General features: G+C 70.1%; 97 protein-coding genes and 1 pseudogene (2 of these 98 running past the window's edge). 47 read left to right on the plus strand and 51 right to left on the minus strand.

All coding sequences use genetic code 11. From position 1 onward, the window contains the following. Window positions 1-243 carry the 5' portion of a glycosyl hydrolase family 8 gene (locus tag AMYBE_RS0139120; RefSeq protein WP_020664858.1) on the minus strand. Its footprint begins 963 nt before the window's first position, so 243 of the gene's 1,206 nt are visible here — the first part of the coding sequence; it begins with the start codon at window positions 241-243; its stop codon lies off the left edge, out of view. A 379-nt stretch (window positions 244-622) separates the two neighbouring features. On the opposite strand from AMYBE_RS0139120, the gene AMYBE_RS0139125 reads away from it, so the two are divergent. Both AMYBE_RS0139125 and AMYBE_RS45555 read left to right on the plus strand, forming a co-directional pair. Next, window positions 623-1,546, plus strand: coding sequence for an ion transporter (locus AMYBE_RS0139125; protein WP_020664859.1), 924 nt, complete (start codon window positions 623-625; stop codon window positions 1,544-1,546). Between the two features lie 269 nt (window positions 1,547-1,815). Next, complete coding sequence (locus AMYBE_RS45555; protein ID WP_084470312.1) at window positions 1,816-2,040, plus strand: hypothetical protein; 225 nt, start codon at window positions 1,816-1,818, stop codon at window positions 2,038-2,040. A gap of 179 nt (window positions 2,041-2,219) precedes the next feature. Here AMYBE_RS45555 and AMYBE_RS0139130 read toward each other — a convergent pair whose 3' ends face one another. From AMYBE_RS0139130 to AMYBE_RS0139150, 5 genes are all read right to left on the minus strand, one after another. Beyond that, on the minus strand, window positions 2,220-2,450 hold the full coding sequence (locus AMYBE_RS0139130; RefSeq protein WP_020664860.1) for a hypothetical protein: 231 nt from the start codon (window positions 2,448-2,450) through the stop codon (window positions 2,220-2,222). Window positions 2,451-2,606: 156 nt separating this feature from the next. Next, the gene (locus AMYBE_RS0139135) at window positions 2,607-3,998 is read right to left on the minus strand and encodes a GH1 family beta-glucosidase (RefSeq protein ID WP_027928489.1); all 1,392 of its coding nucleotides are present in this window, start codon (window positions 3,996-3,998) and stop codon (window positions 2,607-2,609) included. Continuing rightward, window positions 3,995-4,843, minus strand: a complete 849-nt coding sequence (locus AMYBE_RS0139140; RefSeq protein WP_020664862.1) for a carbohydrate ABC transporter permease — start codon at window positions 4,841-4,843, stop codon at window positions 3,995-3,997. Before AMYBE_RS0139140 ends, AMYBE_RS0139135 begins: the two co-directional genes overlap by 4 nt. Next, window positions 4,840-5,820, minus strand: a complete 981-nt coding sequence (locus tag AMYBE_RS0139145; protein WP_020664863.1) for a carbohydrate ABC transporter permease — start codon at window positions 5,818-5,820, stop codon at window positions 4,840-4,842. Before AMYBE_RS0139145 ends, AMYBE_RS0139140 begins: the two co-directional genes overlap by 4 nt. A 2-nt stretch (window positions 5,821-5,822) precedes the next feature. Then, window positions 5,823-7,139, minus strand: a complete 1,317-nt coding sequence (locus tag AMYBE_RS0139150; RefSeq protein WP_020664864.1) for an ABC transporter substrate-binding protein — start codon at window positions 7,137-7,139, stop codon at window positions 5,823-5,825. 143 nt (window positions 7,140-7,282) lie between these two features. Here AMYBE_RS0139150 and AMYBE_RS0139155 point away from each other — a divergent pair, with 143 nt between their 5' ends. Further along, window positions 7,283-8,311, plus strand: a complete 1,029-nt coding sequence (locus AMYBE_RS0139155; RefSeq protein WP_020664865.1) for a LacI family DNA-binding transcriptional regulator — start codon at window positions 7,283-7,285, stop codon at window positions 8,309-8,311. Between the two features lie 383 nt (window positions 8,312-8,694). On the opposite strand, the gene AMYBE_RS0139160 is transcribed toward AMYBE_RS0139155, so the two are convergent. Beyond that, entirely contained in the window at window positions 8,695-10,059 is a 1,365-nt protein-coding gene (locus tag AMYBE_RS0139160; protein ID WP_020664866.1) for a purine-cytosine permease family protein, read from the minus strand. 278 nt (window positions 10,060-10,337) lie between these two features. Next, window positions 10,338-11,285, minus strand: coding sequence for a CE1 family esterase (locus tag AMYBE_RS0139165; RefSeq protein WP_425386974.1), 948 nt, complete (start codon window positions 11,283-11,285; stop codon window positions 10,338-10,340). A gap of 101 nt (window positions 11,286-11,386) precedes the next feature. Between AMYBE_RS0139165 and AMYBE_RS0139170 the strand changes: the two genes are divergently transcribed. Beyond that, window positions 11,387-12,229 carry a MerR family transcriptional regulator gene (locus AMYBE_RS0139170; protein ID WP_020664868.1) on the plus strand — a complete coding sequence of 281 codons (843 nt, stop codon included), beginning with the start codon at window positions 11,387-11,389 and terminating at the stop codon, window positions 12,227-12,229. Between the two features lie 141 nt (window positions 12,230-12,370). On the opposite strand, the gene AMYBE_RS0139175 is transcribed toward AMYBE_RS0139170, so the two are convergent. Then, complete coding sequence (locus AMYBE_RS0139175; RefSeq protein WP_020664869.1) at window positions 12,371-13,342, minus strand: glycoside hydrolase family 3 N-terminal domain-containing protein; 972 nt, start codon at window positions 13,340-13,342, stop codon at window positions 12,371-12,373. 402 nt (window positions 13,343-13,744) lie between these two features. On the opposite strand from AMYBE_RS0139175, the gene AMYBE_RS0139180 reads away from it, so the two are divergent. From AMYBE_RS0139180 to AMYBE_RS0139195, 4 genes are read left to right on the plus strand one after another with little or no spacing between them, the layout of a single operon-like run. Beyond that, the gene (locus AMYBE_RS0139180) at window positions 13,745-14,338 is read left to right on the plus strand and encodes a helix-turn-helix transcriptional regulator (protein WP_020664870.1); all 594 of its coding nucleotides are present in this window, start codon (window positions 13,745-13,747) and stop codon (window positions 14,336-14,338) included. A gap of 15 nt (window positions 14,339-14,353) precedes the next feature. Continuing rightward, on the plus strand, window positions 14,354-15,619 hold the full coding sequence (locus AMYBE_RS0139185) for an ABC transporter substrate-binding protein (protein ID WP_020664871.1): 1,266 nt from the start codon (window positions 14,354-14,356) through the stop codon (window positions 15,617-15,619). A gap of 5 nt (window positions 15,620-15,624) precedes the next feature. Continuing rightward, window positions 15,625-16,506, plus strand: a complete 882-nt coding sequence (locus AMYBE_RS0139190) for a carbohydrate ABC transporter permease (RefSeq protein ID WP_020664872.1) — start codon at window positions 15,625-15,627, stop codon at window positions 16,504-16,506. Continuing rightward, entirely contained in the window at window positions 16,503-17,327 is an 825-nt protein-coding gene (locus AMYBE_RS0139195) for a carbohydrate ABC transporter permease (RefSeq protein ID WP_020664873.1), read from the plus strand. Before AMYBE_RS0139190 ends, AMYBE_RS0139195 begins: the two co-directional genes overlap by 4 nt. 198 nt (window positions 17,328-17,525) lie before the next feature. Here the strand turns inward: AMYBE_RS0139195 and AMYBE_RS0139200 are convergent, their stop codons facing one another. Together AMYBE_RS0139200 and AMYBE_RS0139205 are read right to left on the minus strand one after the other, a co-directional pair. After that, complete coding sequence (locus tag AMYBE_RS0139200) at window positions 17,526-21,134, minus strand: ATP-binding protein (protein WP_027928493.1); 3,609 nt, start codon at window positions 21,132-21,134, stop codon at window positions 17,526-17,528. A 63-nt stretch (window positions 21,135-21,197) separates the two neighbouring features. Further along, complete coding sequence (locus tag AMYBE_RS0139205) at window positions 21,198-24,470, minus strand: ATP-binding protein (protein ID WP_020664875.1); 3,273 nt, start codon at window positions 24,468-24,470, stop codon at window positions 21,198-21,200. Window positions 24,471-24,865: 395 nt separating this feature from the next. On the opposite strand from AMYBE_RS0139205, the gene AMYBE_RS0139210 reads away from it, so the two are divergent. From AMYBE_RS0139210 to AMYBE_RS0139225, 4 genes are all read left to right on the plus strand, one after another. Beyond that, entirely contained in the window at window positions 24,866-25,135 is a 270-nt protein-coding gene (locus AMYBE_RS0139210) for a WXG100 family type VII secretion target (RefSeq protein ID WP_020664876.1), read from the plus strand. Then, on the plus strand, window positions 25,132-25,398 hold the full coding sequence (locus tag AMYBE_RS0139215; RefSeq protein WP_027928494.1) for a WXG100 family type VII secretion target: 267 nt from the start codon (window positions 25,132-25,134) through the stop codon (window positions 25,396-25,398). Before AMYBE_RS0139210 ends, AMYBE_RS0139215 begins: the two co-directional genes overlap by 4 nt. Window positions 25,399-25,507: 109 nt before the next feature. Continuing rightward, the gene (locus AMYBE_RS0139220; RefSeq protein WP_020664878.1) at window positions 25,508-26,134 is read left to right on the plus strand and encodes a response regulator transcription factor; all 627 of its coding nucleotides are present in this window, start codon (window positions 25,508-25,510) and stop codon (window positions 26,132-26,134) included. A gap of 26 nt (window positions 26,135-26,160) precedes the next feature. Next, the gene (locus AMYBE_RS0139225) at window positions 26,161-27,483 is read left to right on the plus strand and encodes an amidase (protein ID WP_020664879.1); all 1,323 of its coding nucleotides are present in this window, start codon (window positions 26,161-26,163) and stop codon (window positions 27,481-27,483) included. A gap of 114 nt (window positions 27,484-27,597) precedes the next feature. On the opposite strand, the gene AMYBE_RS43105 is transcribed toward AMYBE_RS0139225, so the two are convergent. From AMYBE_RS43105 to AMYBE_RS0139240, 3 genes are all read right to left on the minus strand, one after another. Beyond that, a complete protein-coding gene (locus AMYBE_RS43105; RefSeq protein WP_020664880.1) occupies window positions 27,598-28,953 on the minus strand; it encodes a coiled-coil domain-containing protein in 1,356 nt (451 codons plus the stop codon). A gap of 120 nt (window positions 28,954-29,073) precedes the next feature. Beyond that, window positions 29,074-31,065 (minus strand): SDR family oxidoreductase, encoded by a 1,992-nt coding sequence (locus AMYBE_RS0139235; RefSeq protein WP_027928496.1) that lies wholly within the window; start codon window positions 31,063-31,065, stop codon window positions 29,074-29,076. A gap of 224 nt (window positions 31,066-31,289) precedes the next feature. Then, entirely contained in the window at window positions 31,290-32,309 is a 1,020-nt protein-coding gene (locus AMYBE_RS0139240; RefSeq protein WP_020664882.1) for an RNA polymerase subunit sigma-70, read from the minus strand. 176 nt (window positions 32,310-32,485) lie between these two features. On the opposite strand from AMYBE_RS0139240, the gene AMYBE_RS0139245 reads away from it, so the two are divergent. After that, a complete protein-coding gene (locus AMYBE_RS0139245; protein ID WP_020664883.1) occupies window positions 32,486-33,049 on the plus strand; it encodes a dihydrofolate reductase family protein in 564 nt (187 codons plus the stop codon). Window positions 33,050-33,131: 82 nt separating this feature from the next. On the opposite strand, the gene AMYBE_RS0139250 is transcribed toward AMYBE_RS0139245, so the two are convergent. Both AMYBE_RS0139250 and AMYBE_RS0139255 read right to left on the minus strand, forming a co-directional pair. After that, window positions 33,132-33,839: a class F sortase gene (locus tag AMYBE_RS0139250; RefSeq protein ID WP_020664884.1), complete on the minus strand. Its 708-nt coding sequence runs from the start codon at window positions 33,837-33,839 to the stop codon at window positions 33,132-33,134. Between the two features lie 18 nt (window positions 33,840-33,857). Next, window positions 33,858-35,354, minus strand: a complete 1,497-nt coding sequence (locus AMYBE_RS0139255) for an MSCRAMM family protein (RefSeq protein ID WP_020664885.1) — start codon at window positions 35,352-35,354, stop codon at window positions 33,858-33,860. A 321-nt stretch (window positions 35,355-35,675) separates the two neighbouring features. Between AMYBE_RS0139255 and AMYBE_RS0139260 the strand changes: the two genes are divergently transcribed. From AMYBE_RS0139260 to AMYBE_RS0139275, 4 genes are all read left to right on the plus strand, one after another. Beyond that, complete coding sequence (locus AMYBE_RS0139260; RefSeq protein ID WP_020664886.1) at window positions 35,676-36,551, plus strand: Bax inhibitor-1/YccA family protein; 876 nt, start codon at window positions 35,676-35,678, stop codon at window positions 36,549-36,551. Between the two features lie 156 nt (window positions 36,552-36,707). Then, entirely contained in the window at window positions 36,708-37,448 is a 741-nt protein-coding gene (locus AMYBE_RS0139265; RefSeq protein ID WP_027928497.1) for an LppU/SCO3897 family protein, read from the plus strand. 193 nt (window positions 37,449-37,641) lie between these two features. Beyond that, the gene (locus AMYBE_RS0139270) at window positions 37,642-38,472 is read left to right on the plus strand and encodes an LppU/SCO3897 family protein (protein WP_154676423.1); all 831 of its coding nucleotides are present in this window, start codon (window positions 37,642-37,644) and stop codon (window positions 38,470-38,472) included. A 282-nt stretch (window positions 38,473-38,754) separates the two neighbouring features. Continuing rightward, a complete protein-coding gene (locus AMYBE_RS0139275; RefSeq protein ID WP_027928498.1) occupies window positions 38,755-40,284 on the plus strand; it encodes a DHA2 family efflux MFS transporter permease subunit in 1,530 nt (509 codons plus the stop codon). A 108-nt stretch (window positions 40,285-40,392) separates the two neighbouring features. On the opposite strand, the gene AMYBE_RS0139280 is transcribed toward AMYBE_RS0139275, so the two are convergent. After that, window positions 40,393-41,613, minus strand: coding sequence for an acetyl-CoA C-acetyltransferase (locus AMYBE_RS0139280; protein WP_020664890.1), 1,221 nt, complete (start codon window positions 41,611-41,613; stop codon window positions 40,393-40,395). Between the two features lie 594 nt (window positions 41,614-42,207). Between AMYBE_RS0139280 and AMYBE_RS46540 the strand changes: the two genes are divergently transcribed. The 7 genes from AMYBE_RS46540 to AMYBE_RS0139310 all read left to right on the plus strand — a co-directional run bounded on the left by AMYBE_RS46540 (window position 42,208) and on the right by AMYBE_RS0139310 (window position 48,463). Next, window positions 42,208-42,399: a hypothetical protein gene (locus AMYBE_RS46540; RefSeq protein ID WP_020664891.1), complete on the plus strand. Its 192-nt coding sequence runs from the start codon at window positions 42,208-42,210 to the stop codon at window positions 42,397-42,399. A 42-nt stretch (window positions 42,400-42,441) separates the two neighbouring features. Then, window positions 42,442-42,771 carry a pentapeptide repeat-containing protein gene (locus AMYBE_RS46545; protein WP_020664892.1) on the plus strand — a complete coding sequence of 110 codons (330 nt, stop codon included), beginning with the start codon at window positions 42,442-42,444 and terminating at the stop codon, window positions 42,769-42,771. A 33-nt stretch (window positions 42,772-42,804) separates the two neighbouring features. Continuing rightward, a complete protein-coding gene (locus AMYBE_RS0139290; RefSeq protein ID WP_020664893.1) occupies window positions 42,805-44,175 on the plus strand; it encodes a cystathionine beta-synthase in 1,371 nt (456 codons plus the stop codon). Between the two features lie 114 nt (window positions 44,176-44,289). Next, window positions 44,290-45,687 carry a hypothetical protein gene (locus AMYBE_RS45955; protein WP_051124851.1) on the plus strand — a complete coding sequence of 466 codons (1,398 nt, stop codon included), beginning with the start codon at window positions 44,290-44,292 and terminating at the stop codon, window positions 45,685-45,687. 215 nt (window positions 45,688-45,902) lie between these two features. Next, the gene (locus AMYBE_RS0139300; RefSeq protein WP_020664895.1) at window positions 45,903-46,448 is read left to right on the plus strand and encodes a hypothetical protein; all 546 of its coding nucleotides are present in this window, start codon (window positions 45,903-45,905) and stop codon (window positions 46,446-46,448) included. Between the two features lie 82 nt (window positions 46,449-46,530). Further along, window positions 46,531-47,202 carry a hypothetical protein gene (locus AMYBE_RS43610; RefSeq protein WP_051124852.1) on the plus strand — a complete coding sequence of 224 codons (672 nt, stop codon included), beginning with the start codon at window positions 46,531-46,533 and terminating at the stop codon, window positions 47,200-47,202. 103 nt (window positions 47,203-47,305) lie between these two features. Beyond that, window positions 47,306-48,463, plus strand: coding sequence for a cystathionine gamma-synthase (locus tag AMYBE_RS0139310; RefSeq protein WP_027928500.1), 1,158 nt, complete (start codon window positions 47,306-47,308; stop codon window positions 48,461-48,463). 214 nt (window positions 48,464-48,677) lie between these two features. Here the strand turns inward: AMYBE_RS0139310 and AMYBE_RS0139315 are convergent, their stop codons facing one another. Next, window positions 48,678-48,944, minus strand: coding sequence for a hypothetical protein (locus tag AMYBE_RS0139315; RefSeq protein ID WP_020664897.1), 267 nt, complete (start codon window positions 48,942-48,944; stop codon window positions 48,678-48,680). A 94-nt stretch (window positions 48,945-49,038) separates the two neighbouring features. Here AMYBE_RS0139315 and ilvA point away from each other — a divergent pair, with 94 nt between their 5' ends. Next, window positions 49,039-50,244 carry a threonine ammonia-lyase gene (gene ilvA, locus AMYBE_RS0139320; protein WP_020664898.1) on the plus strand — a complete coding sequence of 402 codons (1,206 nt, stop codon included), beginning with the start codon at window positions 49,039-49,041 and terminating at the stop codon, window positions 50,242-50,244. Between the two features lie 175 nt (window positions 50,245-50,419). Here ilvA and AMYBE_RS46820 read toward each other — a convergent pair whose 3' ends face one another. The 6 genes from AMYBE_RS46820 to hppD form a co-directional block, all read right to left on the minus strand. Continuing rightward, complete coding sequence (locus AMYBE_RS46820; protein ID WP_020664899.1) at window positions 50,420-52,183, minus strand: hypothetical protein; 1,764 nt, start codon at window positions 52,181-52,183, stop codon at window positions 50,420-50,422. A gap of 44 nt (window positions 52,184-52,227) precedes the next feature. Beyond that, a complete protein-coding gene (locus tag AMYBE_RS0139330; RefSeq protein ID WP_020664900.1) occupies window positions 52,228-53,079 on the minus strand; it encodes an immunity 49 family protein in 852 nt (283 codons plus the stop codon). 5 nt (window positions 53,080-53,084) lie between these two features. Further along, entirely contained in the window at window positions 53,085-57,314 is a 4,230-nt protein-coding gene (locus AMYBE_RS43125) for a hypothetical protein (RefSeq protein ID WP_051124853.1), read from the minus strand. Continuing rightward, window positions 57,314-57,619 carry a type VII secretion target gene (locus tag AMYBE_RS0139340; protein WP_020664901.1) on the minus strand — a complete coding sequence of 102 codons (306 nt, stop codon included), beginning with the start codon at window positions 57,617-57,619 and terminating at the stop codon, window positions 57,314-57,316. The genes AMYBE_RS43125 and AMYBE_RS0139340 overlap by 1 nt, the downstream gene beginning before the upstream one ends. 29 nt (window positions 57,620-57,648) lie before the next feature. Continuing rightward, window positions 57,649-58,185, minus strand: coding sequence for a YbaB/EbfC family nucleoid-associated protein (locus AMYBE_RS0139345; RefSeq protein ID WP_020664902.1), 537 nt, complete (start codon window positions 58,183-58,185; stop codon window positions 57,649-57,651). A 200-nt stretch (window positions 58,186-58,385) separates the two neighbouring features. Next, window positions 58,386-59,585, minus strand: coding sequence for a 4-hydroxyphenylpyruvate dioxygenase (gene hppD, locus AMYBE_RS0139350; RefSeq protein WP_027928501.1), 1,200 nt, complete (start codon window positions 59,583-59,585; stop codon window positions 58,386-58,388). Window positions 59,586-59,707: 122 nt separating this feature from the next. On the opposite strand from hppD, the gene AMYBE_RS0139355 reads away from it, so the two are divergent. Beyond that, a complete protein-coding gene (locus AMYBE_RS0139355) occupies window positions 59,708-60,178 on the plus strand; it encodes an Lrp/AsnC family transcriptional regulator (protein ID WP_020664904.1) in 471 nt (156 codons plus the stop codon). Here AMYBE_RS0139355 and AMYBE_RS0139360 read toward each other — a convergent pair. The 3 genes from AMYBE_RS0139360 to AMYBE_RS0139370 form a co-directional block, all read right to left on the minus strand. After that, complete coding sequence (locus AMYBE_RS0139360; protein WP_020664905.1) at window positions 60,162-60,965, minus strand: MBL fold metallo-hydrolase; 804 nt, start codon at window positions 60,963-60,965, stop codon at window positions 60,162-60,164. The genes AMYBE_RS0139355 and AMYBE_RS0139360 overlap by 17 nt on opposite strands. Window positions 60,966-61,064: 99 nt before the next feature. Then, window positions 61,065-61,565 carry a transcription elongation factor GreA gene (gene greA, locus AMYBE_RS0139365; RefSeq protein ID WP_020664906.1) on the minus strand — a complete coding sequence of 167 codons (501 nt, stop codon included), beginning with the start codon at window positions 61,563-61,565 and terminating at the stop codon, window positions 61,065-61,067. Window positions 61,566-61,752: 187 nt separating this feature from the next. Then, window positions 61,753-62,211: a DUF4307 domain-containing protein gene (locus AMYBE_RS0139370; protein WP_020664907.1), complete on the minus strand. Its 459-nt coding sequence runs from the start codon at window positions 62,209-62,211 to the stop codon at window positions 61,753-61,755. A 178-nt stretch (window positions 62,212-62,389) separates the two neighbouring features. On the opposite strand from AMYBE_RS0139370, the gene mca reads away from it, so the two are divergent. After that, window positions 62,390-63,304, plus strand: a complete 915-nt coding sequence (mca, locus tag AMYBE_RS0139375; RefSeq protein ID WP_020664908.1) for a mycothiol conjugate amidase Mca — start codon at window positions 62,390-62,392, stop codon at window positions 63,302-63,304. After that, on the plus strand, window positions 63,301-63,648 hold the full coding sequence (locus AMYBE_RS0139380) for a hypothetical protein (RefSeq protein WP_020664909.1): 348 nt from the start codon (window positions 63,301-63,303) through the stop codon (window positions 63,646-63,648). Before mca ends, AMYBE_RS0139380 begins: the two co-directional genes overlap by 4 nt. A gap of 59 nt (window positions 63,649-63,707) precedes the next feature. Here AMYBE_RS0139380 and AMYBE_RS0139385 read toward each other — a convergent pair whose 3' ends face one another. Then, window positions 63,708-65,273, minus strand: a complete 1,566-nt coding sequence (locus AMYBE_RS0139385; RefSeq protein ID WP_020664910.1) for a pectate lyase family protein — start codon at window positions 65,271-65,273, stop codon at window positions 63,708-63,710. A 414-nt stretch (window positions 65,274-65,687) separates the two neighbouring features. Here AMYBE_RS0139385 and AMYBE_RS0139390 point away from each other — a divergent pair, with 414 nt between their 5' ends. The 3 genes from AMYBE_RS0139390 to AMYBE_RS0139400 all read left to right on the plus strand — a co-directional run bounded on the left by AMYBE_RS0139390 (window position 65,688) and on the right by AMYBE_RS0139400 (window position 70,276). Continuing rightward, the gene (locus AMYBE_RS0139390) at window positions 65,688-67,676 is read left to right on the plus strand and encodes a thioredoxin domain-containing protein (protein ID WP_020664911.1); all 1,989 of its coding nucleotides are present in this window, start codon (window positions 65,688-65,690) and stop codon (window positions 67,674-67,676) included. An 85-nt stretch (window positions 67,677-67,761) separates the two neighbouring features. Next, on the plus strand, window positions 67,762-68,319 hold the full coding sequence (locus AMYBE_RS0139395) for a hypothetical protein (protein WP_020664912.1): 558 nt from the start codon (window positions 67,762-67,764) through the stop codon (window positions 68,317-68,319). Between the two features lie 61 nt (window positions 68,320-68,380). Then, window positions 68,381-70,276: an acyl-CoA dehydrogenase family protein gene (locus tag AMYBE_RS0139400; RefSeq protein WP_020664913.1), complete on the plus strand. Its 1,896-nt coding sequence runs from the start codon at window positions 68,381-68,383 to the stop codon at window positions 70,274-70,276. Between the two features lie 64 nt (window positions 70,277-70,340). On the opposite strand, the gene trhA is transcribed toward AMYBE_RS0139400, so the two are convergent. Next, window positions 70,341-71,009, minus strand: a complete 669-nt coding sequence (gene trhA / locus AMYBE_RS0139405) for a PAQR family membrane homeostasis protein TrhA (RefSeq protein WP_027928503.1) — start codon at window positions 71,007-71,009, stop codon at window positions 70,341-70,343. A gap of 111 nt (window positions 71,010-71,120) precedes the next feature. On the opposite strand from trhA, the gene AMYBE_RS0139410 reads away from it, so the two are divergent. Next, window positions 71,121-71,879 (plus strand): isoprenyl transferase, encoded by a 759-nt coding sequence (locus AMYBE_RS0139410; RefSeq protein ID WP_020664915.1) that lies wholly within the window; start codon window positions 71,121-71,123, stop codon window positions 71,877-71,879. 61 nt (window positions 71,880-71,940) lie between these two features. Here AMYBE_RS0139410 and AMYBE_RS0139415 read toward each other — a convergent pair whose 3' ends face one another. Next, on the minus strand, window positions 71,941-72,189 hold the full coding sequence (locus tag AMYBE_RS0139415; RefSeq protein WP_020664916.1) for a hypothetical protein: 249 nt from the start codon (window positions 72,187-72,189) through the stop codon (window positions 71,941-71,943). Between the two features lie 653 nt (window positions 72,190-72,842). Here AMYBE_RS0139415 and phoH2 point away from each other — a divergent pair. Beyond that, on the plus strand, window positions 72,843-74,234 hold the full coding sequence (gene phoH2 / locus AMYBE_RS0139420; RefSeq protein WP_020664917.1) for an RNA 5'-3' helicase PhoH2: 1,392 nt from the start codon (window positions 72,843-72,845) through the stop codon (window positions 74,232-74,234). A 73-nt stretch (window positions 74,235-74,307) separates the two neighbouring features. Here phoH2 and guaB1 read toward each other — a convergent pair whose 3' ends face one another. Next, a complete protein-coding gene (gene guaB1, locus AMYBE_RS0139425; protein ID WP_027928504.1) occupies window positions 74,308-75,747 on the minus strand; it encodes a GMP reductase in 1,440 nt (479 codons plus the stop codon). Between the two features lie 67 nt (window positions 75,748-75,814). Here guaB1 and AMYBE_RS0139430 point away from each other — a divergent pair, with 67 nt between their 5' ends. Further along, window positions 75,815-76,282 (plus strand): DUF309 domain-containing protein, encoded by a 468-nt coding sequence (locus tag AMYBE_RS0139430; RefSeq protein WP_027928505.1) that lies wholly within the window; start codon window positions 75,815-75,817, stop codon window positions 76,280-76,282. A 123-nt stretch (window positions 76,283-76,405) separates the two neighbouring features. Here the strand turns inward: AMYBE_RS0139430 and AMYBE_RS0139435 are convergent, their stop codons facing one another. Next, a complete protein-coding gene (locus tag AMYBE_RS0139435) occupies window positions 76,406-77,029 on the minus strand; it encodes an MBL fold metallo-hydrolase (RefSeq protein ID WP_020664920.1) in 624 nt (207 codons plus the stop codon). Window positions 77,030-77,123: 94 nt separating this feature from the next. Here AMYBE_RS0139435 and AMYBE_RS0139440 point away from each other — a divergent pair, with 94 nt between their 5' ends. Beyond that, on the plus strand, window positions 77,124-78,344 hold the full coding sequence (locus tag AMYBE_RS0139440; protein WP_020664921.1) for an NADH:flavin oxidoreductase/NADH oxidase family protein: 1,221 nt from the start codon (window positions 77,124-77,126) through the stop codon (window positions 78,342-78,344). Here AMYBE_RS0139440 and AMYBE_RS0139445 read toward each other — a convergent pair. From AMYBE_RS0139445 to pdxR, 4 genes are all read right to left on the minus strand, one after another. Then, on the minus strand, window positions 78,304-78,945 hold the full coding sequence (locus tag AMYBE_RS0139445; RefSeq protein ID WP_020664922.1) for a Pr6Pr family membrane protein: 642 nt from the start codon (window positions 78,943-78,945) through the stop codon (window positions 78,304-78,306). The genes AMYBE_RS0139440 and AMYBE_RS0139445 overlap by 41 nt on opposite strands. 217 nt (window positions 78,946-79,162) lie before the next feature. After that, window positions 79,163-80,464, minus strand: a complete 1,302-nt coding sequence (locus tag AMYBE_RS0139450; RefSeq protein WP_154676424.1) for a S53 family peptidase — start codon at window positions 80,462-80,464, stop codon at window positions 79,163-79,165. 197 nt (window positions 80,465-80,661) lie between these two features. Next, window positions 80,662-82,386, minus strand: coding sequence for an ATP-dependent DNA ligase (locus AMYBE_RS0139455; protein WP_020664924.1), 1,725 nt, complete (start codon window positions 82,384-82,386; stop codon window positions 80,662-80,664). A gap of 119 nt (window positions 82,387-82,505) precedes the next feature. Continuing rightward, window positions 82,506-83,882: a MocR-like pyridoxine biosynthesis transcription factor PdxR gene (gene pdxR, locus AMYBE_RS0139460; RefSeq protein ID WP_020664925.1), complete on the minus strand. Its 1,377-nt coding sequence runs from the start codon at window positions 83,880-83,882 to the stop codon at window positions 82,506-82,508. A gap of 87 nt (window positions 83,883-83,969) precedes the next feature. On the opposite strand from pdxR, the gene AMYBE_RS0139465 reads away from it, so the two are divergent. After that, window positions 83,970-84,869 (plus strand): DMT family transporter, encoded by a 900-nt coding sequence (locus AMYBE_RS0139465; RefSeq protein WP_027928507.1) that lies wholly within the window; start codon window positions 83,970-83,972, stop codon window positions 84,867-84,869. A gap of 4 nt (window positions 84,870-84,873) precedes the next feature. Here the strand turns inward: AMYBE_RS0139465 and AMYBE_RS0139470 are convergent, their stop codons facing one another. Further along, complete coding sequence (locus tag AMYBE_RS0139470) at window positions 84,874-86,271, minus strand: class II fumarate hydratase (protein WP_020664927.1); 1,398 nt, start codon at window positions 86,269-86,271, stop codon at window positions 84,874-84,876. A gap of 162 nt (window positions 86,272-86,433) precedes the next feature. Here AMYBE_RS0139470 and AMYBE_RS0139475 point away from each other — a divergent pair, with 162 nt between their 5' ends. After that, entirely contained in the window at window positions 86,434-87,405 is a 972-nt protein-coding gene (locus AMYBE_RS0139475) for an NAD(P)/FAD-dependent oxidoreductase (protein ID WP_020664928.1), read from the plus strand. A 7-nt stretch (window positions 87,406-87,412) separates the two neighbouring features. Here AMYBE_RS0139475 and AMYBE_RS0139480 read toward each other — a convergent pair whose 3' ends face one another. The 6 genes from AMYBE_RS0139480 to AMYBE_RS0139505 all read right to left on the minus strand — a co-directional run bounded on the left by AMYBE_RS0139480 (window position 87,413) and on the right by AMYBE_RS0139505 (window position 91,903). Next, a complete protein-coding gene (locus tag AMYBE_RS0139480) occupies window positions 87,413-88,165 on the minus strand; it encodes a S1 family peptidase (RefSeq protein WP_020664929.1) in 753 nt (250 codons plus the stop codon). Window positions 88,166-88,185: 20 nt separating this feature from the next. Further along, complete coding sequence (gene glpX, locus AMYBE_RS0139485; protein WP_027928508.1) at window positions 88,186-89,241, minus strand: class II fructose-bisphosphatase; 1,056 nt, start codon at window positions 89,239-89,241, stop codon at window positions 88,186-88,188. Window positions 89,242-89,330: 89 nt separating this feature from the next. After that, window positions 89,331-89,555 (minus strand): exodeoxyribonuclease VII small subunit, encoded by a 225-nt coding sequence (locus AMYBE_RS0139490; RefSeq protein WP_020664931.1) that lies wholly within the window; start codon window positions 89,553-89,555, stop codon window positions 89,331-89,333. 85 nt (window positions 89,556-89,640) lie between these two features. Further along, window positions 89,641-90,021 carry a hypothetical protein gene (locus tag AMYBE_RS0139495; protein WP_020664932.1) on the minus strand — a complete coding sequence of 127 codons (381 nt, stop codon included), beginning with the start codon at window positions 90,019-90,021 and terminating at the stop codon, window positions 89,641-89,643. Further along, window positions 90,018-91,277, minus strand: coding sequence for an exodeoxyribonuclease VII large subunit (xseA, locus tag AMYBE_RS0139500; RefSeq protein ID WP_020664933.1), 1,260 nt, complete (start codon window positions 91,275-91,277; stop codon window positions 90,018-90,020). Before xseA ends, AMYBE_RS0139495 begins: the two co-directional genes overlap by 4 nt. Next, window positions 91,274-91,903, minus strand: a complete 630-nt coding sequence (locus AMYBE_RS0139505) for a lipid droplet-associated protein (protein ID WP_020664934.1) — start codon at window positions 91,901-91,903, stop codon at window positions 91,274-91,276. Before AMYBE_RS0139505 ends, xseA begins: the two co-directional genes overlap by 4 nt. 150 nt (window positions 91,904-92,053) lie before the next feature. Between AMYBE_RS0139505 and AMYBE_RS0139510 the strand changes: the two genes are divergently transcribed. After that, entirely contained in the window at window positions 92,054-93,064 is a 1,011-nt protein-coding gene (locus AMYBE_RS0139510; RefSeq protein WP_020664935.1) for a 4-hydroxy-3-methylbut-2-enyl diphosphate reductase, read from the plus strand. 238 nt (window positions 93,065-93,302) lie between these two features. Here the strand turns inward: AMYBE_RS0139510 and AMYBE_RS0139515 are convergent, their stop codons facing one another. Then, entirely contained in the window at window positions 93,303-94,199 is an 897-nt protein-coding gene (locus tag AMYBE_RS0139515; RefSeq protein WP_027928509.1) for a DUF6542 domain-containing protein, read from the minus strand. Window positions 94,200-95,036: 837 nt separating this feature from the next. Then, window positions 95,037-95,951: a DNA recombination protein RmuC gene (gene rmuC / locus AMYBE_RS0139520; protein WP_020664937.1), complete on the minus strand. Its 915-nt coding sequence runs from the start codon at window positions 95,949-95,951 to the stop codon at window positions 95,037-95,039. Between the two features lie 239 nt (window positions 95,952-96,190). Here rmuC and AMYBE_RS0139525 point away from each other — a divergent pair, with 239 nt between their 5' ends. Further along, window positions 96,191-97,345, plus strand: coding sequence for an exonuclease SbcCD subunit D (locus AMYBE_RS0139525; RefSeq protein ID WP_020664938.1), 1,155 nt, complete (start codon window positions 96,191-96,193; stop codon window positions 97,343-97,345). Beyond that, complete coding sequence (locus AMYBE_RS0139530) at window positions 97,342-100,305, plus strand: AAA family ATPase (protein WP_020664939.1); 2,964 nt, start codon at window positions 97,342-97,344, stop codon at window positions 100,303-100,305. Before AMYBE_RS0139525 ends, AMYBE_RS0139530 begins: the two co-directional genes overlap by 4 nt. Window positions 100,306-100,546: 241 nt before the next feature. On the opposite strand, the gene AMYBE_RS0139535 is transcribed toward AMYBE_RS0139530, so the two are convergent. Both AMYBE_RS0139535 and AMYBE_RS0139540 read right to left on the minus strand, forming a co-directional pair. After that, complete coding sequence (locus AMYBE_RS0139535) at window positions 100,547-101,050, minus strand: methylated-DNA--[protein]-cysteine S-methyltransferase (RefSeq protein WP_020664940.1); 504 nt, start codon at window positions 101,048-101,050, stop codon at window positions 100,547-100,549. 81 nt (window positions 101,051-101,131) lie between these two features. Further along, entirely contained in the window at window positions 101,132-102,541 is a 1,410-nt protein-coding gene (locus tag AMYBE_RS0139540; RefSeq protein ID WP_020664941.1) for a DNA-3-methyladenine glycosylase 2 family protein, read from the minus strand. 114 nt (window positions 102,542-102,655) lie between these two features. Between AMYBE_RS0139540 and ychF the strand changes: the two genes are divergently transcribed. Beyond that, entirely contained in the window at window positions 102,656-103,738 is a 1,083-nt protein-coding gene (gene ychF, locus AMYBE_RS0139545) for a redox-regulated ATPase YchF (protein WP_020664942.1), read from the plus strand. A 158-nt stretch (window positions 103,739-103,896) separates the two neighbouring features. After that, window positions 103,897-104,099, plus strand: a pseudogene (locus AMYBE_RS43130) (CopG family transcriptional regulator). Window positions 104,100-104,622: 523 nt separating this feature from the next. On the opposite strand, the gene AMYBE_RS0139565 reads toward AMYBE_RS43130, so the two are convergent. Then, window positions 104,623-104,913, minus strand: a complete 291-nt coding sequence (locus AMYBE_RS0139565) for a 4a-hydroxytetrahydrobiopterin dehydratase (RefSeq protein WP_027928510.1) — start codon at window positions 104,911-104,913, stop codon at window positions 104,623-104,625. Between the two features lie 165 nt (window positions 104,914-105,078). Between AMYBE_RS0139565 and AMYBE_RS0139570 the strand changes: the two genes are divergently transcribed. Genes AMYBE_RS0139570 through AMYBE_RS0139580 form a run of 3 tightly spaced genes read left to right on the plus strand, consistent with a single transcriptional unit; the run spans window position 105,079 to window position 108,763 of the window. Then, window positions 105,079-106,143, plus strand: a complete 1,065-nt coding sequence (locus AMYBE_RS0139570; RefSeq protein WP_027928511.1) for a thiamine ABC transporter substrate-binding protein — start codon at window positions 105,079-105,081, stop codon at window positions 106,141-106,143. Beyond that, window positions 106,119-107,756 (plus strand): ABC transporter permease, encoded by a 1,638-nt coding sequence (locus AMYBE_RS0139575; RefSeq protein ID WP_020664948.1) that lies wholly within the window; start codon window positions 106,119-106,121, stop codon window positions 107,754-107,756. The genes AMYBE_RS0139570 and AMYBE_RS0139575 overlap by 25 nt, the downstream gene beginning before the upstream one ends. Beyond that, window positions 107,756-108,763: an ABC transporter ATP-binding protein gene (locus tag AMYBE_RS0139580; protein WP_020664949.1), complete on the plus strand. Its 1,008-nt coding sequence runs from the start codon at window positions 107,756-107,758 to the stop codon at window positions 108,761-108,763. The genes AMYBE_RS0139575 and AMYBE_RS0139580 overlap by 1 nt, the downstream gene beginning before the upstream one ends. Before the next feature lie 9 nt (window positions 108,764-108,772). Here AMYBE_RS0139580 and AMYBE_RS0139585 read toward each other — a convergent pair whose 3' ends face one another. The 3 genes from AMYBE_RS0139585 to AMYBE_RS0139595 are packed head-to-tail and all read right to left on the minus strand — an operon-like array spanning window position 108,773 to window position 111,731. After that, window positions 108,773-109,651, minus strand: coding sequence for an ABC transporter permease (locus tag AMYBE_RS0139585; protein WP_020664950.1), 879 nt, complete (start codon window positions 109,649-109,651; stop codon window positions 108,773-108,775). Then, the gene (locus AMYBE_RS0139590; protein WP_020664951.1) at window positions 109,648-110,652 is read right to left on the minus strand and encodes an ABC transporter ATP-binding protein; all 1,005 of its coding nucleotides are present in this window, start codon (window positions 110,650-110,652) and stop codon (window positions 109,648-109,650) included. Before AMYBE_RS0139590 ends, AMYBE_RS0139585 begins: the two co-directional genes overlap by 4 nt. Beyond that, complete coding sequence (locus AMYBE_RS0139595; RefSeq protein WP_020664952.1) at window positions 110,649-111,731, minus strand: LolA family protein; 1,083 nt, start codon at window positions 111,729-111,731, stop codon at window positions 110,649-110,651. The genes AMYBE_RS0139590 and AMYBE_RS0139595 overlap by 4 nt, the downstream gene beginning before the upstream one ends. A 145-nt stretch (window positions 111,732-111,876) precedes the next feature. On the opposite strand from AMYBE_RS0139595, the gene AMYBE_RS0139600 reads away from it, so the two are divergent. Then, on the plus strand, window positions 111,877-112,587 hold the full coding sequence (locus AMYBE_RS0139600) for a response regulator transcription factor (RefSeq protein ID WP_020664953.1): 711 nt from the start codon (window positions 111,877-111,879) through the stop codon (window positions 112,585-112,587). Continuing rightward, window positions 112,584-113,814, plus strand: the 5' portion of a protein-coding gene (locus tag AMYBE_RS0139605; protein ID WP_020664954.1) for a sensor histidine kinase. It continues 95 nt past the right edge of the window; 1,231 of the gene's 1,326 nt are visible here — the first part of the coding sequence; it begins with the start codon at window positions 112,584-112,586; its stop codon lies beyond the right edge, outside the window. The genes AMYBE_RS0139600 and AMYBE_RS0139605 overlap by 4 nt, the downstream gene beginning before the upstream one ends.

Consider the following 113,814-nt stretch of genomic DNA (forward strand, 5'->3'; position numbering starts at 1 on the left):
CACGACGAACGTGCCGCCGCACGCCTTGCGGAGGAACTTCGTCTTCCACGAGTCGTACTGTTTCTTGACCGCGGCGTCCCGCTCGGAGGCGCTGGCGGACGGCAGCACACCGGTCTGGTAGGTGACGTGCGCGGGGAACGGGTGAGCCGGCGCGGCCGCCGAGGCGGTCCCGGCGCCGGCGAGAGCCGCGGTAAGAGCGACGGAAGCGGCGGCGAACAACGCCACCTTCCGGGGAGGGCGCATCCAAGGTCTCCTTGTTAGTAAAAGTTCCTAACTAGGCGGCGTGGAGTGGAGCCTGGTCGAGCGCAGGGTCTGATGTCAAGACATCGGGGGAGGAATCGGGCGAGTGAACCGGTTCCGACACAGTGCGTGGCCCTCTGCCGGTGCCTTCGCCGACGTCCGTGAGGGGCGCATTGACGGAATCTAAGTCCGTGAGGGGCCCCTTCACGGAATGCGGGTCCGTGAGGGGCCCTTTCACGGAATCTAAGTCCCTCAAGGGGCCCTTCACGGACGTGCGCGACGGGCGGCTGGCGCACCCGGTGCCCGGCGCTGCCGCCCCTGCTCGTCCATTCGTGCGATCATGACCGGCACCAGCTAGGTAGTCGGGGATCAGGGAGTCGGCATGACCAGCGGCCGTTCGGCGGATGCTGAGCGCAACGAGCGCCTGGCGCTCGATCAGCGGAGCCCAGGCCCGGACCGGTACCGGCCGGAGCTCAACAGCGGCATCCTGCCCGGCAATGTCAACGCCGACGACTGGATTCTCCTCCTGCTGGCCCTCGTCTCCGCCGGGATGCTCGGCTGGCTCCTCGTCAGCCCGCCCGCTGAGGAGGTCGGCCGCTGGTTCTTCGTCGCGGACTGCGTCAGCTGCGGGATCTTCTTCCTCGAGCTGCTGTGGCGCTGGCGCAAGCGCGGCTGGCGGCCGATGTTCCTCGCCCGCACCTGGTACGAGGTGTTCGCGATGATCCCGGTCGCGCACCCCTACTTCGTCGCGCATCACCACATCCTCGGCGTGATCCTGCTGATCGTGCGGCTCGGCCGGGCCGCCGACCGGGCGCTCGGCGAGCAGTTCTTCTACCGCCTTGTCGACAAACTGACCGAGGCACTCGTGCGTGCCATCAAGAAGCCGGTCACCATCGCGGTGCTGGACGAGGTCGTCAAGGTGCTCGAAACCGGCAACTACCCGGAGAACCTGGCGAAATCCCTCAACGAGAACAAAGCCGAGCTGCGCGCCATCATCACCGAGAAGATCTCGACCGATCCGCAGCTGGGTAAGCTGCGCCGGCTGCCGTTCCACGGCGAGATCGTCCAGGCGACCGTCGACACGTCGTTCCGGGTGCTGCTGGAGGTGCTGCTGGACCCGCGGATCGACGACTTCTTCTCCGCCGTCGTGCGCGACAACCGCGAGCAGATCCGGCGGGCGGTCGCGCTCGGCCTCAACGAGCGGGAGCACGCGCCGGAGGACGAGGATCTGCTGCGCACGCGTCCGCAGCGGACTTCGGCTCGCGAGTACGACGCGAATCATCCGGATCGGAGCCAATCGCGTTAATCCTCCACTGTGGACACCTCTACGGTGCGCCGTTGGCCGCTGACTCTCTGTCGCCGCAACGGGTATCAGCGCAGATCGGTGCCGGTGCGGGCGTCAACCGCTGAACGAGTGGACTGCGTCGGCGCGCGGGCGCGTCGATGGCTGGAGTAGGCTGAGAGCTCCCGTTCCGTTGCTGCACAAGGGTTGTGTTGACACAAGTACGGGGCGTTCCCGGCGGAACCGGCGCAGACTGGAAACCGGCGGGGAGGTCGGCGCGCGGGTTTGGAGTCGTGAACGTGGTGGATAGCGGGCAGCAGGCAGGCAAGTGTCGTCGGCGGGACTGTGCGGAACCGGCACTGTGGCGCGGATTGTGCTCGGAGCACTGGAACCGCTGGCAAAGCGGCGCGGACGCGCTCGAACTCCCTGACGACGACGTGCCCCCGCCGCCGGCGCAGGTCTGGTGGCCACCGGAGCGTCAGCACGCCCCGTTGAGCAGCCGGATGCCGGGCGCCTGAGCGAGTGGTGCGCTACCAGGCGGGCACCGGAGCGGTCCAGGTTCCAGCCGCCAGCTGAACGCCGGTGCAGGGTGCGTCTCGCTTGAGTGGCTGAGCCGAAGCGCCTGCCCGGCCGGACGGCCCCAGCAGGCAACCCGTCGCGCCGGGCGACCGCGATCGGCGCTGGAAGACTCCAGCCGTCAGCCGTCGCGACGCGGTCTGCCGCGGGGTTCCGGCTGAGCCGTCAGCATGCGCTGCAACCGGGTGCGAGCTAACCGGTACAACAGTTCGCCGTCCTCGTCCGGGATGATCCGTCCGTCCAGATCTCGCTGGGCGGACGAGACGGCGGCGGCTACCGTCTCCGCGGTCAGCCTGCCGGAGAACTCCCCGGTCAGCCACTCGCCGACCGCTTCGTTGACCTGGCTCTGCACAGCCAATGGATGCTCCAGTCCTCGCTGGCTGGGCTTCGCGAGTGCCCCGCCGAGGGCGGGACGCTCGCGAAGCCCGGGCGTGACGCGAGGTTTCTGAAACAGGCCAACGAAAACCCTTCCCGGAACGACCGGGAATCCAGTCAGGCGGTACCGGGCTCAGGGCAGCGCGTTGCGCGCGATCACTTCCGAATACCACTGGGCACTGCGCTTGGGCGTCCGGTGCTGGCTGAGGTAGTCGACGTGCACCAGGCCGAATCGCTTCGCGTACCCCTCCGCCCACTCGAAATTGTCCAGCAGCGACCAATAGAAGTACCCGCGCAGGTCGACCCCGCGCGACACCGCGTCGTGGGCCGCCTTGAGGTGCGCTTCGAGGAACGTGATCCGGTCCTCGTCCACGACTTCGCCGTTGGTCAGCGAGTCTGGATAGGAAGCGCCGTTTTCGGTGATGTACAACGGGACCGGCCGGTAGTCGCGATGCACCTGCAGCAGCGATTCGGCGAGCCCGCCGGGTTGCACCTCCCACCCGGAGTGGGTGCGCGGCGCGGCCGGGTCCGGGACGAAGTGCACGTGTTCCGCGCCCGGCCACTCGCGCCCGGCCGGCTCGCTCCCGGTCCGCGGCGAGTCCGCGACCCGGTACCCGCGGTAGTAGTTCACGCCGAGCCAGTCGATCGGCGCGGCGATCAGCTCCGCGTCGCCGTCGCGTACCAGCTGGTCGAAACCGAACGGAGCGAGATCGTCGGCGATATCTTCGGGATAGCCGCCGCGCAGCACCGGATCCAGGAACAGCCGGTTCTGCAGGCCGTCGATCCGGCGGGCGGCGTCCGCGTCGGCCGGGGAATCCGCGGCGACCGGATAAAGGTTCAGCGTGATCCCGGAAGGGGTGTTCGGCGCGGCAGCGCGGAGCACGTCCATCGCGAGACCGTGTCCCAGCAGCAGATGGTGCGCGGCCGCGACGGCCGCTTCCGGCGAACTGCGGCCGGGCGCGTGCACGCCGGAACCGTAGCCGAGCATCGCGGCGCACCACGGTTCGTTCAGCGTCGACCAGCTCGCCACCCGATCGCCGAGCCGGCCAACGATCGTCTCGGCGTATTCGGCGAACCGGTACGCGGTGTCCCGCGCCGTCCACCCGCCCTGGTCTTCCAGCGATTGCGGCAGATCCCAGTGATACAGCGTCGCCCACGGCTGGATCCCGGCCGCCAGCAGTTCGTCTACCAGCCGGTCGTAGAACTCCAGCCCGCGCGGCTCCGGCCGGCCGAAGGGCCGGATCCGAGGCCAGGAAAGGGAAAAGCGGTACGCGCCGAGGCCGAGTGTGCGCATCAACGCGACGTCGTCGCGGTAGCGCCGGTAGTGGTCGGCGGCCGGGTCGCCGGTGTCGCCGCCGACCACCGCGCCCGGCGTCGCGGCGAAGGTGTCCCAGACGGACGGTTCGCGGCCGTCCGCGCCGGTCGAGCCCTCCACCTGGAACGCCGCCGTCGCGGCACCCCAGACGAACCCGGGCGGGAACGCGAGCGCGACGCGTTCGGGCATCGGCTGTGCGGACATGGTCATCCTTTCACGGCGCCTTGCATGATCCCGGCCACGATCTGACGGCCGAGCAGGACGAAAACGATGAGGATCGGGATGGTCGCGAGCGTGGTGCCGGCGAGAACGAGCGAATAGTCGACGTAGTAACCGCTTTGCAGCTTCTCCAGCGCGATCTGCACGGTCGGGTTGCCCGCGTCCAGAACCACCAGCGGCCACAGGAAATCGTTCCAGGAGGTCATGAACGTGAACATGGCCAGGATGGCCGCCGCCGGGCGCACCGCGGGCAGGCAGACGTTCCAGAAGATCCGGATCATGCTGCAGCCGTCCACCCGGGCGGCTTCGATCAGCTCGTACGGCAGGGCGTCCACTGTGTACTGCCGCATCCAGAACACGCCGAACGCGGTGACCAGGTTCGGCACGATGACCGACTGCAGCCCGCCCGCCCAGCCCAGTTCGGACATCGCGATGAACAACGGGATGATGCCGAGCTGGGTCGGCACCGCGAGAGTCACCACGATGAACACGAACAGCCCGTTGCGGCCCCGGAACCGCAGTTTGGCGAACGCGAATCCGGCGAGCGAGGAGAACAGCACGGTGGTGAGGGTGACCGTGCCGGACACCAGGAGGCTGTTGAACAGCGCCTTCCAGAACGGCACGGTGTCGAACACTCGCGCCGCGTTGGCGAAGAAGTTCCCGCCCGGCAACAGCGGCGGAATGCGCTCGGTGAGCATTCCGTTGTCCCGGCTGGCCACCAGGAACGACCAGTAGAACGGGAACAGCGAGCCGAGCACGAAGATCGCCAGCACGACGTAGGTCGCTTTGCGCGGTTTGCCGAGCCGGGAGACCCGGAATCCGGTGTGCGCGGTCATGTCCGCCTCCCCGCGAGCCGCCTGGTGAGCCAGTAGTTGACCAGTGCGATCGCCACGATGATCAGGAACAGCACCCACGCGATCGCGGACGCGTAGCCGAGGTCGAAGTTTTCGAACGCGGTTTGGTAGAGATACAGCGTCACGGTCTGGAACTGGTGAGTGGAACCGCCGTTGTTGGAACCGGGCATCGCGTCGAACAGCTTGGGCTCGGTGAAGATCTGCAGGCCGCCGATCGTCGACGTGATCGTCACGAAGATCAGCGTCGGGCGCAGCAGCGGCAGCGTGACGTGGGTGAACCGGCGTACCGTTCCCGCGCCGTCGATCAGCGCGGCCTCGTGCAGTTCCCGGGGAATCGCCTGCATCGCGGCCAGTACGATCAGCGCGTTGTACCCGGTCCAGCGCCAGTTCACCATGATCGCGATCGCGACATGGCTGGCGAACCGGTTCGCCTGCCAGTCCACTGGGGACAGTCCGATCGTCTGCAGCAGGCCGTTCACCAGGCCGTAGCGCGGACCGAAGAGGTTCGCGAAGATGATCCCGAGCGCCACCAGGCTCGCCGCGTAGGGCAGCAGGATGCCGACTCGCCAGCCGCCCGCCCCGCGCAGCCGGGCGCTGAGCAGCGCGGCCAGCAGTACCGCGATGATCAGCTGGGGCACGCTGGAGAGCAGGAAAATGCTGACCGTGTTCTCCAGCGCGTGCCAGAACTGCGCGTCGGCGAATAATTCTTTGAAGTTGTCCAGGCCGGCGAATTCGGGATTATCGTCGCCGGCTTTCCAGTGAAACAGCGCGACGTAGGCGGTGTAGAGCAGCGGGAACATGCCGACGATCGCGAACACGACGAAGAACGGCGCGATGTAGAGGTAGGGCGAGGCTTTGACGTCGAGCCGGGCCAGGCGGTCGCGCAGGCCCGGCCGAGGCGCGGAGCGGTGCCGCACCTCGGCCGGGTGTTCCGGCGCGGCTTTGTCGGTGACCGTCATGGTCAGCGCACGAGTTTCTTCGCGCCGTCGACCAATTGCTGCCAACCCGCCGCCGCGTCAGTGCCTTGCTCGACTGCTTGCAGCGCCGGGCTCGCGACGTTCTCCTGGATCTGACCGTCGTTCGGCCCCTTGTACTGCGGCTTCGCGACCTTCCTCGCCTGCTCGGCGAACAGCTTGCCGATCGGCGCGTTGCCGAAGTACGCGTCCGTGGCGCTCAGCAGCTTCGGGTCCTCCAACGCCTTCGCCTGGCTCGGGAAGTTGCCCTTCGCCTCGAACGCCTTGATCTGCTGCTCTGGTGCGGTGAGCCAAGCGGCGAGCTCGGCGGCCTCGCGCGGGTGCTTGCTCTGTGTCGGCACGGTCAGGTACGAACCGCCCCAGTTCCCGCCGCCGCCGGGGAACGCCGCGGTGACCGCCCACTTGCCCGCGTTCTCCGGGCCGGCCTGTTCCTTGATCACGCCGAGCATCCACGCCGGACACGCCTTGGTGGCGAACGCGCTCTGCTTGAACCCGGAGTTCCATTCGTTGCTGAACGCGGTGAGCTTGGCCGATTCGCCCTTGGCGACCGCACCGGTCACCTTGGTCCAGGCGTCCTTGATGCCCTGGTTGGTCTCGACGGTCAGCTTGTCATTGGTGTCCAGGTAGCCGACCGGCAACTGGTTGACCATCGCGTTGAAGTTCTGCGCCGCCGAGTCGAACCACGCCTTGCCGGTCTTGGCGACGTACTGCGCGCCGGCCGCGAAGTAGCTGTCCCAGGAGGAGAACAGCGATTTGACCGCTTCCGGATCGGAGGGCAGGCCGGCCGCGGCGAGCAAGTCCTTGCGGTAGCACATGGCCAGCGGCCCGATGTCCGTGCCGTAGCCGATGAGCTTGCCGTTCTTGTCCTTGCCCGCCTCGTATTTCCAAGGCAGCCAACGATCCGGGGAAGCACTCGCCGGACCGATCTTGCTCAGGTCGTTGAACTTCGAGGACCGGCTGAGCACGTCGGACAGGTGGCCCTCCTCGACCGCCTGCACGTCGGCGAGCCCGGAGCCGGCCGCGAGCTTGGTCATCATGTCCTGGGCGTACGGGCCGCCCTGGCCGGTCTTGCGGTGGGTGATCTTGATGTTCGGGTGCAGCTTCTCGTACTCCGGCAGCAGGGCTTCGTAGCCGAACTCCGTGAACGTGGCGATGGTCAGCTCCACGTGTTCGTTCGGCCCTGCCGCCGCGGGCGCGTCGTCGGACCCGCCGCACGCGGCCGCGCCGAGCGTCATCGTGATGCCCAGTGCCAGCACCAGGCCCTTCCGGAACGTTGTCACCGTCGTCAACCCCTTGAAGGTCATTCTGGGAGCGCTCCCAGATGCGGACCGAGTGTGTTGGAGGAAACATGCGATGTCAAGGTCGGTTATCGCGTTGTGTCGTTCCAGGAGCGCTCCCAGTGGGGCGCGGTTAAGCTGGTCCAAATTCGGAACGGAGGGGGTGGCCGGTGGCAGCGCGGTCCGAAAACGAACGGCCGACCCTGGAGGACGTGGCGGCCTTCGCCGGCGTTTCGCGGTCCACGGCTTCGCGGGCGTTGAACGACGACGAGTACGTGAGCGCCCGCTCGCGCGAGAAGGTCCTCGCGGCGGCGCGCGATCTCGGCTACGCGCCGAACCAGGCAGCGCGTTCGCTGGTCACGCGACGCACCGGTGCGGTCGCGGTGGTGATCTCGGAGCCTGAGGCGCGACTGCTCGACGATCCGTACCGCACGGCGGTGATGCGCGCGGGTTACCGGGAACTGGCCGACGCGGGCTGTCAGATGGTCTTGATATTCAGCGACACCAAGGAAGACCTCGCGCGCACTGTGCGGTTCTTGGAAGGCGGCCACGTCGACGGGGTGCTCGTGTTCGCGCCGCACCGCGCGGATCCGCTCCCGCGAGCGCTGCGTCTGCTGCGCTTGCCGGTGGTCTTCGGCGGTCCGGCCGCCGACCTGCGCCGCGGCGTACACGTGGTGGACTTCGACAACGAGGGCGGCGCGCGGATGGCGGTGGCGCACCTGGTGAAATCGGGTCGGCGCCGGATCGCGACAATCGCCGGTCCGCAGGATCAGGGCGCACCGATCGACCGGCTCGAAGGCTGGCGCAAAGCACTGGTGGAGGCGGGCCTCGACCCGGCCGGCCTGCACGAGGAAGCGGACTTCACGCTGGCCGGCGGCGCGCAGGCGATGGCGGCGCTGCTCGACCGGGTGCCGGACCTCGACGCCGTGTTCGTCGCGAGCGACATGATGGCTGTCGGCGCGCTGCGCACCCTCGCGGCGGCGGGACGGACGGTCCCGGACGACGTGGCCGTGGTCAGTTTCGACGACAACGCGACGTTGGCGCCGATGATGTCGCCGCCGTTGACGTCGGTGCATCAGGATCCGCACGAGCAGGTGCGGGCGATGGTGACGACGTTGCTCCAGCTGCTTGATGGGGTGGAGCTGAAGCCGGAGGTGCAGGTGCTGCCGGTCTCGCTGGCGGTGCGCGAGTCCGGCTGAGCCGCCGCGCCTGCCGCCGACCGCGACCGTGGCGGGTTGCGGCTGTCGATATTTACCGGTGCAGTCCGTTCCGCGTCACCGGGCGCACCGCGAGAGCTGCCCGGCGGGGAGATGCGCGAGCGATGACAGGCGGATTGAGCTGGCGAAGGCTCGTGCTGCTCCCGGGGTGACGGTTTGGCGGGGTCTCACTTGGTGCAGGTGGCAGGGCGTGCGGCTCGTCCGTGAAGGGCCCCTTGAGGGAATCCAAGTCCCTCAAGGGGCCCTTCACGGACATCCGAAGGCTGATCCCCGACACCCGTCAGCTGAGACGCGCTCTTAGACGGGAAAGGGCGCGGCGGACCAAACCGCGGTGCCGCAAGCAGATCCGTCGGTCGGCCGCACCGTCACACGGGAACTGCGACCGAACGCCGGGCAACCGCCACGTACAGCGCGCCCGGCACGATGAGCCCGAGCAGCCACGAGATGTCCGCGCCGCCCAGCAGTGGGGCGAACGGTCCGACGAAGATCCCCTCCACGTTGGCGAACGGGATCTGCACCGCGATGCCGAGCACGTACGCGATCAGTGCCGGCCACGCCCAGCGGCCGTACCGGCCATCCGGGTCGTAGAGCGCTTCGAGGTCGTAGCTTTCCTTGCGCAGCAAGTAGAAGTCGACCAGGTTGATCGAGCTCCACGGGGTGAGGAAGTACAACAGGAAGTCGAGGAACAGCACGAAGTTCGAGAGGAACTGGCCCCGGCCGAGGATCGCGATCACCGCGCCGGCCACGCCGACGCCGAGGATGTACCCGATCCGGGTGGCCTGCGACAGCGCCGCGCGCCGGCCGAACGCGGTGAGCGCGGTCGCGACCGTCATGTAGCCGCCGTAGATGTTCAGCACGTTCACGGTGAACTTGCCGAGCGCGATGGCCAGCAGCAACGGAATCAGCAGCGCCTCGCCGCCGAGGCCGACGACGTAGGCGACTTCGTGGCCCTTGAACGCTTTCCCGGCGATCGCGTAGGCCATCGCACCGAACGACATCGCCCAGGTCGCGCCCAGCACAGTGCCGCCGTAGGTCCACCAGAAGGTCGAGCGGACCGAGGTCGCCGACGGCAGGTAGCGCGAGGTGTCCGCGACGTACGGGCCGAAGGTGAGCTGCCACGAGGCGGTCAGCGAGACCGCCAGCAGGAACTTCGGGAAGTCCAGGTGCGGCGAGGCGAGCACCGCGCCGAGGTCGTGGCCGCTGACCAGCCGGATCGTCAGGTAGAGGAACACGACCACGGACAACGCGGACGCGATCCAGCCGAACCGGTGGATCAGCCGGTACCCGACGATGGCGATGAGCGCGGACGCCAGCGCGTACACGGCGATCGCCGGATCCGTCGGCAGGTGGGTGATCTGCGCGACCGCCTGGCCGCCGAGCAGCGAGCCGCTGGCGAAGTAGCCGAGGTACATCACCACGACCAGCACCAGCGGCAGCACCGCGCCGTACACGCCGAACTGCGCGCGCGACTGGATCATCTGCGGCACGCCGAGCTTCGGCCCCTGTGCCGCGTGCAGGGCCATCGGGACGCCGCCGAGCACATTGCCGAGCACGACCGCGACGAGCGCCCACAGCGGGTGCACGCCGACCAGCACGGTCAGCGCACCGGTGACCGCCGAGGTGATCTGCGTGTTCGCCGCGAACCAGAGGCTGAACAGGCTGCGCGGATGCCCGTGCCGCTCGGACTCCGGCACCGGGTCGATCGAGCGTCGCTCAAGTGCGGCAGCCATGTGCCCTCCAGCAGTCGTCCGGTGAAATGCGCTGGACGCACTCAACGTCAGGGCCGCCCTGGTCGCCAAGTAGCTGCCAGGGGATTCCGTCTGGGATGCCAGACGTGCGGCTGCCGCGAGCTCCGCCGAATTCGACTGCGGGGCCACGGAACTCGGCGCGCTGATCGCGGCCGGCGACACCTCTCCGGCACTACGCCCTTCCTAGCCGTGCCGCCGGCTGGCGACGACACCGGGGCGCAGCTCGCCGAGGCGTTCGGCGAGCTGCGCGAGAAGCGGTGTCAGCCCAGCCGGTGCGCCCGGAAGAACTGCAGGATCACCGGCGTGGCGTCGAGCGCGGACGGGGTTTCGGAGTCGGCGTTCGGGTGCGTGCTCGGCCAGACGTGCCCGGCACCGATCATCCGGTAGTGCACCAGCGAACACCCTGGCCACCGCTGGATCACCACGTTGTGGACCGGCGACGTCGAGACCGGCCCGGCGACACACTGGTCCCGTTCCGCCCAGCCGGACAGCCAGTCCGGAATGGACGGCAGCCCCTTCGCGGGATTTCCGGCGTAGGGGATGGTCGTGTCCGCGGTGCCGTGGAAGTCGAGCAGCGCGACCTTCCGGCTCGGTTCGCACGCGCCGCCCTGCGGGTAGAACGCGCCGGAAACCGGTGCGAACGCGGCGATCCGGCCTGCCATCCGGCAGGCGAGGACGCCGACGAACCCGCCGCCGTTGGATTTGCCCGCCGCGTAGATCCGCTGCGGGTCGACGCAGAGCCGTTGCTGCAACGAGGTCAGCAGATCGGCCGTGAACCGGACGTCGTCCACCGGGGCCGAGTACGGCGCCCCGGTCCACGCCGACTTGCCGTCCGTTCCGGTGACGCCCTGCGGGTACACCGCGATCACGTCGGAACCGGAGAACTCGGAGAGCTGTTCCTGGTACTGCGCGGTGCGCCCGTGGCCGTGAAAGGAGAGGACGAGCGGGTACTGCCGGTGCGGGTTGTACCCGGCCGGAACGTAGATCCGGTACTCGCGCTCGACGCCGCCGGAACTCAGATGTTCGACGGTCGTGGCACCGGCCCCGGAGACGGCGTGGCCGCACCCGGTGGTCGGAACCGCTCGATCGAGCGGCGACTCGCTGGCTGACGCCGGCAACGCGCCCAGCGCCATCATCGCTGCGGCTGCTGCCACCACTGCACGGAAACGTCCGGACATCCGATCCTCCTTGATCGACGGCGCGATCATGATGGCGCCGAAGCGGGAGAGGCCGAACCTTTCGTTCATTGAGTTAACGAGATCCGGGAAGACTTGTTTCTCCCCTGGGGGGAGATGTCAGGCTGGCTGCCATGGACAAGCCCTTGTCGATCGGCGAGCTCGCCCGCCGCACCGGCCTGACCGTGAAGACTGTCCGGTCTTATTCCGAGCGCGGCATCGTCACCCCGGCCCGCACCGCCTCCGGGCATCGCCGGTACGGCGCCGAAGCGGTTGCCCGCCTGGACCTCGTCCGCACCCTTCGCGAGCTGGGCCTGAACCTGGTGACGATCGAACGCATCGTCACCCGCGAAGCCGTCCTTCCGGACGTCGCCGCTGCCCACGTCCAGGCGATCGAGGTGCAGATCCGCCTGCTGCGCCTGCGGCAAGCAGTCCTGACCGCCGCCGCGACGCGCGGTTCAAGTCCGGAGGAGATGGCTGTCATGCACCAGTTCGCGACCTTGACCGGCGGAGAACGCCGCGCGCTCATCGCCGACTTCCTGACCGCCGTCTTCGGCGGTCTGGACCAGTCCGGGTTCGCCCGGTCGATGACCCCGGAGCTGCCGGACGATCCGGCCGCCGATCAGCTCGCCGCCTGGCTGGAGCTGGCCGAACTCTCGCAGGACCCGGACTTCCGCGCGACGCTGCGCTCCGTCGCCGAGCAGTACGCGAGCGATCTTGCCGCCGGACCCCGTCGCGGCCCGGTGGAAGACAGCCGCGACGCACTCGACGCCGGGGTCGACCCGGACTCGCCGGAGGCGGCCGAGATCATCGCACGGCACGGCGCGGAGCGGACCGTCGCGTGTCTGGCAGCGGTGAGCGACCGACGGCGGGAACGGTATTTCGAGCTGCTGGCCGTGATCAACGGGTGGGAAGCGCCGGAGAACCTGGCTCCGGTTTCGCGGTGGCTCTCCGAAGCGGTGCGGGCAACGGCTTGATCACTCGCGGAATGCCGCCTCCACCGCGGCCAACTTCGATTGTCCGGGAAGGGCCCCTTGAGGGAATCCAAGTCCGGTAAGGGGCCCTTCACGGACGCGCCCGAGGAAGGAATCGGCTCGCCGGGCCGCGTTACCGCCAGCTCACGGGGTGCAGAACCCCTTCGCGGCCAACACCCGCTCGTCCGACGCTTTCACCTGATCCGCGGGCAATTCTCCGGCGCCGACTGCCGCCTGCAGCCGGTCCAGCACCGCACCGACGTCGTTGTGGCCGGACGAGAACAACGCCTGATCGGCCCCCGCCTGCAGGGCCTTCAACACCGCGTCGGGCAGCTGGTACCGGTCGGTGATCGCCTTCATCCCGCCCAGATCGTCGGTGATCACCGGCCCGGTGAAGCGGTAGTCCGTGCGCAGCAACCGATACGCGGCAGGCGAGATCGACGCCGGCTCGTCACCGGTCAGCCCGGGGACCTCCAAGTGGCCGACCATCACCGCGACCGGGCCGTATGCGGCGATGTCGCGGTAGGGCACCAGATCGACCTGGCGGAGCTGGTCCAGCGGCGGCGTGACGACGGTGCCGCGGTGCGAGTCGCCGGAGCCGTGGCCGTGGCCCGGGAAGTGCTTGAGCACCGGTAGCACGCCGCCCGCGCGCAAACCGTCGGCGAACGCCATCGCGTACTGTCGCACCTTCTCCGGATCCGAGCTGTACGACCGGTCGCCGATCACCGCGTCGTCGGGTTCGTCGCTCACATCCGCGTCCGGTGCGTAGTCGACCGTCACCCCGCGTGCGCGCAGTTGCTTGCCGCGCTGCACGCCCAGCGCGCGCACCTCTTCCGGCGACTTCGAGGACGCCAGCTGCCGGGCGCTCGGGATCGACCCGTCGAGATCGTCGATGCGCTGCACGCGGCCGCCCTCCTCGTCGACGGCGACCGAAACCGGGATCGCCGCCGCGTTTTGGACGGTGTTCAGCGCGCCATTCTGCAACAGCGTGGTCTTATTGCCGCCGACGAAAATCCCGCCGACCTGGTACGTCCGCACCAAATCCTCGACCGCCCGCGGGTCGCCCGCGTCGACGCCCGGCACCACCAGCTGCGCCAGCCGTGCCCGAGGGTTCATCGCGGTCACCGCCGCGGCGCACGAAACGGTCTGGCCCGGCGATGGGGAAGCCGGGGTCAGTGCTGGTGGGGCGGCTTGCGGCGAGCTGCCCGCGGTCGGCGCGGCCGGCGTGGACGGGGCCGCCGTTCCCGAGGAGGACCCGGAGCCGGAGCAAGCAGAAAGTGCACATATGAGCGCCAACGTGCTGACGGCTCCGACGGTCGAGCGGGGTGGCCGGGTGCGCGCCTTCATGGTCTCCTCTGGCAGTCCGGACAGGTCAGGGGCGGTCGCCCGGCCCCCGCGAGAGGCCCGGCTTCACCCGGTGAAGAATAGTCGCGTATCGGCTAGAGATTTCGTGAAGCCGCCGTCGCCACACTGGCCTGGCACACGACACGCGGAGGTTTCGCGACCGGGGAGGCAGTGATGAATCAGGTCAAGGTGGCGGCATGGGCTTCGGACCCGATCACGCTGGCGGGTCTGATCGACCACCTGCGCACCCGCCGCGAGGTCCGGGTGATGCCCGGCCAGCAGCGCGGCGAGGCCGCCGTGCTGGTGTTCGCCGCGAACCGGGTCACCCGCGAGGTGAAGGCGGCGCTGCGGGCCGCGGCGACCGAGACGCCGGCCGCGATCGTGTTCGTCGCCGGCTACGTGGACCCCGACGACCTGGCCGAGCTGGCCGCCTGGCACGTGGCCGCGGTGCTGCCGCGCGACGCGATCGGCGGCGACCAGCTGGTGCGCAGCATCGTGGCGGCCGCGTCCGGCCGGGAGACGTCCATGCGGGATCTGCTGCACCAGGCCGAGAACCTGCGCGGCAACGGCGACCGCAGCACCCTCTCGCCGCGCGAGGTCGACGTGCTGCGGCTGATGGCCGAGGGCTGGGACACCGCGGAGATCGCGAACAAGCTCTGCTACTCCGAGCGGACCGTCAAGAACGTGATCTACGGTATGACGAACCGGCTCAAGCTGCGCAACCGGCCGCACGCCGTCGCCTACGCACTCCGCGCCGGAGTGATCTGAAAGGTTGCCCACCACGTGCGAAAGCTGACCTGGCGCCCGGCCGTTGCCGTGCTTGCCGCCGCCGTCCTGCTCGGGGTTTCCGGGTGCGGCTCCGCCTCGTCCGAGGGGAAGGTCACGCTCAGCGTGGCGACCTTCGGCGAGTTCGGCTACGCGCCGCTGTTCGAGCAGTACGAAAAGGACCACCCAGGCATCCAGATCCGCAGCCGGGTCACCGATTTCGACACCCACTTCAAAACGCTGGCCACCCAGCTGGCGGCCGGGCGCGGCGCGGCCGACGTGGTCGCGGTCGAAGAGCAGTACCTGCCGAAGTACATCCGGGCCAAGGACAAGTTCGTCAACCTCGCCGACTACGGCGCCGCCAAGCTGAAGGACCAGTGGGCGGCCTGGAAGTGGGCGCAGGGCACTTCCGGCGACTACGTGTTCGGGCTCGGCACCGACATGGGCAGTCTCGCCCTGTGCTACCGCCGCGACCTGTTCCAGCAGGCCGGGCTGCCGGCCGATCGCAAGGACGTCGCCGCGCTGATGCCGGACTGGCAGAGCTACGCGAACGTCGCCGCGCGGTTCACGCAGAAGATGCCGGACGTGAAGTTCGCCGACTCGGCGGGCACGGTCTACACCGCGATGCTCAACCAGTCGCCGCAGAACTACTTCTCAGACCAGGACGATTCGTACATCGCGGACCGTAATCCGAGCGTGCGCAACGCCTTCTACCTGTCCGGCGGTCTCGCGCAGGCGCACGAAACGGCCGGTGCGACCACCTACACCCAGGCCTGGAACGTCGCGATCAAGCAGGGCAAGTTCGCCACCATCGCGTGCCCGGCCTGGATGCTCGCGCAGATCAAGGAAGCCGGCGGGGACCCGGTTCGCGGCAAGTGGGACGTCACCACGGTGCCGGGGGACAGCGGCAACCAGGGCGGTTCGTTCCTCGCCGTGCCGAAGCAGAGCGCGCATCCGAAGGAAGCCTACGAGCTCGCGCAGTGGCTCACCGCGCCCGCGCAGCAGAAGCGGCTTTTCCTGTCCGACGGGATCCTGCCGAGCGAACCCGCCGTGTACAAGGATCCGCAGGTCATCGCGCACACCGATCCGTACTTCTCGAACGCGCCGGTCGGCGAGATCTACGCCGCGTCCGCGGATCGGCTCCGGCCGAACTACCGCGGGCTGCACGACGCCGACGTGCGCCCCGAGTTCGGCCGCGCGCTGGGCCGGATCGAGGAAGGCTCCGAGCAGCTCGACGACGCCTGGGCCGACGCGGTCCGGATGGGCCGCGACGCGATCAAGTAGCCATTGTGGACCGCAAGCTCTCGCCCTACGCCTTCATCCTGCCGTTCTTTGTCCTGTTCGGACTGTTCGGCGTCTTTCCGCTGCTTTACACGTCCTGGGTTTCGCTGCACCGCTGGGACCTGCTGGCCGGCCCGTCCGGCGGCCTCGGGCTCGCGAATTACGCCGAGCTGTTCTCCGACTCGCGGTTCTACAACGCGCTGTTCAACACGATCAGCATCTTCCTGCTCGCCGCCGTCCCGCAGTTTTTCCTCGCGCTCGGCATCGCCGCGCTGCTGAACCGGTCGCTGCGCGCCGCGACCTGGTGGCGGGCCGGGCTGCTGCTGCCGAACCTGGTGTCCGTCGTGGCCGTCGGCTTGGTCTTCGCGCAGCTCTACAGCTCCGGCTACGGCGTGGTCGACGAAGTGCTCGGCTGGTTCGGCGTGCCGCCGATCTCTTGGCAAGCGCATCGGTGGTCGTCGCATTTCGCGGTGGCGACCATGGTGATGTGGCGCTGGACCGGATACAACGCGCTGATCTACCTGGCCGCGATGCAGGCCGTGCCACCGGACCTCTACGAGGCCGCCGCACTGGACGGCGCGTCGCGATGGCGTACCTTCTGGTCGATCACCGTTCCCGGCATCCGGCCGACGATCGCGTTCACCGCGGTGGCGGGCACGGTGAACGGGCTCCAGTTGTTCGCCGAGCCGCAGCTGTTCGACGCGACCGGCAGCGGCAGCGGCGGCAACGACCGGCAGTTCCAGACGCTCACGATGTATCTGTACGAGAAGGGGTTCGGCAAGTTCGACGCCGGCTACGCGGCGGCGTTGTCCTGGGTGATGTTCGTGGTATGCCTGCTGTTCGCGCTCTTCAACTACCGGTTGGTCCGCCGGTTCGTGAGCGCGCCGTGAGCCGCGGGCGGGCCGGGGCGTGGGTGTACGCGGTCCTGATCGGACTGGTCGCCGCGTCGCTGTTCCCGCTGTACTGGTCCTTCGTCGTGTCCACCCGGGACAATGCCTCGATCGGCGAAACCGCGCCGTTGCTGCTGCCCGGCGGGCACCTGTTCGAGAACGTCCGCCGGGTCTTCGACACGGTGGATTTCTGGCAGGCGATGGGCAATTCGCTGATCGTCTCGACCACCGTGATGGTGTCCAACGTGGTCCTGTCCAGCTTCGCCGGGTACGCCTTCGCCCGGCTGCGTTTCCGTGGCCGCAACACGTTGTTCCTGATCGTCGTCGGCTCCGCCATGGTGCCCGCCCAGCTGGGGGTGATCCCGCTGTACCTGATGGTCAGCGACTTCGGCTGGGCTGGCCAGCTGGAGTCGGTGATCGTGCCCGCGCTGGTCAGCGCGTTCGGCGTGTTCTGGATGCGCCAGGCGTGCGAGGGCGCGATCCCGCAGGACCTGGTGGACGCGGCCACTATGGACGGCGCCTCACTGCTGCGGACCTTCTGGCACGTCGCGGTTCCGTCGATCCGTCCACAAGCGACAGTGTTGGCGATGGTGACCTTCCTGGGCGCGTGGAACGACTACTTCTGGCCGCTGGTGGCGCTGGGACCAGGCGACACGCCGACTGTCCAAGTCGCGTTGTCCCAGCTGGCCAGCGGCTATTTCACCGACTACGCCCTGATGCTCACCGGAGCGACTTTGGCCGTGCTGCCGGTCATTCTGCTGTTCCTGCTGCTCGGACGGAATCTGGTCCGCAGCGTCTCGACCGGGGTGCGGTACGGCTAGTGCCGCGCGATTCTGTCCGTGTTACGGCGGAACTGCCGCGAAGGGGCCCTTGCCGGACTCAGATTCCCTCAAGGGGTCCTTCGCGGACCTAGGTCGCTTCGGCCGTCACCGGCGTCAAGGTCCGCCTCGTCCAGACCAGCCCCTCGCGGGACAACGGACTTTCGGCAACCGATCCGGCCGTGGCGCCGCCTGACTTTGTCAACCGGTCCGTCGGGTGACGGTGCTGGCCAACTCGCTGCGCGACGGTGCGTCCAACTTCCCCAGCAACCGTGCCACATGCGCCTGTACCGTCCGCCGGGGCAGGCTCAGCGCGGTCGCGATCTCCGGATTCGACCGGCCGTCCGCGACCAGTTGCGCGATGCGTACCTCCAGCGTCGACAGCGACTCCCATCCGCGCCCCGGCTGCGCTGGCGCCGGGGACGCACTCCGCTGCACACCCAATGCCCGCAACCGAGACTCCGCGTGCGTCAGGTCCCACTTCGCCGACAGCTCCGCATACAGCGCTGCTGCCTCGTCGAACGCCTGCTGCGCCGCGTCCAGCCGGCCCACGCGGGCGAGCAGCACCGCCGCGTCCTCCAACGCGCTCGCCAGCTCAGGTTTCCTTCCCACCGAACGAAAATGCTCTGCGGTCCGCAGCACCGGCGCGGGATCCTCGGCCAGGAGCCCCCGGCACCATTCCGCCGCCGCGAAGGCCCGCGCCGGAACCACTTCCTTGGCCGCTTCCTCGACGCACACCGCCAGCGCCCGCTCTGCCGCCGTCCGGTCGCCTGCCGCCAGCGCGATCTGCGCGAACTGCGGCAACCACTGATGCCGCAGCATCATCTGCGCGTAGGTCGGGTTCAGGATCGGCTCCAGCACCCGGATCGCCTTCGGCAGATCATCCTGCTGGTAGGCGACAAGAGCGTGCGCGGCCAGCAGGAAGTCGAAGCTCTCCCGTTCCGCGCTCGTCGCCGGCGCGTACTCCTCCGCCGCGTCGAGCAACGCGGCCGCATGGTCGAGCTCGCCCCGCCGCGCCGCGATCAGGGCCGCGACCCCGTGCAGCAGCAGCGCAGCGGGACCCGGCTCCCGCAATCCGAAGAAGGTGATCGCCGGCCCGTCCTCGGTCACCGTGTCCAGCTCGACCAGCGCCTCGTCCCACCGGCCTTCCCAATACCGGTGCACCGCGACCGAAACCTGCAACCCGCTCGGCATGCTGTGCCGCCGCGTCACCTCCGCGGCTTCTTGCAGCGTCCGGTTGGCGTCGTCCAGCCGGTCGAGGTTCTGCAGGGTGAAGACGCGATTGTCCAGCAGATCCACATGCAGATCCGCCAGCTCGGGAGCGTCGCCGACCGCTGCCAGCGCTTCGTCCACGTGCTGCAACGCGCTGGCATGATGCCGTCGCACCGAATCCACCAGCCACAGCGTCTGCAGCGCGTGCGCGGTGAGGTAGCCGTCGCCATTCGCCGAGGCTCGGGCGCGGTGCGCGTTCTCCTCGGCGACGTCCAGGTCGTCCAGCCCGCCGCGGCGGAAGTTCGCGAGCAGGTGGCGGCCCTTGACCCGCCACAGCTCCGGCACCGAGGGGTCCTCCGCCGGATTTCCCAGCGTCTCCACGGCCAGCTCCACCTCGCCCCGCCGGAACCGCAGCGCGGACACCACATGCCGCATCTCGGCCGCGTTGTCCGGGTCGTGGGCCAGCTCGAATGCTTGCAGGGCAAGCTCTTCCGGGTTCCGTTCGAGCCGGAACAACACTCGGACCAGCGCGACCAGCAGCGTCTCGCGCCGCGGATCGGCGGCGGAGATCCCGGCCAGGGCGCGTTCCAGCAGTTCGACCGCGATCAGCGGTGCCCGGTTCGACACCGCGCCCTGGTGCCGCGCGAGCCAGTCCAGCACCCACGGGTCCACAGTGGACGGGACGGCCACCAGCTGCTCGGCGACCCGCTTGACCGGCGCGCCGATCCCGGCCAGCGCCTCGGCCGCCTGCCGGTGCTGCGCGGCCCGGGTTTCCGGCGGCTGGCTGTGGTACAACGTCTGCCGCAGTAACGGAAACCGGAACGCGAGCTGGGTCCCGGTGTCCACCAGGATGTTGTCCGCCAGCGCCGCTTCGAGCGGGCCAAGCAGGTCCGACGGCCGCCGCCCGAGCACCGCCGCGATGTCGCCGACAGCGAACTCCATGCCGAGCACCGCGCCCCAGGACAGCACCTGGCGGGTCTCCTCGGGCAGCAGCTCCAGTCGCCTGCCCACCGCGGCCGCGACCGATTCCGGCGGCTCGAAGCGCAGCGGGTCCGAGACGTCGACGCGCTCACCGCTGCGCTCGATCGCGTCCGAATGCTGCAGCGCCTCGAGCATTTCCTTGAGGTACAGCGGATTCCCGTCGGCCCGGGCGCAGAGCTCGCGCAACCGCGGCCCCGGCTCCGCGCCCAGCTGCCGCTCCGCCAGCCGCCGCACGTCGTCGTCGCCGAGCGGGCCGAGTTCCAGCACGACCCCGTCGCGCATTTCGACGCCGCGCCGCAGCGGGAGGATTTCCGTGCGCTCCGGGACCGGCCGCGTCGCCGCGACCAGCAGCAACGGCAGCTGCCGGGTCGCCGCGCACAGCCGATGCCACACCAGGACACTCGACTCGTCGGCCCACTGCAGGTCGTCTACCACCAGCAGCATCGGCGATTCGGCGCACAGTTCGTCCACCAGGGTGAGCAGCTGGTCGACCGAATCCAGCACCGGGTCGCCGCCCCGCAGCTCCTCGCTGGCCCGCGCGACGCGGGCGCGGCGCGGGTCTGGCGAATGCGCGTCGATCGCCAGGCACTCGTGCATCACCTGCAGCGGGAACCGCATGCTCAGCTCGTCCGCGGCCACCCAGGCGACCTGCAGACCGGGCACTTCGCCGAACGCGTGCGCGAGCAGTTCGGACTTCCCGATCCCGGCTTCGCCCTCGATCCAGACCGCTCGGCCGCGGCCTCCCCGGACCTCGCCGAGCAGCCGGCGCAACTGCTGGGTCTCGATGTCCCTGCCCAGCAACGGATCCGGGGCCGTCGGCTCGGGCGCGGCGGCCGGCCGGGGGAGATCCAGCGCCGGATCTTCGGCCAGGATGCGCTGGTGCAGTCCGCGCAGTGCCGATCCGGGCTCGACGCCCAGCTCGGCGCGGATCGTCCGGCGGGCGTCGCGGAACACGTCCAGCGCGTCGGAATGCCGGCCGCTGCGGTAAAGCGCGAGCATCAGCGATTCCCGCAGCGATTCCCGCAGCGGATGTTCGGCGGTGAGCGCGGTCAGCTCCGCGATGACGTCCTGGTGGCCGCCGATCGCCAGTTTGCTGCGCGCGGCCTGTTCGAGCGTGTCCAGCCGCAGCTCGGCCAGATGTGCGCGGTGCCGTTCCGCGAACTCGCCGGGAACCCCGGACAGCGCCTCGCCGTGCCACAACGCCAGCGCGGCGCGCAGTTCGGCAACCGCGCGGTCGTGTGCACCGGCTTCGGCTTCTTGCCGAGCAGCGGCCCGATGCTGCTCGAACTCCGTCGCGTCCAGCGCCTCCGGCGCCAGCCTGAGCGTGTAGCCCGCCGGGCCGGATTCCAGCACGCTCGACGCGGCCCACCGCGTGCGTTCGGGCTCCAACGCCCGGCGCAGCCCGGAAATGTAGGTGTGCACACTGCCTTCGACACTCGCCGGCGGCGATTCGCCCCACACTCCGGCGATCAGCTCGGCGCGCGGCACCGGCCGTCCGGCGGCGACCGCCAGCATGGCGAAGACGGCCCGCTGCCGGGCGGGCCCGAGCGAGATCTCCGCCGGCCCGCGCCAGGCGCGCAACGGGCCGAGCACCGCTACCCGCAAGTCCCCTGGCATGTCGTTCCATTCGACGTGTTAACCGAGTTTACCGGGAGATCCTGGACGCCAGTCCACCCCGGTTCACTCGCCGGCGGCGCGGACCCGGACCGGACTGGCCCGCCGGATGCCGTAGGGCTGCATCCGCGATTCGGCCCGGCGCACGTCCCAGGCCGCGCCGAGCGAGGTGTAGCTGGTGAGCGCGGCGAGGAACGCCGAACGCGCCTCGTCTAGCCGGCGGTACTCGGCGAGCAGGATCGCAGCGTCCTCGCTGGCCCGGGCGTGCTTGAGCATCCGGCCGGCCGCTTCGTAGTGCTTCGCCGCGCCCAGGATCGCGTCCGGGTCGGCGGTCACCAGGCCGCGGCAGTGCGCGGTCGCCGCGGTGTGCGCGGGCGGGGTTTCGTAGCCACGACTGTCGTACCCGCCGGTGTCGCCGAGCAGCCGCAGCGCCTGGAACGCGTGTGCCTGGTCGCCCAGCTGCATCGCGAGCCGGGCCAGATCGGGCAGCCACTGCTGGCGTGCCGACGGCGGATAGTTCTGCTCCAGCAGCGGCACCAGCGCGGCGAGCGCCGCCCTCGGCTGGCCTTCCAGCTCGGCCAGCTGGGCGCGCGCGGCGAGCAGGTAGTCGCCGCCGTTCGGTTCGAGCCCGTGCGGGAACTGGTGCCGGGCCGCCGCGTCCAGGTGTGCGCGAGCCTCTTCGGGCTCGTCCCGGTGGCTCGCGATCAGCGCGCCGACGCCGTGCACCAGCAGGGCGGAACCCGGGCTGCGCAACACATACGACGCGGTTTCCGCGCCGCCCCGGATCACCGTGTCGAGTTCGGCCCGCGCCTCGCCCCAGCGGCCGCGCCAGTAGTAGTGCACGGCGCCGGCCAGGTGCATTTCGCCGGGCACTGCCCGCGTCGCGGCCAGCCGCCGCGCGGTGCTGAGGTCGGCGTCGTTGTCGATCCCGTCCAGTACGCCCAGCTCGGACAGATCCGGCTCGGCCGCCTGGTGATCGGCGGCGAACCGCTCGATGGTGGCGCGCAACGTCTCGTGCCGGCCTCGCCACATCTCGGGCACCCGCGGATCAGCGAGGGTGCGCCCGACCTCCGCCGACGCTTCGGCGAATTCGCCGCGCCGGTAGTAGATGTAGGCGAGGATCCAGCGCATTTCCGCGGCCTGTCGGCTGTCTTCGGTCCGCGCGACCACCGAGCGCGCTTCCGCTTCCGGCTCCCGGCCGAGCCAGAACAGCAGCCGGGCGAGCGTGGCGGTGAGCGGTTCGCGCGCGCTGGCGGGCAACGCGGTCTGCTTGACCACCTGCTTGAGCAGATCCACCGCCATCCGCGGCGACTGCGCGGCGACCGTGCCGATGTGCTCGACCAGCCAAGCAGCGACCCACGGATCCACCTGTGCGGGTGCGGCGGACAGCTGTTCGGCGACGCGGTCCGGGCCGGCTCCCGCGCGGTCGAGCGCTTCGGCGAGCTGCCGGTGCAGCGCGACGCGCATCGCGGCCGGCGTCTTTTCGTACAGCACGCGGCGCAGCAGCGGATGCCGGAAGGCGAGCTGGTCGCCGGACTCGGTGAGCACCCCGGCGGCAAGCGCCTCTTCGACCGCGCCGACGAGCGCGGTCGGGGCGCGCTCGGTGGCGATCGCGATGTCGGCGAGCGAGAATTCCTTGCCCAGCAACGCCGCCCAGCGCAGCATTTCGCGGGTGCCGCTGGAGAGGAAGATCAGGTACAGCGTCACCCGAGAGCCGAGCGGAGACGGGATCGAACGGCACGAGGAGCCGTCGATGATCGCGTGCGCACCGTCGAGCAGCACCATCGAATTGGCGAGCAGCGTCTCGACGATTTCGACGGCATAGCGGGGATTCCCGGCAGCGTGCGAGAGGAGCAGGGCGAACATCCGGTCCGGCGGAGCGCCGGTGAGATGGCTCGCGAGCTGGCGGATATCGTTGTGCGGCAACGGTTCCAACTGGAGCAAGGTGGTCGGGCCGGCCGCCAGGTCCGCGCGCAGTGCTTCGAGTGCGGCGGGCTGGGGCAGCGGCCGGCAGGCGCCGACCAGCAGCAGCGGCAGCCGCCGGGTTTCGCGCGCGAGGTGCCGCCACGCCCGCAGCGTCGTTTCGTCGGCCCACTGCAGATCGTCCACGACCAGTGCGAGCGGCCCCTCCGCGCACAGCTGCCGGACCAGCCGGAGGATGCCGTCGATCGGGTCCAGGTCCGGGTCTTCGGCCAGCGCGACGGCCAGCTCTGCCCGGCGCAGGTCCGAGGCGCGCGGGTGCACGCCCAAGGCGTCCAGCAGCGGTCGCAGAGCGAAGCCCTGGTCCAGCGCGTCCGCCGCGGCGAACAGCGCCGAGCAGCCGCTCTCGTGCGCCATCGCGACTGTCTCGGCGAGCAGCGCCGTCCGGCCGATGCCTGGCTCGCCCTTGACCCAGATCGAGTGCCCGAGCCCGCCGGCGAGCCCCGCGACGGCCTCGCCGATCGCCAGCAGCTCGTTCTCGCGGCCGACGAACGAGGCTGGCCGCGGTGGCTGGACCGGCAGCGGGAACCGGGGTACCCGGGTGGCCGGCGTCGGCAGCTTCGGGGCGGACTGACTGGCAGCTTTGCCGGCGGCGAGCAACCGCTCGTACCGCTCCCGCAGCGCCGGACCCGGTTCGGTGCCGGATGCCTCGACCAGCCGCTCGCGCAGCTCGGTGTAGACAGCGAGTGCTTCGTGATGGCGGCCGGCATGGTCGAGCGCTCGCATGAGCAGGCCGTGCAACGGCTCTCGGAACGGGTGGTCGGCGGCGAGCTCGCCGAGTTGCGCGACGAGCCCGGAGTGGTCGCCGGCGTCCATCGCCAGCTCTGCCCGGCGTTCGACAGTGGCCAGCCGCAGTTCCTCCAGTCGCACCCGCTGAGCGCTCGCGTACTGCCCGGAAAGGCATTGCAGCGGCGCGCCGTCCCATTCGGCGAGTGCCGCGTCGAACTGCGTGCGCGCCTCGGCGGGCCGTCCTTCGGCGAGCAGCCGGTGGCCGAGGTCGCGCAGCGCGGAGAACCGGTGGACGTCGATCTGGTCGGGGTCCACGCAGAGCGAGTAGCCGGAGCCGGTGGAGGCGATCAGCCGCGATTCGGCGCCTTTGCGCCGTCCTGGCTCGAGGACGCGGCGCAGACCGGAGACGTAGGTGTAAATGCTGCCCTGCGCGCTGGCCGGCGGCGAATCGCCCCACACCGCGTCGATGAGCGCTTCCCGGGAGACCGTGCGGTTCGCGGCGAGCGCGAGTACCGCGAAGACAGTGCGCCGATGAGCGGAACCGAGGTCGAGCTGCCGGTCGCCGAGCCAGGCCCGCACCGGTCCGAGCAGCTGGATCTCCGGCGCTGGGACGCCGCCGGATGCCGACATCGGTCTCCCTTCACGCGCTGACTGTTCGTCACACGCCGGACGCCACTGGTGAGCTTACGCCGAAAAGGTGACGTACCGGGACTGGCAGAGGTTGCTTTCCGCCGTCTTGTCCAGCGAATTGTCCGGTGGACACGGGTCGCGGCAGTGACCGGCCCGTGAACGCCGGGCAAACCGCGCGGCCGCCCCGGCAGGCACACCTGTCAGACAAAGGGGCAGCTCCGGTTTCCGCTGGCGAATCGGTGCGGCAGCCTCGGATTGGGACCCGCGCGCACCCGCGCGCGGACTCCGAAACCGTCCCGCGGTTGCTGTCGCACTGGTCCGGACCTGCGCAGGGTCTGGCCCGAGGCCGCCGCGCCGGTGCCGGAAGTCCCTGGTCGGACAGTGAGGAAGAGGCATTGGACCCGGTCGGAGCCCAGCCCGGCGAGGCTGCCCGGTTCGCGGCGGCGATCGACGCCGCGAACTCCTGCTTCGGTGAGGTCAACAGCGAGATGGCGGCGCTGCAGGCGTCCTGGCGCGGCGAGGCGTCCGCCCGGTTCGGCCAGGCGATGAACGACTGGGAGCAGCAGTTCGATCGCATTCTGGGCAGTCTGGCAGACCTGGTGCAGGTCGCGCACGCCGCCACGAATCGCTCAGATGAGCGCGCGAGATGCGCTGGCCGCCGATGAGCGGCCTCGATCCCGGCTTCGGCCCGGCCGCCGAGGTGCTGGCCCGGCTGCGCGGCACGACCGGCGACCTCGGCGCGGTGCTCGCCGAACTGGAGTCGGCGGTGGAGCCGGGCGTGGCGGACTGGCCGGTCGAGGCCCAGGCCCGCTACCGGGCCGCCAAGCGGGAGTGGACCGCCGCGCTGGAACTGATGCCCGGTTGTCTGGACCGGGCCGCCGAAGCGTTCCGCGAGATCGCCGCCGAAGAGCCGGATATAGGCAGCTGACCTGCGCAAACCCCGAGATTCTTCAGAACTCTTCACGGGCGTGCGAGAAAACGTGAAGTCTCGCCCGACACACTGCGTGCAGACGTTGTCGAGGGGCGTAGGAGTTGCCGTGAAGCTGGTCAAGGTCGCAGTGCTGGCGTCGGACCCGATCACCCGGGCGGGCGCGACGAGCCTCCTCGGGTCCCGCCCGGAGCTGGTGCTGGTCGCGCCGGACGCGGCGGACGTCGTCCTGGTGATGGAGGAGCACGTCACCGACCGGGTGCTCTCGCAGGTCCGGGAACTGGGCAAGCTGTCGGAGCAGCCGGCCGGGCCGCACCTGGTGATCGTCGTCGACCACTTTCGCGAAAGCGACCTGATGTCTGCCGTGGAGTGCGGCGTCGTCGCGATTCTGCCGCGGCGGGAGACCGGCGGTGCCGAGCTGGTGTCGGCGGTGCTGTCCGCCGGCGACGGCACCGCGACCCTGCCGCCGCGACTGCAGGGCGCGCTGCTTTCGCAGGTCCAGCGGATGCGCCGGGACGTACTGGAGCCGAACGGCCTCACCCTGTCCGGCCTCGCGTCTCGCGAATGCGACGTGCTGCGGCTGGTCGCGGAGGGCTACGGCACCGAAGAGATCGCCGCGAAGCTCTGTTACTCGGAGCGGACCGTGAAGAACGTGCTGTACGGCTTGATGACCCGGTGCGGCCTGAACAACCGTGCGCACGCGGTCGCCTACGCCCTGCGTGCCGGTGCCATCTAGGCAGTAGTTGGCTTTATGGTCCTGACATGGTGCAGACGGCGGTAGAGATCGCTCGCGGCGTGCGAGCAGGGGAGCTGGACCCGGTCCAGGTGACCGAGGAAGCCCTGGCCAGGATCGCAGCCGCGGACGGCGTCGTAGGCGCCTTCCGGCGAGTGCGAGCAGCCGAAGCCCGAGCGGAGGCCGCCGAACTGGCCGCGCGCCCGGATCTGGCCTCGCTGCCGCTGGCCGGCGTCCCGGTAGCGGTCAAGGACGTCACCGAGGTGGCCGGCGAATACGCCGGCTGGGGCTCGACTGCGGGCCCCCGTACGCCCGCCGCCGAGGACGGGCTCATCGCCGCCCGCCTGCGCGCCGCCGGCGCGGTGATCGTCGGCCTGACCCGGGTGCCGGAGCTGTGCATCTTCCCGAGCAGCGACGACCCGGACGGCATCGCCCGCAACCCCGGCAACCCGACCTACACCGCAGGCGGCTCGTCCGGCGGAAGCGCCGCGGCCGTCGCGGCCGGCCTGGTCCCCGTCGCGCACGGCACGGACGGACTGGGTTCGATCCGCCTCCCCGCGGCGATGTGCGGAATCGTCGGCCTGAAGCCCGGCCGAGGCGTCATCAAGGAGCAGGAAGCCGGCTGGTTCGGCCTCTCCACGCACGGTCCGCTTGCCACGACCACCGCGGACGCCGCGCTGCTTCTCTCCGTGCTGGCAGACCGTCCGGAATGGACGGAGGTGGCCGAGCCGTCCCGGCAGCGAATCGCCGTCTCCACTCAGGTCCCGTTCACCCGCGCCCCGCTGCCCCGGTCGCTGCGCGCCGCCGTGGACCAAGCGGCCGGGCTGCTGCGCACCGCCGGACACACGGTGGCCCCGGCGACCCCGGCGTACCCGATCCGCGCACTGGGCGGCCTGGTCGCCCGCTGGTTCGCCGGACCGGCCGAGCAAGCTGCCGGCACGTTCGACCTCTCGCGGCTGCAACCCCGCACCCGACGGCACGTGCGGATCGGGCGGTTGACCGCACGCCTCGTGACGGACCGTGCACAAGACGAATGGACAGCGATCGCGGAGCAGTTCTTCGAGACGCACGACGTGCTGGTGACGCCGACGCTGGCGACGCTCCCGCTGAAAGCCCAGCGGTGGCATCAGAAGCCCTGGCTGACGAACGCCGTGCCGTCATCGCGCGTGGCGTCGTTCACCGGCCCGTGGAACCTGGCCGGCTATCCGGCGATGTCGGTGCCGATCTACCGGGAACCAGTGCACGGGCTTGCGATGTGCGTGCAGCTGATCGCGAGGCCCGGGGGAGAAGCCGTACTGCTCGGTTTGGCAGCGGAGCTGGAGGCGGCCAATCCGTGGCCGCGAACGGCGTGACTTGACCGGCTGTTTCACCCGCCGAGTCGGTCCGGCTGACCTGCCGTGAAGGGCCCCTTGAGGGAATCTGATTCCCTCAAGGGGCCCTTCACGGACATCAAGGCGGGGCGAGTCTCAGGCGCGCGGCTTGCCCGCGGTCTGCGGCTGGGCTGCCTTGCCCGCTGCCCGGTTGCCGTTCGTTCCGCTGTCCGCCGGTCCGCTGTGGGCCGACGTGCTGTTGCCTGCGGCCCCATTGCCAGACGTGCTGCTGGCCGACGTGCTGTTGCCGGCCGCCTTGGCCGCTGAGTCGGTGCCTGCTGCGTTCGTCGAGGTCGGCTTGGGCTTCGGCGAAGGCGCATTTGCCGGGGCAGCCGCGCCAGTCGTGCCCGCCGGGGTCGCTGGAGCAGGCGTGTCCTTCTTCTCCGCACCAGCCGGAGCCGCCGCGGTCGAGTCCTTCTTCTCCGTGGCAGCCGGAGCGGCGGCGGCCGAGTCCTTCTTCTGCGCGGCCGTCGAGCCCGAACCCGCCGACGCCCCCGCAACACTGGCCGGCGAAGGATCCGGATTGGCCGGGTCGTCCCCGCCCACCAGCTTCGACGCCACCGGCAACACCGACTCCGCCGGCATCGACGTCAGCAGCCCTTCGCTGCGGCTGAGCACCTCGTCCGCCATCGCCAGGTTCTTCCGGGCCTGTTCGCGGATCTCCGCGAGCCGTTCGACCTTCCGGGTGGCAGCTGTGGTGCGCTGGGCCGCCTGCGTGGTCGCCTCGTCCAGGCGGCGCTTCGCCTCGGTCGTCGCTTCCTCGACGCGCCGGGACGCCTCCGCGGTCGCTTCCGCGATGCGGCGTTCGGCCTGGTTCTTGCTGGCCGTGCGCTGGTCGGCGATCAGCTTCTCGTGCGCGGAGCGCTCGGCGGTGATCTTCGAGTCGAAGTCGCGCTCGATCTTGCGCCGCTTGCGCTCGGCCTCGTTGTCGAGGAGTTCCCGGCGCTGTGCCGCCTCGACGGTCAAGCGCTGGACTTCGGCGCGGGTTTCCTTCAGCGCCGCCTCGTGCTCCGAGTGCAGTGCCTCCGCCTGCTTGTCCAGCTCCTCGACCAGCCGGTGGTAGCGCTCGCGCAGCTTCGTGGACGCCTCGGTGGAGGACGCCCAGTGCTTCTCGGCCGCCACCTGCGCGCGCTTGGTGATCTCGTCCGCGCGCGCGTGCGCCAGCGTGACCGTGCGCTGCATCCGCTCGTCGAGGTCCTCGAGCCGCTCCGGCGGCTTCATCAGCTCCTCGACGCGGGCCTTCAGCTTGGCGTTCTCGCCGCGCGCCGCCTCCAGCTCGCGCGACAGGGTGGTCACCTGGGTCGCCGCCGCGTCGCGGTCGGTCATCAGCCGGTGCAGCTGACCCTCGAGGTGGTCGAGGTACTGCCGCACCTCGTTGCGGTCGAAGCCGCGCCAGGCTTCGGTGTATTCGCGCCGCAGCGGGAGGAGGCCGTTGTCTCGCTCGGGAACCATGCCCACGACCGTACCCGCGCACCTGCGGTCCGTGCCGCCAGGAGTGGTGAATCACCACCCCGGGCCGGCTCCTGGCGCCGAACTCGCCTGAACGGCCTCACCCGCCGGGCGCGACGGTGACTACCAGTGGAACCCGCGGGACAGCCGGGCCAGCGCCATCGCCGCCCTGGACAGGTGTTTCTCGCCCCGGCCGATCTTCAGTTTTCCGCTGCCGCCCGCCGCCGTGGAGTCCGGGAAGATCCGGAAGCCCTGGTAGGCGATCGCGTCGGTCAGGCCCGGCGTGAGCGTGTAGGCCAGGCCGATCGCCTGGCCGGCGGGCGTGCCGATGTGCTTCGGCCGCTCGACGAGCGCCTTCAGCACCATGTCCGCCGCCTGCTCCGGAGATTTGGTCGGGAACGCGTCGTAGATCTTCGTCGGCCGGATCATCGGCGTGCGCACCAGCGGCATGTGAATGGTGGTGAAGGTGATCCCGTCGCCGTGCGTTTCGGTCGCCGCGATCCGGGAGAAATAGTCCAGCGCGGCCTTCGACGCGGCGTATGCGGAGAACCGAGGCGCGATTCCCTGCACGCCGATCGAGGACACATTCACGATGTGCCCGAATTTCCTCTCCGACATGTGCGGCAGGACCGCCAGGATCAGCCGGACCGCGCCGAAGTAGTTGATCGCCATCGCGCGCTCGTAGTCGTGCATCCGGTCGTAGGACAGTTTGATCGAGCGCCGGATGGACCGGCCGGCGTTGTTCACGAGCATGTCGATCCGGCCGTGCTCGCTGAGCATCGCGTCGACCGCCTTGGTCACCGATTCCTCGTCGGTGAGGTCGGCCGGGTAGACCGACGCGGTGCCGCCTGCCGCGATGATCTCGTCCCGCACTTCCTCCAGTTCGTGCTGCCGGCGCGCGACCAGCAGCGGGACCCCGCCTTTCGCGGCGACCTTCAGCGCGGTGGCCCGGCCGATGCCCGACGAAGCGCCGGTGATGATCACCCGGCGTCCGTCCAGTTCGCCGCGCGGGCCGTGCTTGCGGGCCCGGAACGGGTCGAGGTGCTCCCGCCAGTAGCGCCACAGCGTGGCCGCGTACTCGTCGAGCCGAGGTGCCTCGATGCCGCTGCCGGCGAGCGCCTTGCGCGTCTCCGCGGACGCGAAGACCGACGGGAAAGCCATCGTTTCCAGCAGCACCGGAGGAATGCCGAGCCGTTCCAGCACCGCGTCGCGGGCGATGGTGAACCCGGGGATGTGCTCGCTGAGCCTGACCAGCCCGACGATTCCCTTCGACACCTTTTCGTTCAGCTGCACGGTGATCGTGGGCGCCCCGGCGGCACGGGCGAACGCGTTGTAGACCGACACCACTGGCTGCGGCTCGGGGTTGACCAGGTGGAAGGCGCGGCCGTCCAGGCCCGGCGTGGTCGCCAGCTCCAGCAGCGCCTTCGCGACGTAGTCGACCGGGACCACGTTGGTGTCGCCCAGGTCCGGGCCCGCGGTCGGCAGGTCCGGCAGCCCGGCGAGCCGGCTGATCGCCGGGAAGAGGTAGTACGGGCCGTCGATCTTGTCCATTTCGCCGGTCTGCGAATCGCCGACCACGACCGCGGGCCGGTACACCCGCCACGGCACCTGGTGCTGCTCCCGGACCAGCTTCTCGGCCTCGAACTTGGTGCGGTGGTACGGCGTGATCAGCCGCTGGCCCACGTCGAACATGTCCTCGGTGAACAGTCCCTCGTGGTCGCCGGCGACGGCGACCGACGAGACGTGGTGGAAGCAGCCCGCGCGCAGGTCGGCGGCAAGATCGAGGACGTTCCGCGTACCGTCCACATTGGCCCGGATGCTGGTCTCGTCGTCCGCGGTGAGGTCGTAGAGCGCGGCCAGGTGCACGACGTGGTCCACGCCGCGCAGCGCTTCGCGGTCCTCTTCGGACACTCCCATCAGCGGTTCGCCGAGATCGCCGGTCACCAGCTTCACGCGATCCGGGTGCGGCCACCCGTCGACCAGCGCGGCCAGCTTGTTCCGCGAGGACGCGCGGACCACGAGCGTGACCCGTTCCACGTCCGGCCGGGTGAGCAACCGCCGGGTGACCTGGCGTCCGATCAACCCGGTCGCGCCTGTCACCAAGAACGTCGCCATTTCCATCACCCTCCGCCGTGCCGCCGCTGGTCCCAGACGCATTCTGCTGCATCGACGCCGGTCTGACCACAACGGACCAGGGTGATGTTACTCGCAAGTAACTTAGCTTCGCGATCCGATCCGGCAGGCAACGGCCGCTTTTCGAGTTTCGGAGAGGGCGGAATGCCGGTACCGCGGGGGCACCCGCCGGATCTTTCGTTCTCGAAATGTCTCGCCGGGCGCGGCTAGCGGTCCAGCGGCAGGGTGCGGGGCAGGCCGAAGCGGGGAAGGTGGCTGTTTTCGAAGCGGGTCACCGCGGCGATGCGGTCCGCCGCGAGGGTGAGAACCAGCAAGCCGGTGGCGCGCCATGCGACCAAACGATGGTCCAGGACGTAGACGCCGAAGGCGGGCTGACCGTTGGAGCGGGTCGCGACCAGCCGGTAACGGGTGATCCGGTGGAAGACGGCGGCCAGGAGACGGGCAACCGCTTCCCGGCCGAGATACTCGGCCGGCAGCGGCGGCATCGTGAGGCGGACATCGTCGGTGAGCAGCGCGACCACCCCCTCGACGTCGCCCGATTCGAAGGCTCGGGCCAGGCCGTCTACGAGCTGCCGCTCACCGGGCGAGTCGGGCGGCGGCGGTTGTGTGGCGCGGAATCCGGACGGCTGTGCGCGGATGCCGGCGCGGGCGCGTTTGAGCGCGCTGGTGACGGATTCTTCAGTGGCGTCCAGGAATTCGGCGACGTCGGCCGCGCGGTAGCCGAGTACGTCCCGGAGGATGAGCACGGCACGCTGGCGCGGCGGCAACAGCTGAACGGCGGTGACGAACGCCAGCGATATCGCCTGCTTCGACTCGTAGCGCGCCTCGGGGCCGGGCACCGGGTCAGCAAGCCCGTCGAGCAGCACGTCGGGAAAGGGTTCGAGCCAGCCGATCTCGCCGCGCGCCGACGGTTCGGGCAGCTCCGACGCGGCCGCACTGGAACCGGGAATCGCAGCGCGCGGCCTCCGGCTGGCGGCTCGCAGCAGCTTGAGGCAGCGGTTCGTCGCGACGCGGTAAAGCCAAGTTCGCACCGTCGACCGGGCTTCGAACCCGCCGAGCCCTCGCCAGGCGTCAAGCAGCGTCTCCTGCAGGGCGTCCTCGGCGTCGTGCATCGAACCGAGGAACCGGTAGCAGTGCACCAGCAGTTCCCGGCGGAACGGTTCGACGAGTTCGCGAAACGCGTCGGCATCGCCGGCCCGGCACCGGGCGATCAGCTCTGCGGTCACCGCATTCGTCCTTTCCGCGCGCCCGGCCGAGCGCCAACGGTTTCGGCGGTGGATCCGGCCGGACAAGCCGTCAAGCAGACCGACCCCGCGCGCCGGGGAAACTGGGCGGTGCGGACCGCCCAGTTTTCGCCGCGCCCCGGATCTGTCTCGGTGACCTCGAACATTAGGAGCACCCCATGGGACAGATCGTCGTCTTCGAAAACATCACTCTCGACGGTGTCATGCAGGACCCGATCGGCGAGGAGAGCGCCGGCGCGTTCGACTGGCGCGACGGCCTGTCGGCGGCCGCGAACGAAGAATGGCTCCAACGCATCCTGCACGACACGCGTGGCGTGCAGGCATTGCTGTTCGGCCGCCGCACCTACGAGTTCTTCGCTCCTCGCTACGCCGAGGGCACCGGCCCGGTCGCGGAACTCGTCAGGGACCTCCCGAAGTACGTCGTGTCCAGTACCTTGACCGACCCGTCCTGGACCAACACCGCCGTGCTCAATGGCGACGCGGCTACCGAAGCGGCCAAACTCAAGGCCAACGTCGACGGAACGATCATGATCTGGGCCAGCTCCCTGCTGGTGCGTGAACTGGTCGCACACGACCTGGTCGACGAGCTTCGCCTGATCGTCTTTCCGTTGGTGATCGGCCATGGCGCCCGCCTGTTCAGCGATGCCGCGGACGCCAAACGCTGGCGCCTCGCGGCCGCCGGCACCGTCGAAGACCTCGCCTGTCTCACTTATCGCCGTTGACCCGGCACCGGTGCCGGCACGCACCACCCGGGCGGCGGCGCGGGCCAGCCGCCGTCCGGGCCAGCGCGGGAATCCCGGCGGCTCAGGCCGGATCCGCGATCACGACCCGGTTCTCCTCGTACCCGTCGCTGCCGCCGATCCACCGGCCGCCGCAGGTCACCAGCACCACCCGGTGCGGGCCGGCCTGGCCGAACAGATCGTCGGCACGGGCGGGCAGGTCGTTCTTGTGCACGGTGACCAGCTGCGAGATCCGATACCGGCTCGTCTTGCCCGCCTGGTCCACGATCGTCACCACTCCGCCGATGCGCTCGTTCCACAGCTCCGAGAACGGCCCGGTCGCCCCGCGCCAGTTCACGTGGCCGGCGAACACACTGGCCCCGCTCGCCGCGTCGAGTTCCGCGCCCCACCAGGCGGCCTGCCCGATGTCCGACGGCACTGGCAGCGTGTTGCCCGGACCGAGGTCTTGGCGGACCATCGCCGCGGTCCCGCCGCCGGGCAGCCGGAGCGTGCCCGGCGGTTGCGGTCCCGGCGGCGGCTTGGGCCGGTTCTCCGCCGGTGCCGCGGGCGGCGCCGCTGCCGCCGAAGACGACGGCGCGGAGGACGGACTGCTCGCCGGCGGTGCGGCCGCCGCCTGCTGCGGCGCGGCGCCCGCGGCGGCGACGGCCGGGGACGCGCTCCCGGCCACCACCGTCGTCGGCGGTGAACTGATCACGACTGTCACGAGCTCCACTGCCAGCACGCTCGCCGCGCCCAGCATGAACCCGCCGATCAGCCGCCCTTTTCCGGTCATTGCCCCTGCCGCTTCCGATTACCGCCGGGCCGACCGCCGAGCGGCGAACCCGACCAGGCCCGAACCGATGAGCACCAGCGCCGCCAAGCCGGCCAGACCCGGCGTGGAGAAGCTCGTCTCGACCGTGCCCCGCGCCACCGTCACCGGCCGGTCGCCGGCGGGAATGGCATGGGGGACTTCGTTCGGGGTGTTGGCCGCCGTCAGCGCCAGTGTGCCGCCCGGCTGCAGCGACCCGCACGCGGCGGGCGGGTTGTTCGGGTCGAACGCGTTGGTGTAACCCGGCGGCGCATTCACCTCGACGACGCAGATGTCCTGCGGTGCCAGCAGGTTCTCTACCGCCGCGGTGCCGTTGTCGCCGCTGGTGGTGACAACGGCGGGCTGCCCGTCCGGCCCGACGAGCGGCTTGCCGTCCTGGCTGGTGGCCGCGCTCTTGCGGTCCTTGCCGGTGATCCGCAGCGTCGCGCCGCCGATCCCCTTGCCGGTCTTCGCGTCGGTCTTGGTGACCTGAACCTTGCCCGGCTTGGCGACAGCGACCACGCCCTGCGCGGTCAAGGTCTTCTCGCCGCCGGTGGAAACGACGTTCTGGATGCCGGTGCGGACCGGTTCCTGGACGTAGGGCCGGTCCGCGGGCGCGGACAGCGAGCCGGCCAGCTTCGGCTGGTCGCCAGTCGGCGAAAGCTTCACCGTGACCGTGCCGTCCGCACCGGTCTTCAGCGTGGTCTCGGACGGGGCGGCCTGCGGTGCCGAGTTGCCGGTCGCCGAAGCGTCCGGCTGGCCGGTCTTCCCGGACTTGTCGGCCGGGAGGATCGTCGCGGCGGTCGCGGTCAGCTTGACCGGGATGTCGGCGACGCCTTTGCCCTTGGCGTTCTTGACCTGGAAGGTCCAGGTCGCCGGCTGGCCGAGGTGCTGCGGGTCCTTGGGCGCGGTGACCGAGGCCGTCCACGGTCCGCGGTTGGCCACCGCATCCGCGGTCAGCTTGGCGACGTCGTCCTTGGCCTGCTGCGGGAGCCGGTCCAGATGGAACTGCGCGTCGTAGCCGATCTCGTCCGCGGTCAGGTTCGGGTTGAGGTCGTCGTGCCCGGGCCGGGGAGCCGAGGTCCACGAGTGCAGCAGGTGGGCGAGTGCCGCGGCCTCGTCCGGGTCCTGGGTGTTGCCGTAGCGCAGCAGCAGGTACGAGATGTTGGCCGCCTGGTCAGTGGGGATCTTGTCGCCCCACTTCGTCAGCAGTTCCTGGCCGGGCTTGTACACCTCGTCCGAATTCGGCGCGGTCTTCTGGAAGCTGACGCAGAACACCTGCTTGCCGCCGACGAGGTAGGAACCGAGCCAGTTGCGGCTGGGCGCGTGCGGCGACATCGGCTGACCGGGCTTGATTTCGCGGCCGATTCCTTCCTGGACCCCGGATGCGGCGGCCGGGGTCGTCCCGAGTGCGGTTACGGAGAGTGCGCCGAGCAGTGCGGCGGCGACCAGCCCGGTGGCCGCGCGCCAGCGAGCGCGCGGGCGTGAGATCCACCCCATGGTGTGTTGACTCCTTCGATGTGCCTGCTGACGCCGTGAACAGCGTCACCGCAGTTCACCTGATCGAACAACTCCCCGACACGCGTTCGGTCACTTCCCGGACACGCGTGGTGAAGGGTCTCGGGTCACCCCGTCGGTTGTCTAGGGACCAACCGGTGACCTTCGGTGAACGGTCGTGATCCGCCTGCCCTACGGTGGGTGGTGCGGGCAGTAGCCCACCCGTGCGGAGGATGGGTAAAATCGTCTTTACCCGACCGGGAACCAGCAGGCCCGTTCCGGCGTTGAACCCGATGCAAGGTGCCAGTAGGTCCAGGAGGACAGGTGCGTTCCAGCAGCAATCCGGCGTTCCGCAATCTGCCGCGCGGTGCGTCCGCGGCCGGGCAGTACGGCCCGAACGTCGGCTTCAACCAGCCTTATGGCCAGCAAGGGCCCTACGGCCAGCAAGGGCAGGGCGGCGTGCCGGGCTACGGCCCCGGACAGATGGGCGCTGCCTCCGCCGACCGTCCGATGACCGTCGACGACGTCGTCATCAAGACCGGCCTCTCCCTGGCCGTCGCGCTCGTCGTCGGCGTCGTGTCCGCGATCTGGGCGCAGAGCCAGCTCGTCCGCGACTCCCTGGGCCGGCTTTCGCCCAGCGGCGCGCTTCTCGGCGCCCTGCTCGGCGGACTCGTGGTGGGTCTCGTCGTGTCGCTGGTGATCATCTTCCGGCAGAAGCCGAGCGGACCGCTCACGCTGGTCTACTCCGGGGCCGAAGGTCTCTTCCTCGGTGCGCTGAGCGGCATGTTCGAGCTGTTCCTGCCGGGCATCGCGCTGCAGGCGCTGATCGGCACCGCCGGCGTGTTCGTCGCGATGCTGGTGGTCTACAAGACCGGCGCGGTCAAGGTCACCCCGAAGCTGACCAAGTGGATCGTCGGCGCGATCGCCGGCGCGGCCATCCTGATGCTGGTCAACCTGGTCACCGCGGTGTTCTTCGACTTCAACCCGCTGCGCGGCGGCGGCCCGCTGTCGATCGTCTTCAGCCTGGTCGTCATCGGCATCGCCGCGTTCAGCTTCCTGCTGGACTTCGACCAGGCCGACCGGATGATCCGGGCCGGAATGCCGTCGAAGTGGGCCTGGTACGCCGCGTTCGGCCTGATGACCACGCTGGTCTGGCTGTACCTGGAGATCCTGCGACTGTTGTCCTACCTACGCGACTGACTTTCGCGCAGGTTGCCGGGAAAAGGCGCTCCGTGATCAAACGGGGCGCCTTTTCTGTCGGTTATTAACCCTTTCAGGGGTACTGCTCACTGCCTTTGATCACCCTGAGTGTTTGATGTCCGGGTCTGATCCGTCCGCACCCTTTGCGAGGCAACAGTGAGCGTTCCCCCTCCGGCCCCTGGGGGCCAGCCGCCGGTGGGCCCGTCCGACCCGTACGGCACACCGGGCCAGCCCGGACCGGCCGGATACGGCCAGCCGATGCCCGGCGGTGCGCCGTACCCCGGCCAGCCCTACCCCGGCCAGCCGAACGGTGGACCGCAGCCCGGCCAGCCGCCGTTCGACGGCCAGCCGGTCCCTCCGCCGGGGCAGACCGTCTTCCCGGCGCCGGCACCGAAGTCGAAGATGCGGTTCGTCCGGCTCGGTCTGGTGCTGCTGCTCGTCATCGGCGGCATCGTCGCCGGGATCGTCAGCTTCACCACCTCGCCCGACTACGCCAACGCCGGCGAATGCCTGAAGATCACCGAGTTCAAGCAGGGCGCGAACCCGGACAAGGTCGACTGCGGGGATCCGAGCGCGAACGTCAAGATCGGCGTCCGGGTCGAGGGCAAGAGCGACACCTGCCCGGCGGGCAATTACGACCGGTACCAGGTCAGTGGCGGGAAGGACTACCTGCTCTGCCTGATGCTGAACGTCAAGCAGGGCGACTGCCTCAAGAACGTCAAGTCCGACACCGCCGGCTACCAGAAGGTGTCCTGCACCGACCCGGCCGCGGAGGCGGAGATCCTGAAGGTGATCGACGGCAAAGCCGACGAGCAAGCCTGTGCGGGCACCGACGCTAGCGGTGGTCTCACCTACGCCGAGCCGAAGACGACCATCTGCGTGAAGCTCAAGAACTGACCGAGAGCCGAAGGAGGCGCTCCGCCATCGGCGGGGCGCCTTTTTCGCGCTCCGCCACCGGGCGGGGGCACCTTCTTTTCGCGCTCCACGACCGGCGGAGTGCCTCCTTTTCGCGCGGAAGCTCTGCGCGTCGCCGCTCCGGTCGTGTTGGATGTCCGGGTCGGAATTTTCCTTCGGAGTTGCGAGGTACTCAGTGAGCGTTCCCCCATCCGGCCCGGTGGGACCGCCCGATCCCTACCAAGGCGGGCCGGGATACGGCCAGCCCTATGGCCAGCCGGGTTACGGACAGCAGCCCGCCGGCCAACCGCCCCACGGTCAGTACGAGCAGCAAACTCCCGGGCAACAGCCCTACTCTCAGGCCGGTTACCACCACGGGCCGGGCCAGACCGCCCAGCAGCCCTACGGCCAGCCCGGCCCGTCGCCGTTCGAGCAGCACTACGGCGCGGGCGGCGTGCCCCCGCGGCCGGGCATCGGCGGCAAGCTGTCCCAGCTGACCGGGATGGACAAGGCCGAGGCGAAACGAACCTTCACTCCGCGGATGCTGCTGATGATCGCCATCGCGGTGGCGGTCGTGGCAGTCGGCGTGGTGATCGGCTTTTTCAAGTTCGGCGGCCACAACAGCGACGTCGCGGCGAACGACTGCCTGCACGTCGAGAAGTCCGGCTCCGCGGTGACGACCAAGTCGGTCGAATGCACCGACCCGGGCGCGAACGTCAAGGTCGCGGTCATCCCCGGCACCCGGCGGTCCGCGTGCCCGAGCGGGGACTACTACCGGTTCCGGACCGGCGGCAAGAACGTGCGCACCTTCTGCCTGATTCCCAATGTGCGGCAAGGGGACTGCCTGTCCGGACTGGAATCGCACTCGATCACCTACCAGAAGGTGCCGTGCGCGGACCCAAAGAAAAACGCGGAGATCGTCAAGGTGATGACCGGCACGACGGACAAGTCGGCGTGCGGCGGCAGCGGCGCGAACGCCGAGCAGTGGTTCTCCGATCCGAAGGAAATCATCTGCATCAAGCAGTGACCCGCGCTCCGGCACCGGGCTGCACCACCGGCATCTGCCTGGACGGGGCTAAAACCGCGGCCGTAGCCCGGGTTCGGCAACCTCGAGTCCACAGACAGTATCCGTTGACCCGGTGAACCGTTTTCCCAGTTCACCGTGACCAGGCGAGATTTCATCCGGGGGAGAATTGGGTTGCGCTGCCCGCCGGTGCCTCGGCTACCCTCGGGGCGCGCAAGGGGGAACCGCGGTCGCGTCGTCGCGCCACCGGGCTTGCGTATCCACGGCTCACAGAGGGGGTTCCGCATGTCCGCACCCGCGACTCCGGCTTCGCCAGACGCCTCCGGTGACAAACTCGACCGGGGGGTGCTGAAGGTCGCGTCCGTGGTCGTGCTCGGCGCGATCATGGCGATCCTCGACACCACGGTCGTCAACGTCGCGCTCCAGAAGCTCACTATCCAGTTCAGCACGTCCTTCGACACCATCCAGTGGGTCGCCACCGGCTACATGCTGGCGCTGGCCACGGTCATCCCGGTCACCGGCTGGGCGTCTGACCGGTTCGGCACGAAACGGCTGTACCTGCTGGCGATCGGCACCTTCCTGGTCGGCTCGATGCTGGCCGGGCGTGCGTGGAACGTGGAATCGCTGATCGCGTTCCGCGTCGTGCAGGGGCTCGGCGGCGGCATGCTGATGCCGGCTGGCATGACGATCCTGACCCGCGCGGCCGGCCCGCAGCGGATCGGCCGGGTGATGGCCGTGCTCGGCGTGCCGATGCTGCTCGGCCCGATCTGCGGCCCGATCCTCGGCGGCTGGCTCGTCGACGCGGTGAGCTGGCGCTGGATCTTCTACATCAACGTCCCGATCGGCGTGATCGCGTTCGCGCTCGCGCTGCGGCTGCTGCCGAAGGACGAGCCGGAACCCGCCAACCGGTTCGACTTCGTCGGCATGCTGATGGTGTCGCCGGGCCTGGCCGCGCTGATCTTCGGCGTCTCGAGGATCCCGTCCACCGGCACCGTCGCCGCCCTCGAGGTGTGGCTGCCTGCGCTGGCCGGGCTGGTGCTGCTGGTCGCGTTCGTGCTCCGCGCGCGGACCATGGAAAACCCGCTGATCGACCTGAAGCTGTTCGGCAACCGGTCGTTCTCGGTCGCGATGATCACCATGGCCGTGTTCTGCGTCGGATTCTTCGGCGCGATGCTGCTGCTGCCGACATATTTCGTGCTGGTGCGCGGAGAAACCGCGTTGCACGCCGGTCTGCTGCTGGCTCCGCAAGGCCTTGGCGCGATGCTCGCGATGCCGATCACCGGACGGCTCGCGGACAAGATCGCGCCGCGCAAGATCGTGTTGCCCGGCCTGGTGCTGATCGCGCTGGCCATGGTGGTGTTCACCCAGGTCAGCTCGACGACGCCGTATTGGCAGCTGCTGTCGGCGCTGTTCGTGATGGGTATCGGCATGGGCTGCACGATGATGCCGATCACCTCGGCCGCGTTGCAGACGCTGCAGCCCAAGGACATGGCGAAGGCGTCGACCGCGACGAACATCCTGCAGCAGACCGCGGGCGCGATCGGCTCCGCGGTGATGTCGATCATCCTGGCGGCGCTGCTCGCCGGGAAGTTCGGCGTGCCGACCAGCCAGGGCCAGATCGCCGCCACCGCGGCGACGATGAACCCGGCCACCCACGAGGCGGCGGCCGGCCTGGCCGGCGATTCGTTCGCGACGACGTTCCTGTGGGCGACGGTCCTGCTGGCGTGCTGCCTGATCCCGGCGTTCTTCTTGCCGAAGCGCCGCGCGACCCCGGCCGAGACGGCCGAGGTCGCCCCAGCAGTGCCGATGCACTGACCGGTCCCGCCGCAACACCCCAATGCCACATTGGGTGCGTGTGATGCACCCAATGTGGCATTCGGTGCATGTGATGCACCCAATGCCACATTGGGGTGCGAGCGGGGGTCAGGAAAGGCGCTCCAGCACCATCGCCATGCCCTGCCCGCCGCCGACGCACATCGTCTCGAGGCCGAACTGCTTGTCGTGGTGCTGCAGGGAATTGATCAGCGTCGAGGTGATCCGCGCGCCGGTCATGCCGAACGGGTGGCCGATCGCGATCGCGCCGCCGTTGACGTTCAGCCGGTCCAGGTCGATGCCGAGGTCGCGGTAGGACGGGATGACCTGCGCGGCGAACGCCTCGTTGATCTCCACCAGGTCGATGTCCGAGACGGACAGGCCGGCGCGGGACAGTGCCTGCTTCGACGCCTCGACCGGGCCGAGGCCCATGATCTCCGGCGACAGGCCGGTGACGCCGGTCGACACGACCCGCGCGAGCGGCGTCAGGCCGAGCTGCTTGGCCTTGGTGTCGGACATGATCACCAGCGCGGCGGCACCGTCGTTGAGCGGGCAGCAGTTGCCCGCGGTGACCCGGCCGTCCGGGCGGAACACCGGCTTCAGGCCGGAAACACCTTCGAGCGTGACGCCCGCGCGCGGCCCGTCGTCCTTCGAGACGACCGTGCCGTCCGGCAGCGTGACCGGCGTGATGTCCTTGGCCCAGAAGCCGTCCGCGATGGCCTTCTCGGCGAGGTTCTGCGAGCGGACGCCGAACTCGTCCATGTCCTCGCGGGTGACGCCCTTGAGCCGCGCGAGGTTCTCCGCGGTCTGGCCCATCGCGATGTAGACGTCCGGCAGCAGCCCGTTCTCGCGCGGGTCCTGCCAGCTGTCCGCGCCCGTTTCGGCGGTGGACTGGGTGCGCGCCTCGGCGTCGGCGAACAGCGGGTTGTGCGTGTTCGGCCACGAGTCGGAGCTGCCGTTCGCGAACCGCGAGACGGTCTCGACGCCGGCCGAGATGAAGACGTCGCCCTCGCCCGCCTTGATCGCGTGCAGCGCCATCCGGGTGGTCTGCAAGCTGGAGGAGCAGTAGCGGGTGATCGTGCAGCCGGGCAGGTGGTCGTAGCCGAGCTCGACGGCGACCGCGCGGCCCATGTTGAACCCGGACTCGCCGCCGGGCAGCCCGCAACCGAGCATCAGGTCGTCGATGTCAGCCGGGTCCAGCTCCGGCACCTTGTCCAGCGCGGCGCGCACCATCTGCACGGCCAGGTCGTCCGGGCGCATGCTGACCAGCGAACCCTTCCCGGCCCGGCCGATCGGGGAGCGTGCGGTGGAGACGATGACAGCTTCGGGCATGACAGACACTTCCTCGGGTCGGCGGCACTAAGCGGTTGCTCAGCAGGATACGGGGAATCGGCCGCGGGAGCGCTGCCGCCATGCGAAGAATCATAGTTCCGGGGGACGGCGCGGGCGATGGGATCGTCTGCCCGGAGGTGAAGCCGCGGTCGGCTCCGGCAGCGCCGAGCAGCTCCGGCAGGGCGCGCTAAGGCAACAGGGAACCTGGTGCGGATGATCGAGGCGGGGGAGCCGGCCGTAGCAGTATCTCCGCCGTGACAGAGCGCAACCGGATCCTTTCCGCCCGAAAGATCGCCTGGTGGGCGGTCGGAATCGGGCTGCTCGCCGCGGCCGCGGCGGCGTTGCTGCGCTGGCTTCTCGGCGGCGGCACTCCCGCCGATTCCGCGCGGCTCGACGCCCTGCGCACCCGCCGCGAGCATCGTCGTCGGCACCGGCGGCGCGGCCGCGCTCCTGCTCGCCGCGCGGCGGCGACGTTCCGCCGAGCTGGATCTGGCATACCAGGACCACGACGCGACCCAGCGCCGGATCACCGACCTGTACGGCAAAGCCGCCGACCAGCTCGGCAGCGACAAGGCACCGGCCCGGCTGGCCGGGTTGTACTCGCTCGAACGGCTCGCCCAAACCCACGCTGACCAGCGGCAGACCGTCGTCAACCTGCTCTGCGCGTACCTGCGGATGCCGGCCGGCGAGTCCGCCGACGAGCTCCAGGTCCGCACAACCGCGCAGCGGATCCCGATGCTGCATCTGCGCCCTGGCAGTGGCGCCGAACCGCTCGGTTCCTGCTGACCGGACATCGACCTCGACCTCTCCGGCGCGTACCTCGTCGAAGTGATCTTCACCTATTGCCGGATCCGTTCCGTCGTCTGCCGCAAAACGAAGTTCCACGAATCCGCGACGTTCCGCGGCACCGAATTCCGCACCAAAACTGATTTCTCCGAAGCCGCCTTCCGGCACCGCGCCGATTTCCGCGGTGTCGCCTTCGGCGGCGAACGCGACGCATCCCGCGGCGCCAAGTTCGAACAGCGCGCGGAATTCGACGGCGACTCGACGGTCCGGCTGGGCGGTGCCCTCGCGAAGCCCGGGCATCGCCGCGACTGGCCGTCCGCCTGGACCGAGGAACCGGGCAGCGACGGATGGCTGCGGCTGGTCCCGCGGTAGCCGGTCCGGGCCGGTGCTGTTTAGGCTGGTCGCGTGGAGTACGCAGAACACATCGTGGACCTCGTTGGCAATACCCCGCTGGTCAAGCTGAACTCGCTGACCAAGGGCCTCAAGCCGCTCGTGCTCGCCAAGGTCGAGTACGTCAACCCGGGCGGCAGTGTGAAGGACCGGATCGCGCTGCGGATGATCGAAGCCGCCGAAGCCTCGGGCGAGCTGCGCCCCGGCGGCACTATCGTCGAGCCGACCTCGGGCAACACCGGCGTCGGGCTGGCCATGGTCGCGCAGCGCAAGGGCTACCAGTGCGTCTTCGTCTGCCCGGACAAGGTCAGCGAGGACAAGCGCAACGTCCTGCGCGCGTACGGCGCCCGGGTCGTCGTGTGCCCCACCGCGGTGCCGCCGGAGCACCCCGACTCCTACTACAACGTGTCCGACCGGCTCGTCCGCGAGATCGACGGCGCGTGGAAGCCCAACCAGTACGCCAACCCGGAGAACCCGGCCAGCCACTACTACTCCACCGGCCCGGAGATCTGGCGCCAGACCGACGGCAAGATCACCCACTTCGTCGCGGGCGTCGGCACCGGCGGCACCATCACCGGCACCGGCAAGTTCCTCAAAGAGGCCAGCGACGGCCGGGTGCAGGTCGTCGGCGCGGACCCGGAGGGCTCGGTGTACTCCGGCGGCACCGGGCGGCCGTACCTGGTCGAAGGCGTCGGCGAGGACTTCTGGCCGGAGACCTACGACCGCTCCGTCGCCGACCAGATCATCCCGATCAGCGACGCGCACTCCTTCGACATCACCCGCCGCCTGGCGACCGAGGAGGGCCTGCTGGTCGGCGGCTCGTGCGGGATGGCCGTCGCGGCCGCGCTGAAGCTGGCCGAGGGGCTCACCGAGGACGATGTCGTGGTCGTGCTGCTGCCCGACGGCGGCCGCGGCTACCTCACCAAGGTCTTCAACGACGCATGGATGTCGTCCTACGGCTTCCTCCCGCCGGACTCGTCCGGCGGGACCGTCGGCGACGTGCTCACCCGCAAGTCCGGCGCACTGCCCAGCCTGGTGCACTCGCACCCGAACGAGACGGTCGCCGAGGCGGTCGCGATCCTGTCCGAGTTCGGCGTCAGCCAGATGCCGGTGGTCAGCGCCGAACCGCCGGTGATGGCCGCCGAGGTGGTCGGCGCCGTCAACGAGCGGGACCTGCTGGACGCGCTGTTCACCGGGAAAGCCCAGCTCGCCGACCGGCTCGAGCTGCACATGTCGCCGCCGCTGCCGACGATCGGCGCGGGCGAGCAGGTGAGCGCCGCGATGAAGGCGCTCGAGGGCGCGGACGGCGCGCTCGTGCTGATCGACGGCAAGCCCGCGGGCGTCGTCACCCGGCATGACCTGCTCGCATTCCTCGCCGGCCGCTGAGACAGACGCCCGGGCGGCCGCCGGGGCGTCTGCGCGCGCCCAGGCTGTCCATCCGATAGCGTTGCATCCGAATAGAACTTTTTCGCGTTCTCGTCAAGGGGGTTCAAGACCCACATGAGTGCTCCGCAGCCACCGAACCAGCCCTGGGACGGCGGCCAGCAGCCGCCGCAGGGGCCGCCGAGTGGTCCCACACCGCAGCAGGACAGTCCCTTCGGCGCGTCGGAGCCGACCCAGGTGGTCCAGCCAGGGCAGCCGCCGGCAGCGGGCGGCACGTTCGGCGACGCACCGGAACCGACCCAGGTCGTGCAGCCCGGCCAGCCGGCCGACGCGAACGCCACCCAGGTGGTCAGCCCGGTCAGCGGCAGTGCCGAAGGCAACGCCGAGTCGACGCAGCTCGTCCCGCCGAACCAGCAGCCCGGCGCGATTCCCTACGCTCCGCCGCCGAGCGCGGCGGACAACCCGGCCGCGATGGCCGGCTTCGGCCAGCCGCAGGGGGCGTTCGGCCAGCCGGGCCAGCAGTTCGGGCAGCCGGGCCAGCCGCCGCAGGGCTTCGGCCAGCCGGGACAGCCGCAAGGCCCGGGTGGCTTCGGCGGTCCGCCGCAGGGCGGTGGCTTCGGCCAGCCCGCGCCAGGCTTTGGCGCGGCTCCCGCCGGCGGTGGGGCCGGTGGCAACCAGCTCTTCGCTTGGATCGCCGCCGGTCTCGCGGCCTTGCTCGGCCTCATCGGCGTGATCCTGATGATCACCGTGTTCTCGGACCTGTCCCCGAGCACCAGCAGCATGGTCGACCAGTGCGTCTCCCAGGGCCTGTCCCGGTCCGCCTGCGAGCGGGCGGCCGAGGCGGCCGGCTCCGGGTCGGGAGGGGTGCCGGGCAAGGCGTACTTCTATCTGATCATGATCCTGGTCGGTAACGCGGCGGCGATCGGCGGCGCGGTGTTCCTGTTCCTGCGGAACAAGATCGCGACCTGGATCCTGGTCGCGGGCGGCGCGTTGTCGCTGCTCTTCTCGATCATCCTGCTCGCCGACCTCGGCAGCCTGACCCGTGCGGTGTTCACGCTGATCTTCGGTCTTCTGGTGGCCGCTATCGGTGCCGCCGGTCTGATCCCGGCCACCGCGCAGTTCGTCGGCCTCGGCGACCCGTCCGCGGGCGGCCCGCAGGGTCCGGGCGGCTTCGGCGGACCGGGCGGCGGCCAGCCGGGCTTCGGCCAGCCGCCGGCTTACGGTCAGCCGCAGCAGGGCTTCGGTCAGCAGCCGGGTTACGGTCAGCCGCAGCAGGGCTTCGGCCAGCCGGGCAGCGGCGGGTTCCCGCAGCCGGGCGGCGCGGCTCCGGGCAGCGGCGGATTCCCGCAGCCGGGCTTCGGCCAGCCGGGACAGCCCGGTCAGCCGGGTGGGTTCGGCGCGCCGGGTCAGCCTGGTGGCTACGGCCAGCCGGGCCAGTACCCGCCGCCGGGCGGGCAGCAGCCCCCTCCGGGCTACGGCCAGCCGGGCCAGCAGCAGCCGCCGCAGCAGTGGTGAGCGGCTGAATTTTCCCGAAGGGCGCCTCCGTCTCGCGACGGAGGCGCCCTTCGGCGTTTTCGGTGTTCTGTTCGCGAGATTCGCGAGAAACAGGTTGCCTTTTCGCGGACCGTTCCGGCAGCCGGGGGAATCGCCGCAAGCGGGCACTTCCCGTGCGTATTTCGGGCTAGGGTGAGCGCCGTCCAAATTGCCTGCCAGCCCGAGGGGGATCCACCGTGAGCGGCCTGCACGGACATCCGGCACGGCAGCGGGAACGGCCGCTTTCCCCGGCGGAGCCCAGGCCGGACGGGCCGAACGGGACCACCGCGATCGCCGCCGGGCTGCTCGGTCTCGTCGCCGCCGCGGTGTCCGGCTATCTCCCGGTCACGTTGTTCATCGGCATCCCGTCCGGATTCAGCCTCGGCGATCTTTCCCCGTGGACGCTCGTTGATCTCGCCGCTTATCTGATCGCTTCCCTGGTGCTGCTGATCGGCGCGGTTTCGACGTTTTTACGCACGACCGCGGGTGCGCTCCTGCTCATCGCGGGCGGGCTGTTCGCGCTCGGCGCGCTGCTGCTGGAGCCGGCGCTGGCCGGCTCTCCGGCGTACGTGGAGTACTTCCGGACGCTGTTCCGGTTCGAGAACTTCGCCGCGGTGGACCGCGTCGCCTTGCTGGGTTCCGCGGTCCTGGTCCTGATTCTCGCCGGATTGCCGCGCACCTTCGGCTACCTGCGGCACCGAGCACCCGCCGTACCGGCTACATCACCCTCGCGACAGTGGTGAATTTCGCCCCGCGATCGAAGTCGGCCTGGCACTATACAGGAACCCTACCCGCCGCCGGCGGGACCAGATCCGAGGATTCCCCGTGACTTACCCCCAGAACCCGCAGGGCCAGCAGCCGCCGAGCGGCCAGTTCCCCGGCCAGCCTTACCCGGGCAGCCAGCCGACGCCTGCCCAGCCGTACCCCGGCGCCCAGCCGCAGCCGTACGCCCAGCCGGTTCCCGGGCAGCCGTACGGGGTCTACCCCGGCGGTCCGGGCGTGCTGTCGCAGAAGCCGAGCGGCGGGACCGCGATCACCGCGGGCGTCCTCGCGATCATCGGCGGCATCTGGGCGATCATTTCGGTGATCATCTCGATCAGCGCTCTTTCGGCGCTCCACGTCGGTTTCCACGGCATCATGTGGTCGCTCTACCTGGGCATCGGCGTGTATGCGATCAACATCGGCTTGCTGATCTACGGCGGCATCGGCCTGTTCCTGCACCAGCCGGCCGGCCGGATATGCACGATCATCGGCTGCGGCCTCACGATCGCGTTCGGCATCCTGTCGGCGGTCACCTCCGGCATCGCGGTGTCGTCCGCGCTCCGCCACACCAGCGGTGTGCTCGGCATGGGCATCGGGTTCGCACTGGTGGCGCTGATCCCGCCGATCGCCACCCTGATCCTGGCGATCGTCAAGCCGACCGCCGACTGGGTCAGCTTCCGCCCGAACGCAGCCGGTCCGCAGGCCGGCGCGTACCCGCCGGCGCAGGGCTGGTGAACGCGAGGCCGCCGGCCCGCGCCCCGGGCAGGCGGCCTCCTGTTCCGATCAGCCGGCCTCCCAGTCGATGGGATTGTCCGGGGTGCCCCGTACCCTGGTGACCATGGCCGACGATTACTCCGTCCTGGGTTTCGAAACACGCGCGATCCACGCCGGGCAGAAGCCCGACCCCCGCACGGGCGCTGTCATCGTGCCGATTTACCAGACGTCGACGTACGCGCAGGACGGCGTCGGCGGCACTCGCGAAGGCAACTACGAGTACTCGCGCACCGCGAACCCCACGCGGTCCGCGCTCGAGGAAGCACTCGCCTCGCTTGAAGGGGCCCGCTACACGCTGGCGTTCGCGTCCGGCATGGCCGCGTCCGACGCGGTGCTGCGCACCGTGCTGCGCCCCGGCGACCACCTGGTGCTGGGCAACGACGCGTACGGCGGCACGTTCCGGCTCATCGACAAGGTGCTCAGCCTGTGGGGCGTCGAGCACACGGTCGCGGACTTGAGCCGCATCGACGACGTCCGGGCCGCGATGCGCCCGGAGACCAAGCTGATCTGGTGCGAGTCGCCGACCAATCCGCTGCTCGGCGTCGCGGACATCGCCGCTCTGGCCGGTGCCGCGCACGACGCGGGGGCCCGGCTGGTCGTCGACAACACGTTCGCGACCCCGTACCTGCAGACCCCGCTCGCGCTGGGCGCGGACATCGTGGTCCACTCCACCACCAAGTACCTGGGCGGCCACTCGGACGTCGTCGGCGGCGCGGTCGTCACCAACGAGGACGAGCTGCGCGAGCAGCTGTTCTACCTGCGCAACGCCGCTGGCGCGGTGCCCGGCCCGTTCGACGCCTGGCTGACCCTGCGCGGCATCAAGACGCTGGCCCTGCGAATGGAGCGGCACAGCGACAACGCGGACCTGGTCGCGCGCACCCTGGCGCAGCACCCGAAGGTCACCCAGGTCTACTACCCCGGCCTGCCGGAACACCCTGGCCACGAGGTAGCGGCGAAGCAGATGCGCCGCTTCGGCGGCATGGTGTCCTTCCGCGTGGCGGGCGGCGAGCAGGCCGCGCTGGAGGTCGCGTCCCGTACGAAACTGTTCGTGCTGGCCGAGTCTCTCGGCGGAATCGAGAGCCTGATCGAGCACCCGGGCCGGATGACGCACGCGTCGACGGCCGGCTCGACGCTGGAGGTCCCGGAAGACCTGGTCCGCCTGTCGGTCGGGATCGAGGACGGACGCGACCTGGTGGCGGACCTGACGCAGGCGCTGGGCTGAGCCGTTTCGGCTTGCCGCGAAGGCATTCTCCGGAGACTCGGTTCTCCGGGGAATGCCTTTTTCGCGTCTGGGGAATCGCGCGGTGCCCGGGGGAGGCGCTGTCCGGCGCGGATGTGCCGGGTCGTGGAGACGGGCACTCTCGCGAGATCAACCACGCAGCGACAGCCTCACTGCGGCGAGACTGCCCGGTGAGAACCTGACGTTCGCTCCGGGATCAGGGCTTGCTGTTCTCCGGCAGCACGGTGGACTGCTGCCGGTGCCCCGTCGTCGCCGGCAGTTCCGTGCTGTCCACGCATCCGCCGACCAGCTCGACGTGGTTGTCGTGCCGGATGTACTGGGCCGGCCCGGTGCACCCGGCCGCTTCGACCGTCGCGAAAGCCGCTCCGGTGAGGGCCACGGCGGACAGTACGCCGGCGGCGAGCGGCAGCAGACCGGAACGGGGCTTGGCCCGAGCGGTGGTCGCGTCCTGCCCGCGTGCCATGTCGCACTCCCTGGTCATGTGTGGTTGCCGTAATCAGAGTACCGGTCGTCCGGGCGGCGCACCCCGGCCGTCCGTCGGTGGCATCATCGGCGCCATGGAACTGGTCAGCGTCGAGCGCATTCGGGAAGCCCGCAAGCTTCTCGAAGGCGTCACCCGGGTCACGCCGATGGAACATGCCCGCGACCTGCGGCGACTGCACGGCGGCCCGGTCTATCTCAAGTGCGAGAACCTGCAGCGCACCGGTTCGTTCAAGATTCGCGGCGCCTACACCCGGATCCACGGCTTGACGGCCGAAGAACGCGCCCGCGGCGTGGTGGCGGCCAGCGCGGGCAACCACGCGCAGGGCGTCGCGCTGGCATCGTCGCTGCTGGGCATCTCGTCGACTGTCTTCATGCCGCTGCGCGCTCCATTGCCGAAACTCGCCGCGACTCGCGGTTACGGCGCGACCGTGCATCTCCACGGTGCGGTCATCGAGGAGACCCTCGCCGAGGCCATCGCCTTCTCGGAGCGCACCGGCGCGGTCTTCATCCACCCGTTCGACCATGTCGACGTCATCGCCGGTCAGGGCACGGTCGGCCTGGAGATCTTGGAGCAGGTGCCGGGCGTCAAAACGATCCTCGTCGCGACCGGCGGCGGCGGCCTGGTCGGCGGCGTCGCGTCCGCGGTGAAGGCGTTGCGCCCGGACGTCAAGGTGATCGGCGTCCAGGCGGAACAGGCCGCCGCGTACCCGCCTTCGCTCGCCGCCGGCGGGCCGATCCGGCTGAGCGAAATGCACACGATGGCGGACGGGATCGCGGTCGGCGAGCCGGGCAAGGTCAGTTTCGCGCACGTCGCGTCCTTGGTCGACGACGTCGTGACGGTCACCGAGGAATCGCTCTCGCGCGCGGTTCTGCTGGGCTTGGAGCGGCGGAAGCTGGTCGTGGAGCCCGCTGGTGCGGCGCCGATGGCAGCGCTGGTGCAGCACCCCGGCGCTTTTGAACCGCCCGTGGTCGCGATCTTGTCCGGCGGAAACGTGGACCCGGTGCTGCTGCAGCAAATCATCCAGCACGGCATGACGGCGGGCGGCCGCTACCTGAAGCTGCATCTGCGCGTGCCGGATCGGCCGGGCTCGTTGGTGTCGGTGCTGTCGTGCGTGAAGGACCTGGGCGCGAACGTCCTGGACGTCGAGCACTCCCGCATCTCCGGCAGCCTCGCGCTCGGCGAGGTCGACGTCGCGCTCGCACTGGAAACCCGCGGACCGGAGCACTGCGCCGACGTCGAAGCCGCCTTGGCCGACGCCGGGTTCACCATCGTCAGCTGACTTGCGTCGCGCGGCGAACTGCCCGAGCGCGGTGCACCGCACGGCGACATCGCTGGCTCACAGGGGCAGCCGCGCGCTGACTCCGGACGCGGACCTGCCTCGACCGCCCGCGTGAAGGCGGCGCGTCAGCGACGCGCCGCCTTCCGGGAGCCTGCTGGCTGTCTGCTGTGGACGGTCACAGGCGCGCGCTGAACCACAACGGCAGATAGTCCTCGTCCCGCGGGAACCGTTCCTGGTCCAGAACGTAGTGCTCCTGCGCGGGCGGCGTGCGGAACTCCGGCTCGTCGTCCTCGTTGAAGCTGGCGCGATAGGTCAGCGGGGGGTCGACGACGAGCGAGAGCGTGTACCAGGTGCCGCGGTTCGGGACATACATTCCGCGCCGCAGCTGCGCGAGCGGCGTCGACAGCTCGCGCGGGACCGAGATCTGCTGGGTGCTGCCGTCGGCCAGCAGCGCGCCGCAGGAGAGGTTGGCGTGCCGGCCGATCGCCATGAAGTCGAACAGGATGCGTTGCCAGCCGTCCGGCGCGGTCTCGGTCAACGCCAAGGCGATCGTGGCGAGCAGCTCATCCTGCTCGGCAGGTGAGATCGGTCCGGGCCGAGCCTCGGCTGGCGACTTCTGCTCCGGTTCGCCGACGGAGGCTGCCGGGGTTGTCGCCGCCGGAGCGACCTCGACGGGTGCTGCTTCGCCTGGCGCTTCGCCCGAGGACCCGGCGGGCGGTGCCGACCTGGCAGGAGACGTCGTGCCCAGCGGAGCGGTTTCGGTTGGGCCGTTGGCGGGAGGCGCGGCGTCAGCCGGAGCGGTTTCGGCTGGGTCGTCGGCAGGAGACGGGGCGTCGGCCGGAAGCGGGTTTGCTTCGGCCGGGCTCGCCGGGTTGGTGCGGGGACTGGTGAATGCCGTCAGCGCCCGGTCCTGCGCGTCGTCGCTGACTTCCGGCACCGCGAAGCCGGCCGCCCGGATGTGCGCGACCAGTTCTGGATCCGGCGAGACGCCGTGCTCGCGCAGGTAATACGCCACCGCACCGGGCCACACCCAACTGCCGTCGGTGCGGAAGGTCAGCGGAACGGCGTCGGTGCGCGACGGGTCGAACGCGTCAGTGTCGTTGCTGCGCGAGGCAAGGATGATCGGCGCGTTGTCGAGGTAGGCGAGAACGTGCTCGCGGTCTTCATCCGACAACGCCTCGCGCTCGACGACGGGGCGGCCGGCTTCGTCGAGCCCGTCGTAGACGCGCGGGGTCCGCACTTCGGCCGTCGCGCCAGCGTCGCCCGGAACCGACGCGGCGGAGGAGTCTGCTTCGACAGCGGGTACTTCTGCGTCTGCTTGAAGGGATTCCTCCGCCGACGCGGTATCTGTCGCCGTGGGGGCCGCATCTGGTTCCATCGCGGCGGCTTCGTCATCTGCAGCCGTTTCGCGCGGGATCGCCGCGGACGGGCCGGCCGGTTCTGCTTGCCCGCTCAGCCCTGCGGGGTCGGCTGGTACGGCAGCTTCCGGTGCTGGAACCGGTGCCAGCCCGGCGCGCTGCCGCAGCCACGGCGGCACGAACCGGTCCTCGCGCGGGAAGAAACGAAGCTCGTCCTGGAAGCCGATCGGAGGCGGGACCTGCCGCCAGTGCGGTTCCACATCGGGCTGGTAGTCGGCATAGGGCGGCTGCTGTGGGGAGAACACCAGCGTCGCGCTCAGCCAGGTGCCCCGGCCCGGCTGGTACATGCCGGTGCGGAGCACGCCGAACAACCGCGGCAGTTCCGGATGGGGCTGGGCAGGGTAGGCGCGGCCGTCCGGGGCGATCGCGGCTACGTCGACTTCCAGGTGCCGTCCGGCGGCGCGGCAGACCGCGCGCAGTTGCTGCCATCCGGGCGGCACGGCAGCGGCAGCGGCCTGGCCGATCTGCTGCACGAGCTCTTGATGCTGCGCCGGGGTGAGGGGTGCCGGTGGCAGGGTCATGGGTTCAGCGGCTCCTCACCGGCTGGCGGACGTTCTTCACGTGATCAATCGTTCCGCACGGGCGCGACGCCCGAGAGCAGGTTGGCGGGCGCGTACCCGGACTGCACGTCGAAGGTCATTCCGACGGTGCGAGCCAGCACTGCCACGGCGAGCGGGGCCAGCGCGAGGAAACCGCTCGGGTCGGTTTCCCGGCCCTCGGCGGTCCAGTACGCGCGGTGCCGCTCCAGCGCGGCGACGTACGCCTCGGCGAACTTCTCCGAGTCGCGACGCAGCACGTAGTAGAACATCCGGATCGGCGGGTACACGAGCTGCAGCATCGCGTCCGGCGGGGTGAACTGGGCGGTCTCCGGATCGGTTCCGTCCATCGCGGGAAGGAACATCTCCGGGGTCACCTCACGGTGCGCGAGGAACGTCTGCAGCGTCTCGACCCACGGCATCAGGTACGAGTCGTGCTCGACGCCGGACGCGCGCAGCACCTCCAGCGGCACTGCGGCCAGCCGCTGGATCAGTGCGTCGTCGCGCTGGAGCACGGCGAGCCACGCCGCGGTGACCCACGCGCCGGCATGCGCGTCGTCGCTCGGGCCGGTGGCCTGGAAGGTCAACGGGCGGCCTACGACAGCGCTGACCTCCTCTCCTTCCGGCGCGGTGGCCGCGGTGAAGACGGCAGCGGCGGCCTGGGCGGCGAAGTTCAGGTCGTCCCAGGTTTCCGCTTCCGCGGCGACGGGGTCGACGACCGTGCGGTACTGCCCGAGGGTCAGCGCCCGGCGCCACACCGTGGACAGGATCGCGGTGTTCGCGGCGACACGGTCGAGGTAGTAGCCCATCTCCGGCGACAGGCCCATGATCTGCTTCCACGCCTGGTCGGGGTCGGCGGGATGCCTTTCCACGATGGTCATCGATCTCATTCCTTGCCGGACGCCGGCGGCAGCGCCGGCTGGTAGTCGTAGCCGTTGTAGGGCTTGTAGGCGTAGCCGGAGTTCGTGTGCGGCGACGCGGAGTCGTCGACGAGCGCCCGCACCTCAACATAATCGAGCCGGTTGTCCGCCTTCGCACGGCCGAGCGCTTTCGCGAGGTCGGTGTCGCCCATCTCCCGCACGACGTCGTCGAAGTACCCGGGATGGCCCTGCCTGAACGTGCGGTCGAGGTCGTGGACGTACCGCGTGCTCGGCACGCCGCCCGGCCCCTTCGCCTCGTGCACGATGAAGTGCGGGTCCTCGACGTGGCTGAAGTTGATTTCCCAGATGTGGTCGAACTTCCCGGAACCCGGCTTGCTCCCGTCGGTCAGGTGGTGCGGGGTGACGTCCGCGCGGACGTTCCCGTTTTCGTCGACGATCTGGTAGCGGTGACTGCCTTCCGGCGCGTCCGGGTGCTCCCGGACGTCGAAGTGCTCGTTCGGGTACGCCTCGGTGAACTCGCGGTGCAACCGGTCCCGGACCGCGTGGCCGGACGCCTCCTCGCCGAGCGCTTCGGACGCGTCGTTGCGTGCGTTGAACGTTTCCGTCCACTCCGGCGTGCCGTCCGTGGTGCCGGCGTGGTTGCGCTGCATCTCCTCGCGGTGCGCGATCCGGTCGTCGATCGCGTCGTAGTCCTTGTCCCGCCAGTTCGACGTGTCCGAATGCGAGCCCTCGATCTGCCGCTGCTCGCTCGCTTCGTGCTCGCCGCCCGAGTCGTCGCCGTGGTGGTCATCGTGGTTGTCGCCGTGGTGCTGGCCGCCGTTGTCCTGCTTTCCGGCGTCGGTCTCCAGCCCGTTGCCCGAGCCGTCCGGGTGGGTGCTGGCGCCCGGGTCCGCGGCGCCGGAGTGCCGCGGCTGCGGCACGATCTGCTCCGCCCGCTTCTCGTCGAAGCCGAGGAACTCCGCGGCCGGCCGGTCGTTCTTGAACCTCGGCTTGCCGTTGACCAGGTCGACCTGGTGGGTCGGATTCGCCGGGTCGTTGGTGTGCGGGTTGATGCACAGCTCGGTGCGCCCGGTGCGGGTGTTGAAGCGCTCGTAGTAGTGCTGCTTGACGTACTCCGGGTCCTCGATGTTCTGCCGGGGCGTGCGGCCGTCCGGCCCCGGTCGGTCGCGCCAGTCGAGACCGTCACTGCCGTCACCGTCCTCGCCGCGGTGCCGCGAGCTTTCGACGTCGACCTGGTTCGGGTCGTGCTGTTTGCCGTCCGGCGCGAACCCGTCGTCGCCGACGTGGTGCGACGTGCCGTCGGGCCGGTGCACGGACCACTCGCCGTCCGGCGGGATCCGCGGCCGCATCCGGCCGTCCGGACCGATTTCGTAGTCGGACGAGAAGACGCGCCCGTGCGAGTCGGTCCAGGCCGGCTTGCTCGGCGCCATCACTTCGGTGTCCAGCTCGCGCGAGAGCCGGTGCGCGAAGTCGTTCGACCCGGCGTCGCAGCCGATCAGCCGGATCGGCCTGCCGTCGTAGTTCCCGTTGTGCCGCAGCACGTCCGCGAACTCTTCCGGGGAGTAGTGCCGGTCGCCGATCCGGGCGTGCCCGTCCGGCGTGACGTGCACGTCCACTGTGTACCGGCCGGCCGGGTCCGGCTGGACGCGGTGCGGCAGGTCGCCCAGCTCCGGGTCGTCCCGGTGATACGAGCTGCCTGCCGGGGTTTCCTCGGCGTGCCTGCGGTTGACCTCGGCCGGAGCCAGCGGCTCGTCGTGGTGCGGGGCCGCGCTGTCCGAGTCGTGGTGGCCGGCGTCTTCGGCGTGGCGGTCCGGTTTGTGGTCAGGGTTCCCGTGGTCGCCCGTGGGCTCGCCGTTCTCCCGCGGCCCGGGTTTGCCGTCCTTCGGTCCGGTGGGGGACTCGCCGTTCTTCCCCGGCCGGTGAGCGGCGTCACCGGTTTTCGAACCGGCGGGCGGAGCGTCGGTGCGGGCACCGCGTGCGACCGGCTCCGGAGAGCCGTCCGGACGACGGGCCCCGCCGTCCGGGCCGCCGCGCTGAGCCGCGCCGCCTGGACCCGCGACGACAGCGGCGGCACCAGGCGCCCCTGCGTCGCCGGACCCGCGGTTCGCCGAGCTGGACGATCCGCCGCCGGTGGGCGACGGTTCCGAGCGCCCGAGGCCGGGGTCCGCTCCGGGACGCTTCGGCTGTCCCATTTCGCCGCCGTCGCCGCCCCGTTGCGAGCCGCCAGCCGACGAATCTCCCGGCCGCTGCGGGGACGATCCGCCGTCGCCCGGACGTTGCGGAACGGAACCGCCGTCCGCCGGTCGTTGTGCGGTCGAGTTGCCTGAGGGGCCACTCTCGTTGGGGCGCGGAGAACCGGAGGAGCCGCCGTCGGATGGGCGCGAGCTCCCGTCGCTCGGCCGTGAGGGGCCAGTGTCGCTGGGACGCGACGGACCGCTGTCGCCCGTCCGCTGCGCCGGCATCCCGCCGTCCGAAGGCCGCGGGGCCGGCGTCGGAGCCGGGCGATCCGGCACTCGGCTCGGCCCGCCACCAGGGTCGGCCGGACGGCGGCTCGGGCCGGCGTCCGGGGTGCGCTGCGGCGACGCCTCCGGTGCCCGGGACCCGGGCGTGCCGGTCCAGCCGCCGCTCGGCCGGGTCGGGGTACTGCCGCCACCGCTGGGAGCGTTCGCCGATCCGCCGCCGTTGTGCGAAGTAATCCCGCCGCCCGCGGGCGGCGGGTTCGGCGCGGAGCTGGCTGGCGCGTCCGTCGAGCGAACATGTTGTGGCGCAGGAGCTTCCGGTGCGTCCGCGGGTGGCGGCGCGTACCCGCTCGCCGCGGTCGAGTCGTCGCCGTTCGGGTGCCGCGGGCTGGTTCCGTCGCCGGAGTGCGAGCCGCTGTTCGGCGACGAGGAAGATCCGCCGGAATACGGCGAACCGCTGCTGCCCGGCGTGCTGGACGAGGACGAGCCGTCCGGCGACGAGGAGCCGTCCGGAGTGCTCGGGCGGTCCGAATGGCCGCTGCCGGTGACCGGAGTGGAATCCCCGCCGAGCGACGACGGGCTGGATTCGGCGTCGATCCCGCTTGGCCCAGGGTGCCGGCGCGCCGAGGTCAGGGCATCCAATGTGGACGGTTGACTGCCGTCGCCCGAGGCGAGCAGCCCGTCCTCGGACAGCAGGGAGTCGCTCTCCGGTCCGTCCGAACCCGGTCGGCTGCTGGAATCGCCGATGCCGTCTGTGCCGTCCGAGCCGGGACCGTCCGGGCCCGGCCCGTCCGGACCGTCCGCCGAGCCGCCGCCGGAGTCGCCCGGCCGGGCCGAATCCGAAACGTCGGAAGGGGAATCGGAGCCGCCGGATCCGCCGTGGTGGCCGCCGCCGCCCGAACCGCCTGCTCCGGTGCGGTGGAAAAGCCCGCCCGGCTTGATGTTCTTCGTGCTGATCACATCGAGGCCGGTGACCTTGCCGGCCAGCTTGCCGAGGATCTTGATGATCTTCGTGAAGACGTCGGCGAGCTTGCCCAGCAGCGGCGAGACCTTGCGCATCGTGTCGCACAGCTTCTTCAGCAGTTCGCTGATCTTCTCGCCCCACTTGGAGATCGCGGTGACCGCCTGCGCGACCACCAGCGGCGTCCCGAAGCCGAGCGAGAACACCTCCTCCATCACCCAGGAGATCAGCTTGCCGACCAGGTCCGCGATCAGCTGCCGGACCAGTTCCCGGACGAACGCGACGACCTGGCCCATGATCATGGTGACGGTGCCGATCGCGCTCGCCACCGTCGCCGCTCCGCCGATCGCCTCGGCCGCCTCCGCCGCGGACTTGCGGTAGGCGTCCGCGCCGTCGCCCTTCCACTCCGCGGTGCCCTTCTTGACCGCGTTGTCGAGGTCGGTTTTGCGCTCCTCCAACGCCTTCGAGACGTTGCCCCAGGTGTCCGCGTAGGACTGGATCACCGGCGGGTTCCCGGCGACCGAATCGAGCATGTCCTTCAGCGGCTGCACGTGCTCCATCAGGAACGACGCGACCGAGGACATCAGGTAGCCGAACGGGTCGATCGCCGCGCCGGCGACCTCGCCGGCCAGGCTGGCGACGCCGAGCCCGCCGGACACCCAGTCGCCGTCCTTGATCCCGTTGAAAGCGTCCATCGCCGATTCGGCGATGCCGATCCCGGTGGCGTAGCCGTAGTCTCCGTTGCCCGCGGTGAACGGCCCCGGTCCGTCGTCGTCCTTCTTCGGCTGGACGACCAGCGGATTCGCGTCCGGCATCAGTCGCTCGCCTTCATCGAACCGGCAGCTTCGCTTTCGTAGCTGTGGTAAGCCTTCGCCGCGTCGCGCACCTTCTGCGCCTGCGCGTCCATCGCGGCAACGGTGTTCTGCAGCGCGGTGACGCCGTAGTTCTCGACCGGGTCCAGCATCATCCGGAACGGCTGACAGAGAATGCCGTACGCGTCGGTGGGCATGCTGACCTGGTTCGCCGCGTCGACCGCCTGCTTCAACGCATCCGCGATGCCGTCGAGCTGACGCGCGTGCGCCTCGAGATCGCTGCCGATCTCGTAACCCCTGGGTGCCATGGTTTTACTTTCCCCGCGAAGAATTCCGGTCAGGACATGATCGATCCGCCGAAGTGGTCGTCATCGTCTGACGAACTCCGGCGGCGCGGCTGGGACGGCGGGGCGGCCTGCGGCGGCTTTCCGGCTCCGGGCGGCGGCTCCTCGGCGTCCTCTGGCAGGAATCGGCGTCGTCGGTCCACTTCGGACTCCGGCTCCTCGGCCGGTGGCGCGGGAAAAGTCCGCTGCGCGTCCGACACCAGGGCCTCCGCGGTCTGGTCGCCGCCGACCGTCTCGGCCGCGGCCTGCTGCAGCAGTTCGGGAATCCGGGACTGAGCGCGTTGCACGAGCCGCATCACCTCGGCCGAGACCTCGGCCATCCGCTTGCTGCCCGCGGAGTCCGCGAGCACCAGGTTCTTCAGCAGCCCCTTGGCGTCCACGGTCACCTCGACCGCGCCGTCCTTGGACCGCTCGGTGACGGTTTGGCCCTGCATTTTCTCCGCCATCGCCTGGTAGCGCGCGGAGGTCTGCTGGAGCTGCTTCGTCCAGTCGTCGACCATCCGCTCACTGGCGTCGATGCTGTCCGGCATCGGGCCCCTTTCTCCACGGTGACTTGTCCAGAGTGACGGTTGCGCGAACCCGCCGGTTCCCCACGGCGCCGAAAATGTCCGGGAGGCGCAGATCGAAGACGTCCGCCGACTACTGTACGCGAACTTCAGACGACTCAGTGTAACAAAACGGCCCGTCCGCGACACGAGGTCGCAAACGGGCCGTCCGGCAGGGAGTGCGGTCAGAGGTTGCCGCGGCGCTCCTGCTCGCGCTCGATGGCCTGGAACAGGGCCTTGAAGTTGCCCTTGCCGAAGCCGAGCGAACCGTGCCGCTCGATCAGCTCGTAGAACACCGTCGGGCGGTCGCCGATCGGCTTGGTGAAGATCTGCAGCAGGTAGCCGTCCTCGTCCCGGTCGACCAGGATCCGGTGCTCCTTCAGCGTTTCGATCGGCACCCGCACCTCGCCGATCCGGGCGCGCAGCTGCGGATCGTCGTAGTAGGAGTCCGGGGTGTCGAGGAACTCGACGCCGGCCGCGCGCATCGCGGTGATGGTCGCGATGATGTCGTTGGTGGCCAATGCGATGTGCTGGCAGCCGGCACCCTCGTAGAACTCGAGGTACTCGTCGATCTGCGACTTCTTCTTCGCGATCGCCGGCTCGTTGAGCGGGAACTTGACCCGGTGGTTGCCGTTCGAGACGACCTTGCTCATCAGCGCCGAATAGTCGGTGGCGATGTCGTCGCCGATGAACTCCGCCATGTTCACGAAGCCCATCACGCGGTGGTACCAGTCGACCCAGTAGTCCATCTTGCCGAGTTCGACGTTGCCGACGCAGTGGTCGACCGCCTGGAACAGCCGCTTCGGCGCGCCTTCGGGCCGCTTGACGGTGCTCTCGCGCGGCTCGAAGCCGGGCAGGTAGACGCCGTTGTAGCGAGACCGGTCGATGAGGGTGTGCCGGGTCTCGCCGTAGGTCGCGATGGCCGCGCGGCGGATGGTGCCGTGCTCGTCGGTGACGTCGTTTGGCTCCTCGAGCACCGTCGCGCCCTGCGCGCGGGCGTGCTCGATGCACTTGTCGACGTCGGTGGTCTCCAGAGCCAGGTCGACGACGCCGTCGCCGTGGCGGCGGTGGTGGTCGAGCAGCGGGGAGTCCGGCTTCACGCCGCCGGTGATCACGAACCGCGCCGAACCGGACTTGAGGACGAACGCTTTGTGGTCGTGCTGGCCGGTTTCCGGGCCGGAGTACGCGACGAGCTGCATCCCGAACGCGACCTGGTAGAACCACGCGGTCTGGGTGGCGTTGCCGGCTACGAAAACAACCGCGTCGAGTGCCTTGACCGGGAACGGGTCGGTCGAGGCGTCGTGGTCCACCAGTCCGACGAGCTGGCGGAGCTGGTCATAGCTGACGTCGTCGAGCGCGCCGTGCGGATCCATCGTGGAGGTCATGCCACTGAGCATGAGTTGCGCCTGGCAAGCTGCGCAATGGTTTGCACTTCAGCTGGACAAGGTGCACTGCTTATCCTGGTATTGCTCGGTCATCTTGGACAACCTGCGCAGGGAGAAAACCAGTGCTTGACTCGCTCGATGCCCGGCTGTTGCTGTTGCTCACCGACTCGCCGCGGCTCGGCGTGCTCGAATGTGCGCGCCGCCTCGGCGTCGCGCGCGGCACCGTGCAGGCACGGCTGGACCGGCTGACCGAACGCGGCATCCTCGGCGGCTTCCCGCCGGAACTCGATCTGGCCGCGATGGGCTACAGCCTCACCGCGTTCGCGGTGCTGGAAATCGCGCAGGGCAAACGCGCCGGCGTCGCGGAGGCACTGGCCGCTATCGACGAGGTGTGCGAGGTGTATGACACGACCGGGCAAGGCGACCTCTTCGTGCGGCTTGTCGCGCGCGACAACGACGATCTGCAACGCGTCATTGACGAAGTGGTCGGTGTGCCGGATGTCTCGCGTACGTCGACTTCGATTGCGCTGTCGACACCAGTGCCGCCGCGAGTGCGGCCGTTGCTCGAAAGGACCGCTAGGACACGTGCCTGAGATAGCGCGCCGCGGAGCGCTGTACGACGTTGTGTCCGTCTGTACGCACGATGGCGTTCCACCACGCGCCGTAGATGGCCTCGAACGCGTACGGCTCAAGAAGCTCCGCTGCGTGTGCGACGACGCTCGGCCGCTCCGGGATCAGGTTCGGGTAGCTGTACATGAAACCGACATGCGTACGGTCCGGGATTACTTGCACGATGTCGCCAGACAGCAGCGCACCCTGGCCCTCCTCGCCGCCCGGCCAATGCAGCACTGTGCCGCCGGCGAAGTGCACGCCGAGGTTGATCAGCCGCAGGTCCGGCGACACGTCGAGAGTCGTGCCGGTCCACAGCTTGATCGACGGGTCCGGCCGCCCGATCCATTTCTGGTCGTTCTCGTGCAGGTAGACCGGGACGTCGAAGGCGTGCGCCCATTCGACCATCGTCGTGTAGTAGTGCGGGTGGCTGATCGCGATGCCGGTGATCCCGCCGAGCTTGGCGATCTCGCCGATCGTCGCGTCGTCGAGATAGCCGGCGCAGTCCCAGAGGAAGTTGCCGCTCTGCGCGCGGACCAGCAGCGCGCGCTGGCCGATCGCGAACCCCGGCTCGGAGCCGATGCCGACGATGCCCGGGCCCTGCTCCTCGATCCGCGGCTTGCGGTCGCCGCTTGCCCGCAGCGTCGCCAGGTCGGTCCATTGCTGCCCGCCCGGCGGCACGTACTGGCGTTCGTCCTCGCAGACCGGGCAGTCCGCGCGCGGGGCGGCGTACTGCATCCCGCAGGCCAGGCAAAGCGGCAGAGTGCTCATCAGGTGTCCTCCCAGTGTTTCGCTGGAAGACACGCTAGACCGCCGAACGCGCGCCGGGCCACGGAAAACCGGGCGGGCGCGCGTTCGGCGGGAACCGGGTCAGGACTCGGTGTAGGGAACCGCCTTGACCAGGGTGACCTTCATGGTCTTGCCGTTCGGCAGCTCGTACTCGCGGGACTCGCCCTCCTTGGCGCCGAGCAGCGCCTTGCCCAGCGGCGACTCCGGGGAGTACACGTCCAGTTCGCCCTCGGCGCCCTCTTCGCGGGTGGCGAGCAGGAACTTCTCTTCGTCGTCGTCCCCGTCGTACTTGACGGTGAGCACCTTGCCGGGACCGGCGGTGCCGTCGTCGTCCGGCGCCTCGCCGACCTTCGCGTTGCGGAGCAGCTCCTGCAGGTGCCGAATGCGTGCCTCGGCCTGGCCCTGCTCTTCGCGGGCCGCGTGGTAGCCGCCGTTCTCCTTGAGGTCGCCCTCTTCGCGGCTGTCGTTGATGCGGGCGGCGATGACCGGACGATTCTCGATCATTTCGTCGAGCTCGTGCTTGAGCCTGTCGTAGGCATCCTGGGTCAGCCAGGTCACCTTGGTGTCGCTCACGGTCACCATCTCCTCGTAGGGCCTGCCAGGCTTGGGTGTGCAAGCCGGCCGCCGCGTACGCACGCGGCTGAGATAAAGGAAAAACACGGCCCGCCGGGGGCCGTGCTGGTGTACGAGCGTACCACGGCAGGACAAGGCGACGCCGGTCCATTTCACGCAGCGCGGACACTGGCCGCGCATTTCACTCCGTTGGCCGCTAGGGGGTTGACAGATAGCGTGGTATGGAATACGAGCAGCCGAACACGTCCGCGGTCACCGGCGCGCCGATGCTCTTGACCACGGTGTGCACTCGGCTGTGGCCGGCCCCGGCGGGGACCAGCACCTCCCGGCGGCCGCTTTCCGCGCCGGACTTGTCGCGCACCCGGACGACGCACACGCCGGGCTTGCTGTCGTCGTCCCGGGTCACGTTGAGCGTGACGTCCATCGCGTCGTTCGGCAGTTCCTGGAAGCCGACGCGTTCGGCGTCGATCGAGGACTGGCCGAAGTTGAGGTAGTAGATCCAGCCGACGGCACCGCTGACGACCAGCGCGACGCCGATGAAAAGCCATCTCCGCCAGCGCTTCGGCGCCTTGCCCTTGCTCGCGGAGCCGTACCGGTCCGCGGGTCGCGCCGGCACGGCTGCGCCCTCGCCGGTCACGGTCTCCCCGCTCTGCAAATCCGGGCCTCCGGTCGAACTTGTCGTACCCCTGGGGACAATGGGCGGTGCGGCCGGTCCGGGGCACCACCCTAGGTCGAGTATCCGCGAACCGTTCCGGCGGCGCGGAGCCGGGGCGGCTTACCGCGGCGCATCCGGGTGTCGAGGAATAACAGCACAGGAAAGGGCCGTTCGGACCATGGTGGGAGCCGACGAGCTGACAACAGAAGACCGCAAGCAGCGACTGCGCCTGATGGCGGTGCACGCCCATCCCGACGACGAGTCGAGCAAGGGCGCCGCCACGATGGCCAAATACGTCGCCGAAGGGCACGAGGTCATGGTGGTGACCTGCACCGGAGGCGAGGCGGGCAGCATTCTCAACCCCGCCATGGACCGGCCGGAAGTGCTGGCGAACATGACCGAGATCCGCCGCGAGGAGATGGCCCGCGCGGCGAAGCTTCTCGGCGTGAGCCACCGCTGGCTGGGCTTCGTCGATTCCGGGCTGCCCGAGGGCGACCCGCTGCCGCCGGTCCCGGAGGGCTCGTTCGCGGTGATCCCGCTCGAAGAGTCCGCCGAGGCGCTGGTGCGCGTGATCCGCGAGTTCCGCCCGCACGTCATCACGACCTACGACGAGAACGGCGGCTACCCGCACCCGGACCACATCCGGACCCACCAGGTGTCCATGGCCGCCTTCGACGCGGCGGGCGACCCGGAGCGGTTCCCGCAGGCGGGCGAGCCGTGGCAGCCGCTCAAGCTGTACTACATGCACGGCTTCTCCAAGGCCCGGATGGTGGCGTTCGACACCGCGCTCAAGGAGGCCGGGCTCGAGTCTCCCTACGAGGAGTGGCTCAAGTCCTGGGACCCGGACCGCGCCGACATCATGGAGCGGGTGACGACGCGGATCGAGTGCGGGGAATACTTCGAGGTGCGCGACGAGGCGCTGAAGGCGCACGCCACGCAGATCGACCCGACCAGCCGCTGGTTCGCGGTGCCGCTGGAGATGCAGCGCGAGGTGTGGCCCACTGAGGAGTACGAGCTGAACCGCTCCCTGGTGGACAGCACGCTGCCGGAGGACGATCTGTTCGCAGGCATCAAGGAGAAGGTGAGTCCATGAGTTTCGGAGTGCCGGCCATCGCGGTCGTCCCGCTCACCGCGTCGGCGCTGGTACTGGCCCAGCAGCCGGACAGCGGGGACAACGGCGGCCAGGGCGAGGACTTCGGCAAGTCCTCGCCGGTCGGCCTGCTGGTGCTGATCCTGTTCCTGGTCGCGGTCGTCTTCCTGGTGCGGTCGATGAGCAAGCACCTGAAGAAGGTGCCGCAGACGTTCGACGCGTCGGAGGCGGCTTCCGAGTCCGAGCCCGAGGCTGGTGCGGACGAGGCTTCGGCCGCTTCGACCACTTCGGCCGCCTCGGCAGCGGAGAAGAAGCCGGACGCGGCAGCGGCCAAGAAGAGCGACTGACCAGCGAGACGAAGCGGTCCGGGTCCCGTCTTAGGTGACGGAACCCGGCCCGCTGCCGGTCAATGCCCGGCGTGTCGCTCCGCCAGCTGCTCGGCGTACAGACTCGCCGGCTTTACCGGCTTGCCCGGCGACACGATCTCCCCGTCCTGGTGCCCGGCCGGCGGCTTGTCCTGGTTGCCGATGCAGCCGAAAGCCCAGTTGTGCGCGGTCGGCGGGTTCTCCACCAAGGACGCGCCGACCGCGCAGTTCCACAGCACCGAGTTCGCTCCGGCCCAGCCCTGGCCGCTGCCCATCCACTGCCGGTCCGACAGCTGCAGGCGGCCGGACGGCGGGCTCATCGTGATCGCGTCGTAGAGGGTTCCGGTCGCCCAGCGCTGGTGCGGCCCGGCGTCGAGGATGCGCGATCCGGTGTTGGTGGCGGTGCAGTCGCTGATCACGTTCGGGCCGGGTACACGGGCCTGAGTGACCCAGGCGTGCAGGTTGCTGCCGGTCACCGTGCAGTGCTGGATCAGGCTTTCCTGGCCGCTGATCGTGTACGCGGCCGGCTGCGCGTGGATGTCCTGCGGGACGGACTCGTCCAGTGACGACGTCTTCACCAGGCTGATCCGCAGTGCGTTCTCGCCGATGTCGAAGGCGGAGCCGAACCGGCTGGCGACGACGTCGTCGACCCAGCTGTCCTGCGCGGCGTCGACGGACACCAGTTGCGAGTTGAAGTAGCCGCTGTCGTGCCAGGTCGGGTCCTTCTCGAACGCGGAGCCGTCCGCGGACAGGTGGGCCAGCCCGGATTCGCTGATCCGGCCGTCGAACGTGTACCGCTGAACGGTCGCGTGCGTGTACTGGCTCTCCAGCGCGTTCGTGAGCGGCACGTCGAACTGGACGGCTTTCCCGTTGACCGCGGTGATCGTCCGGTCGAACTGCAGTCCGGAATTCGGCGTCCACTGCTTGCTGGGCGTACCGTCCGGCCGCGGCGGAATCTGGTCCATGCCGATCGCGTGGATCCATGCCTTTTCCTGCGGGCGCGCCACGATGACGTGGTCGCCGACGTGCAGGGCCGACGCGTCCGCGACCTCCAGCCGGTCCGCGCCGACCGGGACGTAGCCGCTGGTGACCGGCACCGCCGATCCGGTCAGTGAGCGAGAGCCGGTTCCGCTGATCGAGACGAGCGTGTGCACTTTGCCCGCGGCGACCAGCCTGGTGCCGTTCGCACCGCTGCCCGCGCCGCGCAATTCGACGGTGCCGGTGCTGATTTTCAGCGTGCCGGAAAGCTGGTAGTCGCCGGCCGCCAGCTCTACCGAACCAGGTTTGCCGCTCTTCGCGACCTGGTCGATCGCCTGCTGAATGCGCGCGGTGTCGTCACCGGAAGACTGCGGTTTGACCGTCGCGGCGACGGGTAGATCGGGTGGCGCGGAATCGCCGTTGTGGTAGCCGGCCTTGGAGAAATCGGGGACCCGATTGCCCTGTGCGTCGGAGCCGTAGGCGAGCCGGCCGTTCGCGAAGGTGATCCAGTCGGGCGAGGAATTCGCCGCGGATGCGGCACCGAGACTGCAACTGGACAGCCCTAGACATCCGATGAATGCGACCAGGGAAATGGAGGCAAGGGGACCAGCGCCGAGGAATCGCGTCATGGGAGGGGACTGTAGTGATCTTTTCCCTGATCGACCAAGGCCATTGGTCGGATTTCTCAGCGAACCCACAGCGCTCAGCGCATGTCTCGCGTGGTGCTGATGCCGGGCGGCCGGCGGACCGTTTGCCGGTTGTCCGTGAAGGGCCCCTTGCCGGACTTGGATTCCCTCAAGGGGTCCTTCGCGGACTTGAGTAAACGGTCCTGCGGCGATTAATCGGGTTTTTCGGCGGTCCTGGCGTCCTTGATAGACCGGTCAGCAGGCGTGAAGCCGTGCAGCTTAAGTTCCTGGCATCGGAATCCAAGTCCCGGAAGGGGCCCTCGCGGACAGGTCCGCGGACCGTTCGGCGCACCGCCTGAGGCACGCGCTCAGCATGGACGCGATTCACCGCTCATCGGGATGCTGCACACTCGGGGTATGACGAACCGCTTGGCCGACAGCGTTTCCCCGTATCTCCTGCAGCACGCCGGCAACCCCGTCGACTGGTGGGAATGGGGGCCGGACGCGCTGGCCGAAGCGAGCCGCCGGAATGTTCCGATTCTCCTCTCCGTCGGTTACGCCGCTTGCCACTGGTGCCATGTCATGGCGCACGAATCCTTCGAGCACGAAGGCACCGCCGCGCTGATGAACGCGAATTTCGTCAACATCAAGGTCGACCGCGAGGAGCGGCCGGACATCGACGCCGTGTACATGGCCGCTACGCAGGCGATGACTGGGCAGGGCGGCTGGCCGATGACCTGCTTCCTCACCCCGGAGGGGGAGCCGTTCCATTGCGGCACTTACTATCCGCCCGCGCCGCGACCGGGGATTCCGTCGTTCTCCCAGTTGCTGGTCGCGGTCGCCGAGGCGTGGCAGAACCGGCCGGACGACCTGCGCGAAGGGGCGAAGCAGATCATCGGGCACCTCGCCGAGCAGAGCGGTCCGTTGAAAGAAGCTGCGGTCGACTCGGCCGCGCTGGCCGCGGCGGTCGCCAAGCTGGCCCAGGAAGCGGACCCGGTGAACGGCGGTTTCGGCGGGGCGCCCAAATTTCCGCCGTCGATGGTGATCGAGTTCCTGCTCCGGCACCATGAGCGCACCGGCTCGGCGGAAGCTTTCGCGCTCGCCGAGTCCGCGGCGGACGCGATGGCTCGCGGCGGCATCCACGACCAGCTCGCCGGCGGTTTCGCGCGGTACTCGGTGGATGCCGGGTGGATCGTCCCGCACTTCGAAAAAATGTTGTACGACAACGCGTTGCTGCTTCGGGCGTATGCGCACTTGGCGCGCCGCGGCTCAGCCTCTGCGCGCCGGGTGGCGGAGGGGATCGTCCGGTTCCTTCAGCACGATCTTCGTACGCCGCAGGGCGGATTCGCGGCTTCCCTGGACGCGGACACCGAAGGCGTCGAGGGACTGACCTACGTCTGGACGCCGGCGCAGCTGGCCGAGGTGCTCGGCGACGACGGCCCGTGGGCGGCTGAGCTTTTCGGCGTCACCGAGAGCGGCACCTTCGAAGAAGGCGCTTCGACGCTTCAGTTGCAGACGGATCCGGACGACTTCGCGCGCTTCGAGCGCATCCGGCAGGCCCTGTTCGACGCGCGCGCGAAGCGTCCGCAACCCGGCCGGGACGACAAGGTGGTCGCGTCGTGGAACGGTCTCGCGATCTCCGCGCTCGCCGAAGCGGGCGTAGCGCTGGAACGTCCACAGTGGATCGAGCTGGCCCGCGACGCGGCCTCCCTCTTGCTGGACCTGCATGTGGTCGACGGACGCCTTCGACGCAGTTCGCGAGACGGCGCAGTCGGCACCCCGGCCGGCGTGCTGGAGGACTACGCCTGCGTCGCTGACGGCCTGCTCGCGTTGCACCAGGCCACCGGCGAACCTCGCTGGCTCGCTGAGGCGACTCGGCTGCTGGACGTCGCACTGGCGCATTTCGCGGCGGAAGCTCCGGGCGCCTATCACGACACCGCGGACGACGCGGAGAAGCTGGTGCAGCGGCCGTCCGACCCAACCGACAACGCGAGCCCGTCTGGCGCGTCCGCGCTGGCCGGGGCCCTGCTGACGGCGTCCGCCTTGGCTGGCCCCGACCAGGCCGCCCGCTACCGCGATGCCGCTGAACTGGCGCTCCGCCGCGTCGGCCTGCTCGCCGCGCGGGTGCCGCGGTTCGCCGGGCACTGGCTGTCGGTCGCGGAGGCCGCGCAATCGGGCCCGGTGCAGATCGCGGTCGTCGGCGCGGACCGGTCGGCGCTGGTCGCGGCCGCCGCGCGGCACATCCACGGCGGCGGCATCGTGCTCGGCGGCGAGCCGGACGCGCCCGGCGTCCCGCTGCTGGCTGACCGGCCGCTGGTCCACGGCGAGACGGCGGCGTACGTCTGCCGCGGCTACGTCTGCGAACGTCCGGTGACCTCGGCGGATCAACTCGTCGCGCAGCTCTGATTCCGCCCCTGGTGAACGCGGTGCGCCCGGCCCTGAAATCGGCGTAGCTTCAGTAGTGACGTAATCATGTAATCAAGGAGGCGTCATGGGACGAGGCTGGAAGGGCCGGGGAGGCTGGCAGCAGGTCGAGGTGCCGTCCGCGGACGACGCCGCGGCATGGTTCGGCGGCCGGCTCCCGGACGCGTGGTTCACCGGCGAGCCGGAGCTGACGGTGGACCGTGAGGAGATCCTGATCGTGGGCGAACTGCCCGCGCTGACCGGCGAATACGCCGACGACGCGGCCCGCGCGGCGGCGGAGGACGGGCGGATCAGCCGGTTCCGCGAGGAGACCCGCGACGAGCGGATCGAGATCGCCCGCCAGGCCGAGCATCGCTACCAGCGGAAGGTGGCCTGGGGCGCGAAACTGGGCGGCACGACGGTGCTGTTCACGACGCTGTCGGTGCCGGTGATGACGCGGTTGCGGCAGCCCGAACGGCAGGTGCTGGACACCCTGGTGGACGCCGGCGTCGCGCGGTCCCGGTCCGAAGCGCTCGCCTGGGCGGTGCGCCTGGTCGGCCAGCACGCGGACACCTGGCTGAGCGAGCTGCGGGAAGCGATGACCAAGGTGGACGACCTGCGGTCGAAGGGGCCCGACCTCGGCTGAGCTGCGGGAGCAACCCCGCTGCGGCAGGCTGTCCGGTGTCGCCGGTCGATCGGAGGAACCCGTGGACGTGCCTGCTGTGCCCGCGAAGGTGGACCCGGACGCGCTGACTGCCGCCCTCGACGGCCGGTGGGCCGAGCTGAAGCGCGACGTGCGTACGCAGATGCGGGCCGAGGAGTTCCGGGGCACCGTCGGCCTGGACGCCGAAGCACATCGGCGGCAGGTGCTGGACCAGCTGCGGAAGCTCGCCGCGACCGACCGGCCCGCGCTCGGGTTCGATTCGGCTTACGGCGGTCTGGACGATGTCGGCGGCGCGGTGGTGTCGTTCGAAATGCTCGGCTACGGCGACCTGTCGCTGATGGTCAAGGCAGGCGTGCAATGGGGTCTGTTCGGCGGCGCGGTGCAGTTGCTCGGCACCGCGCCGCACCACGAGAAGTACCTGCGCCGCATCATGAATCTCGACCTGCTCGGCTGCTTCGCGATGACTGAACACGGCCACGGTTCAGACGTTCAGCACCTGCACACCACCGCCACCTACGACCCGCCGACGCGGGAGTTCGTCGTACACAGCCCGGATCCAGGAGCCACCAAGGAATTCATCGGCAACGCGGCTCGCGACGGTCAGCTCGCGGTCGTCTTCGCCCAGCTGGTGACCGGTGGGCAATCCCGGGGCGTGCACGCCTTCCTGGTTCCGATCCGCGACGAATCCGGCTCCGCCGCTCCCGGCGTCACCATCGCCGACTGCGGCGCGAAAGCAGGCTTGAACGGTGTCGACAATGGCCGGCTGACGTTCGACCAGGTTCGCGTGCCACGGGATGCGCTGCTGAACCGTTTCGCAGACGTAGCTGTCGACGGCACCTACTCAAGCGCGATCGAGAGCGACGGCCGCCGCTTCTTCACGATGCTCGGCACGCTGATCCGCGGCCGCGTGAGCGTCGGCGGCAGCGCCGGCTGCGCCACCCAACGCGCCCTGACCCTGGCTGTTCGCTACGGCGACCAACGGCGCCAGTTCCAGCGTCCCGACGGCGAGGAAGTGGTGGTCCTGGACTACCTGGGACACCAGCGGAAACTGCTGCCTGCTTTGGCGAAGACCTACGCGCTGCATTTTGCGCAGGAGGAACTGGTCGCCGCGCTGCACGACCTCGCCCCCGACGCGCCTGAGGAGGCGCAACGCGAACTGGAGTCCCGCGCGGCCGGCCTGAAAGCGGTGAACACTTGGCACGCGACGAGCGCGATCCAGACCGCGCGCGAGGCTTGCGGGGGGAGCGGGTACCTGTCGTCCAATCTGCTCGCTGATTTGAAGGCCGACACGGACGTCTTCACGACCTTCGAGGGCGACAACACGGTGCTGTTGCAGCTCGTCGCGAAGGGCTTGCTGACGCAGTACAAGGAACACTTCGCGGACCTCAGCCCCCTCGCGACCGCCCGGTTCGTCGCCGAGCAACTGGTCGACACCGTCATGGAACACTCCGCTGCGCGACGTTTCCTGGAGCGCCTGACTGAGTCTGATGACGCCACCGTGCTGTTCGACCGGGAGTGGCAGCAGCGGCTGTTCGAGGACCGCGAAGAGCACGTACTGAGCAGCGTGGCCAACCGGTTGCGTCGCGGGTCCTCAGACCTCTTCGAGGTCTTCAACTCCGTACAGGACCACGTGCTGCTGGCAGGCCGCGTCCACGTGGACCGTCTCGTCCTGGACGCCTTCGCACGCGCTGTCGGTGCGTGCGCCGATCCGGACGCTCAGATGCTCCTGACCCGGCTGTGCGACCTGTACGCACTGTCGACGATCGAAGCGGACCGCGCTTGGTTCCTCGAGCACGGGCGGCTGACAGTCGGCCGGTCCAAGGCAGTGACTGCGGCAGTTAACGCGCTGTGCGGCGAGCTGCGGCCGCACGCGCGGACGTTGGTGGACGGGTTCGCTGTGCCGGAGCAGTTCCTGGCGGCCCCGATGCTGGCGGGCTGAAACGACTCAGGCCGCCCCCATGCAGCGTGACGGCCTGGCGACGGCCTGAGAAAGAGAACCCCAGCTACGCGTACATCGCCAACCAGATCGCGATGTAGTGCGACACCGCCGCCAGCACCGTGCACGCGTGGAAGAACTCGTGGTACCCGAAGGTCTCCGGCCAATGATTCGGCCATTTCACCGCGTAGAAAACCGCCCCCACGGTATAAAACAGTCCGCCGACGCAAAGAAGCACCAACGCCGCGACCCCGGCATGGTTGAGCAGTTCCGGCAGCACGAACACCGCGACCCACCCCAGCGCGATGTAAATCGGCACTCCGAGCCAGCGCGGCGCGTGCGGCCACAGCATCTTCATCGCGACGCCCAGCACCGCGCCGCCCCAGACGATGCCCAGTACCACGTACCCGGTCGGCTTCGACATGGCCAGCAGCGCGAACGGTGTGTAGGTACCCGCGATGAACAGGAAGATCATCGAGTGGTCGGCGCGCTTCATCCATTTGTACGCGCGCGGGCTCCACAGCCTGCGGTGATACAGCGCGCTCACACCGAAAACGCCTAGCACCGTCAGGCCGTACACCGACGTCGCCAGCGCCGCTATCGGCGAAACTGTCGACGCGGCGAGGCTGATCAGCGTGGCAGCCGCCGCTACCGCGCCGAAGAACGACCAGAAGTGGATGTGGCCGCGCAGCCGGGGGCGGGTGTCCTCGGGGACGTGCGGGGGCTCGATCGTCACGCTCACCAAGCCTAGGTTACGGGGCCGTAGGTTTTTTGCCAGCTCCCGTGGTGCGTCACACGTGTCCGCCGAAGGTGCGTACGCTCGGGCGACGTGAGCCTCCGGTCCTTCATGTCCGACGTCGTCTACAGCGTCTACAGCCGCCGCCTGATCCAGCAGGCGGCCGGTCGACATCCTCGGCACATCGCGATCATGCTCGACGGCAATCGCCGTTGGGCGCGCGAAGCCGGGTTCACCGACGTGGCCGACGGGCACCGGGCGGGCGCGAAGAAGATCGCCGACTTCCTCAGCTGGTGCCGGGAGGCCGACGTCGAGGTCGTGACGATGTGGCTGCTCTCCACCGACAACCTGAACCGGGACCCGGAAGAGCTCACGCCGCTGCTCAAAATCATCACCGACGTCACCGACGAGCTCGCCGGGCCCGCGGTGCCGTGGCGGCTGCGCATCGTCGGCGCGCTCGACCTGCTGCCGCTCGAGGTGGCGCAAAAGCTCACCGCCGCCGCGGCGCGCACCGAGGACCGCGAGGGAATGGAGGTGAACATCGCGGTCGGCTACGGCGGGCGGCAGGAGATCGCCGACGCGGTCCGGAAACTGCTGCTGCAGCACGCCGACGAGGGCACCTCAATTCGCGAGCTGGCGAAGATACTCGACGTGGACCACATCTCGGAGCATCTGTACACCTCCGGTCAGCCGGATCCGGACCTGATTATCCGAACCTCGGGTGAACAGCGGCTTTCCGGATTCCTGTTGTGGCAGTCCGCGCATTCGGAATTCTGGTTCACCGAGGCTTACTGGCCGGCGTTCCGGCGCGTCGACTTTCTCCGTGCGATGCGCGATTACGCCTGGCGGCACCGCCGGTTCGGCACGTAGCCCGGGCACAGCGGAAGGCCCCGGAGCCGCAGCTCCGGGGCCTTCCGCGTCACGTACGGACTCAGCCGTGGTGGTGCTCCATCGAGTGGGCGATCAGCGCCGGGGTCGTGGCGATGCCGGTGTAGGCACCCGCGACCAGCGAAGCAGCGCCGTAGCCCAGCGCGCCGCCGCCTTCGATGAAGGTGGCGTAGGCGTCGCCGAACGTCGGGTCCGGGGCGCCCTGGCTCACGGCCGGGGAGGCGAACGCGGTCCCGCCGATCATCATCAGACCCGCAGCCGCTCCGGCGATGATTCCAGCCTTCTTCAGCACTTCGCACACTCCTAGGTAGAGATACTGGGATTCGGGGAACCGGAGTGCTCCAGTGGATGGAACCGGAGTGTTCCGGTGGTGTGTCCCGCAGGAAGAAAATTACCCCCAAATAGCCTCTGGCGAATCTCGCGTACGCCCATTGTGTGAGGGTCTGAAGGCCCAGTTCACTCGGTCCGGTTCAGTGTCCAGGACGCGAAATGCATTCTGGTCTGACGCATGGTAAAAGGCTCGTTACCTGCGATTCGGCTGCGTTCGGTGATTAATTTTCCAAGATCATCCGACCGGTCGACCCCCCGATTGCCTGACCCGATCACGAAGAGTGATCACCGTGGACGCTCCGTTTCCAGCGACCGACGGTGGGATGACGAATCGGCGAATCACCTGTGTGGCTGCCTGCACGAAGGGGCGGACGTGGGTACCTTCCCGAATAGAGGGCTCGCGTTCCGTGCGGGTCCTCGCGGGAGGCCCTAGTCGTGGCGTTGATCGAGGGGGCGGCTCAGCCGCCCACTAGATGCACGAGGGGGCCGGCACCCGGCCCTCGTGGCCGTGCCGCCTGACGCAGCCAGCGTCAGGGAGTGCGGACCCAGCCAGGGAGGTGCCCGGCCCAGCGAGTGCGGGCGTGGGGTGCACACGCCCTCGAGGGAGATGCCGTCGTGACTGCGCAGCGTTCACCCCGCAAGGCCTTTGGCCGTTCTTCGACCGGCGCCACCGCGCCGGAGAAAGCCTCGATCTCGCCCGAATCCCCCCGCATCACCTACGTTCTGGACACGTCGGTGCTGCTCTCCGACCCATGGGCGGTCACCCGGTTCGCCGAACACGCCGTGGTGCTGCCGCTGGTCGTCATCAGCGAACTGGAGGCCAAGCGCCACCACCCCGAACTGGGCTGGTTCGCCCGGGAGTCCCTCCGGCTGCTGGACGACCTCCGGCTCAAGCACGGCAGGCTCGACGCCCCGATCCCGATCGGGGACGAGGGCGGCACCCTCCAGGTGGAGCTGAACCACACCGACCCGTCCGTGCTCCCGGTGGGTTTCCGCACCGACTCGAACGACCACCGCATCCTCGCCTGCGCGCTGAACCTGGCGACCGAGCAACCGGCGGTCACGCTGGTCACCAAGGACATCCCGCTGCGGGTCAAAGCGGGTGCGGTCGGCCTCACCGCGGACGAGTACCGCGCGCAGGACGTCACGCCGTCCGGCTGGACCGGCATGGCCGACGTGGACGCCCCGCAGGAACTGATCGACGCGCTCTTCGCGGGCGGCTCGGCGGATCCGGCGGAGTTCGGGCTCGGCGAGGTCGGCGAGATGCCCTGTCACACCGGGCTGCGGCTGCTCGCGGGCAGTTCCAGCGCGCTGGGGCGGGTCACCGCGGACAAACGGGTGCGGCTGGTGCGCGGCGATCGCGAGGCGTTCGGCCTGCACGGCCGGTCGGCGGAACAGCGGGTGGCGCTCGACCTTCTCCTCGACTCCGACGTCGGCATCGTCTCGCTGGGCGGACGAGCCGGCACCGGAAAGTCGGCGCTGGCGCTGTGCGCGGGCCTGGAGGCGGTGATGGAACGCCAGCAGCACCGCAAGGTCGTGGTGTTCCGCCCGGTCTACGCGGTCGGCGGCCAGGACCTCGGCTACCTGCCCGGGTCCGAGAGCGAGAAGATGCAGCCGTGGGCGCAGGCGGTGTTCGACACGCTCGGCGCGCTGGTCAGCCAGGACGTGCTGGACGAGGTCTTCGACCGCGGCATGCTTGAGGTGCTCCCGTTGACGCACATCCGCGGCCGTTCGCTGCACGACGCGTTCGTGATCGTGGACGAGGCGCAGTCGCTGGAGCGCAATGTGCTGCTGACCGTGCTGTCCCGGCTCGGCACGGCGTCGCGCGTGGTCCTCACGCACGACGTGGCCCAGCGCGACAACCTGCGGGTCGGGCGGCACGATGGCGTCTCGGCGGTGATCGAGAAGCTGAAGGGGCATCCGCTGTTCGCGCACGTGACCCTGACCCGTTCGGAGCGCTCGCCGATCGCGGCGCTGGTGACGGAGATGCTGGAGGACCACGGCTGACCTGATTCCGTGAAGGGAACATTGAGGGACTCAGGGTCCGTCAATGTTCCCTTCACGGATTTGAAGCCAGGGTTTACCAGCCGGCAGGCAGCGGACGGCCTTCGGCGAAGCCGGCCGCGGACTGGATGCCCAGCACCGCGCGCTCGTGGAACTCCTCCAACGTGCGCACGCCCGCATACGTGCACGACGAGCGGACGCCCGCGCAAATCGAGTCGATCAGGTCTTCCACGCTCGGACGGGTCGGATCCAGCGACATCCGCGACGTCGAAATGCCCTCTTCGAACAGCGCCTTGCGTGCACGGTCGAAGGCGTCGTCAGTGCGCGTCCGGGCGCCGACGGCGCGCTTCGACGCCATCCCGAAGGACTCCTTGTACGGACGGCCCTGCTCGTCGTAGCGCAGGTCGCCGGGCGATTCGTAGGTGCCCGCGAACCACGAGCCGACCATCGCCGCCGACGCGCCCGCGGCCAGGGCCAGCGCGACGTCGCGGGGGTGCCGGACGCCGCCGTCCGCCCACACGTGCTTGCCCAGTTCGCGTGCGGCCGCCGCGCATTCCGCGACCGCGGAGAACTGCGGCCGGCCGACGCCGGTCATCATGCGCGTGGTGCACATCGCGCCCGGACCGACGCCGACCTTGACGATGTCCGCGCCGGCCTGGATGAGGTCACGGGTGCCCTCGGCGGTCACCACGTTGCCCGCCACCACCGGCACCTGCGGCGACACCGACCGGACCGCCTTGAGCGCGGCGATCATCTTGTCCTGGTGGCCGTGCGCGGTGTCGACGACCAGCACGTCGACACCCGCGGCCAGCACTGCTTCGGCCTTGGCCGCGACATCGCCGTTCACGCCGAGCGCGGCGGCGACACGCAGCTTGCCCTGCGCGTCGACGGCAGGGGAGTAGATCTGCGAACGCAGCGCGCTCACGGCGGTGAGGATGCCGGCGAGCCGATCCTCGGAGTCCAAGCCGAGCGCGAGAGCGCCGCTGTGACCGTGCAGCGTCCCGAAGATATTGCGCGGGTGCTCGCCCACCGGCACCGCGAGAAGAGGCAGTTCCATGACGTCGGCGAGCCGGGCGAAGCGGTCGACGCCCACGCAAGCGGCTTCGTTCACGACGCCGACCGGCTTGCCGTCGTTGTCGACGATGACGACCGCGCCGTGTGCTCGTTTGTGCATCAGGTTGAGGGCGTCGGCCACCGCGTCGCCGCTGGAGAGGACCAGCGGCGTGTCCCAGACGGTGTCCCGGGACTTCACCCAGGAGACGATGTCGGTGACCGCCTCGGTGTCGACGTCCTGCGGCAGCACGACGAGCCCGCCGCGCCGAGCGACCGTCTCGGCCATCCGCCGCCCGGCGACGGCGGTCATGTTGGCCACCACCAAGGGGATCGTCGCGCCGGAGCCGTCCGCGGCGGACAAATCGACGTCAAACCGGGATTCCACGTCCGAGCGGTTCGGCACGAGGAAAACGTCGTCGTAGGTCAGGTCGTGAGCGGGCACGTGCCCATCCAGAAAGCGCACGAGTCCCCAGGCTACGTGGCTCGTGCGCGGGACGCTAACCCGGCGTAGCGCGTGGAACAATGGCCAGGTGGACAGCCGTGATCGCGACGCTGAAGGACGTGCCCGCAACGCTCGCCCGCGAGACGGCCTCGGCCGCCCGCTGCCCTATGGCGCGGACGGGGTGCCCCGCCAGCCCGAAGGTGTGCGGCGGACCCCGGCGGCGACGCTGGCGGAGGCCCAGGAGTTGCTGGACGCCGGACGGCCGTTCCACGCGCACGAAGTGTTCGAGGACGCGTGGAAGGCGACGGACGGTCCGGAACGGGAGCTGTGGCGCGCGCTGGCCCAGCTGGCGGTCGGGCTGACGCACGTCCTGCGCGGAAACGGGACTGGGGCGGTCGCGCTGCTGGAGCGGGGCGCGGAGAATCTCGCACCGTTCGCCGAGGCCTCGCCGTATGGGATCGACGTCGCCGGGCTGCGAGAGTGGGCGCAAGCGCTTGCGGCGGAGTCTCGGGAGAAGGCGCGGGTGGATTCGGAAGTGCCTCGGCTGACTCGGTAGGTGCGGCTGATCTCTCGCTGACCCGGCGGTGCCCGGCCCAGAAGGCCCGCGGCGGGGCGGGAGGACCGGCTCGGGCAGCGCTGCGGCAGCGGGCGGGAGCCGGCCCGGTGGAGACCGTTGCGATCAGGCGTCCGGCCAGTCCGCTGACCCAGCCTTTTCCTTGCCGATCGTGGTCGCTTCGCCGTGGCCGGTGCGGACGATGGTCTCGTCCGGGAGCTGGAAGAGGCGCTCGCGGATGGACTTCACGATGGTCGGGTAGTCCGAGTAGGACCGGCCGGTCGCGCCGGGGCCGCCGTGGAACAGGGTGTCTCCGGTGAACACGACGCCGAGTTCGGGGCTGTGCAGGCAGATCGCGCCCGGGGCGTGGCCGGGGGTGTGCAGCACGGTCAGGTCGGTGCCCGCGATCGTGATGGTCTGGCCGTCGGCGAGGTCGGCGTCCGGGGCGCGGTCCGGGTGGGTCAGGTCCCAGACGACCCGGTCGGCCGGATGCAGCAGGATCGGTGCGCCGGTGAGCTCGGCGAGTTCAGGGGCGGCGTTGACGTGGTCGTTGTGCGCGTGCGTGCACACGATCGCGCGGACCGCGCGATCGCCGACGACGTCCGCGATGGCGGCCGCGTCGTGCGCGGCGTCGATCACGATCACCTCGGTGTCGTCGCCGACGATCCAGACGTTGTTGTCCACTTCCCAGCTGCCGCCGTCGAGCTCGAACACGCCCGACGTGACCAGGTTCTGCACTATGGCCGTCATGCCCGCAGACCCTAGTGCCCGCGAGGTGGTTCCGGTCTTACTTACCATCGAGTATCCTTACTCGCGGTAAGTTAGCTGCGACGACGGGACCGCCATGACCGACCCTCGGGACCTGCTGGCCGAGCCTCTCAAGCTGCACTGCGGGGCGGTGCTGCCGCACCGCATCGCGAAGTCCGCACTGAGCGAGCAGCTGGGCGACCGCCGCAACGCGCCGTCCGACGAGCTGGTTTCGCTGTACCGCACGTGGGCGCACGGCGGGGCGGGGCTGTTGCTGACCGGCAATGTGATGGTCGATCCGACCGCGCTCGGCGAGCCGCGCAACGTCGCGGTGCCCGCGGTGCCGGATCCGGCCGTGTACCGGCCGTGGGCGAAGTCGGTGGACGGGACCGACGCGCAGTTGTGGGTGCAGCTCAATCACCCGGGACGGCAGAGCCCCCGCTACCTCTCGCGCCGGCCGGTCGCGCCGTCGGCGGTGCCCTTCGGCGACCGGGGCGTGCGGACCGCCTTCGCGGCGCCGCGGGCGTTGACCGGGGACGAAATCGAAGCGGTGATCGCGAAATTCGCGACATCCGCGCGGACATTCGTCGATGCCGGATTTGCCGGCGTGCAGGTGCACGGTGCGCACGGGTACTTGGTCTCGCAGTTCCTGTCGCCGCTGGTGAACCGCCGCGACGACGAGTGGGGGCGCGACCGCAGCCGGTTCTTGCTCGAAGTGGTGCGCGCGGTCCGGGCCGCGGTCGGAGATCGCGTCCCGGTGTCGGTGAAGCTCAACAGCGCCGACTTCCAGCGCGGCGGCTTCGAGGAAGACGAGTCGCTGCAAGTTGTCCGGGCCCTGGGCGAGGCGGGCATCGACTTGCTGGAGATCTCCGGCGGCACGTACGAACGCGCGGTGATGATGGGGTCCGGCCGAGCCAGCACACAGCGACGGGAAGCGTATTTCCTCGACTATGCGGCGAAGGCACGGCAGATCAGCGACGTCGCGCTGATGGTGACCGGCGGCTTCGCCACCGCCGCCGGGATGGCCGAGGCGCTGGAATCCGGTGCGCTGGACATGATCGGGCTCGGCCGTCCGTTCACAGTGGACCCGGCGCTGCCGGCCCGGCTGCTCGCCGGCGAGGACGTCCGCGCCGAACGACTGTGCCCGCACACCGGGATCCGGCTGGCCGACAGCCTGCTGGAAATCCAGTGGCACACCCAGCAGATGCACCGCGTCGCGGCGGGCAAGCCAGTGGACGTGAAGCGCAGCGCGTGGCGGACGCTCGCGCAGGCGGGGCTCAGCGATCCGCTGAACGCATTTCGCCGGGTGCGCGGGTGAGCAGCCGGTCGGCGGCCTTCGCGCCGCTGGCTAGCGCGATGAAGAAGACGCCGATCAGCAGGCAGTTCAGGGAGATCTGCCCGTAGCCGAGCTTGTCGGCGTTGATGAACGGGTACGGGTACCAGCCGTCGAGCGAGCCGCGGATGAGCGTGAAAACCAGCCACCCCAACGGATAGACGAGCGACCAGGCGACGGTGCGCCATTCGAGCACGCGCGGCGCGAAGAACAGCCAGCCGACCACGCACAGCACCGGCGTGACGCGGTGCAGGAGGATGTCCGCGACCAGATTGAGGCCGTGCAGTTCGGTGAGCCCGGCCAGCGCGACCTGGTACACGACCCCGGTGACCACGATCCCGACGAGCGCGTCGAGCCACAAGACGCGCATCAGCGCCGAGGCGGCGCGGCCTCGGGCGATCGCCGCGCTGGTGACGAGGACGAGCACGTTCGAGATGATGGTGAAGTACGCGAACAGGTTCGCCACGCGGCCGGTGACGGTCGGGTAGGGCCCGTGCGCCGGGACGACCGCGACGATCTGGATCACGATCGCGGCCAGCGCGACGATCGCGGTGATGCCGAACCAGAGCCGGGCTTTCGAAGACATGCCGACGACAGTACGGCGCAGGCGGGACCTGCTTGGAGCGACACGACTGTGGTCGGTGCGCCGGGCGGGTGAACCTTGTCGCAGGGGGCTTCGGGACGTCGCCCGGAGGTAGCCCGATCGCTGCGGAAGGCGGGCACCGCTTCAGGCACCGTCAGCCAAGCGCCGGTGCGACCGAGTCCGGCCGCACCGGTGCTTGGCTTTCACTTCCCGGCTTGCCTTACTTCACCGCCTTGACCAGCGCCGGCACGAAGACCGAGGCATCGACCGTGCCCCAGCCGCTGGCGATGTCGTAGCCAGGGCCCGCCTTGAAGCCCTCGACGCCCCACTGGCTGTTGTCGCCGGTGGTGACGTCGATGATCCCCGCCGCGGTCCCCTTCGGGCCCAGCTTCGTGTACAGCGCCGGGTTGATCTGGCCCAGCCGGCCGTGCTTGGCCTGCACGGCCAGAGCCAGCACGCCGGCGAACAGCGGAGCCGACTGGGACGTTCCCTGCACGCCTTCCATGCTGATGTCCGGGTAGGCGCGCATGGTGCTGCCAGTGATCGTCTTGACCCGGTTCTGCCAGGACGGCCGCGCGTACGCCTTCGACAGCCCGGCCCCCTCGCTGAAGCCGTTGTCCGCGGCGTTGACCAGGTCGTCCGGCTTGGTGCGGACGCCGTTCGCGTCCAGGTGCAGCTGGGTGCCGCCGAGGGCGGTGACGTTCGGGTCGCTGGCCGGCCAGCTGGCCACTCGGTACGGGTACCGGCCAGGGCCCTGCAGGTACGCGCCGGTCGGGCCGTCGTCGCCGGACGACGCGACGAGCGTGACGCCTGCCCGGCTGGCCCGTTCCAGTGCCGGGTCGAGAGTTTTGATCGAGTCGAACGACGGGAAGTTCTCTTCGGTGGTGCCGAAGCTCATCGAGACGACGTCGGCGACGCGGTGCTGAGTCATGTAGTCGACCGCGTGCATCATTTCCGGCAGACCGGCGAAGCCCTGCGTCTCGGCGACCGGGGTGGCCGCGACGACTATCTTCGCCGCCGGCGCCATCGCGTGCATCATCGTGACGTCGAGGTCGGTTTCTCCGCCCCACGACTGGCAGGTGGGCGTGTCGACGCCGGGGTCGGTGCACGCCGGCACCGCGCCGGAGGGCTGCAGGATCTCGACGTTCGCCGGCGGCAGGCCGTGCTCCTTCGAGTACGCGTCCAGTACCTGCTTGACCTGGTCGTCGCCGTAGGACACGAGCGTCGCGACGGTCGACCCGGCACCGGTGATGCCCTGGTTCCACAGTTTCGTGGCGTTGTACGCGACGCTTTCCTTGGGCAGCTTGGCCATCGCCGCGTCGAGCCGGGCCACGCGCTCGCGCACCGTGGTCGCTCCGACGAACGACTGCGCGGCCGCCGAGAAATGATGCCGCGAGGGCGCGGGCGGCGCCGGCGCGGCACTGGCCGGTGCGGCCACCACGGTGGCGACGAGTGTCGCGCCCGCCAGCAGGGTCATCGGCCGCCCGAATCCCCGGACCGCTGATCTCACCCGGAACGTCATGCTTGCTCTCCTATCCGCACAGGCCAGTGCCCCCACTCTCGGGCACCCGGCCGGGGCGCGATATCGACTTTCGTCGGACGTTTTCCGGTGGTTGGCGGGGAAACTGGTGCGATGTCCGGAATGTTCCGGGTGGATTGCCGCGCGTGGCGCGGATCGGTCGGACGGGTTCCCCGGGATTCCTCGCCGAGCGCGGGCGGTCAGCCGGGAGCGGGCGGCGGAGCGGAATCGGAGGACGGCGCGTGGATCGGCTCGGCTGGTACCGGGCCGCTGGATGGCCCGGTGGGGTTGGTTGCGGCGTCGGGCGGTGTCGGGTCGCTGGAGGGCTCAGCGGGGCTGGCCGCCGCCTCGGCTGGGCCGCGGTCAGCGCCCGCCACTGGGTCGGCTGTTTCGCCAGCCACTGCCTCTGGGCGGGCTCCGCGCAGCAGCCCGCGGACCGTGTCGATCGTGTCTGCTTCGCCTGGATCCTTGTCCGGCCGGTACCGCACCACTCGGGCGAACCGCAGCGCCAGGCCGCCTGGGTAACGCGTACTGACCTGCGCCCCGTCCAGTTCGATCTCGACCACCGTCTCCGGCCGCACGTGCACCGTCCACCGGTCGCGCTGGATCTCGATTTCCTGGAACCGTTCGGTTTGCCAGGCCAGCAGTTCGTCGGTGAGGCCCTTGAACGTCTTGCCGACCATGATCGGTGGTCCGCCGTCCGGATCGCGGGCGCCCAGGTGCAGATTGGACAGTTTCCCGGTGCGTCGGCCATGGCCCCATTCCGCCGCCAGCACCACGAGATCGATGGTGTGCACCGGTTTCACCTTCAGCCACGCGCGGCCGCGCCGCCCGGCGGCGTAGGCGGAGTCGAGGTCCTTCACCATTACGCCTTCGTGCCCGGCGGCCATCGCGGCGTCGAGGACCGAGGCCGCCGAAGAAGGGCGGATGGCACCCGGGATCACGTGCTCGCCCGCGGCGCGGCGCAGCGCCTCGTGGCGTTCGGACAGCGGCGCGTCCAGGAGGTCGACGCCGTCCAAGTGGAGACAGTCGAAGAAGTACGGCCGCAGCAGCAACGCCCGCACCTGTTCGTCCCGGGTGCTGCCGAACCGGCTCATCGTTTCCTGGAACGGGCGCGGCCGCCCGTCGTCGGTGAGCGCGAGGGTTTCGCCGTCCAGCACGACGGATTCGCACGGCAGCGCCCGCACGAGTTCCACCAGTTCGGTCACGCTGCCGGTGATTTCCCGCAGCGTCCGGGTGTAGACCCGCACTTGTGAACCTCGCCGGTGCACCTGGATCCTGGCACCGTCCATTTTGTACTCGACAATCGCGTTGGCGTGCTCGCCCTCGGCCTCCTCCAACGACTCCGCGGGCGAAGCCAGCATCGGCCGCACCGGACGGCCCAGTTCCAGCCGGAACTCCGCGAGCGCCGCCGCGCCGCCGGTGATCGCTGTCTGCCCGGTGACCGGTAACCGGCCGGACAGCATGAACGCGCGCCGCACCTGGTCGACGCCCACCTCGGCCGCCGCCGCGATCGCATCGACCATCACGCCTTCCAGCGCGCCCTGCCGAAGTTCGCCGGTGACCAGCCGGAACACGAACTCCTGCTCGGCGCGGGTCAGCCGCGCGAACAACGAGCCGAGCACGTCGGCCCGCCGTTTCACCGAACCCGCACCGGCCGCCGCCGCGACTTCGGCCAGCGCGGCGTCGACCTCGGCCACGTCGACGGTCGCCGCGGCCGCGGGCGGGACGGCGAGATCGGCGAGCGTGCGCCATCCCGCACCGAGCCGGTCCTGTGCGGTCTGCCCGGTGAGATATGCGATCACCGCGGGCAGTTCGCCAGGCTCGGCCGCGCGCAGGATACTGGCCAGAACGGCGATTTTCGCCTTCCTGGACCGGGTGGCCGCCAGTTCGGCGGACGCGGTGACGAGTTCGGTGAACAACACCCGGACATCATCGCCCCGCGCACCGACAAAACCGGCGGAGCGCTCCTCGGCCGGGTGAAAAGCGGCTGATCATCCCGCCGAACGGGGGCCAGTAACTGGGGTGCTGTCGTACCTGACAGCTACCCTGCGCCCCGCGGATCGATCGAAGCGATCCGCGCGACGGCGGCTCGAAGCCGGTCCGGGGCGAGAGCGGCGTAGCCGAGCACCAGCCCCGGATAGCCCGACGCGGCATGGGAATAAGTCGACAAAGCTGGCGCGCGCACTCCCGCCACGGCGAGATTCTCCTGCAGTCGCAGGTCATCCGTGCCGTCCGGAAGCCGCACGACCAGGTGCAGTCCAGCGGCGATGCCAACTGGCCGCCACTGCGGCAGCTGCCGCGCGAGTGCGTCGATCAACGCGTCCCGCCGGGCACGGTAAAGCCGGCGGGTCCGACGCAAATGCCGGTCGTACCCGCCGGTCGCGATCAGGTGCGCGAGGGCGGCTTGCGGGAGCGGCGGACAGCCCAGGTCGTGCATCTCCTTGGCCCGGGCCACGGCGTCGCGCAGCCGGCGCGGCGGGAGCAACCAGCCGATCCGCAACGCCGGAGCGAGCACCTTGCTGACGCTGCCGATGTACGCGACATGCTCCGGTGCCAGCGCCCGCATCGCGCCCAACGCGGGGCGGTCGTAACGATGTTCGGCGTCGTAGTCGTCCTCCAGTACGAGACCGCCCGTTTCCGCTGCCCAGGCCAGCAGGTTCCGTCGGCGCTCCGGGTGCAGTGCGACACCGAGCGGAAACTGGTGCGCGGCCGTCACCAGCACCACCGAACAGCCCGACGCGGCCAGCGCGTCGACGTCGATTCCCATGTCGTCGACCGGAATGCCGACCGGTTCCAGTCCGTGGCCGTGCAGCAGGGCAGCCTGCCCAGGGTGGCTCGGGTCCTCGACCGCGATTCGCTGGCCGGGCAGCGCATCCGCCAGCAGTGACAACGCCTCCGCCGCTCCGCTGGTGATCACGATGTCGTCCGGGCCAGCCGGCAATGCACGGACTCGCCCGAGGTACGCGGCCAGCTCGGCACGCAACGCGGGATGCCCGGTCGGGTCCGGATAGCCGAGACCGGTATCAGGCGTCGCGTTGAGCGCTTCTCGTTCCGCGCCAAGCCATTCCGTACGCGGAAACGCCGACAGTGCGGGCAAGCCCGGCCGGAGGTCGAACTCCCAGTCCGGTGCTTTCGCGGTGGCAGCGCGAAGAGCCGGCCCGGCGCGATCGAACGGTGCGACTCGGGTGCCGGAACCGTGCTTGCTCAGCAGGTATCCCTCGGCGGTCAGCTGCTCGTACAGCGCGGTGACCGTGCCGCGCGCGACGCCGAGCTGCCGGGCGAGGTCGCGGCTCGACGGCAGCCGCGTTCCGGTGGCGAGCCGTCCGCTGCGGATGGCCTCCCGCAGCGCGGCTTCGACGGCTCGGCCGCGCCGGCCGCCGGCGAGAGCGGGCAGCAGCAGCTCCCGGATGGTTTCCACGGCTCGACAGTACGATCAAGTGGTCCAGTTAGGCCAGGGTCGAGTGGTCCTTCTGAATAGACCACTCCCGGCGAGAAGCTGATCCTCGTGAAACGTGCGATGGTGCTTTCAGGCGTGGCCGGCGCGGTGCTCGTCGGCGGGTCGGTGCCGGTCACCGGCATGCTGGACGGGTATCCGGTGATCACCGGGCAGGCGCTGCGGTACGCGCTGGGCGGGCTTCTGCTGTACAGCTGGGCGAAGGCCGCTCGCAAGCCGTTGCCACGGCCGAAACTCAGCGATCTCCCGACGCTGATCGGGATCGCCGCGACCGGGATGATCGGCTTCCAAGCCTGCCTGCTCCTGGCACAGCGCTACGCGGAACCGAGCGCGGTAGTGGCCTTCCTCGGCGCGAGCCCGCTGGTGCTGGCACTGGTCGCGCCCATGATGGACGGACGCCGTCCGTCGGCGGCTCCGGTCGTCGGCGCGGTGCTGGCCGGGCTGGGCATCGTGGTGCTGTCCGGCGGCGGGTCCGCCTCCGCGCCCGGATTGCTGCTGGCCGCGCTGGCGATGCTGTGCGAAGCGTCGTTCACGCTGCTCGCGGTAGGTTTGCTGCGTCGGCTCGGTCCGCTCGCCACCTCGACGTGGAGCTGTTTCACCGCGGCGGCGGGCGGAGCGATCGTCGGCACGGTCGCCGACCCAGCCGGTGCCTGGCGCTGGCCGAACCAGCGAGAGCTGATCGCGTTGCTGCTCTTGGCCGTTCTCGTGACCGCGGTGGCGTTCGTGCTCTGGTACCGCTGCGTCGCTGAGCTGGGCGCGGACCGGGCCGGAGTGCTGATCGGGCTGATGCCGGTGTCCGGGCTCGCGGTAGCAGTGCTGATCGGCGCGCAACGGTTCGCTCTGGCCGACCTGCTCGGCGTCACGCTGGTCGCCGCCGGAGTCGCATGCGGGCTGTGGAAACGCGAAGCGGCCCGCCCGGCCGTAGCCGAACGGGCCGCCGCCGCGAGCTGACGCGTTACTTGCCGCCGCGCGCCATGCGCAGCACGTCGAGCGCCTCGTCGAGCTGCGCTTCGGTGAGCTTGCCGTCGCGGACGTACCCGCGCTCCAGCACGACCTCGCGGATCGTCTTGAGCTCCTTGAGCGCCTGCTTCGCGACCGCGGCCGCTTCCTCGTAGCCGATGTACTTGTTCAGCGGCGTCACGATCGAAGGCGAACCTTCGGCGTACTGGCGGGCGCGCTCGACATTCGCGGTGGCCCCGGCGAACACCTTGTCCGCCAACAGCCGCGACACGGCCGCGAGCAGCCGCGCGGATTCGAGCACATTGCGGGCGATCACCGGCAGGTTCACGTTGAGCTGGAAGTTGCCCGCCGCCCCGGCGAACGCGACCGCCGCGTCGTTGCCGATGACCTGCGCGACCACCTGCAGGGTCGCCTCCGGGATGACCGGGTTCACCTTGCCCGGCATGATCGACGAGCCTGGCTGCAGGTCCGGCAGCGCCAGTTCGGCGAGCCCGGTGCGCGGGCCGGAGCCCAGCCAGCGCAGGTCGTTCGCGATCTTGTTCAGCGACACCGCGATGGTGCGCAGCTGACCGGAGGTCTCGACTACGCTGTCCTGAGTCGCCTGCGCCTCGAAGTGGTTGCGGGCCTCGGTCAGCGGCAGGCCGGTGAGTTGTGCCAGCTCGGCCGAAACAGCCGCGCCGAAGCCGTCCGGCGCGTTCAGCCCCGATCCGACGGCGGTGCCGCCGATCGGCAGTTCGCCCAGCCGCGGCAGGCCGGACCGCAGCCGCTCGATGCCGAACCGGATCTGCGCCGCCCACGCGCCCGCTTCCTGGCCGAGGGTGATCGGCACCGCGTCCATCAGGTGCGTGCGGCCGGACTTGACGATGTCCTGCCACTCCTCGGCACGCGCCTCGATCGCGCCGGCGAGGTGCTCCAGCGCCGGTACGACGTCGGTGAGCACCGCCTCGGTGGCGGCGACGTGGATCGTGGTCGGGAAGGTGTCGTTGGACGACTGTGACGCGTTGACGTGGTCGTTCGGGTGCACGTCGCGGCCGAGCGCGCGGGTGGCGAGCGTCGCGATGACCTCGTTCGCGTTCATGTTCGAGGAGGTGCCCGAGCCGGTCTGGAAGACGTCGATCGGGAAGTGCGTGTCGTGCTTGCCCTCGGCGACCTCGTCGGCGGCTTTCGCGATGGCGTCGGCGACGTCGGCGTCCAGGACGCCCAGGCGCGCGTTCACCCGGGCGGCGGCGGCCTTCAACAGGCCCAGCGCGCGGATCTGGGCGCGCTCCAGGCCGCGGCCGGAGATGGGGAAGTTCTCCACGGCGCGCTGCGTCTGCGCGCGATAGAGCGCGTCGACCGGGACGCGGACCTCGCCCATCGTGTCGTGTTCGATCCGGTATTCCTGTTCAGCCATAACACCGATTCTGGACCCGATTCGCGCGGCTGGCCGGGTGTCGTCGCCCACCCGGGCAGCCGACCCGCCCGGCCGCCACCTCAATGGAATGACGTTGCCCTGCCGATTATTCTCAGTGTGTTCTCGATCACCGCCACCCACCACTGGCATGGAGCGAGCCTCATGGAGTACGACCTCGTCGTCATCGGAGCCGGTCCGACCGGCCTCTTCGCCGCCTACTACGCGGGATTCCGCGGCCTGTCGATGGCCATCGTCGATTCGCTGCCCGAGCCGGGCGGCCAGGTCACCGCGATGTATCCGGAGAAGATGATCTACGACGTCGGCGGGTTCGCCGCGGTGCGCGGCCGCGATCTCGTGCAGGGCCTGGTGGACCAGGTCAAGCCGTGGCAGCCGGACTACCTGCTCGGGCGCAAGGCGGAGAAGCTGGAGAGCGTCGACGGCGGACTGGAACTGACCCTCGACGGCGGCGACGTGCTGCGCGCCGGCGCGGTGCTGATCACCGCGGGCATCGGAGAGTTCACGCCGCGTCCGCTGCCGGCCGGCGACGGGTGGCTGGGCCGGGGCATGGTCCATTTCGTGCCGTCTTTGGCCGCGCACGCCGGCCAGCACGTGGTGGTGGTCGGCGGCGGCGATTCGGCGTTCGACTGGTGCCTCGCGCTGCAGCCGATCGCGGCGAGCGTGACGCTGGTGCACCGCCGCGCGAAGTTCCGCGCGGCGGAATCGATTGTGCGGCAGGTACGAGAGCTCGGAGTCCGATTGGTGACGGACGCGGAAGTGTCCCGTTTCGTAGCCGGTCCGGACGGCGCCTTGACCGCGGTGGACGTCGCGGTCAAGGGCGGCGAAGAGGAGCGGCTGCGCGCGGACGCGGTGGTCGCGGCGCTGGGGTTCACCGCGGATCTGGGGCCGATCGAGAGCTGGGGCCTGGAGATCGACCACCGTGCGATCGCGGTGGATTCGACCATGGCGACGGCGCGGCCGCGGGTCTACGCGGCGGGCGATGTGGCGGCGTATCCGGGCAAGGTGAAGCTGATCGCGACCGGATTCGGCGAGGCGGCGACGGCGGTCAACAACATCGCGGTAGCGCTGAACCCGGAGGCGCATTTGTTCCCCGGGCATTCGAGCAACGTCGAGTGAACGCGATTCAGCCGGTCTTCTCCGCGATCCACGGCTGATACGCCACCGCCGACGTCGCGATCGACGGCCCGCTCCCGCAGGTCGTCGACCCGTTCCCGGGTCGGCTGACCATCCCGGCGAGCAGCCACCGGTCGCCGTCGCGCAGCAGTTCCGGGCCGCCGGAGTCGCCGTAGCAGGAACCGGATCCGCCCGGGCTGTCGGTGCACAGCTCGGACGTGCCGTCGAAGGACGAGGTGCAGTGCGAGCCCGGCACCAGGTGGGTGTCGAGCTGGCGCAACGACGGCGAAACCGGGCCGCAGTTCGGTGTCGCGCAGGTCTGGCCCCAGCCGATCACCCGGACCGCCGCCCCTGGCTCGGCGCTCGGGCCGATCGCGATCGGCGCGGCCTTGACTGGTGCCGTCAACCGGATCAGGCCGAGGTCGCCGGTCTGGGTCTCGGCGTTGAAATGCGGATGCAAGACGAATTCCGCGGCCTTCGGCGTCTCGCCGCCTTGCTCGGCGTCATTGCTGCCAACCCGGACTCCGATCGTCGCCGGGTCCTTTCCGGAAAGGCAGTGCGCCGCGGTGACCACCCAAGTCGGCGCGATCAGCGAACCGCCGCAGAACAGTGCACCGCCCGAAGTGCGCAGCGACACCGCGAACGGGTACGGCTGGTCCGCGTCGGTCCCGCCGACGATCGACGGTGCCGCCGAAGCAGTGCCCGCGCCGAGCGCGGCTCCCGGCAGAACCGTCATCAGCAGCGCGAGCAGCCGTTTCGACACCGGAGAAACTCCTTGGCAGATCAGGGAAGCGGGGGCACCGCCCGCTCGTCTTCGAGGTCGAGGTTGCCGTCGAAGTTGACGGACGAGTACGCCCGCAGCTTCTCCAGCCGGTGGTATCCGTCGATCATTCTGACCGTCCCGGACTTGGACCGCATGACGATCGACTGCGTCGTGGCCCCTCCCGCCCGATAGTGGACGCCGCGCAGCAGGTCGCCGTCGGTGACGCCGGTCGCGCAGAAGAACACGTTGTCGCCGGTGACCAGGTCGTCGTTGAGCAGGATCCGGTCGAGGTCGTGGCCCGCGGCGAGCGCCTTCTCACGCTCTGCCTCGTCCTTCGGCCACAGCCGGCCCTGCAGTTCGCCGCCGAGGCACTTCATCGCGCACGCGGCGATGATGCCTTCGGGCGTGCCGCCGATGCCGAGCAGCATGTCGACGCCGGTGCTCGGCCGGGCCGCGGCGATCGCGCCGGCGACGTCGCCGTCGGAGATGAACCGGATCCGGGCTCCCGCCGCGCGGACCTCTTTGACCAGCTGCTCGTGCCGCGGCCGGTCGAGGATGCACACCGTCACATCGCTGACGCTGGAGTTCTTCGCCTTCGCCACGCGCCGGATGTTCTCCGCGACCGGGGCGGAGATGTCCACCTTGCCCGCCGCGTCCGGGCCGACGGCCAGCTTCTCCATGTAGAACACCGCGGACGGGTCGAACATCGCGCCCCGCTCGGCGACCGCGAGCACGGCCAGCGCGTTCGGCATGCCCTTCGCCATCAGCGTGGTGCCGTCGACCGGGTCGACCGCCACGTCGCAGTCCGGGCCGTCTCCGTTGCCGACTTCCTCGCCGTTGAACAGCATCGGCGCTTCGTCTTTCTCGCCCTCGCCGATCACGACGACGCCGCGCATCGAGACGGTGGAAACGAGCTGGCGCATCGCGTCGACCGCCGCGCCGTCGCCGCCGATCTTGTCCCCGCGGCCGACCCAGCGGCCGGCCGCCATCGCGGCGGCCTCGGTCACCCGTACCAGTTCCATCGCGAGGTTGCGATCAGGCGCCTCACGTCGGCTGGGGTCACTGGCGGTGGTCATCGTGGCCTCCCGGAACACTGGTTTTCGGCGGGTTCCCAGTGTGTCAGATCGCGGAGTCACCTGACCGATTCAGCGACGCATGGTGCATGTCACTCTGTGTCGTCGTCGGTCTCCACCGAGGCCAGCGCGGCCTCGATCCGCTCGCGCGCGCCCTCGAGATGCCGCTCGCACACCTTGGCGAGCTGCTCGCCCTTCTCCCAGAGCTCCAGCGACTGCTCCAGCGACAGCCCGCCGGCCTCCAGCTCCTTGACGACCTCGACCAGCTGGTCGCGGGCCTGTTCGTAACCGAGTCCGGCGGTATCTGCTTCGCTCACGTTCTCCGACCTTGTGCTGCGCGAGGGTGTTCGCGCAGAGTACCGCGCTCGGCCGGGCGCCGACTGTCATGTTCGGCGCGGCTGGTCAGACCCGTTGCCGGACGGCGACCACCGCGCTGGCCATCGCGTGGTCGTAGCCGACGAACGCCAGCGCGAACTCCTGTCCGTCGCCGTCGGCGATCGCGTCTTCCAGGTTCTCCTGCGCGCTTGCCACCCGGCGGCGGTGACCGGCTCCCTCGGCGAACCACCAGCGCGATCCGACGTGCTCGGACGTCGCCTCCGACAGCCGCCGCAGCTGCGGGGCCAGCCCGACCCGGGCGGCCGATCCGCAGCCGGCCAGCAGCGCGGTCCAGCATTCGCCGGCCGCGTGGTCGGTGGCCCAGGCTTGCTGGAGCAGACGCTCGGCGCGAAGCCGGGCGGCGGCGTCCACCGTGAGCGGGAGGAACGCCGGGGCCCGGTGGGTCACGTCCGGTCTCCTTCCGGGTTCGTCGGTTCGACGGATTCGGCGACGACGTGCACCGCCCCGTCGGCGACGCGCACGCGCAGCTTCGCGCCGTCCTCGACCTGGGAGACGGACCGGAGCACCTGGAGGTTGCCTGCGGAATCGGTGAACTGGACGACTGAGTAGCCGCGCGACATCGTCGCCGCCGGGCCGAGCGCGGCCAGCTTGCCGCGCGCGTTCGCGACCTCGGCCTGGTCCTTCGCGAGCAGTCCGAGCATCGCGCGACGGCCGCGCTCGCGGTGCATCTCGACGTCCGAGCGGCGGCGTTCGATCGGACCCAGCGGATCGGCCAGCGACGGGCGGCTGCGCAGCTGAGTGAGCAGCCGGGTCTCCCGGTCGACCCAGCCGTGCAGCGCCCGGCGGCCGCGGTCGCGCATCTGCCGGACCCGTGCGGTTTCCTCGCGCACGTCCGGCACGATCCGCTTGCTCGCGTCGGTGGGCGTGGAACATCGCAGGTCGGCGACGTGGTCGAGCAGCGGGGTGTCCGGCTCGTGCCCGATCGCGCTGACGATCGGCGTGCCCGCGGCCGCGACCGCTCGGCACAGCGCCTCGTCGGAGAACGGCAGCAGGTCCTCGACGCTGCCCCCGCCGCGGGCGATGACGATCACGTCCACGTCCGGGTCTTTGTCCAGCGTGGACAGCGCGCGGAGAATCTGCGGCACCGCCTGCGGTCCCTGCACCGCGGTGTTCAGCACCTTGAACAGCACGTGCGGCCAGCGTGCCTGCGCGTTCACCAGCACGTCGCGCTCGGCCGCCGAAGCGCGCCCGGTGATCAGCCCGATTCCCTTGGGCAGGAACGGAACCGGCCGTTTGCGCTCCCGGGCGAACAAGCCCTCCGCGGCCAGCAGCTTGCGCAGCCGCTCAATGCGCGCCAGCAGTTCGCCGATGCCGACCGCGCGGATCTGGTCGGCGCGCAGGCTCAGCGTGCCGCGGCCGAAGAAGAACGACGGCTTGGCGTGGATGACCACGCGGTCGCCTTCGCGCAGCGGCGTCGCCAGTTCGCGGATGAGCCACATCGGGCAGGTGACCGACATGGACACGTCCGCGGACGGATCGCGCAGCGTCAGGAACGCGGTCTGCGTCCCTGGCCGCGCGTTGATCTGCGTGACCTGGCCTTCGACCCAGACGTCGCCGAGCCGGTGAATCCAGTCGCCGATCTTGCGCGCGACGGTGCGGACCGGCCACGGATTCTCCGCGCTGGTCGCGGGGTCGTTGCTCACTGGCCTTCCGCGGGGTCGCCTGGCTGTTCCTCGGCCTTGCGCGCGTTGCCGATCCGGCGCGCGAGCATGCCGACGAACGACGCCCGGTCGGCGTTGGCCTTCTCGTACTCGAGCAGCTCCTCCAGTTGCGGCACGGTCAGCCGCCGCAGCCTCGCCCGCAGCTGAGGCAGGGTGAGTCCGTCGTAGTCCGGCAGCCCCGCCGGGCCGGTGCTGTCGTTCTCGCCCTCGGCGTGCTCCTCCGCGAGGGCACGCGTCTCCTCGACCCACGGGTCGTCGTCGACGGCGGACAGGTCCGGCGGCGTCGAGCGGTGGCCGTTGGAGTACGGCTCGGGCAGGTCCTGGACCGGCACGAGCGTCGGACGGGGCGGAGCGAGGTCGGGCGCGGCGTCCTCGTCGAAGGTCGCCCAGCTGGGCGTGTCCTCGACCGGACGCAGCATCGACAGCGCGTCGTCGCCCTTGATGGCCAGCTCAGTGACCTGCTGCTGGACGCGCATGGACAGCTGCAGCACCTGGCTCACGACGGTGACCGGCAGGCCGGTGAGCTGCTTCGGGAGCTCACGAACCCGCTCGGCGGTGGTGACGGCGAGGCCCGCGGCGACCCGGAGGGGGAGCGGGAGTGACTTCATGGGTCCAGCGTGCCGTATCCGGGCCGGTCTGCCCAACCGAACGGGTGGCGCGGGGCACCGGACGTGACGCCCGGCACAGCTCGAACGGCCGCCGCGGTCATCCGATCGAGGACCTCAACCCCGCACCGAGGCGGCCCGTACCCTGAAGGCATGACTTCTGCGAGTCCCGGAACCGAACCCGCCGGTACCCCGACGATCCCCCGGTCCGGCGCCGCCAAACGCGTGCTGCTCGCGAAGCCGCGCGGGTACTGCGCTGGCGTGGACCGCGCGGTCGTGGCCGTGGAGAAGGCGCTGGAGCTGTACGGACCGCCGGTCTACGTGCGCAAGGAGATCGTGCACAACCGGCATGTGGTCGACACCCTGCGCGAGCGCGGCGCGATCTTCGTGGACGAGACCGACGAGGTGCCCGAGGGCGCGCTCGTGGTGTTCTCCGCGCACGGTGTTTCGCCCGCGGTGCACACCGAGGCCGCGGAGCGGAACCTGCGCACCATCGACGCGACCTGCCCGCTGGTCACGAAGGTGCACAAAGAGGTCAACCGGTTCGCCAAGGACGACTACGACATCTTGCTGATCGGCCACGAGGGCCACGAAGAGGTCGAGGGCACCGCCGGGGAGGCGCCGGAGAAGGTGCAGCTGGTCGACAAGGCCGAGGACGTCGACAAGGTCGAGGTGCGCGACCCGTCGAAGGTGATCTGGCTGTCGCAGACCACGCTGTCGGTGGACGAGACGATGGAGCGCGTCGACCAGCTGCGCGAGCGCTTCCCGACTCTGGCCGACCCGCCGAGCGACGACATCTGCTACGCCACCACGAACCGCCAGGTCGCGGTGAAGGCGATGGCGCCGGAGTGCGATCTGGTGCTGGTGGTCGGGTCGAAGAACTCGTCCAATTCGAAGCGGCTGGTGGAGGTCGCGCTCAAGGCCGGTGCTTCGGCGTCGCATCTGATCGACTTCGCGACCGAGGTCGACGAAGCGTGGCTGGAAGGCGTGTCGACGGTCGGGGTCACCTCGGGCGCGTCGGTGCCGGACGTGCTGGTGATGGACCTGCTTGCCTGGCTGGCCGAGCGCGGGTACGGGCAGGTGGACGAAGTGACGACGGCGAACGAGAAGATCGCGTTCGCGCTGCCCAAGGAGCTGCGCAAGGCGGCTAAGGCGGAGTCCTGAGCAGCTGATTCCGCCGCTGACGTGGGTGACGGCGCAGGCCGCCGATCCCTTTCGAGGGGGTCGGCGGCCTTTGTCGTTTGCGTGCCGGTGGGGAGGCCCGGGGAGAGGCGCTGACGCACAACGGCCTCGGACGATTCCGTCCGAGGCCGTTGTGCCGGGTGGTGCGCGCGTCTCCGCTTGATGGCTCAGTTGGTGCCGTCCGGGCGAATGCGCGGTGCGTTCGGTTCAGTGGTGCTGCTCAGCCCTCGCCATCCCACGGGCGCTGGCGGCGCGGCGGTTCGCGACGCGGCGGGCGCGGCCGTCCGGGCGGCGGCTCCTCCGTCCGGGGCCGGCGCCGCGGCGGCGGATTCTCGCCACGCGGGTCCCGGCGGCGCGGGTCGCCCTCCGGCGGCCGCGGGCGACGCCCTTCGGGCGGCGGTTTCCGTGTCCCGCGCGGAGCGTTCGGGTCCAGCGGCTCGCGCCGCGGCCGCGCACCCGGATCGGCCGGTGGCCTCGGACGCCTCGGCGGCGGTGCGTCGAGGTCACGGTCCCGCGGCGGGCGCCGCCGGTTGCCCGGCGGCGGGGTCTGCCCGGTGCGGGCAGCCGGCGGCCGGGAACGCGGACGGTCGGCGGCCTGGTCGTCGTTCTGGTCCCGCGGCGGCTTGCCGCCCTTGATCTTGACCGGTGCGTTCGGGTCGCGCTCCCGGTAGATCCGGAAGAAGCCGAAGAGCAGCGTGACGCCGGTGGTGACCGCCATCGTCGGGAAGCCGTCGATCAGCGGCTGGCCGATGTTGACCAGCTTCGACAGCGTGTCGCTGCCGCCGCCGGAAGAGCCGCCGCCGAAGATCAGCACCACGCCGGGCACGGTGACGGCCAGCACCAGCGGCGGCTGCACCATCGGACCGAACAGCGCGCGTCTCTGCACCGCGGCGACCGCGGCCACGGCCCCGACGAAGTAGGCGGCCTTGAAGACGAAGCCGAAGCTGCCCTTGGTCTTCTCGTCGATGATGGCGCCGAGCACTGCCAAGCCGAAGCCCACGAGCACGGCCGCCCACCAGGGCAAGCCGCGCCGCGTGCCGACAACGAGACGCTCGTCCCAGGGCACGGGGGCGTCATCGGCATCAGGATCGCTCTGGCGATCGCGTATCGCGGTCACGAGGCACACCGTAGCCCGTACTTGTCACGATCCTGTTGGCACTGCCGAGGTCAGCACGAAGCAGCCACTCGACCGCATGACATTTCGGTCTGCCGAACGGTACTCGGCGCACGGCCGTCTCGGCGCGGTCCGCCCATCGAGCAGTTCGTGGGCAAGCCCTCTGACCAGCGTTCATACCGACGGTATGGTTCGACTGCCCGATTTTCGCCTGGTGCTAGCTCCAGGCTATGCCACCCGCCGTCCCCGCCGACGGCGGTGTCCCGCGGTGTCGTTCCGGAACGTTTCGCGGCACCGGAATTGACCCGAACTTGACGTCCCGCCAGCCGGAACCTGCCGGCGGCACCGGTTCGACGTTGCCCCGGAGGCATCGGGATCATGCCCTTTCGCCCGTTGAACCGGCAGTGTCCAATCTGTACACCACCATCGGTTCTGGGCGGTAAGGACCGATCTCGGCGTCGTCACCGGCAGGCCAGCGCCGCGGCGGCTGCCGCCGGGTCGTCTGGTGCGGGGCTCTCGGTGTGGTCACCGATCCGATCGCGCTCGCCCGCACGTCCTGTCCCGGGGTCGGTGAAGGACTCCTGGAGGGAATTAGATTCCCGCAAGGGGCCTTTCGCAGACCTCGAAGCCCGCGCCCAGGCCGCCCGCTCGGTCGGTCCGCCTAGCCGGCTGCGTCGCCGGTCCGCCTGCTGCCGCCGACTGTCCGATCGCGACCGTCGAGCCTGCGGCTGTCGCGCCGCCACGTCGACCGGCTGCCGCTTCGCCCAGTCGCCATGCCAACCGGCCGCCGCTTCGCCCAGTCGCCACGTCAACCGGCTGCCGCTTCAACCAGTTGCCGCCTCAGCCAGCTGTCACTTCGTCTCCCTTCCGAAGCTGCGGCACCGGCGTCGGGCTGCCGGATGCGTCGGTGAGGGGCGCGACCGTCGCGCGGAACGCCTCGAGCGCCTCCAGTTCGCGCCGGCGGGCCGAAACAAAGCGCTGGAGATGCGTGGACGACAAGTTCAGCGCCTCGACCGCATTGCCCGCTGCCCGATGCGCGGCAGCGGCACCCGCGCGTACCTGTTCGACGTCTTCGACGAGCGCCCGGTCGCTGGCGGCGAACAGCGCCGCCGACGCGAGCACTCCGAATCCCGTGGGGCCGCACAGGAACACGCGGCGGTCGATGAGCCAGCGCAGCAGTTCGGGATCAGTGTCGAGGGCGGCGACCACGGCCGCGTCGGACGGGACGAACATGACGGTGCCGTAGATCGCGTCGGCCCAGCGCTGATAGCCCTTGCCAGCCAGCTCCGCCGCGCGGGAGCGCAGCTGCCGGACGTGGACGCGCAGCGCGTCGAGCCGTTCTTCCGGGTCGTCGGTCTCCACGGCTTCGGCCCAGATCGCCATGCTTGCCTTGGCGTCGACCGGCACGGCCCGGCCCCCGCCGACATTCAGCACCAGGTCGGGCTTCGCGCTTCCGCCGCCGCCCAGATCCGTCTGCAGGGTGAAGTGCAGTCCCTCCCGCAGCCCCAGTGCGCGCGCGGTTTCCACGAGCACCTGTTCGCCTAGCTCGCCGCGGCCGTGGATCGACGCGAAGGCCACCTCGTACCGGCGCAGTGCGAGCTGCTGCTGGTCGCCTTTCGCGCGCTCCGCCACCACCAGCCGGGCGGCTGCGTCGGCTCGGCGCATTCCGTCGTTGTACAGCCGCCACAGCGCGACGACCGCGACGCACAGGAGCAGCGCGAGCACGACGGCCGCGGTAGTGATCACCGTCTCCACCCGGTCCTCCTTTCCGTCGGGCCAGCTCGGGTGTTCGGACGCTCGACATCATGGCGGACAGCACCGACAAAAACCGGCCCGTCCGGTCGCGCTGCGTAGCTGACCTGCGGCTTCGTCGATTTTGGCTGGGCGTGTCCGAGGCATGTCGGAGGCACCCTGATCGGCTTCGTACACACGTTCGAGTGGGCTACCGGCGTGCCTGCGGCAATTCGTCGGCGTCAGCTCTTAACGTGGTCGCCGTGAGAGTCCTCCATACTTCCGATTGGCACATCGGCCGCACGTTCCACGGCGCCGATCTGCTCACCGAACAGGAGGCCGTCCTCACGCACATCGCCGAACTCGTCGACCGCGAGTCGGTCGACGTCGTGGTGGTGGCCGGTGACATCTACGACCGCGCGGTGCCGTCCGCCGAGGCCGTCCGCGTCGCTACGGCCGCGCTCGCCCGGATCCGTCAGGCGGGCGCGGAGCTGGTGGTCACGCCAGGCAACCACGATTCGGCCGCGCGGCTGGGCGCGTTCGCCGAATTCGCGGCGGCCGGCGGTCTGCACCTGCGCGCGACCGTCGCCGGCCTCGCGGAACCCGTTGTGCTGAAGGACGAACACGGCGAGGTGGCGTTCTACGGCATTCCGTATCTCGAACCCGAGCCGTCGCGGCACGCGCTGGGCGTGCCGGAGGCGCGCGGCCACACCGGCGTGCTCGGCGAGGCGATGCGGCGGGTGCGCGCCGACTTGGCCGATCGGCCCGGCACTCGATCCGTCGTGCTGGCACACGCGTTCGTCACCGGCGGCGAAGCCAGCGAGTCCGAGCGCACCATCGCCGTGGGCGGCGTCGAGCAGGTCCCCGGCTCGGTGTTCGACGGCGTGGATTACGTCGCGCTCGGGCACTTGCACGGTCCGCAAACGCTCGCGGAGCACCTCCGGTACTCCGGCAGTCCGCTTGCCTACTCGTTTTCCGAGGCGCGGCAACGGAAATCGGTATGGCTGGTGGAGCTCGACGCGGCCGGTCTGGCCGCGGTTCGCCGGCACGAGCTGCCCGTCCCGCGTCCCTTGGCGACGTTGTCCGGGGAGCTGGCGGAGCTGCTTTCGGACCCGGACCACGACCAGTGGCGCGAGCATTTCCTGTCGATCACCGTCACCGACCGGGTGCGGCCGGTCGATGCGATGCGTTCCCTGCGGGAGCGTTTTCCCTATGCGGTGCATATGGACTGGCGACCCGACGGCGGGGTGGCCGGCACCGAGCTGAAGTATGCCGAGGCGGTGCGCGGCCGCAGCGACATCGAGATCGCACGCAGTTTCCTCGACGACTGCCGTGGCGCCCCGCCGAACGAACAGGAAGAACGACTCGTCTATCTCGCGCTCGAAGCGGCCAACCGGGCGGCGGTGGAGAAGCTGTGAGACTGCATCTGCTGGAGGTGGAAGCCTTTGGCCCGTACGCGGGCCGGGAGGTGGTGGACTTCGACGCGCTCGGCGCCGACGGCCTGTTCCTTCTCCACGGCGACACCGGCGCCGGCAAGACCACGCTGCTCGACGCGATCGCGTTCGCGTTGTTCGGCGTGGTTCCGGGCGCGCGCGGCGACGTCAAGCGGTTGCGCTGCGATCTCGCCGAGCCCGATCAGCGGACCGAGGTCGTGCTGGAGTTAACCGTGCAGGGGCAGCGGCTGCGGATCGTGCGCGGTCCGGAATACCTGCGGCCGAAGAAACGCGGCGACGGGTTCACCACACAGCAGGCCCGGGTTTCCCTGACCTGGGTCGGCGAACCGCCCGCCGGGCTGCCGCCGGACGGGAGCATCCGCATCGACGAGGTGGCCCGCACCGTCGAGCGGCTGCTGGGCATGACCGCGGCGCAGTTCTTCCAGGTCGTGCTCTTGCCGCAGGGAGAGTTCGCGAAGTTCCTCCGCAGCGACACCACCGAGCGCGAGAAGCTGTTGGAACGGCTTTTCGGCACCGAGCGGTTCTCGGACGTGGAACGCTGGTTCGCGGATTTGCGCGCCGAACGTGGCCGGGCACTGGAGCAGCGGCAGCAACAAGTTCGTGAGCTGCTCGCGCGCTATGCGCAAGAGGCGCAACAGGAACCGCCGGAAGAAGACCAGGCAGCTTGGGCGGAAACGGTGCTGGCCGAGGTCGCGGCTCGGGCCGGAGCGGCGGAAACCGAGTCTGCACAAGCACGTGCGGCAGCCAAGGCAGCCGAATCCGCGTTGCGCGAAGCCGAGGAGGATGCCGACAAGATCCGCCGGGTCCGACTCGCGCATACCCGGCTCGCGCAGATTGCCGAGCAGGCAACCGAACGCGCGGGCTGGACGGCGGAGATCGCGGCGGCGCGGCGGGCCGGTGCGGTGCTGCCCGAAGCCGAGCTGATGGATCGGCGCACCGCTGAGCTCGGCGATGCGCAAGCGCTGGCGGCCGACCGGATCCGGGACCTCGCCGACCTGGAGTTCGACGGTGCCGGGCTGACGGTCGCCGACCTGCGCGAGCGGGCGGGTGCCGTCCGGGAAGAGGCCGGTGCGCTTGCCGAACTGGTCGCGGAAGCTCGGCAGCAGCAGCGCGACGAACAACGTCAGGCGGAGCAGCGAAAAGCCGCGGAGAAGGCAGCCGAGCGTGTCGCGGGGCTGGCCGAACGGCTGACTGAACTGCCTGAATTGATCGTGGCCGCGCGGGCAGCGGCGACGGCGGCCGGGGAAGCCGCGGCGAAACTGGACGGTGCCAAGTCTCGGGTCGAAGACCTGGCGGCGCTTGCTCGGACTGCTGAGGAGCTGCCGCCGGCCGAGGCGCGGGTCGCGCGCGGCGAAGCGAAGCTGAGCGAAGTGATCGACGCGCATCAGACTGCCCGGCAACGGCGGCTCGACCTTCGCGAACGGCGGCTCGAGGGCATGGCCGCCGAGCTTGCCGCTGGCTTGACTGCCGGAGCGGCGTGCCCGGTGTGCGGATCGGCGGAGCATCCGGCTCCGGCGAACCACGATGCACGGCTCGTCGATCCGGCGGAGGAACGCGCCGCGGAGGAAGCCGAGCAGCAGGCTGCGGCGTTGCGTCAGCGGGTCGTGTCCGCGTTGGAAGAGGCGAAAGCGCGTGTTGTCGCCTTGCGCGAACGACTGGCAGGACGCACCGCCGAGGAGATCGCGGCGGCGCTCGCCCAGGCCCGCACGTCGGTCGCGGAGCTTTCCGCGCAGGCGCAGCGCAAGGACCGTTTGGACCAGAAGGTCGTTGAGCTGGAGCGGGACGCTGAGCAGGCTGCCGAACAGCGGCGGCTGGCGGAGCGGTCGGTCACCGAGGCGAACGGCGAGATCCGGGCGTTGGCCGAGCGGATGGCCGAGCGCGAGCAGCGGCTGCTGACCGGCCGGGGCGAGTTCCCGGACGTGCCGGCTCGACGGCGGCACCTGCTCACCTTCGCGGGTGCACTCGACGCGGCCGCCGAAGCCAACAATGCGGTCTCGGGTGCGGAGGTCCGGCTTGCGGAGCAGCGAGATCTGGTGGAGATCTCCCTGCATGCCAAGGGGTTCTCGACGATCGAGGAGATGCGCGCGGCGGTACGGAACGACGAGCAGATCGCCAAACTCGAACAGGGCCTAGCCGAGGCGGACGCGATGGCCGCCGGCGCACGGGAGATGCTCGCACAGCCGGAGCTGTTCGGGATCGGCCCGGAGGACGAGGTTGTCGTCGCGCCGCTGGCCGAGAAGGCACAGGAGGCGCGCACCAGAGCGGACGCCGCTTTCGCCGCGCAGCAAGCGGTTTCGGCGCAGCATCGCGAACTGGTGAAGCTGGCCGGGCGGATGGGCGACGCGTTGGCGGAGCTGGGCCCGTTGGAGAAGGAACACGCGGAACTGCGCGCACTGGCCGAAGTGGTCAACGGGCGAGGGCAGAACGCGCGGAAGATGTCGTTGCGGTCGTACGTTTTGGCGGCCCGGCTGGAAGAAGTCGCGCTCGCGGCGACGGCGCGGCTGCGCACGATGAGCCAGGGGCGGTATTCGTTCGTGCACTCGGACGCTGCCGGCGTACGCGGCACCAGAGGCGGCCTGGGCCTCGACGTACTGGACGACTACTCCGGCGCGATCCGGCCGGCCAAAACCCTGTCCGGCGGCGAGTCGTTCCTGGCGTCGCTGTCGCTGGCGCTGGGGCTGGCCGACGTGGTCGCGGGCGAGACCGGCGGAGCGTTGCTCGACACGCTCTTCGTGGACGAGGGTTTCGGCACTTTGGACGCCGAAACGCTGGACGTGGTGATGAACATCCTCGACGAACTCCGAGCGGGCGGACGCGTGGTGGGCTTGGTGTCGCACGTCGAGGAACTTCGCCAGCGCATTCCGACGCGGCTGCGAGTGCGGAAGTCGCGCACCGGGTCGAGAGTGGAGTTGCAGACGGCTTGAGGAGATCGGTGGTCGCGGCCGGTGGGCTGCGGAAGAGGCTGACCGGGGCAGGGCGGCTTGCGGAACGGGCGGCTGCGATCCAGCCCAGACGGCTGGCATACGGCACCCGGTGGAGGGATCTCGGCTGAGCCGGTGATTCGGGCTTGTCCAGCTGGCCGTCCGGGCGGCTCGGACCGCTGGACCCCCGGCGCGCGGCGACTCGGACCGCCAGACGCCGGACGGCCAGAGCTGCCCGGCCGCGTCAGGCGGACTTTTCGTGGTGCAGGAGCCACCGCTTCGCGTCGATGCCCCAGCGGAAGTTGCCGATGGCTCCGCCGGTGCGGACGACTCGGTGGCAGGGCACGAAAAGTGCCGCGGCGTTGCGGGCACAGGCTGACGCGGCAGCGCGTACGGCGGACGGGTTGCCGGTGAGGGTGGCGTACTCGGCGTAGCTCACCGGGCTGCCGGCCGGGACCTTCCGCAGCATCTCCCAGGCGTGCTCGCGGAACGGGCCAGAACGCTGGCGTACCTCGATGTCGGCGACAGCGTCGAGGTCGCCGCCGTGGTAGTCGCGGATGGCGGTGGTGACTGGGCCGAGGTCTCGGCGTTCGACCAGGGCCGTCGGGGCCAGGGACGGCGAGATGAGCGGTGTCAGATCGCTGACCTCGCCGGTCCAGCCAGAGGCCAGCACAGCGCCGTCGCCGGCCACAACGGCGGTGAAGGGGCCGATCTTGGTGTCCACAGTGGACCAGAACGCGGTGTTCACGGGGGAGTTCTCCTCAGGTGGTCACGAAACAGGGTGAGCGCGGCGGACAGAGCGGGGCACGGGCGAACAAAGGCAAGCCGGTCAGGCAGCGTGCGACCGGAGGTACATCCCGGCGTACGAACTCCACGGCTGCCACCCGCGAGCTGACGTCGTCAGGTCGACCCCCAGCTCCGCCGCGCCCCGGCGCACGGCAGGGTCGGCGGTCAGCAACACATCCGGTGCTCCCAGCAGGCGCATTGCGACATAGTCCGCCGTGCCGCAGTCGACGCCCGCCGCGAGCATCTCGGCACGCAGTTCGTCGGCGTCGCGGCCGATGTGCGGGTCCAGATCCCCGGCGACGATCGCCGCGGCGACCGTCTTCACCAGGGGTTTCACGTCTGCGTCGGCGATCGCCTGCGGGGTCGGGAAGAGGGTCGTGAGTGCGTCCATCGGCGGGGCCGCGGGCGGGACAGGCTCGCCCAGTGCGACGACATCCGCGGCGGCCTCGCCCAGCAAGGCGCGGAGCAGGACTTCCGGACCGTCGACCGCGCCGGGCACGCGGATGCCGGGAGTCGCGGCCACCAGTGGTGCCAGGGCCTCGTCCGCGGCCAGGACACGGGCGACGGCCTCCGGATCGGCGTCCAGGTCGAGCAGCCGACGCACCCGAGTGACCGCGCTGCTCAGGTCTCGCAGGTCCGCCAGCGCCAGGTCGCATTGCACATGGCCGGGGCGCGGGCTGACCCACACCGATGCCGGGCCGTGCGGCAGGCGCAGCGTTCGGCCGTAACCGCCGTCTCTGGCCGCTTCGATGCCGGGCAACGCGCGGCTGATGTGGTAGTCCAGCACGCTGGCCGCATCGAACGGGGCGCGGAACGGCAGCCGGAGGCTGAGCCGCGTCGCGCCGCTTGGTTCCTCTCGTTTTCCGCGGCGCAGACTGGCCGCGCGCAGCTGCGACGGCGTCGTCGCGAACACTTCGCGGATCGTTTCGTTGAACTGCCGGATGCTGGAAAACCCGGCCGCGAACGCGACATCGGTGAGCGGCAGCTGCGACATCTCGATCAACAGCCGCGCCGAATGGGCCCGGTGCGCGCGGGCCAGCCGGATCGGTCCGGCGCCGAGTTCGGCGGTCAGAACACGGCCCAGCTGACGTTCCGAGTAGCCCAGTCGGCTCGCCAGACCGGGCACGCCTTCGCGCTCGACCAGGCCGTCCGAAATCAGTCGCATGGCGCGCGACGCCAGGTCGGCGCGCACGTTCCAATCCGGCGATCCGGGCACGGCATCTGGCAGGCAGCGGCGGCACGCGCGGTAGCCGCTGGCCTGCGCCGCCGCGGACGTCGGGTAGAAGCGGACGTTCTGCGCCTTCGGCGTCAGCGCCGGGCAGGACGGGCGGCAGTAAATGCCCGTGGTGCGCACCGCCATGATGAACTGGCCGTCGAACCGCTGGTCGCGAGCGGTCACCGCGCGGTAGCAGCGCTCCGTGTCGCGCCAGATCGGCAGGGTCGAGGTAGCCATACGGTCGATGATGCCAGCAGGTGAGAGACCCGACTGGCGGAAATCCGACACCACGCTGCCGGTTCGCTCACCAGGGCGGAGCCGACCTCCGCGCGGCACGTAGACTCAACGGCCGTGAGTCTGACCCTCGGTATCGTCGGCCTGCCCAACGTCGGCAAGTCCACCCTGTTCAACGCGCTGACGCGCAACGACGTGCTCGCCGCGAACTACCCGTTCGCCACGATCGAGCCGAACGTCGGCGTGGTGCCGCTGCCGGACCCGCGGCTGGACCAGCTGGCAGAGGTGTTCGGGTCGGAGAAGACCGTGCCCGCCGTCGTGTCTTTCGTGGACATCGCGGGCATCGTGAAGGGCGCGTCCGAGGGCGCCGGGCTGGGCAACAAGTTCCTCGCCAACATCCGCGAGTCCGACGCGATCTGCCAGGTCATCCGGGTGTTCGACGACCCGGACGTGGTGCACGTCGACGGCCGGATCGACCCGATGTCCGACATCGAGACGATCAACACCGAGCTGATCCTCGCCGACCTCCAGACGCTCGACAAGGCGCTGCCGCGGCTCGAAAAAGAGGCCCGCACCAAGAAGGAAGCGCGGCCGGCACTCGAGAACGCGCAGAGGGCCAAAGAGATCCTCGACTCCGGGCGCACCCTGTTCCAGTCGCAGAAGGAGATCGACACTGCCGAGCTGCGCGAGCTGCACCTGCTGACCACCAAGCCGTTCCTGTACGTCTTCAACGCCGACGAGGCCGTCCTCACCGACGAGGCCCGGCGCGAAGAGCTGGCGAAGCTGGTCGCGCCGGCGGACGCGGTGTTCCTGGACGCGAAGGTCGAAGCCGAGCTGCTGGAGCTCGACGACGAGGAGTCCGTGCGCGAACTGCTGGAGTCGGTCGGCCAGCTGGAGCCGGGCCTGCACGCGCTGGCCCGCGCCGGGTTCCACACGCTCGGCCTGCAGACCTACCTGACCGCCGGCCCGAAGGAATCCCGCGCCTGGACCATCCCGAAGGGTGCGACCGCCCCGCAGGCCGCCGGCGTGATCCACACGGACTTCGAACGCGGTTTCATCAAGGCCGAGGTCGTTTCCTTCGCCGACCTGATCGAAGCCGGCTCGATGGCGGCGGCCCGCTCAGCAGGCAAGGTCCGCATGGAGGGCAAGGACTACGTGATGGCCGACGGCGACGTGGTCGAGTTCCGCTTCAACGTCTGACGGCAGGCCGCTGAACCCGACCGGGCGATGCCCTCAGGGGCACCTCCCGGTCGGTGTTTCGACAGAGGGTCGACGATGACGGCGGGCGTTGAACACCACGCCCAGCGACCATCGGAACAGGTTTCGGATCAGCTAGTCCGCTTGGTATCACGGATGGCATGGCAATGACGTCGAGGCTGCGCGAGGAGCAAGAACGTGCGCTGGCCAGGCTCGCGGAGGGCTCGGCGTCAGCAAGCAGGAGCCCGTGGTGCGAGCGATCACTGAGGCGGTCGCGCGCACGGTCCGAGACGACTGGGTGCGTGCGCTGTCGGCCGAAGGCCGCTCGCGCTACGGCGCGCTCCTGGACCGCCTGGCCCAGTGAACCTCGAATACCTCGCGCCGGACGATTTGCTGACGCTGGCCACCGAACCCGGCGTGCAGCAGTAGCGATCCGCTGGTGATGCCCCGGTGCGTATCGCTGGCTTCGGGACCGTCTGGTCCGGGTTTGCCGGACCGTTCCCGCTGTCCCGACCGACGGTCAGCCGAACAGCCCCAGCACGATCATCGCGGCGAGGACGAAAGCGGTCGCGAACACCGAGACCCACGCGCGCTGTGCGGCGGTGAGCTGGGCAGACGTGCTGTTCATGGCGAGTCCTAGCGGGGCGAGTGCCGATGATTCCGCTGGGATAGCGCCTTGATCTAGCCTGCTGTTACCGCTTGTGATCGAGATCACGACGGGTGCGTGCGGTGTGCCAGAGCACCCCGCCCGCGGCGGCCACCATCAGAGCGAACGAACCCATTCCCACCACGAGTGCCTGCATCATCCTGGCTCCTTTCTCACGTCCTGGTGGGGAGACGCGCGGGCCGGAGCTCGGTTATGCCGTCGTGGCGGACATCACGCCTGGTCAGCGCGTTGTGAGCACCTCGTCGATCTGCCGGGCGAGCGCGAAGTCGCGGTCGGTCAAGCCGCCCAGGTAATGGGTGCTGAGCCGGAAGGTGAGGGTCCGCCAGCGGATGTCGATGTCCGGGTGGTGGTCGGCCGCCTCGGCCAGCTCGGCCACCCGGTCGACCGCCTCGATCGCGGCCGGGAAGGACGGCAGTTCGACCGTCCGCACTATGTTGTCGCCTTCGCGCCGCCACTCCGGGACGGTGCCGAGAGCCTGGTCCACCGCCGAGTCGCTCAATAGCTGAGTCATCACTCCATGGTGTCGGCTACGCTGCGGCATTGCCACGGGAGTCCGGTACGCCGGGCTGAGAGGCGGGCGTGCCAGGCCCGCGACCGTTCGCACCTGGATCCGGATCATGCCGGCGCAGGGAGGCCTTTGCCCTCCCACCCGGCGTAGTGCAGGAGGGTAAGAATGATGCCGCGGACCGTCCGCACGGTGCTGGGACTCGCCACGGTCTCGGTGCTCGCCAGCGCCTGCTCGCTGTCCAGCAGCGACCAGGGCGGATCGGCGGGTTCCGACCAGCAGACCCCGACCGTCACGCTGGTCACGCACGACTCGTTCGCCGCCCCGCAGGACGTGCTCGACGCCTTCCAGCGCCAGTCTGGGATCAAGCTCAAGATTCTCAAGTCCGGCGACGCCGGCGCGCTCACCAACAAACTCGTGCTCACCAAGGGCAACCCGATCGGCGACGTCGCGTACGGCGTCGACAACACGTTCGCGTCGCGCGCGCTCAGCGAGGGCGTCTTTCAGCCGTACACGAGCCCGGAGGCCGACCGCGGCCCGCAGCGCTACTCCGTCGATCCGCAGCACCGGCTGGCGGCGGTCGACGTCGGCGACGTGTGCGTGAACATCGACACCGGCTACTTCGCGAGCAAGGGCTTGCCCGAGCCCAAGTCCTACGACGACCTCGCCGACCCCAAGTACAAGGACCTGACGGTCGCGGAAAGCCCGGCCACCGCGTCGCCTGGGCTGGCTTTCCTGCTCGGCACGGTCGCGAAGTACGGCGAGAACGGCTGGCCGGACTACTGGAAGCGGCTGAAGGACAACGGGCTCAAGACGGTCAGCGGTTGGGAAGAGGCTTACACCAAGGACTTCTCCGGCTCGTCCGGCAAGGGTCCGCGGCCGATCGTCATTTCCTACGCCTCCTCGCCCGCGGCGGAGGTCGGCGACGACGGCAAGCCGCGCACGAAGGCGCTGCTCGACACCTGTTTCCGGCAGGTCGAGTACGCGGGCGTGCTGACCAACAGCAAGCAGGTGCCGCAGGCGCAGAAGGTGGTCGACTTCCTGCTGTCGCAGCAGTTCCAGACCACTGTCCCAGGGAACATGTACGTGTACCCGGCGCGTCAGGGCGTCGACCTGCCCGCCGGCTGGGCTACTGCGGCGCCGCTGCCGCAGAACCCGGCCACCCTGCCCGCGGACAAGGTGCAGGCCGGTCGTGAGAAGTGGATCGGGGAATGGCGCTCGCTCATGGGCGCGTGATCTCCGCGCGCACCATCGGGCTCACGCTGCTCGGCTTGGCGCCGGTCGCGTTCCTGGTGGTGTTCTTCGCTTGGCCGGTGGTCGCGATCGTCGGCCGCGGCTTTTCGGCCGGCGGAGCAGACACTGTGCTCGGCGACCCGCGGACCTGGCGGCTCGCCGGGTTCACGCTGGTCAGCGCTGGCGCGTCGACAATGGTCGCGGTGCTCGCCGGGCTGCCGGTGGCGTACCTGCTGGCCCGGGTCCGGCTGCCGGGCGTCGGGTTGGCGCGCACCATCGTACTGGTCCCGTTCGTGCTGCCGACCGTGGTGGTCGGGCTGGCTTTCCGCGCGATCTGGCCGGACGGCGGCGTGCTGCCGCTGGTGCTGGCCAACGCGTTCTTCAACGTCGCGGTCGTCGCGCGGACCGTGGCCGGTCTGTGGGCGCATCTCGACCCGCGCGCGGCGGAAGCGGCGCGTGCGCTCGGAGCTTCGCCGTGGCGAGCGTTTCGTTCGGTGACGCTGCCTTCGCTCGCCCCGGCGGTCGCGTCCGCGGCGGCGGTGGTGTTTCTTTTCTGCGCGACCAGCTTCGGCGTGGTGCTGATCCTCGGTGGCGGCAACTACCGCACCCTGGAGACCGAGATCTACCTGCGGACGGTCGATCTGCTGGACCTGTCCGGGGCGTCCGCGTTGTCGCTGATCCAGTTCGCCGCCGTGGTCGCCACGCTGGTGATCGGCGCGGTGGCCCGCCGGAAGCGGGAGAACGCGGTCAAGCTGAAGTCGGCGCGGGTCACCGCGCGCCGGCCGCGCGGCGGCGAGTGGTGGATGGTCGGCGCCGCGGTCACCGTGATCGGCCTTCTGATCGCGCCGATCGTCGCGCTGCTGGCCGAGTCGGTGTCCGCTTCGGACGGCTGGAGCCTTGCCGGGTACCGCGCGCTGAACACCACCGGAGAGAACGACTCGCTGCAGATATCCGGCTGGCTGGCGGCGAAGAACTCGCTGGCCGCGGCCACCGACGCGACGTTGCTGGCGATGGCGGTCGGGGTGGTCGCCAGCGTCGTGCTCGTGGCGCTGCGCCGTTCGCCGGGCAGGTTTGCCCGGGGGATGGGCGAGACGATGGACGTCGCGCTGATGCTGCCGCTCGGCGTGTCCGCGGTGACCGTCGGGTTCGGTTATCTGGTGACGCTCGACGCGCTGCCCGGCGATCTGCGCACCTCGCCGCTGCTGGTGCCGTTCGCCCAGGCGCTGGTCATCATCCCTCTGGTGGTGCGGATGATCCTGCCGGTGTTGCGCGCGGTCGACATCCGGCTGCGCCAGGCCGCCGCGACGCTCGGCGCGAGCCCGGCGCGGGTGTGGCGGGAGATCGACTTCCCGCTGGTCGCGAGATCAGTGGTGGCCGCCGCGGGCTTCGGCTACGTGGTCGCGCTCGGCGAGTTCGGCGCGACCAGTTTCCTCGCCCGGCCGGACGCGCCGACGCTGCCGGTCGCGGTCGCGACGCTGATCAGCCGGCCAGGGCAGCTGAACAATCAGATGGCGTACGCCGCGTGCGCCCTGCTCATGGTGGTGACGGTGGCGGCGGTCGCGCTGATCGACCGGTTCGGCTCGGTTCGCGGACGCAACACGGTCGGGGAGTTCTGATGGCGCTGACCGTACGGGACTTGACTGTCCACTATGGATCCTTCGCGGCGGTCCGCGACGCTCGCCTGGACATCGCCGACGGCGAGGTGCTCGCGCTGCTGGGTCCGTCCGGCTCGGGCAAGTCGACGTTGCTGCGCGCGATCACCGGGCTGGAGCCAGTGTCGTCCGGTTCGGTATCGTGGGACGGCGAGGATCTCGCCGACGTGCCGGTGCACAAGCGCGAATTCGGCTTGGTGTTTCAAGACGGGCAGCTGTTCCCGCACCGGGATGTCGCCGCGAACATCGCGTTCGGCCTGCGGATGCACGGCATCCCGCGGGCGCGGCACGCGGCACGGGTCGAGGAGCTGCTGCACCTGGTCGGCCTGACCGGTTACGAGCGGCGCCGGGTGACGGAACTGTCCGGCGGGCAGGCGCAGCGGGTGGCGCTGGCGCGTGCACTGGCACCGGAGCCGCGGCTGCTGTTGCTGGACGAACCGCTGTCCGGATTGGACGCGGGCTTGCGCGAGCAGCTGGCGATCGACTTGGCGGACCTGTTGCGGCGCAGCAAGATCACCGCGTTGCTGGTGACGCACGATCAGGAAGAAGCCTTCACGCTCGCAGACCGGGTGGCGGTGCTCGACGCCGGCGAGATCCGGCAAGAAGGCGCGGTCCGCGCGGTGTGGAACGAGCCGGTGGACGAGGAGGTCGCGCGCTTCCTGGGCGTCACCGCGTTCCTGGACGGCGAGGCGGAAGACGGCGTCGTGCGGACGACGCTCGGCACGGTGGAACTGTCCGGAGTGGACGATGGGCCGGTGCGGCTCGGCTTGCGCCCGCACGGTCTCAAGGCAGCCGACGAGGGCGTGTCCGGACAGGTGACTGCCGCCGTGCACCGGCGGGAGCACCTGCGGCTGGTCGTCCGATGCGGCGATGTCGCGGTGGACGCCGTCGCGCCGGCCGGGGCGGATTTCCGGGCCGGCGATCCCGTCCGGCTGGTGCCGGACCCGGACGGGATCGCCGTGGTGGGCTGAACCCCCAGGTCAGCCGTCCCGGGTGACCAGGCGCGCGTAGGCCAGCGAAAGCCCGACCACGATGTAGCAGGCCGCGCGGATCGCGCCTTCGCCGAGCATCGTCGTGGACATCGGGTCCTGCAGGACGTCGGCGGGCGCCAGCGTCCAGTTCTGCGTGAGCAGGAACGGGTGCAGCCACTTCAGCGAGTCCAGGAAGCCGAGGATGGTGAACACGATGTTCCCGGCCAGCACCGACGCGACCACGAGCATCGGGTGTTCGGTCCAGCTCGACACGGCCAGCGCGACCGCGCCGACCGCCCACATCTGAAGCACGATCCAGCCGCCCGCGAGAAGGATCCGCAGCAGCGCTTCGCCGAGCGACAACGTGGTGCCCGACAGCGTGAACAGCGAGTCCGTGCCGCCGATGATCAGTCCGGTGGTGACGCCGGTGAACGCCATCGCCAGCACGGCGACGACGGACACGGTGGCCACGCCGAACGCCTTGACCGCCAGCAACCGGCCACGGCTCACCGGCGCGACGAGCCAGCCGCGCAGCGTGCCGTGCGCGGCCTCGCCGGCGATCGCGTCCGCGCCCGCCATCGCGGATGCCAGCGGCAGCAGCAGCGTGAGCGTCATGACCATCGAGGCGATCGGCAGCACCAGCGCGTTGTTCACCGCGGACACCAGCAGCGCGGCGCCGCTGTCGGACGGCGCGTTCGAACCGACGCTTCGGTCTACCAGGGTGAGGCCGATGCCGACCACGATCGGCACCAGAGCCAGCAGCGCGAGCACGGCGAGCGTGCGCGGTCGCCGGAAGATCCAGCGCAGTTCGGCGGCGACCAGCCGGGACAGCGGCACCGTGTCGTGACCGGTCCGGCTCACCGGAACCGAGATCGCTGCGGTCGTCATGCGTCCCCCTCGGAATCGTCCCCGGTCGCCGATTCCCCTTCGGTCAGCCGGGCGAACAGGTCCTCCAGGCCAGTGCGCGCGCGAGTCGCCTCGTGCACCTCGACCCCGTCCTGCACCAGCACTTGCAGCACGCGCGGCGCGGGCGTGACGGTGAGATCGGCGCGCACCCCGTCCGGAGTCAGCCGCGCGCCGATCCGGTTCTCCCGCAGCACTTCCACTGCCCGTTCGGCGTCCGGCGTGCGCACCAGCAGCGCGGCGTTCCCCGACTCCAGCAGGTCAGCCAGTTCCCCCTGGGCGACCACGGTGCCGGATTGCAGGACCGCGACGTGCGTGCACGTCGCTTCCACCTCGGCGAGCAGATGCGAGGACACCACCACGGTGGTGCCCGCCGCGTGCAGATCGGCGATGATACGGCGGATCTCCCTGGTACCCGCCGGATCAAGGCCGTTCGTCGGTTCGTCGAGCACGACCATCCGGCGCGGCACCAGCAGAGCGCCGGCCAGGCCGAGCCGCTGCTTCATGCCGAGCGAATAGCCCTTGTACCGCCGGCGCGCGGCGACGGTCAGCCCGACCCGCTCCAGCGCCGCGTCCACCGCTTCGGGGATCGCCGACGAGGCCAGCCGCGGCTCGGCGGCGGCGAACCGCAGCAGGTTGTCGCGGCCGGAGAGGAACGGATGGAATCCCGGTCCCTCGACCAGCGCGCCGACGTCCGGCAGCGCGTGCGCCGACTCGTCCGGCATCTTCCGGCCGAGCAGTTCGACCTCGCCCTCGGTCGGCCGGACCAGGCCGAGCAGCATCCGGATGGTGGTCGTCTTGCCGGAGCCGTTCGGCCCGAGCATGCCGAGCACGGAGCCTTCCGGCACGTCCAGGTCGACGTGGTCCACCGCGACCGTGCTGCGGTAGACCTTGCGCAGCCCGCGGGTGCGCGCGGCGAGCGGTACCGCCGGGGCGGGCACCTCTTCCGAGATGCCCGCCCCGGTTTCGACCGCAGTGCTCGTCACTTCGCGCCCAGCGCTTCGTACAGCACCTGCTCCGGGACCGCGCCGGCGGCGAACCGGCCGTCGTCGGTCAGGACCGCGCCGCCCACCTTGGTGGTGAACAGGTAGCCGCTGCCCCAGGTGCCGCTGACCCGCTTCCCGAACCGGCTCAGCATCTTCTGCGGGTCCATCCCCTTGCGCTCGCCTTGGGCCGGCTGCGCCTTGAGCATGTCCGCGGGCACCTTGCCGGTCACCACGGTGTCCCAGCCGTCGCCGACGAACTTGGTGCTCGCCTGGGCCTCGTTCGCCAGCGCCTTGGTCTTGTCGTCGACCTTGGCCTGCTTCTCGGTCACCTTCGCGCCCTTCGGCGGGGTGAAGGCGAACAGGTCGGCGGGCTGCGGGGCGAACTCGATCTGGCTGAATGCCAGCTCCAGCGCCGGGGCGGTGGTGCCGTTGCTCAGCACCGAAAGCCGCAGCGGCATCCGGGTCTGCGAGTCGACCGCGATCCGGATTTCGCGCAGCAGCGTGCGCTCGGTCGGCTTCGGCGTGAGGACCAGCTCGTAGGCGGGCCGGTCGGCCACCGTCGCGGTGCCGTCGACCGCGACGTTGCTGCTCTCGCGGACCTTGGCCAGCAGTTCCTTGGCCGCGGTGGCCGGGTCGGCGGCCTTGCCGTCGGTCATGCCGTGCTTGGTCGCGACGTCCGCCGGGATGGTGGTCTTCGTCGCGCTGTTGGTCTGGGAGTTGTAGTCCCACACCGTGTTGCCGGTGTGGACGATCGTCTCCTGTGCGGTCCCCTTGGTCAGCGCGACCTTCATGTTCTTGGCGCCGTCGCTGTACACGTGCGCGGAGTTGACGTTGAGCGCGCCTGCCCCCGGCATCGCGTTGGCCATGGCCGGCAGGCCGAGGTCGTTGCTCACCGTCACCGTGCCGTCGAACGCGGCCGGCTTCGCGGCAGCGACCGACTGCACCAGCTCCTCGGCGCTGACCTGCGGCAGCTTCGGCGCGCTGCCGGCCGAAGCCGGCATGGCGACCACAACGAGCCCCCCGACGCCGAGCGCGGTGCCGACGACGGCCGCGGTGATGGCCTTCTTCTTCGGTTCCATCTCGTCTCTCCCTGTGTTCCCGGGCTCGGTGTGCCCGGATCCCTGGTGCAGACGTTCCCCCGCCGACACTGAGATACCCCTGAATGTTCGGCCCGCCCGGCTGAGATGGCGCTGAGAGTACGCGCGTCAGCTGCACGAACGCGCCATGATGAGGATCGTGAAACCTCGGGTGCTGGTGGTCGACGACGAACCAGGCGTACGGAAAGCGCTGCAGCGCGGCCTGCGCGCGGAGGACATGGACGTGGTCACCGCCGCGGACGGGCCGACCGGGCTGCAGCTCGCCCGCACCGGTTCGTTCGACGTCGTGCTGCTGGACATCATGCTGCCCGGTCTGTCCGGCTACCGGGTGCTGGAACGGCTGCGCGCGGAGAACGTGACCACGCCAGTGCTGCTGGTGTCCGCGAAGGACGGCGAGATCGACCAGGCCGACGGCCTCGACCTCGGTGCCGACGGGTACCTGGTGAAGCCGTTCTCCTTCGTCGTGCTGGTCGCGCAGGTGCGCGCGGTGCTGCGCCGCGCCGGGCCGGGCGCGTCGCGCGGCACGCTGAAACTCGGTGCGCTGGAGGTCGACCGGGCGTTGCGGCAGGTGCATTGGAACGGCGAAGAAGTGCCGCTGAGCCCACGCGAGTTCGCGTTGCTGGAGGTGCTGGTCGGCCGGGCCGGGACGGTGGTCACGAAGGACGAGCTGCTGCGCGCGGTGTGGGGCGAGGAACAAGCCGTCACGCGCAATCTCGTCGAGGTGTATGTCGGTTACGTGCGCCGCAAGCTCGACGCGGTCGGCGCCGGATCGCTGCTGCGAACCGTGCGCGGGCATGGCTATCTGGCGTCGGACGACCAGCTCGACGAGGTCAGGTGACCGCCTCGCCGTCGTCGTGGTGGAGCGGCCGCTCCCTGCAGGTGCGGATCACCGTGCTGGCCGCCGCGATCACCCTCGGCTGTCTGCTCGGGCTCGCCGCGTTGGCCGCGAACCGGCTGGAACCGCTGCTCACCGACTCGGTCGACAAGGAGCTGGTCCTCGCGCTCGACCCGGCGACCAGCGAGGTCGCCCTCGGCAAGCCGCTCAGCTCGGCGGACCCGGTGCAAGTGCGGGTGCTGGACATTTCCGGCGCGCCGCTGGACGGCCAGCCCCGGCCGAAGCTGTCCGCGCCGGAAGTCTCCCGGCTCAAAGCCGGTCTGCCGGTGCAGACCGACGGTTCGCGCTGGCGCGGACAAGTAGCGAGTGCCCCGGACGGCAGCCAACGGCTGGTCGTCGCCGGCGCTGGTTTGGTCGGCTTCGCCGCGGCGGTGCACTACGGCGGGCTTTGGCTGATCCTGGTCGCTCTCATCGGCGCGCTAGTCGCTGGTCTGGCGACCTGGCTGGTCGTCCGGCTCGCGCTGCGACCGGTCGCGCGGATGCGCGGTCTGGTTCGCGTGCTGCCGCCCGGTGCCCGGTTGCCGCTGCCGACGTCGCACGACGAAATGCGCGCGCTGGCCGAGGAATTCAACGCGCTGCTCGAACGGCAGGAAGAGGTGAGCCAGCGGCTGCGCCGGTTCACCGGAGACGCCGCGCACGAACTGCGCTCGCCGGTCGCGTCGATCCGGGTGCAGGCCGAGGTGGCGGTGACGAACCCGGATCCCGAGCTGGCGCAGGAAACGCTGTCGGACATCCTCGCCGAGGCCGAGCGGCTGTCCGGCCTGCTGGACGGCCTGTTGTCGCTGGCCCGCTCCGACGCGGGCGAAGTGCCGCCCGCGGAACCGGTCGAGGTGGTGTCGGAGGTCCGCGCCGCGGTGCGCCGGCTGCCCGCCGGAGCGCCGGACACCCGGGTGAGCACCACGGTCGCGCAAGCTTGGGCTTCCGCCGCGCATCAGGAAGTCGAACTGGTGCTGGACAACCTGCTGCGCAACGCCTGCCGGTACGCGACCGGGCAGATCGTGGTGTCCGTGCTGGCTTCGCGGTCGAAGGTGCGGGTCGTGGTCGACGACGACGGACCAGGCATCGCGCCCGAGCACCGCGGCAAGGTCTTCGACCGGTTCTACCGGGTGGCCGACGACCGCGCCCGGTCCTCCGGCGGAACCGGGCTGGGCCTGGCGATGGTCGCCGAAA

This window comes from Amycolatopsis benzoatilytica AK 16/65 (assembly GCF_000383915.1).
Taxonomy (GTDB): domain Bacteria; phylum Actinomycetota; class Actinomycetes; order Mycobacteriales; family Pseudonocardiaceae; genus Amycolatopsis; species Amycolatopsis benzoatilytica.

Excerpts from the sequence above, each read along its gene's own strand:
- AMYBE_RS0139125 (WP_020664859.1), top strand. The coding sequence starts at position 623 with ATGACCAGCGGCCGTTCGGCGGATGCTGAGCGCAACGAGCGCCTGGCG.
- AMYBE_RS0139135 (WP_027928489.1), bottom strand. The coding sequence starts at position 3,998 with ATGACCATGTCCGCACAGCCGATGCCCGAACGCGTCGCGCTCGCGTTC.
- AMYBE_RS0139140 (WP_020664862.1), bottom strand. The coding sequence starts at position 4,843 with ATGACCGCGCACACCGGATTCCGGGTCTCCCGGCTCGGCAAACCGCGC.
- AMYBE_RS0139145 (WP_020664863.1), bottom strand. The coding sequence starts at position 5,820 with ATGACGGTCACCGACAAAGCCGCGCCGGAACACCCGGCCGAGGTGCGG.
- AMYBE_RS0139150 (WP_020664864.1), bottom strand. The coding sequence starts at position 7,139 with ATGACCTTCAAGGGGTTGACGACGGTGACAACGTTCCGGAAGGGCCTG.
- AMYBE_RS0139160 (WP_020664866.1), bottom strand. The coding sequence starts at position 10,059 with ATGGCTGCCGCACTTGAGCGACGCTCGATCGACCCGGTGCCGGAGTCC.
- AMYBE_RS0139165 (WP_425386974.1), bottom strand. The coding sequence starts at position 11,285 with ATGATCGCGCCGTCGATCAAGGAGGATCGGATGTCCGGACGTTTCCGT.
- AMYBE_RS0139170 (WP_020664868.1), top strand. The coding sequence starts at position 11,387 with ATGGACAAGCCCTTGTCGATCGGCGAGCTCGCCCGCCGCACCGGCCTG.
- AMYBE_RS0139175 (WP_020664869.1), bottom strand. The coding sequence starts at position 13,342 with ATGAACCCTCGGGCACGGCTGGCGCAGCTGGTGGTGCCGGGCGTCGAC.
- AMYBE_RS0139180 (WP_020664870.1), top strand. The coding sequence starts at position 13,745 with ATGAATCAGGTCAAGGTGGCGGCATGGGCTTCGGACCCGATCACGCTG.
- AMYBE_RS0139200 (WP_027928493.1), bottom strand. The coding sequence starts at position 21,134 with ATGCCAGGGGACTTGCGGGTAGCGGTGCTCGGCCCGTTGCGCGCCTGG.
- AMYBE_RS0139205 (WP_020664875.1), bottom strand. The coding sequence starts at position 24,470 with ATGTCGGCATCCGGCGGCGTCCCAGCGCCGGAGATCCAGCTGCTCGGA.
- AMYBE_RS0139215 (WP_027928494.1), top strand. The coding sequence starts at position 25,132 with ATGAGCGGCCTCGATCCCGGCTTCGGCCCGGCCGCCGAGGTGCTGGCC.
- AMYBE_RS0139225 (WP_020664879.1), top strand. The coding sequence starts at position 26,161 with ATGGTGCAGACGGCGGTAGAGATCGCTCGCGGCGTGCGAGCAGGGGAG.
- AMYBE_RS43105 (WP_020664880.1), bottom strand. The coding sequence starts at position 28,953 with ATGGTTCCCGAGCGAGACAACGGCCTCCTCCCGCTGCGGCGCGAATAC.
- AMYBE_RS0139235 (WP_027928496.1), bottom strand. The coding sequence starts at position 31,065 with ATGGCGACGTTCTTGGTGACAGGCGCGACCGGGTTGATCGGACGCCAG.
- AMYBE_RS0139245 (WP_020664883.1), top strand. The coding sequence starts at position 32,486 with ATGGGACAGATCGTCGTCTTCGAAAACATCACTCTCGACGGTGTCATG.
- AMYBE_RS0139250 (WP_020664884.1), bottom strand. The coding sequence starts at position 33,839 with ATGACCGGAAAAGGGCGGCTGATCGGCGGGTTCATGCTGGGCGCGGCG.
- AMYBE_RS0139255 (WP_020664885.1), bottom strand. The coding sequence starts at position 35,354 with ATGGGGTGGATCTCACGCCCGCGCGCTCGCTGGCGCGCGGCCACCGGG.
- AMYBE_RS0139275 (WP_027928498.1), top strand. The coding sequence starts at position 38,755 with ATGTCCGCACCCGCGACTCCGGCTTCGCCAGACGCCTCCGGTGACAAA.
- AMYBE_RS0139280 (WP_020664890.1), bottom strand. The coding sequence starts at position 41,613 with ATGCCCGAAGCTGTCATCGTCTCCACCGCACGCTCCCCGATCGGCCGG.
- AMYBE_RS45955 (WP_051124851.1), top strand. The coding sequence starts at position 44,290 with ATGAGTGCTCCGCAGCCACCGAACCAGCCCTGGGACGGCGGCCAGCAG.
- AMYBE_RS0139310 (WP_027928500.1), top strand. The coding sequence starts at position 47,306 with ATGGCCGACGATTACTCCGTCCTGGGTTTCGAAACACGCGCGATCCAC.
- AMYBE_RS0139315 (WP_020664897.1), bottom strand. The coding sequence starts at position 48,944 with ATGGCACGCGGGCAGGACGCGACCACCGCTCGGGCCAAGCCCCGTTCC.
- ilvA (WP_020664898.1), top strand. The coding sequence starts at position 49,039 with ATGGAACTGGTCAGCGTCGAGCGCATTCGGGAAGCCCGCAAGCTTCTC.
- AMYBE_RS46820 (WP_020664899.1), bottom strand. The coding sequence starts at position 52,183 with ATGACCCTGCCACCGGCACCCCTCACCCCGGCGCAGCATCAAGAGCTC.
- AMYBE_RS0139330 (WP_020664900.1), bottom strand. The coding sequence starts at position 53,079 with ATGACCATCGTGGAAAGGCATCCCGCCGACCCCGACCAGGCGTGGAAG.
- AMYBE_RS43125 (WP_051124853.1), bottom strand. The coding sequence starts at position 57,314 with ATGCCGGACGCGAATCCGCTGGTCGTCCAGCCGAAGAAGGACGACGAC.
- AMYBE_RS0139340 (WP_020664901.1), bottom strand. The coding sequence starts at position 57,619 with ATGGCACCCAGGGGTTACGAGATCGGCAGCGATCTCGAGGCGCACGCG.
- AMYBE_RS0139345 (WP_020664902.1), bottom strand. The coding sequence starts at position 58,185 with ATGCCGGACAGCATCGACGCCAGTGAGCGGATGGTCGACGACTGGACG.
- hppD (WP_027928501.1), bottom strand. The coding sequence starts at position 59,585 with ATGACCTCCACGATGGATCCGCACGGCGCGCTCGACGACGTCAGCTAT.
- AMYBE_RS0139360 (WP_020664905.1), bottom strand. The coding sequence starts at position 60,965 with ATGAGCACTCTGCCGCTTTGCCTGGCCTGCGGGATGCAGTACGCCGCC.
- greA (WP_020664906.1), bottom strand. The coding sequence starts at position 61,565 with ATGGTGACCGTGAGCGACACCAAGGTGACCTGGCTGACCCAGGATGCC.
- mca (WP_020664908.1), top strand. The coding sequence starts at position 62,390 with ATGGTGGGAGCCGACGAGCTGACAACAGAAGACCGCAAGCAGCGACTG.
- AMYBE_RS0139380 (WP_020664909.1), top strand. The coding sequence starts at position 63,301 with ATGAGTTTCGGAGTGCCGGCCATCGCGGTCGTCCCGCTCACCGCGTCG.
- AMYBE_RS0139385 (WP_020664910.1), bottom strand. The coding sequence starts at position 65,273 with ATGACGCGATTCCTCGGCGCTGGTCCCCTTGCCTCCATTTCCCTGGTC.
- AMYBE_RS0139390 (WP_020664911.1), top strand. The coding sequence starts at position 65,688 with ATGACGAACCGCTTGGCCGACAGCGTTTCCCCGTATCTCCTGCAGCAC.
- AMYBE_RS0139395 (WP_020664912.1), top strand. The coding sequence starts at position 67,762 with ATGGGACGAGGCTGGAAGGGCCGGGGAGGCTGGCAGCAGGTCGAGGTG.
- AMYBE_RS0139410 (WP_020664915.1), top strand. The coding sequence starts at position 71,121 with ATGTCCGACGTCGTCTACAGCGTCTACAGCCGCCGCCTGATCCAGCAG.
- AMYBE_RS0139435 (WP_020664920.1), bottom strand. The coding sequence starts at position 77,029 with ATGACGGCCATAGTGCAGAACCTGGTCACGTCGGGCGTGTTCGAGCTC.
- AMYBE_RS0139440 (WP_020664921.1), top strand. The coding sequence starts at position 77,124 with ATGACCGACCCTCGGGACCTGCTGGCCGAGCCTCTCAAGCTGCACTGC.
- AMYBE_RS0139445 (WP_020664922.1), bottom strand. The coding sequence starts at position 78,945 with ATGTCTTCGAAAGCCCGGCTCTGGTTCGGCATCACCGCGATCGTCGCG.
- AMYBE_RS0139450 (WP_154676424.1), bottom strand. The coding sequence starts at position 80,464 with ATGACGTTCCGGGTGAGATCAGCGGTCCGGGGATTCGGGCGGCCGATG.
- AMYBE_RS0139470 (WP_020664927.1), bottom strand. The coding sequence starts at position 86,271 with ATGGCTGAACAGGAATACCGGATCGAACACGACACGATGGGCGAGGTC.
- AMYBE_RS0139475 (WP_020664928.1), top strand. The coding sequence starts at position 86,434 with ATGGAGTACGACCTCGTCGTCATCGGAGCCGGTCCGACCGGCCTCTTC.
- glpX (WP_027928508.1), bottom strand. The coding sequence starts at position 89,241 with ATGACCACCGCCAGTGACCCCAGCCGACGTGAGGCGCCTGATCGCAAC.
- AMYBE_RS0139505 (WP_020664934.1), bottom strand. The coding sequence starts at position 91,903 with ATGAAGTCACTCCCGCTCCCCCTCCGGGTCGCCGCGGGCCTCGCCGTC.
- AMYBE_RS0139510 (WP_020664935.1), top strand. The coding sequence starts at position 92,054 with ATGACTTCTGCGAGTCCCGGAACCGAACCCGCCGGTACCCCGACGATC.
- AMYBE_RS0139540 (WP_020664941.1), bottom strand. The coding sequence starts at position 102,541 with ATGGCTACCTCGACCCTGCCGATCTGGCGCGACACGGAGCGCTGCTAC.
- AMYBE_RS0139565 (WP_027928510.1), bottom strand. The coding sequence starts at position 104,913 with ATGACTCAGCTATTGAGCGACTCGGCGGTGGACCAGGCTCTCGGCACC.
- AMYBE_RS0139570 (WP_027928511.1), top strand. The coding sequence starts at position 105,079 with ATGCCGCGGACCGTCCGCACGGTGCTGGGACTCGCCACGGTCTCGGTG.
- AMYBE_RS0139575 (WP_020664948.1), top strand. The coding sequence starts at position 106,119 with ATGGCGCTCGCTCATGGGCGCGTGATCTCCGCGCGCACCATCGGGCTC.
- AMYBE_RS0139580 (WP_020664949.1), top strand. The coding sequence starts at position 107,756 with ATGGCGCTGACCGTACGGGACTTGACTGTCCACTATGGATCCTTCGCG.
- AMYBE_RS0139585 (WP_020664950.1), bottom strand. The coding sequence starts at position 109,651 with ATGACGACCGCAGCGATCTCGGTTCCGGTGAGCCGGACCGGTCACGAC.
- AMYBE_RS0139595 (WP_020664952.1), bottom strand. The coding sequence starts at position 111,731 with ATGGAACCGAAGAAGAAGGCCATCACCGCGGCCGTCGTCGGCACCGCG.
- AMYBE_RS0139600 (WP_020664953.1), top strand. The coding sequence starts at position 111,877 with ATGATGAGGATCGTGAAACCTCGGGTGCTGGTGGTCGACGACGAACCA.